Annotated in this window: 95 protein-coding genes, 2 tRNA genes and 5 pseudogenes (2 of these 102 running past the window's edge); 53 read left to right on the top strand and 49 right to left on the bottom strand. The window is 72.1% G+C overall.

Going from position 1 to position 115343, the window contains the following annotated elements:
• From ACFYO5_RS05055 to ACFYO5_RS05045, 3 genes are all read right to left on the bottom strand, one after another.
• Positions 1-32: the start of an endonuclease gene (locus ACFYO5_RS05055; RefSeq protein WP_356559896.1), read on the bottom strand. 772 nt of this gene lie to the left of the window's left edge; 32 of the gene's 804 nt are visible here — the first part of the coding sequence; it begins with the start codon at positions 30-32; its stop codon lies off the left edge, out of view.
• 216 nt (positions 33-248) lie between these two features.
• The gene (locus ACFYO5_RS05050) at positions 249-2495 is read right to left on the bottom strand and encodes an ArnT family glycosyltransferase (RefSeq protein ID WP_388704291.1); all 2247 of its coding nucleotides are present in this window, start codon (positions 2493-2495) and stop codon (positions 249-251) included.
• Between the two features lie 101 nt (positions 2496-2596).
• Positions 2597-3553 carry a LysR family transcriptional regulator gene (locus ACFYO5_RS05045; RefSeq protein ID WP_388704288.1) on the bottom strand — a complete coding sequence of 319 codons (957 nt, stop codon included), beginning with the start codon at positions 3551-3553 and terminating at the stop codon, positions 2597-2599.
• Positions 3554-3752: 199 nt separating this feature from the next.
• On the opposite strand from ACFYO5_RS05045, the gene ACFYO5_RS05040 reads away from it, so the two are divergent.
• The gene (locus tag ACFYO5_RS05040; protein WP_388704733.1) at positions 3753-5003 is read left to right on the top strand and encodes an MFS transporter; all 1251 of its coding nucleotides are present in this window, start codon (positions 3753-3755) and stop codon (positions 5001-5003) included.
• Positions 5004-5332: 329 nt separating this feature from the next.
• Here the strand turns inward: ACFYO5_RS05040 and ACFYO5_RS05035 are convergent, their stop codons facing one another.
• Entirely contained in the window at positions 5333-5698 is a 366-nt protein-coding gene (locus ACFYO5_RS05035) for a hypothetical protein (RefSeq protein WP_388704285.1), read from the bottom strand.
• 92 nt (positions 5699-5790) lie between these two features.
• On the opposite strand from ACFYO5_RS05035, the gene ACFYO5_RS05030 reads away from it, so the two are divergent.
• The 4 genes from ACFYO5_RS05030 (at position 5791) to ACFYO5_RS05015 (ending at position 13002) form a co-directional block, all read left to right on the top strand.
• Entirely contained in the window at positions 5791-6645 is an 855-nt protein-coding gene (locus tag ACFYO5_RS05030; RefSeq protein ID WP_388704282.1) for a serine hydrolase, read from the top strand.
• A 569-nt stretch (positions 6646-7214) separates the two neighbouring features.
• On the top strand, positions 7215-10946 hold the full coding sequence (locus ACFYO5_RS05025; protein WP_388704279.1) for an ABC transporter ATP-binding protein: 3732 nt from the start codon (positions 7215-7217) through the stop codon (positions 10944-10946).
• 85 nt (positions 10947-11031) lie between these two features.
• Positions 11032-11421, top strand: coding sequence for a hypothetical protein (locus ACFYO5_RS05020; RefSeq protein WP_356559889.1), 390 nt, complete (start codon positions 11032-11034; stop codon positions 11419-11421).
• Positions 11422-11541: 120 nt separating this feature from the next.
• The gene (locus ACFYO5_RS05015; RefSeq protein ID WP_388704276.1) at positions 11542-13002 is read left to right on the top strand and encodes a S28 family serine protease; all 1461 of its coding nucleotides are present in this window, start codon (positions 11542-11544) and stop codon (positions 13000-13002) included.
• 77 nt (positions 13003-13079) lie between these two features.
• Here the strand turns inward: ACFYO5_RS05015 and ACFYO5_RS05010 are convergent, their stop codons facing one another.
• Together ACFYO5_RS05010 and sigJ are read right to left on the bottom strand one after the other, a co-directional pair.
• Complete coding sequence (locus ACFYO5_RS05010) at positions 13080-14879, bottom strand: glycoside hydrolase family 3 protein (RefSeq protein WP_388704273.1); 1800 nt, start codon at positions 14877-14879, stop codon at positions 13080-13082.
• A 378-nt stretch (positions 14880-15257) separates the two neighbouring features.
• Positions 15258-16175, bottom strand: a complete 918-nt coding sequence (gene sigJ / locus ACFYO5_RS05005; protein WP_388704270.1) for an RNA polymerase sigma factor SigJ — start codon at positions 16173-16175, stop codon at positions 15258-15260.
• 99 nt (positions 16176-16274) lie between these two features.
• Between sigJ and ACFYO5_RS05000 the strand changes: the two genes are divergently transcribed.
• Positions 16275-16673: a hypothetical protein gene (locus tag ACFYO5_RS05000; protein WP_388704267.1), complete on the top strand. Its 399-nt coding sequence runs from the start codon at positions 16275-16277 to the stop codon at positions 16671-16673.
• 145 nt (positions 16674-16818) lie between these two features.
• On the opposite strand, the gene ACFYO5_RS04995 is transcribed toward ACFYO5_RS05000, so the two are convergent.
• Positions 16819-17766, bottom strand: a complete 948-nt coding sequence (locus ACFYO5_RS04995) for a LysR family transcriptional regulator (RefSeq protein WP_388704265.1) — start codon at positions 17764-17766, stop codon at positions 16819-16821.
• A 51-nt stretch (positions 17767-17817) separates the two neighbouring features.
• On the opposite strand from ACFYO5_RS04995, the gene ACFYO5_RS04990 reads away from it, so the two are divergent.
• Complete coding sequence (locus ACFYO5_RS04990) at positions 17818-18426, top strand: RBBP9/YdeN family alpha/beta hydrolase (RefSeq protein WP_388704263.1); 609 nt, start codon at positions 17818-17820, stop codon at positions 18424-18426.
• On the opposite strand, the gene ACFYO5_RS04985 is transcribed toward ACFYO5_RS04990, so the two are convergent.
• From ACFYO5_RS04985 to ACFYO5_RS04975, 3 genes are all read right to left on the bottom strand, one after another.
• Positions 18398-19774, bottom strand: a complete 1377-nt coding sequence (locus ACFYO5_RS04985; RefSeq protein ID WP_388704260.1) for an MFS transporter — start codon at positions 19772-19774, stop codon at positions 18398-18400. The two genes, ACFYO5_RS04990 and ACFYO5_RS04985, sit on opposite strands and share 29 nt — an antisense overlap.
• Before the next feature lie 114 nt (positions 19775-19888).
• Complete coding sequence (locus ACFYO5_RS04980; RefSeq protein ID WP_388704257.1) at positions 19889-20689, bottom strand: sugar phosphate isomerase/epimerase family protein; 801 nt, start codon at positions 20687-20689, stop codon at positions 19889-19891.
• A 468-nt stretch (positions 20690-21157) separates the two neighbouring features.
• Positions 21158-22204, bottom strand: coding sequence for a LacI family DNA-binding transcriptional regulator (locus ACFYO5_RS04975; protein ID WP_356559880.1), 1047 nt, complete (start codon positions 22202-22204; stop codon positions 21158-21160).
• Between the two features lie 322 nt (positions 22205-22526).
• Here ACFYO5_RS04975 and ACFYO5_RS04970 point away from each other — a divergent pair, with 322 nt between their 5' ends.
• The 3 genes from ACFYO5_RS04970 to ACFYO5_RS04960 are packed head-to-tail and all read left to right on the top strand — an operon-like array spanning position 22527 to position 25659.
• Positions 22527-23678: a Gfo/Idh/MocA family oxidoreductase gene (locus ACFYO5_RS04970; protein ID WP_356559879.1), complete on the top strand. Its 1152-nt coding sequence runs from the start codon at positions 22527-22529 to the stop codon at positions 23676-23678.
• A complete protein-coding gene (locus ACFYO5_RS04965) occupies positions 23675-24829 on the top strand; it encodes a dihydrodipicolinate synthase family protein (protein WP_388704253.1) in 1155 nt (384 codons plus the stop codon). The genes ACFYO5_RS04970 and ACFYO5_RS04965 overlap by 4 nt, the downstream gene beginning before the upstream one ends.
• Entirely contained in the window at positions 24826-25659 is an 834-nt protein-coding gene (locus tag ACFYO5_RS04960; protein ID WP_356559877.1) for a sugar phosphate isomerase/epimerase family protein, read from the top strand. Before ACFYO5_RS04965 ends, ACFYO5_RS04960 begins: the two co-directional genes overlap by 4 nt.
• A gap of 73 nt (positions 25660-25732) precedes the next feature.
• On the opposite strand, the gene ACFYO5_RS04955 is transcribed toward ACFYO5_RS04960, so the two are convergent.
• Both ACFYO5_RS04955 and ACFYO5_RS04950 read right to left on the bottom strand, forming a co-directional pair.
• The gene (locus tag ACFYO5_RS04955) at positions 25733-25993 is read right to left on the bottom strand and encodes a hypothetical protein (protein ID WP_388704251.1); all 261 of its coding nucleotides are present in this window, start codon (positions 25991-25993) and stop codon (positions 25733-25735) included.
• Positions 25990-26274, bottom strand: coding sequence for a hypothetical protein (locus ACFYO5_RS04950; RefSeq protein WP_388704249.1), 285 nt, complete (start codon positions 26272-26274; stop codon positions 25990-25992). Before ACFYO5_RS04950 ends, ACFYO5_RS04955 begins: the two co-directional genes overlap by 4 nt.
• 153 nt (positions 26275-26427) lie before the next feature.
• On the opposite strand from ACFYO5_RS04950, the gene ACFYO5_RS04945 reads away from it, so the two are divergent.
• Positions 26428-26694: a GntR family transcriptional regulator gene (locus tag ACFYO5_RS04945; protein ID WP_356559874.1), complete on the top strand. Its 267-nt coding sequence runs from the start codon at positions 26428-26430 to the stop codon at positions 26692-26694.
• A gap of 68 nt (positions 26695-26762) precedes the next feature.
• Here ACFYO5_RS04945 and ACFYO5_RS04940 read toward each other — a convergent pair whose 3' ends face one another.
• The 6 genes from ACFYO5_RS04940 to ACFYO5_RS04915 all read right to left on the bottom strand — a co-directional run bounded on the left by ACFYO5_RS04940 (position 26763) and on the right by ACFYO5_RS04915 (position 34367).
• Complete coding sequence (locus tag ACFYO5_RS04940; RefSeq protein WP_388704246.1) at positions 26763-27971, bottom strand: hypothetical protein; 1209 nt, start codon at positions 27969-27971, stop codon at positions 26763-26765.
• Positions 27972-28355: 384 nt separating this feature from the next.
• On the bottom strand, positions 28356-28745 hold the full coding sequence (rbsD, locus tag ACFYO5_RS04935; protein WP_356559872.1) for a D-ribose pyranase: 390 nt from the start codon (positions 28743-28745) through the stop codon (positions 28356-28358).
• Entirely contained in the window at positions 28742-29644 is a 903-nt protein-coding gene (locus tag ACFYO5_RS04930; protein ID WP_388704243.1) for a ribokinase, read from the bottom strand. The genes rbsD and ACFYO5_RS04930 overlap by 4 nt, the downstream gene beginning before the upstream one ends.
• Positions 29645-29738: 94 nt before the next feature.
• Entirely contained in the window at positions 29739-31688 is a 1950-nt protein-coding gene (locus tag ACFYO5_RS04925) for a substrate-binding domain-containing protein (RefSeq protein ID WP_388704240.1), read from the bottom strand.
• Positions 31678-33210 (bottom strand): sugar ABC transporter ATP-binding protein, encoded by a 1533-nt coding sequence (locus tag ACFYO5_RS04920; protein WP_388704237.1) that lies wholly within the window; start codon positions 33208-33210, stop codon positions 31678-31680. The genes ACFYO5_RS04925 and ACFYO5_RS04920 overlap by 11 nt, the downstream gene beginning before the upstream one ends.
• Positions 33207-34367 (bottom strand): LacI family DNA-binding transcriptional regulator, encoded by a 1161-nt coding sequence (locus ACFYO5_RS04915; RefSeq protein ID WP_388704235.1) that lies wholly within the window; start codon positions 34365-34367, stop codon positions 33207-33209. The genes ACFYO5_RS04920 and ACFYO5_RS04915 overlap by 4 nt, the downstream gene beginning before the upstream one ends.
• A gap of 545 nt (positions 34368-34912) precedes the next feature.
• Here ACFYO5_RS04915 and ACFYO5_RS04910 point away from each other — a divergent pair.
• Both ACFYO5_RS04910 and ACFYO5_RS04905 read left to right on the top strand, forming a co-directional pair.
• Positions 34913-37165: an ATP-dependent RecD-like DNA helicase gene (locus ACFYO5_RS04910; RefSeq protein WP_388704228.1), complete on the top strand. Its 2253-nt coding sequence runs from the start codon at positions 34913-34915 to the stop codon at positions 37163-37165.
• A gap of 204 nt (positions 37166-37369) precedes the next feature.
• Positions 37370-38668, top strand: coding sequence for a citrate synthase (locus ACFYO5_RS04905; RefSeq protein WP_388704226.1), 1299 nt, complete (start codon positions 37370-37372; stop codon positions 38666-38668).
• Positions 38669-39447: 779 nt separating this feature from the next.
• Here the strand turns inward: ACFYO5_RS04905 and ACFYO5_RS04900 are convergent.
• Positions 39448-41694 (bottom strand): heavy metal translocating P-type ATPase, encoded by a 2247-nt coding sequence (locus ACFYO5_RS04900; RefSeq protein WP_388704224.1) that lies wholly within the window; start codon positions 41692-41694, stop codon positions 39448-39450.
• Between the two features lie 82 nt (positions 41695-41776).
• Entirely contained in the window at positions 41777-42016 is a 240-nt protein-coding gene (locus ACFYO5_RS04895) for a heavy-metal-associated domain-containing protein (protein ID WP_356559864.1), read from the bottom strand.
• Between the two features lie 589 nt (positions 42017-42605).
• On the opposite strand from ACFYO5_RS04895, the gene ACFYO5_RS04890 reads away from it, so the two are divergent.
• On the top strand, positions 42606-43649 hold the full coding sequence (locus tag ACFYO5_RS04890; RefSeq protein WP_388704221.1) for a zinc-dependent alcohol dehydrogenase family protein: 1044 nt from the start codon (positions 42606-42608) through the stop codon (positions 43647-43649).
• Here ACFYO5_RS04890 and ACFYO5_RS04885 read toward each other — a convergent pair.
• From ACFYO5_RS04885 to ACFYO5_RS04875, 3 genes are all read right to left on the bottom strand, one after another.
• Complete coding sequence (locus ACFYO5_RS04885; protein WP_356559862.1) at positions 43624-44202, bottom strand: GNAT family protein; 579 nt, start codon at positions 44200-44202, stop codon at positions 43624-43626. The two genes, ACFYO5_RS04890 and ACFYO5_RS04885, sit on opposite strands and share 26 nt — an antisense overlap.
• Positions 44203-44255: 53 nt before the next feature.
• Complete coding sequence (locus ACFYO5_RS04880) at positions 44256-44456, bottom strand: MerR family transcriptional regulator (protein ID WP_356559861.1); 201 nt, start codon at positions 44454-44456, stop codon at positions 44256-44258.
• Positions 44457-44795: 339 nt separating this feature from the next.
• Positions 44796-45713 carry a sugar phosphate isomerase/epimerase family protein gene (locus tag ACFYO5_RS04875; RefSeq protein WP_388704218.1) on the bottom strand — a complete coding sequence of 306 codons (918 nt, stop codon included), beginning with the start codon at positions 45711-45713 and terminating at the stop codon, positions 44796-44798.
• A gap of 125 nt (positions 45714-45838) precedes the next feature.
• On the opposite strand from ACFYO5_RS04875, the gene iolC reads away from it, so the two are divergent.
• From iolC to ACFYO5_RS04835, 8 genes are all read left to right on the top strand, one after another.
• Positions 45839-46798, top strand: a complete 960-nt coding sequence (gene iolC / locus ACFYO5_RS04870) for a 5-dehydro-2-deoxygluconokinase (RefSeq protein ID WP_356559859.1) — start codon at positions 45839-45841, stop codon at positions 46796-46798.
• 86 nt (positions 46799-46884) lie between these two features.
• The gene (locus ACFYO5_RS04865; protein ID WP_388704730.1) at positions 46885-47754 is read left to right on the top strand and encodes a deoxyribose-phosphate aldolase; all 870 of its coding nucleotides are present in this window, start codon (positions 46885-46887) and stop codon (positions 47752-47754) included.
• A gap of 61 nt (positions 47755-47815) precedes the next feature.
• Positions 47816-48637, top strand: a complete 822-nt coding sequence (gene iolB, locus ACFYO5_RS04860) for a 5-deoxy-glucuronate isomerase (RefSeq protein ID WP_388704215.1) — start codon at positions 47816-47818, stop codon at positions 48635-48637.
• Positions 48634-50511, top strand: a complete 1878-nt coding sequence (iolD, locus tag ACFYO5_RS04855) for a 3D-(3,5/4)-trihydroxycyclohexane-1,2-dione acylhydrolase (decyclizing) (protein ID WP_388704212.1) — start codon at positions 48634-48636, stop codon at positions 50509-50511. The genes iolB and iolD overlap by 4 nt, the downstream gene beginning before the upstream one ends.
• 14 nt (positions 50512-50525) lie before the next feature.
• Entirely contained in the window at positions 50526-52028 is a 1503-nt protein-coding gene (gene mmsA / locus ACFYO5_RS04850) for a CoA-acylating methylmalonate-semialdehyde dehydrogenase (protein WP_356559856.1), read from the top strand.
• Positions 52029-52535: 507 nt separating this feature from the next.
• Entirely contained in the window at positions 52536-53948 is a 1413-nt protein-coding gene (locus tag ACFYO5_RS04845; RefSeq protein ID WP_388704208.1) for an APC family permease, read from the top strand.
• A gap of 111 nt (positions 53949-54059) precedes the next feature.
• Positions 54060-56690: a CocE/NonD family hydrolase gene (locus tag ACFYO5_RS04840; protein ID WP_388704206.1), complete on the top strand. Its 2631-nt coding sequence runs from the start codon at positions 54060-54062 to the stop codon at positions 56688-56690.
• Positions 56687-57577: an ABC transporter permease gene (locus ACFYO5_RS04835; protein ID WP_356559853.1), complete on the top strand. Its 891-nt coding sequence runs from the start codon at positions 56687-56689 to the stop codon at positions 57575-57577. Before ACFYO5_RS04840 ends, ACFYO5_RS04835 begins: the two co-directional genes overlap by 4 nt.
• A gap of 151 nt (positions 57578-57728) precedes the next feature.
• On the opposite strand, the gene ACFYO5_RS04830 is transcribed toward ACFYO5_RS04835, so the two are convergent.
• Positions 57729-58121, bottom strand: coding sequence for a rodlin (locus tag ACFYO5_RS04830; RefSeq protein WP_356559852.1), 393 nt, complete (start codon positions 58119-58121; stop codon positions 57729-57731).
• 228 nt (positions 58122-58349) lie between these two features.
• On the opposite strand from ACFYO5_RS04830, the gene ACFYO5_RS04825 reads away from it, so the two are divergent.
• From ACFYO5_RS04825 to ACFYO5_RS04815, 3 genes are all read left to right on the top strand, one after another.
• Positions 58350-58739 (top strand): rodlin, encoded by a 390-nt coding sequence (locus ACFYO5_RS04825; protein WP_355908432.1) that lies wholly within the window; start codon positions 58350-58352, stop codon positions 58737-58739.
• 280 nt (positions 58740-59019) lie between these two features.
• On the top strand, positions 59020-59247 hold the full coding sequence (locus ACFYO5_RS04820; RefSeq protein ID WP_356559851.1) for a chaplin: 228 nt from the start codon (positions 59020-59022) through the stop codon (positions 59245-59247).
• Positions 59248-59377: 130 nt separating this feature from the next.
• A complete protein-coding gene (locus tag ACFYO5_RS04815) occupies positions 59378-60313 on the top strand; it encodes a chaplin family protein (protein WP_388704727.1) in 936 nt (311 codons plus the stop codon).
• An 80-nt stretch (positions 60314-60393) separates the two neighbouring features.
• Here ACFYO5_RS04815 and ACFYO5_RS04810 read toward each other — a convergent pair whose 3' ends face one another.
• A complete protein-coding gene (locus tag ACFYO5_RS04810) occupies positions 60394-61647 on the bottom strand; it encodes an FAD-dependent oxidoreductase (protein WP_388704201.1) in 1254 nt (417 codons plus the stop codon).
• Positions 61647-62969, bottom strand: coding sequence for an ATP-grasp domain-containing protein (locus tag ACFYO5_RS04805; RefSeq protein ID WP_388704198.1), 1323 nt, complete (start codon positions 62967-62969; stop codon positions 61647-61649). The genes ACFYO5_RS04810 and ACFYO5_RS04805 overlap by 1 nt, the downstream gene beginning before the upstream one ends.
• A 159-nt stretch (positions 62970-63128) precedes the next feature.
• On the opposite strand from ACFYO5_RS04805, the gene ACFYO5_RS04800 reads away from it, so the two are divergent.
• Positions 63129-64505 (top strand): glycosyl hydrolase, encoded by a 1377-nt coding sequence (locus ACFYO5_RS04800; RefSeq protein WP_388704196.1) that lies wholly within the window; start codon positions 63129-63131, stop codon positions 64503-64505.
• Positions 64506-64545: 40 nt separating this feature from the next.
• On the opposite strand, the gene ACFYO5_RS04795 is transcribed toward ACFYO5_RS04800, so the two are convergent.
• From ACFYO5_RS04795 to ACFYO5_RS04755, 9 genes are read right to left on the bottom strand one after another with little or no spacing between them, the layout of a single operon-like run.
• Positions 64546-65679 carry a GNAT family N-acetyltransferase gene (locus ACFYO5_RS04795; RefSeq protein WP_388704193.1) on the bottom strand — a complete coding sequence of 378 codons (1134 nt, stop codon included), beginning with the start codon at positions 65677-65679 and terminating at the stop codon, positions 64546-64548.
• Complete coding sequence (locus ACFYO5_RS04790; RefSeq protein ID WP_388704190.1) at positions 65676-66332, bottom strand: lipopolysaccharide biosynthesis protein; 657 nt, start codon at positions 66330-66332, stop codon at positions 65676-65678. The genes ACFYO5_RS04795 and ACFYO5_RS04790 overlap by 4 nt, the downstream gene beginning before the upstream one ends.
• A complete protein-coding gene (locus ACFYO5_RS04785; RefSeq protein WP_388704187.1) occupies positions 66329-67498 on the bottom strand; it encodes a glycosyltransferase in 1170 nt (389 codons plus the stop codon). Before ACFYO5_RS04785 ends, ACFYO5_RS04790 begins: the two co-directional genes overlap by 4 nt.
• A complete protein-coding gene (locus ACFYO5_RS04780) occupies positions 67495-68235 on the bottom strand; it encodes a polysaccharide deacetylase family protein (protein WP_388704184.1) in 741 nt (246 codons plus the stop codon). The genes ACFYO5_RS04785 and ACFYO5_RS04780 overlap by 4 nt, the downstream gene beginning before the upstream one ends.
• On the bottom strand, positions 68219-69946 hold the full coding sequence (gene murJ / locus ACFYO5_RS04775; protein WP_388704182.1) for a murein biosynthesis integral membrane protein MurJ: 1728 nt from the start codon (positions 69944-69946) through the stop codon (positions 68219-68221). The genes ACFYO5_RS04780 and murJ overlap by 17 nt, the downstream gene beginning before the upstream one ends.
• Entirely contained in the window at positions 69943-71319 is a 1377-nt protein-coding gene (locus tag ACFYO5_RS04770; protein ID WP_388704179.1) for an O-antigen ligase family protein, read from the bottom strand. Before ACFYO5_RS04770 ends, murJ begins: the two co-directional genes overlap by 4 nt.
• 9 nt (positions 71320-71328) lie before the next feature.
• Positions 71329-72753 (bottom strand): exopolysaccharide biosynthesis polyprenyl glycosylphosphotransferase, encoded by a 1425-nt coding sequence (locus ACFYO5_RS04765; protein WP_388704176.1) that lies wholly within the window; start codon positions 72751-72753, stop codon positions 71329-71331.
• Positions 72750-73940: a glycosyltransferase gene (locus tag ACFYO5_RS04760; protein WP_388704172.1), complete on the bottom strand. Its 1191-nt coding sequence runs from the start codon at positions 73938-73940 to the stop codon at positions 72750-72752. Before ACFYO5_RS04760 ends, ACFYO5_RS04765 begins: the two co-directional genes overlap by 4 nt.
• A gap of 49 nt (positions 73941-73989) precedes the next feature.
• The gene (locus ACFYO5_RS04755) at positions 73990-75135 is read right to left on the bottom strand and encodes a DUF3344 domain-containing protein (protein WP_388704169.1); all 1146 of its coding nucleotides are present in this window, start codon (positions 75133-75135) and stop codon (positions 73990-73992) included.
• A gap of 243 nt (positions 75136-75378) precedes the next feature.
• On the opposite strand from ACFYO5_RS04755, the gene chpG reads away from it, so the two are divergent.
• The 7 genes from chpG to ACFYO5_RS04720 all read left to right on the top strand — a co-directional run bounded on the left by chpG (position 75379) and on the right by ACFYO5_RS04720 (position 80261).
• Positions 75379-75618, top strand: a complete 240-nt coding sequence (gene chpG / locus ACFYO5_RS04750) for a chaplin ChpG (protein WP_356559839.1) — start codon at positions 75379-75381, stop codon at positions 75616-75618.
• A gap of 244 nt (positions 75619-75862) precedes the next feature.
• Entirely contained in the window at positions 75863-76606 is a 744-nt protein-coding gene (locus ACFYO5_RS04745; protein ID WP_388704166.1) for a hypothetical protein, read from the top strand.
• A gap of 162 nt (positions 76607-76768) precedes the next feature.
• A complete protein-coding gene (locus tag ACFYO5_RS04740) occupies positions 76769-77050 on the top strand; it encodes a hypothetical protein (protein WP_388704163.1) in 282 nt (93 codons plus the stop codon).
• A 176-nt stretch (positions 77051-77226) separates the two neighbouring features.
• Complete coding sequence (locus ACFYO5_RS04735) at positions 77227-77724, top strand: DUF5949 family protein (RefSeq protein WP_388704161.1); 498 nt, start codon at positions 77227-77229, stop codon at positions 77722-77724.
• Between the two features lie 564 nt (positions 77725-78288).
• Complete coding sequence (locus ACFYO5_RS04730) at positions 78289-78807, top strand: hypothetical protein (protein WP_388704158.1); 519 nt, start codon at positions 78289-78291, stop codon at positions 78805-78807.
• A gap of 130 nt (positions 78808-78937) precedes the next feature.
• Positions 78938-79411 carry a tyrosinase family oxidase copper chaperone gene (locus ACFYO5_RS04725; RefSeq protein WP_388704156.1) on the top strand — a complete coding sequence of 158 codons (474 nt, stop codon included), beginning with the start codon at positions 78938-78940 and terminating at the stop codon, positions 79409-79411.
• Complete coding sequence (locus ACFYO5_RS04720) at positions 79395-80261, top strand: tyrosinase family protein (RefSeq protein WP_388704153.1); 867 nt, start codon at positions 79395-79397, stop codon at positions 80259-80261. The genes ACFYO5_RS04725 and ACFYO5_RS04720 overlap by 17 nt, the downstream gene beginning before the upstream one ends.
• Before the next feature lie 75 nt (positions 80262-80336).
• Here ACFYO5_RS04720 and ACFYO5_RS04715 read toward each other — a convergent pair whose 3' ends face one another.
• From ACFYO5_RS04715 to ACFYO5_RS04700, 4 genes are all read right to left on the bottom strand, one after another.
• Positions 80337-80666 carry a chaplin gene (locus tag ACFYO5_RS04715; RefSeq protein WP_388704151.1) on the bottom strand — a complete coding sequence of 110 codons (330 nt, stop codon included), beginning with the start codon at positions 80664-80666 and terminating at the stop codon, positions 80337-80339.
• Positions 80667-80804: 138 nt separating this feature from the next.
• Positions 80805-81098 carry an acyl carrier protein gene (locus ACFYO5_RS04710; protein ID WP_388704148.1) on the bottom strand — a complete coding sequence of 98 codons (294 nt, stop codon included), beginning with the start codon at positions 81096-81098 and terminating at the stop codon, positions 80805-80807.
• Positions 81095-82279 carry an HAD-IIIC family phosphatase gene (locus tag ACFYO5_RS04705; protein WP_388704146.1) on the bottom strand — a complete coding sequence of 395 codons (1185 nt, stop codon included), beginning with the start codon at positions 82277-82279 and terminating at the stop codon, positions 81095-81097. The genes ACFYO5_RS04710 and ACFYO5_RS04705 overlap by 4 nt, the downstream gene beginning before the upstream one ends.
• The gene (locus ACFYO5_RS04700) at positions 82276-84087 is read right to left on the bottom strand and encodes a GNAT family N-acetyltransferase (protein WP_388704141.1); all 1812 of its coding nucleotides are present in this window, start codon (positions 84085-84087) and stop codon (positions 82276-82278) included. Before ACFYO5_RS04700 ends, ACFYO5_RS04705 begins: the two co-directional genes overlap by 4 nt.
• 396 nt (positions 84088-84483) lie before the next feature.
• On the opposite strand from ACFYO5_RS04700, the gene ACFYO5_RS04695 reads away from it, so the two are divergent.
• On the top strand, positions 84484-84864 hold the full coding sequence (locus tag ACFYO5_RS04695; RefSeq protein ID WP_356559828.1) for an S-adenosylmethionine decarboxylase: 381 nt from the start codon (positions 84484-84486) through the stop codon (positions 84862-84864).
• Between the two features lie 117 nt (positions 84865-84981).
• On the opposite strand, the gene ACFYO5_RS04690 is transcribed toward ACFYO5_RS04695, so the two are convergent.
• Positions 84982-85686 carry an alpha/beta fold hydrolase gene (locus ACFYO5_RS04690; protein ID WP_388704138.1) on the bottom strand — a complete coding sequence of 235 codons (705 nt, stop codon included), beginning with the start codon at positions 85684-85686 and terminating at the stop codon, positions 84982-84984.
• Positions 85687-85804: 118 nt separating this feature from the next.
• Between ACFYO5_RS04690 and ACFYO5_RS04685 the strand changes: the two genes are divergently transcribed.
• Both ACFYO5_RS04685 and ACFYO5_RS04680 read left to right on the top strand, forming a co-directional pair.
• Positions 85805-86539, top strand: coding sequence for a 4'-phosphopantetheinyl transferase family protein (locus ACFYO5_RS04685; RefSeq protein WP_388704135.1), 735 nt, complete (start codon positions 85805-85807; stop codon positions 86537-86539).
• A gap of 1009 nt (positions 86540-87548) precedes the next feature.
• On the top strand, positions 87549-87662 hold the full coding sequence (locus ACFYO5_RS04680) for an LPXTG cell wall anchor domain-containing protein (RefSeq protein WP_128112085.1): 114 nt from the start codon (positions 87549-87551) through the stop codon (positions 87660-87662).
• 42 nt (positions 87663-87704) lie between these two features.
• On the opposite strand, the pseudogene ACFYO5_RS04675 reads toward ACFYO5_RS04680, so the two are convergent.
• A pseudogene (locus ACFYO5_RS04675) lies at positions 87705-88018 on the bottom strand (GntR family transcriptional regulator); the annotation flags it as partial.
• On the opposite strand from ACFYO5_RS04675, the pseudogene ACFYO5_RS04670 reads away from it, so the two are divergent.
• A pseudogene (locus ACFYO5_RS04670) lies at positions 88006-88164 on the top strand (replication initiator); the annotation flags it as partial. The pseudogenes ACFYO5_RS04675 and ACFYO5_RS04670 sit on opposite strands and share 13 nt — an antisense overlap.
• 145 nt (positions 88165-88309) lie before the next feature.
• Here the strand turns inward: ACFYO5_RS04670 and ACFYO5_RS04665 are convergent.
• A tRNA-Arg gene (locus ACFYO5_RS04665) sits at positions 88310-88381 on the bottom strand.
• A gap of 424 nt (positions 88382-88805) precedes the next feature.
• Here ACFYO5_RS04665 and ACFYO5_RS04660 point away from each other — a divergent pair.
• Entirely contained in the window at positions 88806-89084 is a 279-nt protein-coding gene (locus ACFYO5_RS04660; RefSeq protein ID WP_388704131.1) for a hypothetical protein, read from the top strand.
• Positions 89085-89136: 52 nt separating this feature from the next.
• Here the strand turns inward: ACFYO5_RS04660 and ACFYO5_RS04655 are convergent, their stop codons facing one another.
• Positions 89137-89892 (bottom strand): GntR family transcriptional regulator, encoded by a 756-nt coding sequence (locus ACFYO5_RS04655; RefSeq protein WP_388704128.1) that lies wholly within the window; start codon positions 89890-89892, stop codon positions 89137-89139.
• Between the two features lie 77 nt (positions 89893-89969).
• Here ACFYO5_RS04655 and ACFYO5_RS04650 point away from each other — a divergent pair, with 77 nt between their 5' ends.
• The 6 genes and pseudogenes from ACFYO5_RS04650 to ACFYO5_RS04625 all read left to right on the top strand — a co-directional run bounded on the left by ACFYO5_RS04650 (position 89970) and on the right by ACFYO5_RS04625 (position 95811).
• Complete coding sequence (locus ACFYO5_RS04650) at positions 89970-90248, top strand: hypothetical protein (RefSeq protein ID WP_388704126.1); 279 nt, start codon at positions 89970-89972, stop codon at positions 90246-90248.
• A 12-nt stretch (positions 90249-90260) separates the two neighbouring features.
• Positions 90261-90569 carry a hypothetical protein gene (locus ACFYO5_RS04645; RefSeq protein ID WP_388704123.1) on the top strand — a complete coding sequence of 103 codons (309 nt, stop codon included), beginning with the start codon at positions 90261-90263 and terminating at the stop codon, positions 90567-90569.
• 199 nt (positions 90570-90768) lie between these two features.
• Positions 90769-90993, top strand: a complete 225-nt coding sequence (locus ACFYO5_RS04640; protein WP_388704120.1) for a hypothetical protein — start codon at positions 90769-90771, stop codon at positions 90991-90993.
• Positions 90990-91109, top strand: a pseudogene (locus tag ACFYO5_RS04635) (GntR family transcriptional regulator); the annotation flags it as partial. The gene ACFYO5_RS04640 and the pseudogene ACFYO5_RS04635, both read left to right, overlap by 4 nt.
• 913 nt (positions 91110-92022) lie before the next feature.
• On the top strand, positions 92023-93579 hold the full coding sequence (locus ACFYO5_RS04630) for an endonuclease NucS domain-containing protein (RefSeq protein ID WP_388704118.1): 1557 nt from the start codon (positions 92023-92025) through the stop codon (positions 93577-93579).
• Between the two features lie 636 nt (positions 93580-94215).
• The gene (locus tag ACFYO5_RS04625) at positions 94216-95811 is read left to right on the top strand and encodes a hypothetical protein (RefSeq protein WP_388704115.1); all 1596 of its coding nucleotides are present in this window, start codon (positions 94216-94218) and stop codon (positions 95809-95811) included.
• Positions 95812-95985: 174 nt separating this feature from the next.
• Here ACFYO5_RS04625 and ACFYO5_RS04620 read toward each other — a convergent pair.
• Positions 95986-96354: pseudogene (locus tag ACFYO5_RS04620) on the bottom strand (NUDIX hydrolase); the annotation flags it as partial.
• A gap of 15 nt (positions 96355-96369) precedes the next feature.
• Between ACFYO5_RS04620 and ACFYO5_RS04615 the strand changes: the two are divergent.
• A pseudogene (locus tag ACFYO5_RS04615) lies at positions 96370-96835 on the top strand (replication initiator); the annotation flags it as partial.
• 268 nt (positions 96836-97103) lie between these two features.
• On the opposite strand, the gene ACFYO5_RS04610 reads toward ACFYO5_RS04615, so the two are convergent.
• Positions 97104-97176, bottom strand: a tRNA-Arg gene (locus ACFYO5_RS04610).
• Between the two features lie 321 nt (positions 97177-97497).
• Between ACFYO5_RS04610 and ACFYO5_RS04605 the strand changes: the two genes are divergently transcribed.
• From ACFYO5_RS04605 to ACFYO5_RS04575, 7 genes are all read left to right on the top strand, one after another.
• Positions 97498-99105, top strand: a complete 1608-nt coding sequence (locus ACFYO5_RS04605; protein WP_388704112.1) for a dynamin family protein — start codon at positions 97498-97500, stop codon at positions 99103-99105.
• A gap of 822 nt (positions 99106-99927) precedes the next feature.
• Entirely contained in the window at positions 99928-102342 is a 2415-nt protein-coding gene (locus ACFYO5_RS04600) for a GTPase (RefSeq protein ID WP_388704109.1), read from the top strand.
• Between the two features lie 356 nt (positions 102343-102698).
• On the top strand, positions 102699-103175 hold the full coding sequence (locus ACFYO5_RS04595) for a single-stranded DNA-binding protein (protein WP_388704106.1): 477 nt from the start codon (positions 102699-102701) through the stop codon (positions 103173-103175).
• A gap of 261 nt (positions 103176-103436) precedes the next feature.
• Positions 103437-104849 carry a TQXA domain-containing protein gene (locus ACFYO5_RS04590; RefSeq protein WP_388704103.1) on the top strand — a complete coding sequence of 471 codons (1413 nt, stop codon included), beginning with the start codon at positions 103437-103439 and terminating at the stop codon, positions 104847-104849.
• Between the two features lie 1246 nt (positions 104850-106095).
• Complete coding sequence (gene ettA / locus ACFYO5_RS04585) at positions 106096-107760, top strand: energy-dependent translational throttle protein EttA (RefSeq protein ID WP_356559820.1); 1665 nt, start codon at positions 106096-106098, stop codon at positions 107758-107760.
• A gap of 6 nt (positions 107761-107766) precedes the next feature.
• The gene (locus ACFYO5_RS04580; protein WP_356559819.1) at positions 107767-108177 is read left to right on the top strand and encodes a thioesterase family protein; all 411 of its coding nucleotides are present in this window, start codon (positions 107767-107769) and stop codon (positions 108175-108177) included.
• On the top strand, positions 108174-108851 hold the full coding sequence (locus tag ACFYO5_RS04575; RefSeq protein WP_388704099.1) for a hypothetical protein: 678 nt from the start codon (positions 108174-108176) through the stop codon (positions 108849-108851). The genes ACFYO5_RS04580 and ACFYO5_RS04575 overlap by 4 nt, the downstream gene beginning before the upstream one ends.
• Before the next feature lie 36 nt (positions 108852-108887).
• Here ACFYO5_RS04575 and ACFYO5_RS04570 read toward each other — a convergent pair whose 3' ends face one another.
• The gene (locus tag ACFYO5_RS04570) at positions 108888-109301 is read right to left on the bottom strand and encodes a globin (protein ID WP_356559817.1); all 414 of its coding nucleotides are present in this window, start codon (positions 109299-109301) and stop codon (positions 108888-108890) included.
• Between the two features lie 172 nt (positions 109302-109473).
• Between ACFYO5_RS04570 and ACFYO5_RS04565 the strand changes: the two genes are divergently transcribed.
• Positions 109474-110502: a methyltransferase domain-containing protein gene (locus ACFYO5_RS04565; protein ID WP_388704096.1), complete on the top strand. Its 1029-nt coding sequence runs from the start codon at positions 109474-109476 to the stop codon at positions 110500-110502.
• Positions 110503-110651: 149 nt separating this feature from the next.
• Here the strand turns inward: ACFYO5_RS04565 and ACFYO5_RS04560 are convergent, their stop codons facing one another.
• The 3 genes from ACFYO5_RS04560 to ACFYO5_RS04550 all read right to left on the bottom strand — a co-directional run.
• Entirely contained in the window at positions 110652-112334 is a 1683-nt protein-coding gene (locus ACFYO5_RS04560) for an FHA domain-containing protein (RefSeq protein WP_388704094.1), read from the bottom strand.
• Between the two features lie 48 nt (positions 112335-112382).
• Positions 112383-113729 carry a VWA domain-containing protein gene (locus ACFYO5_RS04555; protein WP_388704091.1) on the bottom strand — a complete coding sequence of 449 codons (1347 nt, stop codon included), beginning with the start codon at positions 113727-113729 and terminating at the stop codon, positions 112383-112385.
• 276 nt (positions 113730-114005) lie between these two features.
• Positions 114006-115343 carry the 3' portion of a PP2C family serine/threonine-protein phosphatase gene (locus ACFYO5_RS04550; RefSeq protein WP_388704089.1) on the bottom strand. It continues 189 nt past the right edge of the window, so only the last 1338 of its 1527 coding nucleotides appear in the window; its start codon lies off the right edge, out of view; it ends in the stop codon at positions 114006-114008.

Here is a 115343-nt window from a genome sequence, read left to right as displayed (position 1 = left end):
GACTTCCCTCGGCGGATGCGTGTCGCCAGCATGTGGGGTGTCCGATCTACGCGTGTGGATTGGAGGCGGCAATCGGGAGAGTGACATGCACATGCGGTCAAGGCAATGAATCCGACGTGTCGATCAGATGACGGGTACCGGCAAATCACCCCCAGTCCACGCGAGTCGATGGCGCGAAACGGCCCCTGACGGGAAGGTCAGGGGCCGTTTCGCGCCGTGCGGGCGGCCGACGTGCCGTCGGCCCGCGGTCAGTTCACGTCCGAGGCGTCCAGCCGGTAGACGGTCGACTCGGACGTGCCCGAAGTGCCGGAAGTGCCGGAAGTCCCCGAAGTCGCGGTCGAGTCGGACGTCGCGCTCGAAGTCGAGCTGTAGTCGCTCTCCTTCACCGCCGTCCCGTTCTTCTGCACCCACTCCGTCACCTCGGAGTTGGCCGTGGAGCCGCCGCCCATGCCGCCGCCTCCCATGCCGCCGCCGAGCTGGATGTAGTGCAGCTCGCCCTTCTTCACCAGCTCCTTCAGCCTGGCCAGCGTCATCGCGTTGTCGGAGCCGGACCAGCCCCACATGGAGATCACCGGCTCACCGCTGCTGAGGATGAGCTGCGCGGCGGACTGCGAACTCGACACCGCGAGAAGCCACTTGGCGCCGTCCTGGTTCTTCTCCAGGTACGCGAGCAGTTCGGTGCTCGCGCCGCCCCCGCCCATGCCGCCGCCTCCGGCGCCGCCGGGTCCCCCGCCCGCGCCGGTGCCGCCTTCGGCAGCGGCGCCACCTTCGGCAGCGGTGCCGTCCGGGGCCGTACCGCCCGTGCCCGCGGCCCCGCCGGGAGGCGTACCGCCCGGCTGCTCGCCGCCCCCGGGGAAGCCATCGGCCTGCCCGTCGGCCTGGCCACCGGCCTGTTCGCCCTGCTCGCCGTCGGCGCCCGGGAACCCGCCCCGGCCTCCGCCGCCCCCGGGGCCGCCGCCACCGAAGCCGCCGCTCCCGGTCGTGGGTCCGGCCGTCGGATTCGTACCGCCCATCGCGCCGCCCGAACCGGACGGCACCGACCAGGCGTACGCCGCCGGACCGGCCACCGAGGCGACGATCGCCGCGGCCACCGAAACCGCCGTCAGACGGGCGCGGCCGCCCGAGCGGAAGACGAACAGGCCCACGATCGCCAGCGCCATGACGACGCCGACGGCCGGCCACAGCCAGGTGTTCCAGCCGGACGCCCGGCGCAGCAGCACGATCGCCCAGACCGCGGTGACCGCGAGGCCGAGCGGCAGCACCCACACCCACCGCCGGTCGGTACGGAAGGCGCGCAGCAGCATCAGGCCGCCGCCCCCGCACAGTGCCGCGATGCCCGGGGCGAGCGCGGTCGTGTAGTACGGGTGCATGGTGCCCTCGGCCAGGGCGAAGGTCAGGTAGTGCAGGGCGGTCCAGCCGCCCCACATCACCAGCGCGGCACGGGTGGGGTCCGTACGCGGGGCCCGCCCGCACAGGACCGTGCCGCCGACGAGCGCGATGGCGGCGAAGGGGATCAGCCAGGAGATCTGGCCGCCGAGGACGTCGTTGAACATCCGGCCGATGCCGGCGGTCCCCGCGAAGCCTCCGCCGCCACCCCCGCCGCCGCCGTTGCCCTCGCCGCCGAGGACGCGGCCGAGGCCGTTGTAACCCATGATCAGGTCCCAGGCGGTGCCGTCGGTCGAGCCGCCGATGTACGGCCGCTCGTCGCCCGGGACCAGGGAGACGGCCGCCGCCCACCAGAGGCTGGAGACCGTGAGGACGACGGCCGCGGCGGCCAGGTTGACCAGCCGCCTCACCAGCTTCGGCTTGGCCGCGTACAGGTAGACCGCGAAGACGGCGGGCAGCGCGATGTAGCCCTGGAGCATCTTGGTGTTGAAGGCGAGGCCGAAGCAGGCGGCCGAGCCGAGCAGCGGCAGCAGTTTGCCGTTGCGCACGGCGCGCAGGGCCAGCGCCGCGCCGCCCGCCATCAGGAACACCAGCAGGGTGTCGGGGTTGTTGTCCCGGTTGATGGCCACGGTGATCGGGGTCAGCGCCAGGACCAGCGCGGCGACCGCCGCCGCGCCGTGGCCCCACACCCGCTTCACGGAGGAGTGCAGGATCCAGATCGTGCCGAGAGCGGTCAGGATCATCGGCAGCATCATCTGCCAGGTCCCGAAGCCGAACACACGACAGGACAGGCCCATCACCATCAGGGCGAACGGCGGCTTGTCGACGGTCAGGAAGTTGCCCGCGTCCAACGAGCCGAAGAACCAGGCCTTCCAGCTCTGCGTGCCGCTCAGCACGGCCGCGCTGTAGAAGCTGTTGAGGCCGGAGCCGGAGAGGTTCCAGCCGTAGAGCACCGCCGCCAGGACCAGGATCGCGAGCAGGGCGGGGAGCGACCAGCGCGGCGCCTTGTCCGGCGGGGGCGCCGCCGGGGCCGGCGCCGGCGTGGCCGGGGGCGGCGGCCGGTCGGTGGACACGGTCGGGTGGGGGAGGGGATCGGTGGCTGATGTCACCACTGAACCGTGCGCACGGCCGCTGAGCGGGAGCTGTGCTCAGCCTGGGGCCGGCCTGTGAGTGGGCGGGGGAGCCTTGCCGGGGGCCGGCGCGGTGCTGCTCACCGTGGTGTCCGCACGGGTGTCCACGCGGGTGTCCACGCGGGTGTCCACACCGTGCCGCCGGGGCGGCGGGGCTGTGCGGAGCCGAGGTGGTCGAGGAGTGTGGTGAGCGCGGGGTGCGGGTTCTCCCGGCGCCGGATGAGCGAGTGCGGGTAGACGGGCGTGGGGTCGGTCACCGGGATCCGCCGCAGGTCGTGACCGGCGGGCCAGACGAGGCGGGTCTGCTCGCCCATGAAGGTGGCCAGCGCCGGGGTGTCGGCCACGGTGTCGAGAAGCGCGTCGGAACCGAAGTTGGGACCGGTCGCCTCGATGGTGAGGCCGAACTCGGCGACGAGGTCGTCGTAGTAGGCGGCCCACTCGGTGCCGGGGACGATGCCGGGCATCCAGATCCGGTGCCCGGCGAGCTGAGCGAGGGTCACCGACCGGGCGCCCGCCAGCGCGTGGGCGGGGCCGGTGAGCAGTTGCAGGGGCTCGTCGAGCACCCGCACGGACTCGAGGTCCTCGGGAAGGGGCCTGCCGGGCACGCCGACGGCGCGGAAGGACGCGTCGATCGCACCCGACCGGATGGCGGCCACGGCCGCCTCGATGTCGAAGAGCCACACCACGTCGAGATCGATCCCGGGGTGCGCGCGGTGGAAGCCGCGCATCAGGCCCGACGCCGCGCTGCGCGAGGCGAGCACGTCGACGCGGAGCGGACGGCTGCCGGTGCGCACGGACGCGACCGCGCGCTCGGCGACACGCAGCAGCTCGCGCGCGTGGGGCAGGAACGCCTGCCCGTCGATGGTGAGTTCGGCGCCGCGCGCCGTGCGGTCGAACAGGCGCACGCCCAGCTCGCGCTCCAGCGCGGCGACGCGCTTGGAGACGGCCTGCTGGGTGACCGCCAGCTCGGCGGCGGCCTGCTGGAACTGCCCCGCGTCGGCGATGGCGACGAAGGTCCGGGCGGTGTCGAGGTCCACGCCGACGCACCCTAGTGCACAACGTGAGGTTGTGGCTTCCCGGCCGATCGGTTGTTTGACCTGCCGTTGTGCTGCCAGCTTTGCTCTTGCCGGGCAACGCCGCTTTGTTCGGCTGTTCGGCTGCTCGGCTGGTTGTTCCGCTGTTCCGCTGTTCGGTGAGTCGGTTGTTCGGGTGCGGCATCGAGGGGGTGCGGTGAGCGTGGTGGGCAGGGCACGGTTGGGCCGGGAGTTCGGATGGCTGTGGGCGGCGTACGCGGTCAGCGCCTTCGGTACGAGGATCGCGTTCGACGCATTCGCCCTGATCGCGATCCTCGTGCTGCACGCGGGGCCGGCCGAGGTGTCGCTGCTGGCCGCGACCGGGCTGGCGGTGGGGGCCGTGGTGGCGGTGCCGCTCGGCCCGTGGGTGGAGTTCCGCCGCAAGCGCCCGGTGATGATCGCGATGGACCTGACCCGGTTCGCGGCACTGATGAGTGTCCCCGCCGCGTACGCACTCGGCCTGCTCGGTTTCGGCCAGCTCCTGGTGGTGTCCGTCGTCGTCGGTGCGGCGGACATCGCCTTCAACGCGGCCGGTGGCGCGTATCTGAAGGCGCTCGTGCGGCCGGCGGACCTCCTCGTCGCGAGCGGGCGGTTCGAGTCCACGAACTGGACGGCCACGGTGCTCGGACCGCCGGTCGGCACGGCCGCGATCGGGTTCCTCGGCCCGGTGGCGACCGTGGTGACCGATGCGGTCAGCTATCTGCTCTCGGCCGCGGGGATTCGGGCGATCGGCGGCGGCGAGCCACGCCCCGTGCGCACCGGTAAGCAGGGGGCGCGGCTCCGGTTCGGTGACCTGTTCGAAGGGTGGCGTCACATCCTGGCCCACCCGGCCCTGCGCCCGTTGTTCCTCAACACGGTTCTGGTCAGCGGTCTCATCATGGCGACCTCGCCGGTGCTCGCCGTCCTCATGCTCGGCGACCTCGGGTTCGCCCCCTGGCAGTACGGTCTCGCGTTCGGCCTGCCCTGCGTCGGCGGCATCATCGGCTCACGGCTGGCCCCCCGGCTCGTCGCACGGTTCGGCCGGCACCAGGTCATGCTCACCGTCGGGACGCTGCGCGCGTGCTGGTCGGTGGGACTGGCCTTCGTCCGCCCCGGTGTGGCAGGGCTCGTCCTCGTCATCGCGGTCGAGTTCGGACTGATCACCTGCATGGGCGTGTTCAACCCCGTCCTCGCGGCCTACCGGCTCGAGCGGACGGCCACGGACCGGGTCGCCCGCGTCCTGGCGGCGTGGTCGGTCACCAGCAAGGCGACCGTCGCGGTCATGACCGGGCTGTGGGGCCTGCTGGCCGGGGTCACCGGCCCCCGCGGCGCGATCGCCGTCGCCGGCCTGCTCCTGCTGACCACCCCCTTCCTGCTCCCCCGGCACGACCACGCGCCACAGCAGCGGTCGGATCCGGTCCGGAGCCAGAGCTGAGACGCGCACGCCACGGCTCCAGACGGATCCGCCCGGTGCTGAGACGCACGCGCCCCAGCACCGGGGGACCCGGCCCGAGCCGGGGGTGACACACGCGCCACGGCGCCAGAGACGGATCCGGCCCGGAGCCGGAGGTGACACACACGCCACTGCGCCAGCGGAATTCCGCCCGGAGCCAGAGCTGAGACACACACGCCACAACCCCAGGCGGATCCGGCCCGAGCTGACACACGTCACCGCACGGGGCAATGCCGCCCCGATCCACAGGTGACGCACGCCACAGCAAGCGCCAGGGGCAGTCGGCACCCGGACATGCCACAGGCCCGGCGTCATCCCAGAAGCGCTCCGAACCGTTCCCGGTACTCGGCCAGTTGCTTCTCGTAGCCGGCGACGAAGGCCGTCTGTTCACGCGTTCCCATCGTGGTGCCCGGCAGGTCTGCCCCGAGGAAGTCCGGTATCTCGTGGAACACCTCGACGGCCGCCTTCCACCGGTCTCCTCCGTGGCGCCTCGCGAGCAGCACGTTCCTCATCAGGGACCCCAGGCCCTCGGCGAGGAGCTTGGCGGGGACCTTCTTCCCGCGGAACACGTCCTGTCGGGGCGGCTGTCCCTCGGACGTGGCGAGGCGGTGCAGAACCCACAGCGCGGCGCGCAACCGCCCAGCCGTGAAATGCCCGTTCGGTGTCTCGGTCGGCATGCCGCATTCCTACCCGCCGTTCGCGGATGTGACGAATTCGGGTCCAGGGAACATGAGTACAACTATCGGCCGGGTGTGCGAGTCAACGTGGCATGACTCACAGGACTTTCAGACGGACGAGAGGGCTCGTCGCCACCACCCTCGGCGCCGGGATCCTCATAACCGGCGTCGCCGCCGCCGCGCCCGCCGCCGCCGCCACCCCGACGGTCACCTGTACGTCGGCCAAGGCCGGGCTCGCCGCCAAGCTGAAGAAGGACATCACCGCGGCGCTCGCCACCCGCAAGGGCACGGTCGCCGTCGGCCTCTACGACCGCAGCACCAACACCACCTGCACCCTGCGCGCCTCCACCGCCTACGACTCGGCCAGCGTCGTCAAGGTCACCGTCCTGTCCGCGCTGCTGTGGGACGCGCAGAAGCACGGCCGGGCGCTGACCGCCCGCGAGAAGACCCTCGCCACGGCGATGATCACCAAGTCGGACAACGCCTCCACCTCGACCCTGTGGAAGCAGCTCGGCGTGACGAAGATCAAGGCCTTCCTCACGGCGGCCAGGATGACGCAGACCAAGCCGGGCGCGAACGGCTACTGGGGCCTGACCCAGATCACCGTCACCGACGAGCAGAAGCTGCTCAAGCTCCTCACGGCCAGGAACGCCGTCCTCACCGACACCTCACGCGCCTACGTCAACAAACTGATGGCGGGGGTCGTCTCCTCGCAGCGCTGGGGCACCCCCTACGGGCGGCCCGCGGGGGTCAACTGGCACGTCAAGAACGGCTGGCTGTCGCGCGCCACCCAGGGCTGGCGGGTGCACAGCGTCGGCACCTTCAAGGGCGGCGGCCACGACTACGCCATCACCGTCCTGACACACGGCAACAGCACGATGAGCTACGGCATCACCACCATCCAGGGCGTCGCCAAGGTCATCCACCGGGACCTCGCAGCCTCCTGAGGACTCGCGAGCGACGGCCCGGGGGACTCCCGGGCGACGGCCCGGAGGGACTCCCGGGCGACGGCCCGGGCGACTCCCGAGCGACGGCCCGGAGGACTCCCTAACGACAGCTCGGAGGGCTCCTGAGCGACAGCCCGGGGGGACCCCTGAAGAGGGAGGGGGCCGGCGCGTCCAGCCGGACGGGGGCAGCCCACCGGGCATCGGCCGTACACCCGATCAAGGCCCCGCGCCCGAACACGGTCACACCCCCTCCGACAACGCCCGGACCCCCGGCCCGCGGCCTCGGACCCCCGGCCCGCGGCCTCGGACCCCCGGCCCGCGGCCTCGGACCCCCGGCCCGCGGCCTCGGACCCCCGGCCCGCGGCCTCGGACCCGCGGCCTCGGCCCCCCGGCCTCCGACCCCCGGCCCCGGACCCCCGGCCCCGGACCCCCGGCCCCCGGACCCCCGGCCCAGGACCCCCGCACCGCGGAACCCCGCACCCGCGGAACGAATTGTTGCGGAGGGATGAAATCCGGTTCCTGTCACGTTGGTGCCTTCTGGAAGATCAGGTCGAACGGAAGGCACCGGCGTGGCTGCGCAACGGGGATGGGCACGGCGACTGGCGAGCTACGCGTGGCGCCATCCGACGGACGTCGTCCTCGCCCTCGGTTCCTCCCTCGGCGGCATGGCCGTCATGGCGCTGGTCCCGCTGATCACCAAGGTGATCATCGACGACGTGATCGGCGACCACAGCCGTGACATGGCCCCCTGGGCGGGCGCTCTGATCGGCGCGGCCGTCGTCGTCTACGCCCTCACCTACGTCCGCCGCTACTACGGCGGCCGTCTCGCCCTCGACGTCCAGCACGACCTGCGGACCGAGATGTACCGAACGATCACCCGCCTCGACGGCCACCGGCAGGACGAGCTGTCCACCGGCCAGGTCGTCGGCCGGGCCACCAGCGACCTCCAGCTCATCCAGGGTCTGCTGTTCATGCTCCCGATGACCATCGGGAACGTCCTGCTCTTCGTGATCTCCCTGGGGATCATGGCCTGGCTGTCGCCGCCGCTCACCCTGGTCGCGCTGGCCGTGGCCCCCGCCCTGTGGGTGATCGCCAGGCGCAGCCGCAGCCGGCTGCACCCGGCCACCTGGTACGCGCAGGCCCAGGCCGCCGCCGTCGCGGGCGTCGTCGACGGCGCCGTCAGCGGCGTCCGGGTGGTGAAGGGCTTCGGCCAGGAGGACCAGGAGACCGGCAAGCTGCGCGAGGTCGGCCGCCGTCTCTTCGCGGGCCGGCTGCGCACCATCCGCTTCAACTCCCGGTACACCCCGGCGCTCCAGGCCGTCCCCGCGCTCGGCCAGGTCGCGATGCTCGCGCTGGGCGGCTGGCTCGCCGTGCACGGGCACATCACCCTCGGCACCTTCGTCGCCTTCTCCACCTATCTGGCGCAGCTCGTCGGCCCGGTCCGCATGCTCGCCATGGTCCTCACGGTCGCCCAGCAGGCCCGCGCGGGCACCGAACGCGTCCTGGAACTGATCGACACCGAGCCGTCGATCAAGGACGGCACCAAGGAGCTGCCGGCCGACGCGCCCGCCTCCGTCGAGTTCGACGACGTCTCCTTCGGCTACGCGGGCGCCCAGGGGAAGCACAGGCCGGTCCTGGACGGGCTCAGCTTCGAGATCCGCCCCGGCGAGACCCTCGCCGTCGTCGGCTCCTCCGGCTCCGGCAAGTCCACGGTCTCCCTCCTGCTGCCCCGCTTCTACGACGTCACCCGCGGCGCCGTCCTCGTGGGCGGGCACGACGTGCGCGAGCTGACCCAGGACTCGCTGCGGGCCGCGATCGGCCTGGTGCCGGAGGACTCCTTCCTGTTCTCGGACACGATCCGCGGCAACATCGCGTACGGCCGTCCCGACGCCACCGACGAGGAGATCCGCACCGCCGCCCGCGCCGCCCAGGCCGACCGGTTCATCGCCGAGCTGCCCGAGGGCTACGACACCAAGGTCGGCGAGCAGGGCCTCACCCTCTCCGGCGGCCAGCGCCAGCGCGTGGCGCTCGCCCGCGCGATCCTCACCGACCCGCGGCTCCTCGTCCTCGACGACGCCACCTCGGCCGTGGACGCGCGCGTGGAGCACGAGATCCACGAGGGCCTGAGGCAGGTCATGCGGGGCCGTACGACCCTCCTGATCGCGCACCGCCGTTCCACCCTCAACCTCGCCGACCGTATCGCCGTCCTCGACGGCGGCCGGCTGGCCGATCTCGGCACCCACGAGGAGCTCCAGGAGCGCTCGGCGCTCTACCGCCGTCTGCTCACCGACCCGGACGAGCTGGGCGGCGTCTCGCCCGGCCACGCCCGCCCCGAGGAGCCCCGCGAGGACACCTCCGTCCGCGACGAGCTGGACGCCGAGTTCGACGCCGAGCGCGGGGTCACCCCACGGCTGTGGACCGGCGACCGCCAGCCCAAGGACACCGCGCTCGCCGGTACGCCCGCCACGCCCGAACTGCTCGCGCAGGTGGAGGCGCTGCCCCCGGCGGCCGACGTCCCGGACGTCGACGAGGCGCGCGCGGTCGCCGCCGAGGACTCCTACGGCCTGCGCCGGCTCCTGCGGGGCTTCGGGCTGCCGCTCCTGGTCAGCCTCGGCCTCGTCGCCGTCGACGCCGGCATGGGCCTGCTGCTGCCGGTGATGATCCGGCACGGCATCGACGACGGCGTCAGCCGGATGGCCGTGGGCGCCGTCTGGACCGCCTCCCTGCTCGCGCTGCTCGCCGTGGCCGTCCAGTGGGTCGCGCAGACCGGTGAGATCCGGATGACGGGCCGCACCGGCGAACGGGTCCTCTACGCGCTGCGCCTGAAGATCTTCGCCCAGCTCCAGCGGCTCGGCCTCGACTACTACGAGCGCGAGCTGACCGGCCGGATCATGACCAGGATGACGACGGACGTCGACGCGCTGTCGACCTTCCTCCAGACCGGGCTGGTCACCGCGTTCGTCTCGGTCGTCACCTTCTTCGGCATCATGGCCGCCCTGCTGGTGCTCGACGTGCAACTGGCCCTGGTCGTCTTCGCCACCCTGCCACCTCTCGTCATCGCCACCTTCTTCTTCCGCCGGGCCAGCGTGAAGGCGTACGAACTCGCCCGGGAGCGGGTGTCGGCCGTCAACGCCGACCTCCAGGAGTCGGTGGCCGGGCTGCGGATCGTGCAGGCCTTCCGGCGCGAACGGGACGGCGGGGCGCGGTTCGCGGAGCGCAGCGACAGCTATCGCCGGGCCCGCGTCCGCGGCCAGTGGCTGATCTCGGTCTACTTCCCCTTCGTCCAACTGCTGTCCTCGGCCGCCGCCGCGGCCGTCCTGATCGCGGGCGCGGGCCGGGTGGACGAGGCGACGCTGACGACCGGCGCGCTGGTGGCGTACCTGCTGTACATCGACCTGTTCTTCGCCCCCGTCCAGCAGCTCTCCCAGGTCTTCGACGGCTACCAGCAGGCCACGGTCTCGCTGGGCCGCATCCAGGAACTCCTGCGGGAACCCACGTCCACCAAGGCCGCGGACGAACCCCTCGACGTCGGCTCGCTGCGCGGCGAGGTCACCTTCGAGGACGTGCACTTCACCTACGGCGCGGACGAAGAGGCCCTGGCCGGCGTCTCCGTGAGGATCCCCGCCGGCCAGACCGTCGCGTTCGTCGGCGAGACCGGCGCGGGCAAGTCGACGCTGGTGAAGCTGGTGGCCCGGTTCTACGACCCCACCGGCGGCCGGGTGCTGGTCGACGGCACCGATCTGCGCACCCTCGACCTCACGTCGTACCGCCACCGGCTGGGCGTCGTCCCGCAGGAGGCGTACCTCTTCCCCGGCACCGTCCGCGACGCCATCGCCTACGGCCGTCCCGACGCCACCGACGCCGAGGTGGAGGCGGCGGCGCGGGCGGTCGGCGCGCACGAGATGATCGCCACGCTGGAGGGCGGCTACCTCCACGAGGTCGCCGAGCGCGGCCGCAACCTCTCCGCCGGGCAGCGCCAGCTGATCGCGCTGGCCCGCGCCGAGCTGGTCGACCCCGACATCCTGCTCCTCGACGAGGCGACGGCCGCCCTGGACCTGGCCACGGAGGCCCTGGTCAACCAGGCCACCGACCGCATCGCGGGCCGCCGTACGACGCTGGTGGTGGCGCACCGGCTGACCACGGCGGCCCGCGCGGACCGGGTCGTCGTCATGGACCACGGCCGGGTCGTCGAGGACGGCACGCACGACGAACTCCTCGCACGAGGCGGGCGGTACGCCGGGCTGTGGCGGGCGTTCGTCGGGGCGGCCGAGCCGGAGGAGCCGGTCGGCGCGGGCCGGTGACGGTCGCGCAACCATCCGACACATGCCCTGCGTCCGTACACGTGTACGGCCATGCGTACGGCACATGTGGGAGGGGTCGAGAACCGTGGACAGTGGTGCGATACGCCGACGGCTGGGGGTGGGGCTGGCCGTGCTGACGGCGTCCGGACTGCTCGCGGTGGCGGCACCGGGCAGCGCCCAGGCCGCGCCCTCCTCCTGCACGGGCCGCCAGGTGCGGATGCTGCCCTTCTCCACCGGCTCCGTCTTCGTCTACAAGAACGGCGGCCGGGTGTGCGCCGTGACCGTCCAGAAGCATGCCGGCACGAAGCGGGTGGTCTCGGTCGGCGTGCAGGCGCGCGGCCATGTGGCCGTGCGCAAGTCCCGCAAGCACGTCCGCAGTTCGCTGCCGGTGGAGGTCTACGCCGGTCACCGCTGCGTGCGGGTGTCGGGGTCGGTGGGAGGCGGGAAGTACACCTCCGGCTGGATCCTGTGCTGACCGGCCCCGGCTGACGATTCCCGGCCGACATTTGCCCCACTTGCCAATCCCCTCTGGTGTGACGGGTGTTGCTCCGATAGCTTCCGGCGCACATCTGTCTCACAAGGAGGGTGCACGCGCATGCGCAAGGCGCTCAGATGGCTGCTGGCGTCCACCGTGCTCATCGGCACGCTGACCACGGCCGGAGCGGCCACCGCCGCCCCCACGCTCGACGGCTCGCGCGCGGGGGCAACCCCCACGCCGGCGGCCGCGGACATCAAGGACCGGCTCCTCGCCGTTCCGGGCATGAGCCTGGTCCAGGAGAAGCCGTACCCCGGCTACCGCTACTTCGTCCTGAACTACACCCAGCCGGTGGACCACCGGCACCCCTCCAAGGGCACGTTCCAGCAGCGGATCACCGTGCTGCACAAGGACGTCAGCCGCCCGACGGTCTTCTACACCGGCGGTTACAGCGTCTCCACCACCCCCAGCCGCCGCGAGCCCACCCAGATCGTGGACGGCAACCAGGTCTCCATGGAGTACCGCTTCTTCACACCGTCGCGCCCCGACCCCGCCGACTGGTCCAAGCTGGACATCTGGCAGGCCGCGAGCGACCAGCACCGCATCTTCACGGCGCTGAAGGCGGTCTACCCGGAGAACTGGATCTCCACGGGCGGCTCCAAGGGCGGTATGACGGCCACCTACTACGAGCGCTTCTACCCGCGTGACATGGACGGCGTCGTCGCCTACGTCGCCCCCAACGACGTGGTGAACGACGAGGACTCGGCCTACGACCGCTTCTTCGCGAACGTCGGCACCGAGGAGTGCCGCGACCGCCTGAACGCCGTGCAGCGCGAGGCGCTGGTGCGCCGCGGGCCGCTGGAGAAGAAGTACGAGGCGTACGCCGCCGAGAACGGCTACACCTTCGCCACCGTCGGCAGCCTGGACCGCGCCTACGAGGCCGTCGTCCTCGACTACGTGTGGGGCTTCTGGCAGTACAGCCTGCTGTCCGACTGCGACACGATCCCCGCCGACGCGAAGAACGCGACCGACGACGAGATCTGGACCTCGATCGACACGATCTCCGGCTTCTCCTTCTACACCGACCAGGGCCTGTCCCCCTACACGCCGTACTACTACCAGGCGGGCACCCAGCTCGGCGCGCCCACCATCCACTTCCCGCACATCGAGAAGAAGTACGTCCGCTACGGCTACCAGCCCCCGCGCAACTTCGTCCCCCGGGACATCTCCATGAAGTTCCAGCCGTGGGCGATGCGTGACGTCGACACGTGGGTGCGGCACAACGCCCGCCACATGCTGTTCGTCTACGGCCAGAACGACCCGTGGGGCGCCGAGCGGTTCCGCCTCGGCAAGGGCGCCCGGGACTCCTACGTCCTGACCGCGCCCGGCATGAACCACGGCGCCAACGTGGCCGGGCTCGTCGCCGACGAGAAGGCCCTCGCCACGGCCCGCATCCTGGACTGGGCGGGCGTCGCCCCGGCCGCCGTCCAGGAGAACGCCGCCGTGGCGAAGCCGCTGGCGAAGTTCGACGCGAAGCTGGACGTCCGGGACGTGGAGCGCGAGCCCGCGCTGCGCCCGTAACCCCCGCTCACCCCGCCCACGACGGCCGGCCGGCTCCCCGCCGGCCGGCCGTCGTGCCGTGCGGTCGGTCAGTGGCCTCAGTAGGTGAGGCCGTGCCCGACCGGGAACAGCACGCTCGCCGGATCGTCCGGGCGCTGCACCGGCACCGGCAGCCTGCCCCGCGGCTCCGCGGTTCCGGCGATCACCCGGGCGGCGGCCCGCAGTTCGACGTCGGTCCAGGAGTAGGCCGCCAGGAAGGCCTTCACGGACGGCAGCTGGGCCACGTCGTACGGGTTGCGGACCGCCACCGCGACCACCGGCCGCCCCGTCGCCAGCAGGTGCTCGACGAGGGCCTTCTGCGGGCTCGCCGCGGTGACGTTGTACGTCGCCACCACCACCGCGTCCGCCCCGCCCGCCGCCGTCACCGCACCGGCGATCGTCGCCGCGGACGGGGCCGTGCCGGTGGACAGGGCCGTCGCCGTGAACCCCAGTGCGGTGAGCGCGGCGGCGAGGACCCCGGTGGGCGGACCCGTGGTACCCGAGGGGGACGCCGGATCGGCGCCCACGACCAGCAGCCGCCGGTGCGTGCGCGGGGACAGCGGCAGCAGGGAGCCCTCGTTGACCAGCAGGGTCGTCGTCCGCTCGGCGATCCGGTCGGCCGTAGCGAGGTGTGCCTTCGTACCGACCGTCCGCGCGACCCGGTCCCGGTCGACGTACGGGTCGGCGAGCAGCCCGAGCCGGTCCTTCAGCCGCAGGATCCGCAGGACCGACTCCTCCAGTCGCGCCTCCGTCAGCTCCCCGTCCCGCACGGCCCGCAGCACGGCGTTCCAGGCGACGTCCAGCTTCGGCGGGTTCAGCAGCTGGTCGACGCCCGCCTTCAACGCGAGCACCGGCACCCGGTCGTCCCCGTACTTCGTCCGCACGCCCGCCATGTCGAGCGCGTCGGTGACCACGACCCCGTCGTAGCCGAGGTGTTCGCGCAGCAGACCGGTGACGACGGGCCGGGAGAGGGTGGCCGGGTCGCCCGAGGCGTCGAGGGCCGGGACCAGGATGTGCGCGGTCATGATCGAGTCGACGCCCGCCGCGATCGCCGCCCGGAACGGCACCGCGTCCAGCTCCTCCCACACCTCACGCGTGTGCGTGATGACGGGGAAGCCGTAGTGGCTGTCCACGGCCGTGTCGCCGTGCCCGGGGAAGTGCTTGGCGGTCGCCGTGACCCCGGCCGCCCGGTAACCGCGGATCTCCGCCGCGGCCAGCTCCGCCACCGCCTTCGGGTCCGCGCCGAACGAGCGGACGCCGATGACCGGGTTCGCCGGGTTGACGTTCACGTCGGCGACGGGGGAGTAGTCCTGCCGGACGCCCATCGCCCGCAGCTCCCCGCCGGCGACCCGGCCGAGGGTGCGGGCGTCGGCCCGCGACCCCCCGGCGCCGATCGCCATCGCGCCCGGGAACAGCGTGGCCGGCTCGCCGACGCGGGCGACGATGCCGTGCTCCTGGTCGGTGGAGATCAGCACCGGCAGTCCGCGCGGCTGTCGAAGGGACGCCCGTTGCAGGCCGTTGGAGAGGTCCGTGATCTGGAGCGGGTCGCGGGTGTTGTGGGCCCACGTGAAGTAGATGATGCCGCCCACCCGGTAGCGGGCGATCAGCTCGGCGGCGGTGCGCACACCGAGTTCGGCGAGGTTGGCGTCGACGTCCGCCTGGTCGGGGGCGGTCGCCGAGTGGCCGTAGACCCGCGTGACGAAGACCTGGCCGACCTTCTCCTCCAGCGACATGCGCGAGATCAGCGCACGCAGGCGGCGGTCGGCGCCGGCGTGGGCGGTGCCGGCGAGGGGGGACGCGGTGGCGAGGGCGGTGGTGAGGCCGGCACCGGCGGCGAGGACGGTACGTCTGGAGGGCACGTGCGCTCCTTCCGGAGGACATCCGGGGATGATCGAGTGGTCCAGCGATCCGTTGAAGGGAACTTCCGTCGCGCCAGCAGTAACCGGGAAGTTTCCGCCAGTCAAGGGAACGCGCACGGGACCGGTGGAGGGGCCGCCATCGGCGCAACGGAGGGCTGGCCCCGATGCCGGCCGTGCTGCCGACCGCGGTGCGGCGGAGAGGGCGGTCCGGCGATCACGGCCGGCGGCGAGGGCCGACCCCCACCGAGGCGACTCGTCGACAGCCGGGGCTCGGACGAGCGGGGGTGAGGGCGTTCCCCCTCGCCCACCCCTCGCCGGAAGTCGGGGTGGACGGGGTGGGTCGCCCCGCGCGGGAACCGTACAGCGGCGGCTTCCGCTCTAGTCCTCCCGCGCCCACGGCCGTAGCTTCTCCGGATTGCGGACCACCCAGATACGCGTGACGCGCCCGTCGCGGACGTCGAACGAGGCCACCGTCATGACGACGCCGGACCGCTGCGCCACCAGGCCCGGCACGCCGTTCACCGAGCGCTCCAGGAGTTCGAGCCCCGGAGCCCTGTCGGCGATGGCGACCATGTACTCGGCGATGCGCGTGCCGCCCTCCACCGGGCGCAGCACGGTGCCGACCATGCCGCCGCCGTCGGCGGTCATCACCGCGGCCGGGTCGAGGAGAGCGACGAGGGCCGCGATGTCCTTGGTCTCCCACGCCTCTTTGACGTGCCGCACGACGTCCGCCCGGCCGGTCGCCGTCACCGCGGCGCCGGCGGGGCCCACCCGCCGCCGGGCGGAGGCCGCCAGCTGCTTGCAGGCGGCGGGCGTCCGGCCGAGCACGCCGGCGATCTCGGCGAACGGGTACCGGAAGACGTCGTGCAGGACGAACGCCACCCGCTCGGCGGGCGTCATCGACTCCAGGACCACGAGGAAGGCCATGGCCACCGACTCGTCCAGCACGATCTGGTCGGCGGGGTCCGCGGGTCCGGCGGCTCCGGGGCCGCCCGTGTGATCCCGCTCGGCGCGGTCGGGCAGCGGCTCGGGCAGCCACGCGCCGACATAGCGTTCACGGCGGGCCCGCGCCGAACCGAGCAGGTCCAGGCAGATGCGGCCGGTCACCGTCGTCAGCCAGGCTCCGGGCGACAGGATCTCCTCCCGCCGGCCCTGCGGCAGCCCGTACCAGCGTGCGTAGGCGTCCTGTACGGCGTCCTCGGCCTCGGTCACCGAACCGAGCAACCGGTAGGCCACGTTGATCAGTCGGCGCCGCTCCCCGGCCACCTCCGCCGTGCCGCCCCCGCCGCTCCCCATGCTTTCGGCCGCCCCCGCCTTACCTTTCGCCACCCCGCGTCGTCGGGCTGGTGAGACCTTATCGATCTGCTGCCCGAGGGCGGAAAAGGGGACCGTGACATGGCCACTCAGGTGACGGCGACGGCTACGGCGAACGCGGGGCGCGGCTCCTCGTTCCTGCGGATCGCGATCGCCCTTCAGACCCTGACCATCTTCCTCCAGGCGGTCTCCGCGGGACTGCTGCTGACCGCCTCGTACGGAGAGACCCTGCACGGTGTCGGCGCCCGTGTGATGTACGGGGCGTCGATGCTCTACCTGCTCGCGGCGGTGCTGGCGTGGAAGCCGGGCGGCGGACCGGCCCGGTCCGTCTGGCACGCGTCAGGTTTCCTCGTCCTCGCCTCGGTCCAGGTCGCGCTCGGCATCGCGCACGTCCCGTCGGTCCATCTCCCCCTGGGCGTGGCGATGTTCGGCCTGAGCGTGCTGGCACTGGCCCGCCACCGTGGTCCGGACGTCCGCTGACTCTCCCGGTGAACCGTCGCCCCCACTCGGCCAGTGCGCGCGTGGTACCCGTACCGCTCCCGCGACGGCCGGGCGGCGGGCCGCGCCGGTGCCGGCGCGGTCGTCCGGGGCCGGCGACGCGGGTCACCCATGGCCGGCGGCGCGGTCATCCACGCTCGCCGACGCCGAGGTCCGCCGCGCTCCGGGACAACTCCTCCCGCACGGCCGCCAGCACCGGATCGCCCTCCGCCCCGGCCCGTACGGCGACGAAGACGTTCCGCGACGGCGGCTCGCCCTCGGCCGGGCGCAGGGCGAGGGCGCGATGCGCGTACAGGGAGCGGACCAGGCGGGGCACCAGGGCGACCCCCTGGCCCGCCTCGACCAGACCGGCCAGCGCGGCCCAGTCGTCGACGGCGTGCCGGATCTCCGGGGTGAAACCGGCCGCCGCGCACACCGAACGGGTCACCGCCCCGCAGCAGCTGGAACCGCTGCCGACGATCCACTGGTCGCGCGCCAGCTCGCGCAGCGGCACCTCGGACCGGCCCGCGAGCGGATGGTCGGGCGGCAGGGCGACGTCCAGGATGTCGGTGAGCAGGTCGGTCCGGGTGTAGCGGGGATCGGTGTGCGGGGGCGCCGCCGCGAAGTCGACGGCCACGGCCACGTCGACCTGCCCGCCGTCGAGGGCGGTGAACAGGTCCGGCGGCTCGGCCTCCACGACGTCGACGCGCAGTCGGGGGAGGCGTTCGCGCAGTGCCCGCAGCGCGGTGGGCAGCAGCCCCAGGATGCCGCTGGAGAAACATCCGACGGTCACCGATCCCCGCCCGCCCTCCCCGTACGCCGCGAGATCGGCGCGGGCCCGCTCCAGCTGGGCGGCGATGACGTCGGCGTGCGCGAGCAGCACCCGGGCCTGCCCGGTGAGCCGTATGCCTCTGCCGTCGCGTTCCGTGAGGGGGACGCCCAGGTCACGGGCGAGGGCGGCCAGCTGCTGGGAGACGGCGGACGGCGTCAGATGCAGGGCCTCGGCGGTCCGCGCGAGGCTGCCGCGGCGCTGGACCTCCCGCAGGACGGTGAGCCGGCGAAGGTCGAGGGTGAAGGCAGGGCTTAACGGTTCCACGGCCAAAGATTAACTGGACCTGGTGCCCGGCTCCTGGAAAGGATCGAAGGCATGACCACGACGACTCCGCGCGCCTTCCTCATCCTCCACGGCTGGCAGAACCACCGCCCCGGCGGCCACTGGCAGCACTGGCTCGCCGACCGCCTGACCGAGCGCGGCCACGCCGTCACCTACCCGCAACTGCCCGACCCCGACGACCCCGCCCTCGAGGTGTGGCTCGGCGAACTCTCCCGCCACCTCGGCGCTCTCGACGCCGGGCGCGAGCGGGTCGTGGTCGCGCACAGCCTCTCCGCCGTGCTCTGGCTGCACGCCGCCGCTCGCGGCCTGCCCGGCCCGGACACCGTCGACCGGGTTCTGCTGGTGGCACCTCCGTCGGGCACGGTCCTCGGCGGCCACCCCGAGGTCGCGGAGTTCGTCCTCCCCTCCCTCGACGGCTCGGCGCTGCCCAACCCGACCCGTCTGGTCGCGGGCGACGACGACCCGTACTGCCCGGAAGGCGCCCAGTCCGCGTACGGCACTCCCCTGGGCCTGACGGCGGAACTCCTGCCCGGAGCGGCCCACTTGGACCTGGACGCGGGCTACGGATCCTGGCCGTCGGTGCTGGAGTGGTGCGAGACGGGCGACGCGAGGTTCACGGTCCGGCCGGGGCAGCGGTCGTAGCACCACCGCCCTCCCCAGCCCCCACGGGCGGAGACCCCGGCCCGTACTGGGACCCAGGCCCGTACTCGGACCCCGGCCCGTACTCGGACCCGGGCCCGGACCCGGTGTCAGGGTGCGGCTCCGGGTCCCCCGTCCCCCCTCGCAGTTCCGGAGTCGTGGCGGCCACGGTCGTCACCGCCAGGAGGCACATCACACCGCCCGTGACCAGGGCGGCGGCGCCCGAGGACCAGCCGGCGACGAGGCCCGCGCGCAGGTTGCCCAGATGGGGGCCGGCCTGCCCGACCATCGCCTCGGCCGCCGTGACCCGGCCCAGCAGCGCGTCCGGGGTACGGGTCTGGACGATGGTCGTACGGGACAGGACGGCCACCGCGTCCGCCGCGCCGGCCAGGACCAGCGTCCCGATCCCCGCCCAGGCGCTGGTCGTCAGACCGAACACGGCGAGGGACACGCCCCACAGGGCGGACGCGCACAGCATCACCGGCCCCGGCCGGGCCAGTCGCGTCACCGGCCCGGAGAACGCGGTGGCGGTGACACCGCCCACGGCCAGCGCGGACAGGAACAGGCCCAGCGTGCGCGGGTCGCCGCCGAAGCGTTCCTCGTTGACCAGCGGGAAGAGGCTGACCGGCATCGCCAGCACGGTGGCGGCCAGGTCGGTCAGCAGGGCGCCGCGCACGACCCGGTGGCCGGTCAGGAAGCGCAGCCCGTCGAGGACGCCGTTCAGTCCGGGCCGGGACTTCTCGCCCTCGGGCGGCAGCGGGGGCAGGCCGAAGGCGCCGTAGAAGGCCAGCCCGAAGGTGAGGGCGTCCAGCAGGTAGCAGACGCCGATGCCCCACCAGCCCAGCACCACACCGGCGACGGCCGGGCCGATCAGCATCATCGACTGACCGGTCGCCTGGTTCAGGGCGAGCCCGGCGGCCACCTGGTCCTTCGGCAGCAGCCGGGGCACGAACACGCCGGCCGCGGGACCCCCGACCGCCCCGAAGGAGGCCTGCGCCGCGACCAGCGCGAGGACCAGCACCACGGGCACGTGCCCGGTGAACCCCTGCACGGCCAGCAGGAGCGAGCAGACCGCCTGGCCGACGGTGGCGAGGAGGTAGACCCGGCGCCGGTCGGCCCGGTCGACCCAGGCACCGGCGAACAGCCCGACCCCCACCATCGGCAGCGCCTGCGCCAGCCCGACCGCGCCGCTCCACACCGAGCTGTGGGTCGTGTCCCACACCTGGTACATGACGGTGACCATGGTCATGAAGCCACCGAGCGTGGACACGGTGCGCCCGATCAGCAGCCGGCGGTAGACGGGGGAGGTACGAAGGGGGCGAACATCGAGAAAGGTCCGGCCGAGACTCATGAGGCCGGAGGGACGAGGGGCTGCGCGACGGCTCGATACACGGCGCGGAGGCTAACCCGCCCTCCGCTGACCCGCCAGTCATTTAGGGGCCGCCCCCCTCGGGGAGCGCCCTCTTCACGCCGACTCGTTGAGCAGCCTCCCCAGGTGCTCCCGCCCCGCGCCGAGCAGCCCGGCCAACGGCTCGGCCGCGTCGTACCACCGCTTCTCGTACTCCCAGCACACCCAGCCGTCCCACCCGTGCCGGGAGAGGACCTCCACGCACTCGGCGATCGGCAGCACCCCGGCGCCCAGTGCGACCGGCGTGGTGTCCTCGGCCGAGACGATGTCCTTGACCTGCACGTATCCGAGATACGGCGCGAGCGCGGCGTAACTGTCCTGCGGCTGCTCGCCGCCCAGCCAGGTGTGCATCACGTCCCACAGCGCACCCACCTGCCGGTGCCCGACCAGCCCGAGGACACGCGTCGCGGCGGCGCCGGTCCGGTGGGAGTCGTGGGTCTCCAGCAGGATGCGTACGCCCAGGTCGGCGGCGTACTCGGCGGCGGTCCCCAGCCGCCGGGCCGCGACGGCGTCCGCCTCGGCCGGTTCCTGCCCGTCGGCGCCGCCGGGGAACACCCGGACGTACGGCGCGCCGAGGTCACGGGCGAGTTCGACGAGCGCGCGGATCTCACCGAGCACGACCTCGTCGTCCCCCGGAGCGGCCACGCGCGCGTACCCCGCGACGCCGAGCACCTCGACCCCGGCCCCCTTGAACTCGGCGGCCACGTCGGCCCGTTCGTCCGGGTGGAGGCCCGGATGCACCGGCTCCTCGGGATGCGCGCGCAGCTCGACGCCGTGGTACCCGTGCGTGGTCGCGAGCCGCAGCACGTCGGAGATCGGAAGACCGGGAACACCGAGGGTGGAGAAGGCCAGCTTCATACCCTCGGACCCTACTAGCGGACCGCCCCACCGACGACTGCTGCGAACCGACGGGGCAACCAGCGCCCCGGACCCCCGCCACCACGACAGGGCGCGGCGGGCCACAGCGCGCGGGAGCCGGCCGTGGCGGGCGTCGCCATGCGTCGCGGGGCGCCGAAAACCCCTCGCGCGGCCCGTCTCTGCCCCGGAGAGTCTGAAAGGGGCGGCAGTACGCCCGACCGGCGACGGGCTCGACCCACCACCACGGCCCCGACCTCACCCACTCACAGCCCGCCCCACGGCCCCGCATCCCCACGCCCCCAGACCCCCGCACCCGCCGCCAAACGCCCCGTTCCCGCCCGCACAGCCCCGTTCCCGCCCGCACGGGCCCGGCGCTCGCCGCACCGCGCGGCACCCCTTCTCGGCCCCGAGGCACTCCCCTCTCACCCAGAGGCGCCCAGTCCCGAGGCACCCAGCCCAAAGGCCCCCTCAACCCCGAGGCACCCCCGAAGACCCCCGCACCATCAACTCACCCCGCACCATCGCGATCCCACCCGGCGGCGGCTCCTCCCGCCCCATGGCGATCCGCCCGGCCCGGGCCCCGGCCTCGGCCAACGGCAGCCGCACCGTGGTCAGCGCGGGGACGGCGTCGATGCTGAAGGGCAGGTCGTCGAAGCCGGCCACCGAGACGTCGTCCGGAATGCGCAGCCCGGACTCCCGCAGGGCCGCGCACGCGCCCAGGGCGACGGAGTCGTTCGCCGCGACCACGGCCGTCAGCGCCGGGTCCCGCCGCAGCAGCTCCAGCGTGGCCTCGTACCCCGCCCGCCGGTCGTAGCGGCCGTGGACGGTCCAGCGAGGATCCTCCTCGATACCGGCCGCGGCCAGCGCCGCCCGGTGGCCCTCCAGCCGGTGCCGGGTGGTGGTGCGCTCCTCGGGGCCCGCGATGTAGCCGAGCCGCCGGTGCCCGAGCCCGATGAGGTGCTCGGTGAGTTCCCGGCCGCCGCCGCGGTTGTCGAAGGTGAGGGCGATGGCCCCGGTGTCGGGTGCGGGCGGCCGCCCGCACAGCACGACCCGGGTGCCCGCCTCGGCCAGTCGGCGCAGCTTCGCCGCCACCGCCGTGGCGTGCGGCTTGTCCTCCATGGCGCCGCCGGTCAGGACGACGGCGGCGGCCCGCTGCCGCTGCAACAGGGTGAGATAGGTCAGCTCGCGCTCCGGCGAGCCCCCGGTGTTGCACACCACCGCGAGCCGCTCGCCCCCGGCGCGCCCGCCGGGCCCGCCGATCTCCCCCTGGATGGCGCTCGCCATGATTCCGAAGAAGGGGTCGGCGATGTCGTTGACCAGGATGCCCACCAGGTCGGAGGTGGCCGCGGCCAGTGCGCTCGCGGGGCCGTTGAGCACGTAGTCCAGCTCGTCCACGGCCCGCAGCACCCGTTCCCGGGTCGACGCGGCCACGGGGTAGTTGCCGTTCAGTACGCGCGACACCGTCGCGGGCGAGACCTGCGCGCGGGCCGCCACGTCCGCCAGGGTCACCGTCATGTCGTCGTCCTCCGGTCACGCATCTCGTCGTACGTCGTCGTACGCCCTGGTAGACAGCAGGCTCACCGACCTGGTTCCGGGCGTGTCGAGCAGACCTTACGGCCCCGCACCGGAGTTGTTCGCCCCCTCGAACAACTCGGGATGGACACGGTCTTGTCCGCACGCCGGTCAGAGGCTAGCTTCTTCCTGTATAGAAAGCGCTTGCTGTGACGCTGATCAGTGACAAGGCGTAGGCGGCGCGCACAACCGCGTACGAGACGCGCGCGACGCGACGGGCAACGCCACGCACGACGCCGCGTACAACGCCTAAGAAGGGATCGACGTGACACGCAAGACGGTGCGTATCGCCATGAACGGCGTGACCGGGCGCATGGGTTACCGCCAGCACCTGGTCCGTTCCATCCTCGCCCTGCGCGAACAGGGCGGCCTCGACCTCGGTGACGGCACCGTGCTGTGGCCGGAGCCGATCCTGGTCGGCCGCCGGGAACACGTCCTGAACGCGCTTGCCGAGAAGCACGGTCTGGAGCACGTCTCCACGGACGTCGACGAGGTGCTCGCCGACCCCACCGTGGACATCTACTTCGACGCCCAGGTCACCTCCGCCCGCGAGGAGGCCCTCAGGAAGGCGATCGCGGCCGGCAAGCACGTCTACACCGAGAAGCCGACCGCCACCGGGCTCGAAGGCGCCCTCGAACTGGCCCGGCTGGCCGACGAGAAGGGCATCAAGCACGGCGTCGTCCAGGACAAGCTGTTCCTGCCGGGTCTGCTGAAGCTGAAGCGCCTCATCGACGGCGGTTTCTTCGGCCGGATCCTCTCCGTCCGGGGCGAGTTCGGCTACTGGGTGTTCGAGGGCGACTGGCAAGACGCCCAGCGCCCGTCGTGGAACTACCGCGCGGAGGACGGCGGCGGCATCGTCGTCGACATGTTCCCGCACTGGGAGTACGTCCTGCACGAGCTGTTCGGCCGGGTGCGGACCGTCCAGGCCATCGCCACCACCCACGTGCCGCAGCGCTGGGACGAGAACGGCAAGCCCTACGACGCGACGGCCGACGACGCCGCCTACGGCATCTTCGAACTCGACGGCGGCGTCATCGCGCAGATCAACTCCTCCTGGACGGTCCGCGTCAACCGCGACGAACTGGTGGAGTTCCAGGTCGACGGCACGGAGGGCTCCGCGGTCGCCGGCCTGCGCAACTGCCGTGTCCAGCACCGTTCCGCCACGCCCAAGCCGGTGTGGAACCCGGACATCCCCGCCACCGAGGTCTTCCGCGACCAATGGCAGGAGGTCCCCGACAACGGCGACTTCGACAACGGCTTCAAGGCCCAGTGGGAACTGTTCCTCAGGCACGTCTACGCCGGCGCCCCCTACCACTGGGACCTGCTCGCCGGTGCCCGCGGCGTCCAACTCGCCGAGCTGGGCCTGAGGTCCTCCGCGGAGGGCCGCCGCCTCGACGTCCCGGAGATCGCGCTGTGACCATCCGACTCCCGGACCCCGGCGGCATCCTGCGGACCTACGAGCCCCGCACGGAGCCCCTCGCCGTCACCACCGGAAACCCCTTCACCTCCCGTACGGTCTTCTCCGCCGCGCACGTCGTCGCGGACCCGTACGCCGACGTGTCCCCCGACTCGCCGGCCGCCGTGGACTGGGACGCCACCCTCGCCTTCCGCCGCCACCTGTGGTCCCACGGGCTCGGCGTCGCCGAGGCGATGGACACCGCCCAGCGCGGCATGGGCCTGGACTGGGCGGGCGCGGCCGAACTGATCCGCCGGTCGGCGGCCGAGGCCGAAGCGGTGGGCGGCCTGATCGCCTGCGGTGTCGGCACCGACCAGCTCACCGGCCCGGCCTCCCTCGCCGAGGTCCGCGCGGCCTACGAGGAGCAGCTCGCCCTCGTCGAGGCCTCCGGCGCCCAGGCCATCCTCATGGCGTCCCGCGCCCTGGCCGCGGCCGCCGAGAGCCCCGAGGACTACCTCGACGTCTACGGCCACCTCCTGCGCCAGTCCGCCGAGCCGGTGATCCTGCACTGGCTGGGCCCGATGTTCGACCCGGCGCTGGAGGGCTACTGGGGCTCGTCGGACCTGGACGCCGCGACGGAGGTCTTCCTCCAGGTCATCGCCGCCCACCCGGACAAGGTCGACGGCATCAAGGTGTCCCTGCTGGACGCCGAGCGGGAGGTGAACCTGCGCCGTCGCCTGCCGGACGGAGTCCGCTGCTACACCGGCGACGACTTCCACTACCCCGAGCTGATCGCGGGCGACGACAAGGGCTTCAGCCACGCCCTGCTCGGCATCTTCGACCCGTTGGGCCCGCTGGCGGCGGAGGCGGTCCGCGTCCTGGACACGGGTGACACCACCGGCTTCCGGCAGTTGCTGGACCCCACCGTCGCCCTCTCCCGCCACCTCTTCCAGACCCCGACCCGCTTCTACAAGACGGGTGTGGTGTTCCTGGCCTGGCTGGCCGGCCACCAGTCGCACTTCACCATGGTCGGCGGCCTCCAGTCGGCCCGCTCCCTCCCGCACCTGGCCCGCGCCTACGAACTCGCCGACGGGCTGGGCCTGTTCCCCGACCCGAAGCTGGCCGAGGAGCGGATGAGGAACCTGCTCGCCCTGTACGGGGTGACCCAGTGACCGGCCTGGAGCGGTTCAGCATCAACCAGATGACGGTGAAGCAGCTGTCGATGCCCGAACTGGTGGCGGCCTGCCGCGACCTGGGCATCGCCAACGTCGGCCTCTGGCGCGACCCGGTCCGGACGTACGGCGTCGAGGAGACGGCGAAGCTGGTCCGGGACGCGGGCCTGACGGTGACGACGTTGTGCCGCGGCGGCTTCTTCACCGCCGTCGACCCGGACGAGCGCACGGCCGCCCTGGCCGACAACCGCCGGGCGATCGACGAGGCGGCGACCCTGGGCACGGAGGTCCTGGTCCTGGTCTCGGGCGGCCTGCCACCCGGCTCGAAGGACCTGCACGGAGCCCGCGAACGCATCGCGGACGCGCTGGCGGAACTCGGCCCCTACGCCGAGGACCACGGGGTGAAGCTGGCCATCGAGCCCCTGCACCCCATGTACGCCTCGGACCGCTGCGTGGTCTCGACCCTCACCCAGGCCCTGGACATCGCGGAACGCTTCCCGGCCCACCAGGTGGGCGTCACGGTCGACACCTACCACGTCTGGTGGGACGACCAGGCCCCCGCCCAGATCGCCCGAGCGGGCGCGTCCGGCCGCATCCACACCTTCCAGCTGGCCGACTGGACCACCCCGCTGCCCGAGGGCGTCCTGAACGGCCGCGGCCAGATCGGTGACGGCGCGATCGACATGCGCGCATGGCAGGCCCACGTCGAGACGGCCGGCTACACGGGCGCGATCGAGGTCGAACTGTTCAACGACGCCCTGTGGGCCCGCGACGGCAGGGAAGTCCTCGCCGAGACGGCACAGAGGTTCCTGGAGAACCTGACCCTCTGAGCGACAGGGAGTACGACAGCGAGTGCGCGGGCCGCGGGCGCCGGAGTCGTTCCGGTGCCCGCGGCCCTTCACGTCACCGCTCCCGGTCCGCCGCCATGATGCCCACGCACTCCTCCAGCGCCGCGTGCAGGGACGGGACGAAGGCGGCGAGTTCGGTCTCCGACGACCTGCCTCCCTCCAGGACGGCACCCACGACCGTCACCAGGACGGCGGCGGCCTTGAGGGCGTGCGCGTCGGCCAGTTCCTCGAGCACACCGCCGGGGCGCGCGACCACGAACGCCTCCTTGCCGGTGGCGGGGTCGACGCCGACGCTGCGGAACCTCCTCGCGCTCACGCGGCGGCCCCCGACGGGACGTAGTCCTGACCCAGGGTCGCGAGCACGGCCGCACGGCGCCGCTCCCGCTGGAGGTGCCTGCGCTCCCGTTCGTCACGCTCGCGTTCCCAGACGGCGAGGTACGGCCGGACCAGGGGCAGGGCGTCGGCGGGGATCACGTCGGCGGGCCGCTGCGCGGAGGCGGCCGGGGGCGGCAGGAGGAGCGGGAAGGGGCCGAGGGCGCGGTGCGCTCCGCGGGGCGGCAGGAAGAGGCTCAGGATCGCGGCCAGTAGGCTGCGCATAGGTCGACTCCTTGGGTCGGCTCAGCCCCGGCACGGAAGCTGTCATCTTCCCGCCGGGGCGTTTTCTTGGACTCATGGTATCGCCTTGTATCGCTTCGTCGCGATACGTATCCCAAAGAGTGTGTAGCGCTCTCGTTGCCTAGCGTCGACTCCATGAACCCTGACGCTGAGATCGATCATGGAGCGCCTCTGACCCCCTACCGACAGCTGGCCGAGATTCTGCGTGCGCAGATCCGGCGCGGCGACTGGCAGCCCGGGCGGATGCTTCCCAGCGAGGCTCAGCTCGTACAGCGGTACGGGATCGCCCGGACAACCGTGCGGCGTGGACTTGGGCTGTTGGCCGACGAACGCTGGGTGTATGCCGTTCCGCAGCGCGGATGGTTCGTCTCCGACCCCCTCCCGCCCGCCCCCGAGGCATGACCCGGGGGGCCGCCCTCCGCAGGATGTGAGCGGACGGACGGCCCCCTGGTGCCTGGCGTGGTGTCGGGTCAGTCGGGCAGGCGGTCCATCAGCCAGGTGCACAGTTCCCCGGTGATCGCCGTGTGCGCGGTGGTCGTGGGCGAGCAGAAGTAGTCGTCCACCTCGCTCTCGTCCGGCGAGAGTCCGTTGACCGGCGTGTACAGGTCCTCCTGCGTCCCGATGTCGCGAACGGCCACCGCGCTCACCGACGGGACGAAGCAGATCTCCTCGTGCCGCAGGTCCACCGTGCCGCCCAGCTTGCGCATCGCGTCGGCGAGGATCCTGTACGTGTGCAGCGTGCCGCCGGGCGCCCCGTCCATCTCCGGGAAGCCGCTGGTCGTCACGGTCTCCTCGGCCTTGGGGAACCGCCGGTTCAGGTAGGCGGCCGTCACGTCGGCGCCCTGGGCCTGGACGTAGAAGGTGGTGCCCGGATAGATCCTGTCGATCCGCAGCGCGACCTCGCCGGGCGTCACGTCGGGCAGGCCGATCCCGTCGGCGCGGCCGTTGGCGACGGCGATCTTCATCGGGATCCGGGGCCAGTCGCCGAGCCGGGCCAGGGCGTCCAGGAACTCGGTGCGCTCCGGGGCGACCCCGATCTTCTTGGTGTCCTTGTCGTAGTGCTGCCAGAGCATCTGACGCGCCGCCGGGCTGTCCATCTGCCTGGCGAAGTCGTTCGCGAACGGGATGAAGTGCGAGAACGCCTGCACGCCGACGGGGATGGAGGCGCCGCGGTGCGGGCTGTCGTAGGAGAAGTACACCGCGGTCTGGTGGTCCATCCGCTTCCTCTCCATGTCGGCCAGCGCGTAGCGGGTGACGATGCCGCCCATGCTGAACCCGCCGACGACCAGCGGGGAGTTGCCCTGCCGGTGTTCGATGGTCTCCCTGATGGCGGCCTCGGCCGCCCGCGCGTTGTCGAGGATGGACGCGCTGCGCTCCTCGAAGCCGAGGAGGACGACGTCCTTGCCGCGCCGGTGCAGCTCGCTGATGAACTGGTAGCCGCTCTCCAGCCCCTGGTAGGTCTTGTCCAGTTCGCTGCGGCCGAGGTTGAAGCCGTCGGCCATGATCACGGGTCGGACGACGCGGCCGGCGGTGTTGCCGTCGGCGGGGAAGACCCAGGCGAAGCCGTTCGGCAGGGGCCACTCGGCGTGTGCCGGCACCGCCACCGGTTCGGCGGGCCCGGTGGTCAGCGGGTCGGCCAGGGTGAACGCGCCGACGTTGGGCTCGGTCGTTTCGGACATGGTCGTACTCCTCTGGAGGAGGGTGGGGGAGACCACGTCATCATGGGGGGTGTTTCGGGGCGATCACGGCGCTGAGCTGCGGCTTCATCACAACAGGTGCATTCCTCGGCGCGTATGTTTGATGCGCTAGGCATGTGCCGATGGCCAGATTTCTTCGCTCGTCCGTTCCGTCGCCCGTTGCGCCGTCGGTTCGCCTCCCCTCCGCTCCGGAATTTCCTCGGCCGGCGTGCAACCGTTCCGCCCTCACACGGGTCATACACGGTGTCAGAACTTCTGGGGGGGATCCGGGGGGATCGCGGGGGTTCTGGCGACGGAGGGGGCGAGCTAGAGGGGCCCGGTCGACGGACCGGGCCCCTCGAAGCATGCGCGGGGATCAGCGGGCGGTCAGAAGAACACCCCGCACCGCAGCAGCACATTCGCGTACGGCCGCGCCTCCCCGGTCCGCACCACCAGCCGCGCCGCCGCCGACAGCCTCTTCAGCTCCTCGTGCGGGACCAGGGCCAGTCCGGGGAAGTGCCCGTCCAGCAGTCCGGCCGCCGCCGGGTTCGCCTCCCGTACCTCGCGAGCCGCCGTCGCGCCCTCCACGACCAGCTCGGCCAGCAGTCCCTCCAGCACGTCCGCGAAGGACGGCACTCCCGCCCGGAAGGCGAGGTCCACGACCCGGGGGCCCTCGGGTATCGGCATGCCCGCGTCGCACACCAGCACCTCGTGCCCGTGCCCCAACTCGGCGAGGGCGCCGGTGAGATGACGGTTGAGTATCCCGCCCTTCCTCACCGGGCCTCGACCTCCGCCGCCGTGGGGAACGACTCCTGCGCGCCCCGCCGGGTCACGGCCACCGCCCCGACCCGCGCCGCGTACGCCGCGGCCTCGGCGAGCGGCGCACCCGCGCCCAGCTTCCACGCCAGCGCCGCCGTGAAGGAGTCGCCCGCCCCGGTCGTGTCCACGGCGTCCACCTTCACCGCCGCCACCCGTTCCACGCCGTCCGCCGACGCCACCAGCGCGCCCCGCGGTCCCAGCGTCACGACCACCGACTTCGGCCCCTTGGCGAGCAGCAGCCGAGCCCACTCCTCGGGCTCGTCGCCGCCGCCCGCCTCACCGAGGATCACCTTCGCCTCGTGCTCGTTGACGATCAGCGGATCGCAGGCAGCCAGCACCTCGGCGGGCAGCGGGCGCGGCGGCGACGGGTTCAGCACGAAGCGGCTGTCCGGCGCGAGACTCCGTACGACCTCCGTCACCGTCTCCAGCGGGATCTCCAGCTGCGCCGACACCACGCGGGAGGCGTGGAACAGCCCGGCGGCGGCAGCCACGTCGCCCGGCGTCAGGCGGCCGTTCGCGCCCGGGGACACCACGATGCTGTTGTCGCCCGACGGGTCCACCGTGATCAGCGCGATCCCGGTCGGCGCCCCGCCCACCAGCACGCCCACGGTGTCGACCCCGGCCGCCCGCTGCGAGTCGAGCAGCAGCCTGCCGTACGCGTCGTCGCCGATCCGGGCCAGCAGCGCCGTACGGGCGCCGAGGCGGGCGGCCGCGACCGCCTGGTTGGCGCCCTTGCCGCCCGGATGGACGGACAGGTCCGAGCCGAGGACGGTCTCGCCCGCCGCCGGGCGCCGTTCGACCCCGATCACCAGGTCGGCGTTGGCCGACCCTACGACCAGGAGGTCGTAGTCGTACATGAGAACTCCCCTAGGTACGTCGTACGCGACGGGAGGCGGGCGGTCCCCCGACCGCCCGCCCACTCCGTCCGCCTGCCGTCATGCTTGCCGGATGTCAGCCCTGGAAGCCGGCCACGTTCTCCTTCGTGACGACCTTCACCGGCACCTTCACCGTCTCCGCGACCTTCTTGCCCTGGAACGCCTTGAGCGCGTTGTCCACGGCGATTCTGCCCAGCTGCGAGGGCTGCTGCGCGACCGACGCGTAGAGCGTGCCGTTCTCGACCGCGGTGAGGCCGTCCGGGGTGCCGTCGAAACCGACGACCTGGACGGACTTGCCGGCCTTGGAGCCGAGCGCCTTGACCGCGCCGAGCGCCATCTCGTCGTTGGCGGCGATGACGCCCTGGACGTCCGGGTGGGCCTGGAGCAGGTTCGACATCACGTCGAGGCCCTTGGTGCGGTCGAAGTCGGCCGGCTGCTGGGCCAGCACCCGGATGCCGGGGAAGGCCTTCAGGCCCTTCGCGAAGCCCTCGGCGCGTTCCCGCGCCGCCGACGTGCCCGCCTGCCCCTGGAGGATGACGATCCTGCCGGTGCCGCCGAGCTTCTCGGCGACCGTCCTGGCGGCGAGTTCACCGCCGGCCACGTTGTCGGAGGCGACGAGGGTGTCCGTGGTCGCCTTGTTGACGCCGCGGTCGACCGCGACGACCGGGATCCTCGCCTTGTCGGCGGCGCGGACGGCCGGGCCGGCGGCGTCGGAGTCCACCGGGTTGACGATGATCGAGTCGTAGCCGGAGCTGGTGAAGTTCTGGAGCTGGTTGGCCTGCTGCGAGGCGTCGTTCTGCGCGTCGGTGACGGTCAGGTCGACGCCGAGCCTCTTCGCCTCGGCCCTCGCGCCCGACTGGATCTGCACGAAGAACGGGTTGTTGAGGGTGGACAGCGCCAGACCGACCTTCGGGTTCGACGTCGACGAGGAACCGTCGTGCAGGAACGAGGTCGCGCCGACCACCGCCACGGTGACGACCGCCGCGAGCCCGTACGTCGCCGCCTGGCGGCCCTTGCCGCCGCCGGCCCCGGCGGTCACCGGGGTCGCCCCCGCCTTGCGGCGCACGGTGTCGAGCAGCACGGCCAGCGCGATGACCACGCCGATGACGACCTGCTGCCAGAACGCCGAGACGGAGAGCAGGTTGAGGCCGTTGCGCAGCACCGCCAGGATCAGCGCGCCGATCAGGGTGCCGGACGCCTTGCCCGTACCTCCCGCGAGGGAGGCGCCGCCGATGACGACGGCGGCGATCGCGTCCAGCTCGTAGCCGTCGGCGGCCTGCGGCTGCGCGGAGGACAGCCGGGAGGCGAGCACGACGCCCGCGGCGGCGGCGAAGACACCGGACAGCGCGTAGATCGCGAGCTTCTGCTTCCTCACCCGCAGTCCGGACAGGCGCGCGGCCTCCTCGTTGCCGCCGATGGCGTACATCGAGCGGCCGATGTAGGTGCGGCCCAGGACGAAGGCGGCGATCAGGCCCATGACGACCATGACCAGCACGGGCACCGGCAGCCAGCCGCCGAGCGTGTCCCCGAGGTGGGAGACGGAGTCGGGGAAGGCGATCGGGGAACCCTCGGAGATCACCAGCGACAGACCGCGCGCCACCGACAGCATGGCGAGCGTCGCGATGAACGGCGGCAGCTTGCCGTAGGCGATGAGGAAACCGTTCACCAGCCCGGCCGCGATGCCGGTGGCGACGGCCAGGACGACCGCCAGGACGACCGGCACGCCGTGCGAGGTGGCGCTCCAGGCGAGGACGGTGGCCGACAGCGCCGCCACCGAGCCGACCGACAGGTCGATGCCCGCCGAGACGATCACGAAGGTCACGCCGAAGGCGAGGATGGCGGTCACGGCCGCCTGGACACCCACGTTGAGCAGGTTGTCCGTGGTGAGGAAGTCACCCGACAGCGCCGACATGGCGACGACGAGGACGATGAGCGCGGTGAGCGCCCCGTTGTCGAGCAGCAGGCGGCGCACCGCCGCGGCGCCGCCACCGGCGCCCGTCGTGCTCTTGAGCGTGTCAGCGGCCACGGCCGGTCTCCACTTCGGAGGTAGTAGGGGTACTGGGGTTGCTCACGGCGAGAGCCATCACCGCGTCCTGGGTGGCCTCGTCCGCGGGGAGTTCGCCGGCGATCCGGCCCTGGGCCATCACCAGCACCCGGTCGCTCATGCCGAGCACCTCGGGCAGGTCGCTGGAGATCATCAGGACGGCGGCCCCGGCGGCCGTCAGCTCGTTGATCAGCTGGTAGATCTCGACCTTGGCGCCGACGTCGATACCGCGCGTCGGCTCGTCGAGGATCAGCACCCGGGTGTCCGCCAGGAGCCACTTGCCGATGACGACCTTCTGCTGGTTGCCGCCGGACAGCGTCCGCACCTGCTGGCCGAGCCCGGCCATCCGCACGCCGAGCTGTTCCGCGATGCGGCCCGCGGCCTCGTGCTGCCCCTTGAGGTCGACGAGCCCGGCGCGGGTGGCCGAGCGCAGGGTGACCAGGCCGAGGTTCTCCTCGACGGAGGCGTCCAGCACCAGCCCCTGGCCCTTGCGGTCCTCCGGCACCAGCCCGATCCCGGCGGCCATGGCGGCGGTCACGTCGTGGCGGGGCAGCCGCGCCCCCGCCACCCGCACGGCTCCGCGGTCGTACGGGTCCGCCCCGAACACGGCCCGTACGACCTCGGTACGGCCGGCGCCGACCAGACCCGCGACCCCGACGACCTCGCCGGCCCGCACCTCGAAGCTGACGTCGTGGAAGACGCCGTCCCGCGTCAGACCTTCGACGGACAGCAGGGCGGGGCCCGCCTCGGCACGCTCGCGCGGGTACTGCTGCTCGATGGAACGGCCCACCATCAGCCGCACCAGTTCGTCCTCGGGCGTGGACGCCGGGACCTGCCCGACGCTCCTGCCGTCCCGGATGACGGTGACCCGGTCGCCCAGGGCCGCGATCTCCTCCAGGTGGTGGGTGATGAACACGACGCCCACGCCGTCCTCGCGCAGCCTGCGCACGATGGCGAAAAGCTTCTCCACCTCCTCGGAGGTGAGCACGGCCGTCGGCTCGTCCATGATCAGCACGCGCGCGTCCAGGCTGAGCGCCTTGGCGATCTCGACCATCTGCAGGCGCGCGATGCCCAGTTCCCGCACCAGCGCGCGGGGCGACACGGTGACGCCCACCCGCTCCAGAAGGACGGCGGCCTCGGCCTCCATCCGCTTGCGGTCGATCATCCCGAACCGGCGCGGCTGGCGCCCCAGGAAGATGTTCTCGGCCACCGTCAGGTCGGGGACGAGGTTGAACTCCTGGTAGATGGTGGCGATCCCGAGGCGCTCGGAGTCCTGCGCCCCGTGGATGCGCACCTCCTCGCCGCCGGCCAGGATCCGCCCGGCGTCGGGCGTGTACGCGCCGGAGAGCATCTTGATGAGGGTGCTCTTGCCGGCACCGTTCTCACCGAGCAGCACATGCACCTCGCCCCGCCGCAGGTCGAAGTCGACGCCGTCGAGCGCGACCACTCCGGGGAAGGTCTTGCGTATGCCTTCGATGCGCAGCAACTCGTCCGCGTTGCTCACGACTGGCTCCTGTTCCTTGCTGAGTCCTGGCCGCCTCGGCCTTGCCGGCCGCCTCGGCCTTGCCGGCCGCCTCGGTCTTGCCGGCCGTCCTGGCCGTCCTGGCCGACCTGGCGGTCCTGGCCGGTCTCGCCGGTCTCGCCGGTCTCGCCGGTTTCGCCGGTCTCGCCGGTTTCGCCGCACGAGCGGCGCACGACGAGACGGGCGGGGAGGGTGACGGATCGCGGGGCGCGCCCCTCGATCCGGTCGACCAGCGCGCGTACGGCCGCGCGCCCCAGCTCGCCCGTCGGCTGGGCGATGGCGGTGACCGGGGGATCGGTGTGCACGAACCACGGGATGTCGTCGAACGCGGCGAGCGCGATGTCGTCGGGAACCCGCAGCCCACGCGCGCGTACGGCGTCGAGCGCGCCGAGCGCCATCAGGTTGTCGGCGGCGAACACGACCTCGGGCGGCTCGGGCAGGTCGAGGAAGCCCTCGGTGACCCGCCGTCCGCTCTCGGCCTGGAAGTCGCCCTGTCCGATGTAGGCGTCCGGGAGATCGATGCCGCAGGCGCCGAGGGCCTCCCGGAAGGCCTCGACACGCTCGCTGCCGGTGGTGGTGGCGGCCGGGCCCGCGATGATCGCGAGCCGTCGGTGCCCCAGCCGGTGCAGATGCGCCACCAGGTCCCGTACGGCGGCCCGTCCGTCCGCCCGGACCACCGGCACGTCCACGCCAGGGATCCACCGGTCGACGAAGACCATCGGGGTCCCCGCGCGCGCGGCGTCCAGCATCAGCGGCGAGCCGCCGTCGGTGGGGGAGACCAGCAGACCGTCGATACGGCGGTCCAGCAGGGTCCGTACGTGGTGGTCCTGGAGGTCGGGCCGCTCGTCGGCGTTGCCGATGATGACGCTGTAGCCGAGCGCGCGGGCCTCCTCCTCGACGGAGCGGGCCAGTTCGGTGAAGTAGGGGTTCATCACGTCGCTGATGACCAGGCCGAGGGTGCGGGTCTGGTCGGTGCGCAGCGACCGGGCGACGGCGTTCGGGCGGTAGCCCAGCGCCTCGACGGCCGCCGACACGCGGGTGCGCGCGTCCGCGCTGACCGAGGGATGGTCGTTCAGGACGCGCGACACCGTGGCGACGGAAACGCCCGCCTCGGCAGCGACGTCCTTGATGCTCGCCATCGCCGCTCCACCTCCTTGTGGAATCGATTACAACGCCGTACGAGAAGGATTGGAATCGATTACACGCCGGTAAATCAAGACCCTGGCGAGCCCGAGACCGAACCGTGATGACAGCGGACGCCCGCACTCCGGTCGCCGGCCGGGCGGATGGGCCCCAGCCTGCAAGCGGACAGGGGCGTCCGCGAGGCCCGTCGGTCCGGCGGACCCGGGACGCAGGAGCGATGACGTCGGCGGGGTCCGCCCGGCGACGCCTGCCAGGTCCCGCACCGGGGCACCGGGGTCACCTGTTCAAGGACCGCCCGCGGATGCCCACGGCCGAGGGCGAGCGGGTCCACGAGGCGGGGCAGGCCTCCTGCCGGGCGCCCGGCAAAGGTGCCGCCGGCGCTGGAGGACCGCCAACTCGTCGAGTTCTCCCCGACCGACGGCTTCCGGAAGGTGCTCGACCACCTGACCGCCCGCGCCGACTCGACCACCTGACCGCCCGGGCCGCCCGGACCGGATGAGCTGTCGGACGTGTTGTCGGTGCCGGGCGGTACCGTCGGATCATGGAGCGACCGACGGGGAGCGGGGAGCGGCAGTTCGCCGTCCTGGAAGGCGTGCTGGAGCGCATCACGTACGCGAACGAGGAGAACGGCTACACGGTCGCCCGAGTCGACACCGGCCGGGGCGGCGGCGACCTCCTGACGGTCGTCGGCGCGCTGCTCGGCGCCCAGGTCGGCGAGTCCCTGCGGATGGAGGGGCGCTGGGGCTCCCACCCGCAGTACGGCAAGCAGTTCACCGTCGAGAACTACACGACCGTCCTGCCCGCCACCGTCCAGGGCATCCGCCGCTACCTCGGATCGGGCCTGGTCAAGGGCATCGGCCCGGTCTTCGCCGACCGCATCACCCAGCACTTCGGCATGGACACCCTGAAGATCATCGAGGAGGAGCCGAAGCGCCTGATCGAGGTGCCCGGTCTCGGCCCGAAGCGCACCAGGAAGATCGCCGACGCCTGGGAGGAACAGAAGGCGATCAAGGAGGTCATGCTCTTCCTCCAGACCGTCGAGGTCTCGACGTCGATCGCGGTCCGCATCTACAAGAAGTACGGCGACGCCTCGATCTCGGTCGTGAAGAACCAGCCGTACCGCCTGGCGTCCGACGTCTGGGGCATCGGCTTCCTCACCGCCGACAAGATCGCCCAGTCCGTCGGCATCCCGCACGACAGCCCGCAGCGCGTCAAGGCGGGCCTCCAGTACGCCCTGTCCCAGTCCGGCGACCAGGGCCACTGCTACCTCCCCGAGGAGCGCCTGATCGCCGACGCGGTCAAGCTGTTGCAGGTCGACACCGGCCTCGTCATCGAGTGCCTCGCCGAACTGGCGGCGCCTCCGGAGGAGGGCGAGGACCCCGGTGTCGTCCGGGAGAAGGTGCCCGGTCCGGACGGTGGGGCGGAGTCCGTCACGGCCGTCTACCTGGTCCCCTTCCACCGGGCCGAACTCTCCCTCTCCGCCCAGCTGTCGCGCCTGCTGCGCACCGGCGAGGACCGCATGCCGGACTTCCGCGACGTGGCCTGGGACAAGGCGCTGGCCTGGCTGCGGGCGCGTACCGGCGCCGACCTGGCCCCCGAGCAGGAGGCCGCCGTCAAGCTGGCGTTGACCGAGAAGGTCGCCGTCCTCACCGGCGGCCCCGGCTGCGGCAAGTCCTTCACGGTCCGCTCGATCGTCGAGCTGGCCCGCGCCAGGAAGGCCAAGGTGGTCCTCGCCGCCCCCACCGGCCGCGCCGCCAAGCGCCTGGCCGAGCTGACCGGCGCCGAGGCCTCCACCGTGCACCGCCTGTTGGAGCTGAAGCCCGGCGGCGACCCGGCGTACGACCGCGACCGTCCGCTCGACGCCGACCTGGTGGTCGTCGACGAGGCCTCGATGCTGGATCTGTTGCTGGCCAACAAGCTGGTGAAGGCGGTCCCGCCGGGCGCCCACCTCCTCTTCGTCGGCGACGTCGACCAGCTCCCCAGCGTGGGCGCCGGCGAGGTGCTGCGCGACATGCTCGCCGACGGCAGCCCGATCCCCGCCGTGCGCCTCACGCGCGTGTTCCGTCAGGCCCAGCAGTCCGGCGTGGTGACCAACGCGCACCGGATCAACGCCGGGCAGCACCCGGTCACCGACGGCATGAAGGACTTCTTCCTCTTCGTCGAGGACGACACGGAGGAGGCGGGCCGGCTCACGGTGGACGTGGCCGCCCGTCGCATTCCGGCCAAGTTCGGTCTCGACCCCCGCCGGGACGTCCAGGTCCTCGCGCCCATGCACCGTGGCCCGGCGGGCGCCGGCGCGCTCAACGGACTGCTCCAGCAGGCCATCACCCCCGGCCGCCCCGACGTCCCCGAGAAGCGGTTCGGCGGCCGGGTCTTCCGCGTCGGCGACAAGGTCACCCAGATCCGCAACAACTACGACAAGGGGAAGAACGGCGTCTTCAACGGCACCGTGGGGGTGGTCACCTCGCTCGATCCGGTCGACCAGCGCCTCACCGTGCGCACCGACGAGGACGAGGAGGTGCCCTACGAGTTCGACGAACTGGACGAGTTGGCCCACGCGTACGCGGTGACGATCCACCGTTCACAGGGAAGTGAATATCCCGCCGTGGTGATCCCCGTCACCACCGGCGCGTGGATGATGCTCCAGCGGAACCTCCTGTATACGGCCGTCACCCGCGCCAAGCGGCTGGTCGTCCTCGTCGGCTCCCGCAAGGCGATCGGCCAGGCGGTGCGCACGGTGTCGGCGGGCCGCCGCTGCACGGCTCTCGACTTCCGGCTCTCGGGGCGACGGTAAAAATGATCGATCAAATGAGTCATGAAGGTCACAGAGCACTTCCGCAAGCGTGACGGAGGCGGCAGGATGAACAAGTTGGCGGCACTGAGTGCCGTGGATAAGCCCAATGGCCGACCCCGAGTGCACTCTCCTGCGCCAAATGGGGGAAGGTAGAGACAGTCAGGGCAACCTCGAAGAAGAGGCACAACGTCGGTGAGGGATGACGTGAGCGAGCACACCAACAACGCTGTAGTACTGCGGTACGGCGACGGCGAGTACACCTACCCGGTGATCGACAGCACCGTCGGCGACAAGGGCTTCGACATCGGGAAGCTCCGCGCCCAGACCGGTCTCGTGACCCTGGACAGCGGGTACGGCAACACCGCCGCCTACAAATCCGCCATTACCTACCTCGACGGCGAACAGGGCATCCTCCGGTACCGCGGCTACCCGATCGAGCAGCTGGCCGAGCGGTCGACCTTCCTCGAGGTCGCCTACCTGCTGATCAACGGCGAGCTGCCGACCGTCGACGAGCTGACCGTCTTCAAGAACGACATCACGCAGCACACCCTGCTGCACGAGGACGTCAAGAACTTCTACCGCGGCTTCCCGCGCGACGCGCACCCGATGGCGATGCTGTCGTCGGTGGTCTCGGCGCTGTCGACGTTCTACCAGGACAGCCACAACCCGTTCGACGAGACGCAGCGCAACCTCTCGACGATCCGGCTGCTCGCCAAGCTCCCCACGATCGCGGCGTACGCGTACAAGAAGTCGATCGGTCACCCGTTCGTCTACCCGCGCAACGACCTCGGCTATGTCGAGAACTTCCTCCGCATGACCTTCTCGGTCCCCGCGCAGGAGTACGACCTGGACCCGGTCGTCGTCTCCGCGCTCGACAAGCTGCTGATCCTGCACGCGGACCACGAGCAGAACTGTTCGACGTCCACGGTCCGCCTGGTCGGCTCCTCGCAGGCCAACATGTTCGCGTCGATCTCGGCCGGCATCAACGCGCTGTGGGGCCCGCTGCACGGCGGCGCCAACCAGTCCGTGCTGGAGATGCTCGAGGGCATCCAGGCCAACGGCGGCGACGTCGACTCCTTCATCCGCAAGGTGAAGAACAAGGAGGACGGCGTCCGCCTGATGGGCTTCGGCCACCGGGTGTACAAGTCCTTCGACCCGCGCGCGAAGATCATCAAGGCGGCGGCGCACGACGTCCTCTCGGCCCTCGGCAAGTCCGACGAGCTGCTGGACATCGCGCTGAAGCTGGAGGAGCACGCGCTCTCCGACGACTACTTCGTCTCGCGCAACCTCTACCCGAACGTCGACTTCTACACCGGCCTGATCTACCGGGCCATGGGCTTCCCGACCGAAATGTTCACGGTCCTGTTCGCCCTGGGCCGTCTGCCGGGCTGGATCGCCCAGTGGCACGAGATGATCAAGGAGCCCGGCTCCCGCATCGGCCGCCCGCGCCAGATCTACACGGGTGTCGTCGAGCGTGACTTCGTGCCGGTCGAGGAGCGCTGACACCTGCCGGTGGGGGCGCCTCTCGCGGGGTGCCCCGCGGTGGGGTCGTGCTCTCTCGGCTCGGGCCTGCGGGGCCTCTCGACGAGTGGCTCGGCGGCCCGGGGCGTGTACGCGCGTGAATGAGGGGCTGCCCGAAGGGCAGCCCCGTACGTGCCTCATGGCCCGTCGGCGAGGCAAGGCATGAAGAAGGCGCCCTGATGCGTCGGTCCCCCCACGGGCCGACGACCAGGGCGCCTTCCCATGTCCCGGTGCGGATTCCCCCCACGGGATCCGGCCGGGCGTCTGGAGGACACAGCGCCTGAATTCGCTGATGCCATATGTGATTGTCGTGCGCGGGGTCGAGCGCGACGAGCGAACTCGCCGACCCCCGCCGTGTGCGATCTGCCGGGACAGCGCACGCTGGGAGGGCCGCTCAAAGCTTCCCGGTGTGCCTGCCCCGGCAACGCATCTCTGGAGAAGTCCCCCAAGACATCTCCAGATGCCAGTCCGCGCCCCCCAAGACGCTTTCTGACATCGTCAACTTAGACCGTCGAACCCCTTCGATGGTTACGTTCGCATCACTGTGATCTGTGTCTCTTGCATATGTCCCGTTACCTACGCAAGAGCCCGGATACGGCGATCGAGGCCCAAGCGTAAGGAAGATGCGCGAGCCTTGTGAAGAGCTTATGTGAGGCGCGCGCCGGACTCCAGGGGGCCCTGGTTTCGACTTGGTCCTAACCACCGGTAACTTCCCGGTAGTTCGCTGCGAGTCCTTGAGAGTCGGCGGAAGTCGGCGGAAGTCAGCGGAACGTCCGCAGCCGCAGGCTGTTCGTCACCACGAAAACGGACGAGAAGGCCATCGCGGCCCCGGCGAGCATCGGATTCAGCAGCCCCGCGGCGGCCAGCGGAAGCGCGGCCACGTTGTAGCCGAAGGCCCACACCAGGTTGCCCTTGATGATGGCCAGGGTGCGCCGGGACAGCCGGATGGCGTCCGCCGCGACCCGCAGGTCCCCGCGCACGAGCGTCAGATCGCCCGCCTCGATCGCCGCGTCGGTGCCCGTGCCCATCGCCAGCCCCAGGTCGGCCGTGGCCAGCGCGGCGGCGTCGTTGACGCCGTCGCCGACCATGGCGACGACCCGCCCCTCGCCCTGGAGCCGCTTCACGACGGCGACCTTGTCCTCGGGCAGCACCTCGGCGACCACCTCGTCGACGCCGATCTCGGCCGCCACCGCCTCGGCCACCGCCCGGTTGTCCCCGGTGAGCAGCACCGGTGTGAGCCCGAGCGCGCGCAGCTCCCGTACGGCCTGCGCGCTGGTCCCCTTGACCGAGTCGGCGACGGCGAGCAGTCCGCGTACCGCCCCGTCCCAGCCGACGACGACCGCCGTGCGACCGAGGCGCTGGGCCTCCTCCCTGGCGTGTGCCACGTCCGGCGGGAAGTCGGGGAGATCGTCGAAGAGTCGCCCCACGGCCACCTCGTGGCCCTCCACCCGCCCGCGTACGCCGCGTCCCGGCACGTTCTCGAAGCGCTCGGCCGGCGGCAGCCGCCCGGCCCGTTCCTCGGCGCCGGCGGCGACCGCCCGGGCGACCGGGTGCTCGGAGGCGTGCTCCAGGGCGCCCGCGAGCCGCAGCAGCTGCTTCTCGTCGGTGCCCTCGGCGGCGTACACCTCCTGGAGGGTCATCCGGCCGGTGGTGACCGTACCGGTCTTGTCGAGGACGACGGTGTCGATCCGGCGGGTGTTCTCCAGGACCTCGGGGCCCTTGATGAGGATGCCGAGCTGGGCGCCCCGGCCGGTGCCGACCATGAGCGCGGTGGGGGTCGCGAGCCCCAGGGCGCACGGGCAGGCGATGATCAGGACCGCGACGGCCGCCGTGAACGCGGCGACGGTGTCGCCGGTCAGGCCCAGCCAGGCACCGAAGGTGGCGGCGGCGATCAGCAGCACGACGGGGACGAAGACCCCGGCGACCCGGTCGGCCAGCCGCTGGACGTCGGCCTTGCCGTTCTGCGCGTCCTCCACGAGGCGGGCCATGCGGGCGAGCCGGGTGTCCGCGCCGATCCGGGTGGCCTCGACGACGAGCCGGCCGCCCGCGTTCACGGTGGCGCCGGTGACGGTGTCGCCCGGACCGACGTCCACGGGTACGGACTCGCCGGTCAGCAGGGAGGCGTCGACGGCGGAGACGCCCTCGACGACGGTGCCGTCGGTGGCGATCTTCTCGCCGGGCCGCACCACGAACCGGTCCCCGGCGGCCAGCCGGTCCAGCGGGATCCGGCTCTCCCGCCCGTCCCGCAGCACGGCCACGTCCTTGGCGCCCAGCTCCATCAGCGCTCTGAGCGCCGCTCCCGCACGCCGCTTGGAGCGGGCCTCCAGATAGCGGCCGAGCAGGATGAAGGCGGTGACCCCGGCGGCGACCTCCAGATAGATCGTGGAGGCTCCGTCGGCGCGCGACACGGTCGGTGCGAAGGGGTGCCGCATCCCGGGCATGCCCGCGTCGCCGAGGAACAGCGCCCACAGCGACCAGCCGAACGCGGCCAGGGTGCCGACGGAGACCAGCGTGTCCATGGTCGAGGCGCCGTGCCGCAGGTTCGTCCAGGCCGCCCGGTGGAAGGGCAGGCCGCCCCAGACGACGACGGGCGCGGCCAGGGTCAGCGACAGCCACTGCCAGTTGTCGAACTGCAGGGGCGGGACCATCGCGAGCAGCACGACGGGCGCGGCGAGCAGGGCGGAGACGAGGAGGCGGTGGCGCAGGGCCGACAGCTCGGGGTCCCCGGACGGCTCGGCCGGTATCTCCTCGGGTGCCGGGGGCGCGGGCTCCTCGGCGGTGTAGCCGGTCTTCACGACGGTCGCGATCAGGTCGGCGACCCGCACCCCGGAGGGGTAGCTGATCCGCGCCTTCTCCGTCGCGTAGTTGACCGTCGCGGTGACGCCGTCCATGCGGTTGAGCTTCCTCTCCACGCGGGCCGCGCAGGAGGCGCAGGTCATCCCGCCGATGAGCAGCTCGACCTCGCCGGACTCGGCGGTCGTCGGGGCCGTGGTGGTGGTGCTGGGCATGTCCGTGACTCCAGGGAACGGAACGGGCCGTGTCCGACCAGTGTCGACCGGTCGGCACGGCCCGATGCCGGAGGGGGGTGGCTCAGGCGCGGCCGACCAGCTCGAAGCCGGCCTCGTCGACGGCGGCGCGCACGGCCTCGTCGTCCGGTGTCGTGGCGGAGACGACGGTGACCTCGCCGGTGGAGGCGACGGCCTTCACGGAGGTGACGCCGGGGATCCCGGAGATCTCGCCGGAGACGGCGCCCTCGCAGTGGCCGCAGCTCATGCCGCTCACCTTGTAGACGGCGGTGACGGTACCCGGGGTGTCGGTGTGGGCGGTCATCTCGTTACTCCTCGTCGAGGCGTGTGGTGGGGGTGGCCGGCCCGGGGGGACGGCCGGTGGGGGCGGGGGCGGGCCGAACTGGCCGGAAGGCCTCCACTTCATTCAGGTTATACCCCTAGGGGGTATTTCTCCAAGCACCCCCGTCGCGGCCGGGTCGCTCGCCGACCAGCGGTTCCGGAGGGGGCACGAGGCGCGACGCCGCGCTGTGGGGTTCCCAGGACGGCCGCCTGTCGGTCCCCGCGAACCGCTTGCTCCCACCGCCGTACCTCCTCCGGTTCCCGCGTTCACCGGCTCGCACCGCCGTACCTCCTCCGGTTCCCGCGACCGCTTGCCCCCACCGTCGTACCTCCTCCGCCGCTCCTGCCCGACGGGCGCTGAGCCCGCTCCGGCCGCACGACCCGACGGAGGCCGACCCGGATCCCGCCGCACGACCCGACGGGGGCTCGGCCGGCTCCCGCCGCACGACGCCGTACCGGTGCGCCAAGGACACCGTCGGAGCGCACGGTGCGGGGCGGGCCCTAGCATGCGCGGTGATCTCCCCGGCCCGGGGACGGTCGGTGAGGGCGGGCACAGGTGGAAGGAGCCGCACGTGCGGGCTGTGGTGTTCGAGCGGTACGGGGAGCCGGCCGAAGTCAGGGAGGTGCCCGACCCGCGGCCCGCGGAGCACGGCGTGGTGGTCCGTGTCGAGGCCAGCGGTCTGTGCCGCAGCGACTGGCACGGCTGGATGGGCCACGACCCGGACATCGTCCTGCCGCACGTCCCGGGCCATGAACTCGCCGGAGTCGTCGAGGAGGTGGGCGCCCGGGTCACCCGGTGGAGCCCCGGCGACCGGGTGACCGTGCCCTTCGTGTGCGGCTGCGGCAGCTGCCCGGCCTGCGCGGCGGGCGACCACCAGGTCTGCGAGCGCCAGACCCAGCCCGGCTTCACCCACTGGGGTTCCTTCGCCCAGTACGTGGCGCTGGACCACGCCGACGTGAACCTGGTCGCGGTCCCCGGCGACCTCTCCTACGCCACCGCCGCCGCCCTCGGCTGCCGGTTCGCCACCGCGTTCCGCGCGGTCGTGCGGCAGGGCCGGGTCGCGGCGGGGGAGTGGGTGGCCGTGCACGGCTGCGGCGGGGTGGGCCTGTCCGCGGTGATGATCGCGGCGGCCTGCGGGGCGCGGGTGATCGCCGTGGACGTCTCCCCGGAGGCGCTGGAGCTGGCACGGGCGTTCGGTGCGGCCGAGTGCGTGGACGCGCGGGCCGTCCCGGACACCGCGGCGGCGGTCCGCGCGCTGACCGCCGGCGGGGCGCACCTCTCCCTCGACGCCCTCGGCTCGCCCGCCACCTGCGCCGCCTCGGTGAACGGCCTGCGCCGCCGCGGCCGGCACGTCCAGGTCGGCCTGCTGCCCTCGGCGGACGGCACCACCCCCGTCCCGCTGGCCCGTGCCATCGCCCTGGAGCTGGAACTGCTCGGCAGCCACGGCATGGCCGCCCACGCCTACCCCCCGATGCTGGAGCTGGTGCGCGCGGGCGTGCTCCGGCCCGACCTGCTCGTGACCTCGACGATCACGCTGGACGCCGTACCGGACGCGCTGGCGGGGATGGGGACGGCGCCGGGTGCCGGGGTCACGGTCGTCGAGCCGTGGCGGTGAGGGCGGCCCACTCCCGGTCCAGGAGCGCCATCAGCACCTCGTCCGCCCAGCCACCGTCCCGCGGCGCGGCCTCCCGCCGCACGCCCTCCACCACGAAGCCGACCTTCTCGTAGACCCGCCGGGCCCGGTGGTTGTCGCCGTACACCTCCAACTGGACGCGGTGCAGACCCAGTCGCTCGAAGCCGTGGCCGACGATCAGGCGGGTCGCCTCGGTGCCCAGCCCGCGGCCGCGGCCGCGGGGCCCGATCAGGGTGCGGAAGGTGCAGGTGCGGGTGTACGCGTCGTACTCGTGGAGGACCACCTCGCCGACGAGTTCGCCGGTGGCCCGGTCGGTGACGGCGAGGTCGAGGCGGTCGGGCCGCTCGGAGCGCGTGGCGTACCAGGAACGCAGCCGCTCCAGGGTGAGTTCGCCGTCCGCCGGGAAGGTGAAGCGGACGACCTCGGGGTCCCTGATGATCTCCCACATGGTCTCGGCGTCCGCCTCGGTGAAGGGCCGCAGCACCGTTGCCTCACCGGTGAGGCGGGGTTTGACGGAGAAGTCGCAGGGGTCCATGGACAGCACTGTGCCCCACCCGGGGGTGGGGCACGGAACGGTTTTCCGGGCGGTCAGTCCGCTCGGCGACCCCGGCTGCCGGGCCGGGAGGCGACCCAGGTGCGGACGGTGTCGGCGTACCAGTAGGGCTTTCCGCCCTCCACGTGGTCGGGCGGGGGGAGCAGCCCGTGCTTGCGGTAGGACCGTACGGTGTCCGTCTGCACCTTGATGTGTGCCGCGATCTCCTTGTAGGACCAGAGCCTTCGGTCGGTCATGGGTCGCACCTCCCTGCGCTGCGGGGGCGGCGGCCTGGAGGCCGCCGGGGGGAGCCCGGCGCTGCGCTGGCGATCACCAGGCCTGTGCCCACTCAGCGACGCACGGTGACAGCGGGGAAGCGGTTGTCGACGTGGCGTGACCGTTCACCCGCGTACGCGCGACATCGGTGACGGAACATCGATCTTTGTGACGCAGGTGACACAAGTGCACCAAAGGTGCGCCCGGCCTCGATGGGCTACCCGTCGAAAGGTGCGCCCGGCCTCGATGGGCTACCCGCCGAAAGGTGCGCCCGCCCTCGAAGGGCTACCCGCCCAAAGGTGCGCCCCGCCCGCGCAGGGCTACGCCCCGCAGGAGCGCAGGAACGCCCGGGTCCGCTGGGCGATGGGCAGCGGCGCGTCCGCCTCGCACGGGTACATGTCCTGCTCGACGATCGCGAACAGGTCGACGTCCAGCTTCTGCGCGGCCTCCAGCACGGGTCCCAGCGCCGGCACCCCCGAGGGCGGCTCGCACATCACCCCGCGTGCGACGGCCGGTCCGAAGGGGACCTCCTGCGCCCGCACCTCCGCGAGGATCTCCGGGTCGACCTGCTTGAGGTGCAGGTACCCGATCCGCTCGCCGTACGTCTCGATCAGCTTGACGCTGTCGCCGCCGCAGTACGCGTAGTGCCCGGTGTCGAGGCACAGCGACACGAGGCCGGAGTCGGTGCCGTCCAGGAACCGGACGACGTTCTCCTCGCTGTCGATGTGGGTGTCGGCGTGCGGGTGGACGACGATCTCCAGCCCGTACCGCTCCCGCACCCGCTTGCCGAGCCGCTCGGTCAGCGAGGTCAGATTGCGCCACTGCTCGGGCGTGAGCGTGTCCGGTTCCAGCACCTCGCCGGTCTTGTCGTCCCGCCAGAACGACGGGATCACGACGAGGTGCCGTGCTCCCATGGCCTGCGCGAGCGCCGCGTTGTCCGCCACGTGCGCCCAGGTCTTCTCCCACACGGCCTCGCCGTGGTGCAGCCCGGTGAACACCGTGCCGGCCGACACCTTGAGGCCGCGCCGGGCGGTCTCCTCGGTGAGGACGGCGGGATCGGTCGGCAGATACCCGTAGGGGCCGAGTTCGATCCACTCGTAGCCGGAGAGCGCGACCTCGTCGAGGAAGCGCTGCCAGGGCACCTGCCGCGGGTCGTCCGGGAACCAGACGCCCCAGCTGTCGGGGGCCGAGCCGATCCTGATGCGGGAAAGTGAGGGCTGAGGTGACAACGACGTCATGGCCGTCAGCGTGCGGCGCGCCCGCAGGGGGTGTCAAGACCTGGTCCGAATGTCTGGACAAAACATTGACAGGGTCCGCCGTGCGGGGCTAGAAAGCCGTGGAGAGCCGATACGAAGGGAACTCGATGGCCTACGACCTGATCACCATGGGGCGGATCGGAGTGGACCTCTACCCGTTGCAGACGGGCGTGCCGCTGCCGCAGGTCACGTCCTTCGGGAAGTTCCTCGGCGGCTCGGCGGCCAACGTCGCGGTCGCCGCCGCCCGACTCGGCCGGTCCACGGCGCTGATCACCCGCACCGGCGACGACCCCTTCGGCACCTACCTGCACGAGGCCCTGCGGGATTTCGGCGTCGACGACCGCTGGGTGACCCCGGTCCCCGGCCTGGCGACCCCCCTCACCTTCTGCGAGGTCTTCCCGCCGGACGACTTCCCGCTCTACTTCTACCGCCGGCCCAAGGCGCCCGACCTGGAGATCGACGCCCACGACCTCGACCTCGACGCCGTCCGCGAGGCCCGCGTCTTCTGGGTCACCGGCACCGGCCTGAGCGAGGAGCCCAGCCGTACCGCGACGCTGGCGGCCCTCACCCACCGCGCCAAGGCCGGCACCACCGTGTTCGACCTCGACTGGCGGCCCATGTTCTGGTCCGACCAGTCCGGCCCGGATGCCGCCCGCCCCTTCTACGCGGAGGCCCTGAAGCACGCCACCGTCGCCGTGGGGAACCTGGACGAGGTGGAGGTGGCCACCGGGGTGCGCGACCCGCACGCCGCCGCCCGCGCCCTCCTGGACGCCGGGGTCGAACTGGCCGTCGTCAAGCAGGGACCCAAGGGGGTCCTGGCCGTGAACAGCGCGGGCGACTCCGCCGAGGTCCCCCCGCTCCCCGTGCGGGTCCTGAACGGGCTCGGGGCCGGCGACGCCTTCGGGGGCTCCCTCTGCCACGGCCTGCTCGCGGGCTGGGACCTGGAGAAGACCATGCGCCACGCCAACGCCGCCGGCGCCATCGTCGCCTCCCGCCTGGAGTGCTCCTCGGCCATGCCGACGCCCACCGAGATCGAGGAAGCCCTCGCCGCCGGAGCGGTGCTGTGAGGGCGGGCCGTGTGGGAGGCGCCCCGCCCGAGGGCGCCGGCGCCGCTAGCGTCACCGCGGGCCGTCCCGCCCCCACCGCCGTCGACGTGTCGGAACTCGTCCGTCTGCGCACCCACCACCCCGAGGCCATCGCCGAGGCCGCCGCCCGCCGCACCCGCCGCCCGCTGCTCGAAGAGGCCGGCCGGCTGATGATCGTCGCCGCCGACCACCCGGCGCGCGGCGCCCTGGGCGTGGGCGACCGCAAGCTGGCCATGGCCAACCGCGCCGATCTGCTGGAGCGCCTCTGCCTGGCGTTGAGCCGACCCGGCGTGGACGGCGTCCTCGCCACCGCCGACATCCTCGACGACCTGCTCCTGCTGGGCGCCCTCGACGGCAAGGTCGTCATGGGCTCGATGAACCGCGGCGGCCTCCAGGGCGCCCGCTTCGAACTCGACGACCGCTTCACCGGCCACCGCGCCGAGGACATCGAGCGTCTCGGCTTCGACGCGGGCAAGCTGCTCCTGCGGATCGACTACGACGACCCCGGCTCGCTCACCACCCTGGAGTCGACCGCCCGCGCGATCGACTCCATGGCGGCCCGCGGGCTGCCCCTCTTCGTCGAGCCGTTCATCAGCCGGCGGACCCCGGAGGGAAAGCTCACCAACGACCTCTCGGCCGAGGCCGTCACCAAGTCGATCGCCATCGCCTCCGGCCTGGGCGGCACCTCCGCCTACACCTGGCTCAAGGTCCCGGTCACCGACAACCCCGACGACATGGCCGACGTCATGGCGACCTCCACGCTCCCCGCCGTCCTGCTGGGCGGCGAGGTGGGCGACGACCAGGACGGGGCGTACGAGAAGTGGCGCGGCGCGCTGCGCCTGCCCACCGTCCGCGGCCTGGTGGTCGGCCGTTCGCTGCTGTACCCGGCGGACGGCGACGTGACCGGCGCCGTGGACACCGCCGTGGGACTGCTGTGAGGGCCGCGTCGAGCGTGAGCGCCGCACCGGACGTGAGCACCGCAGGGAGTGTGAGGGCCGTATGAACGACGAGTTGTACCTTCCGCGGGGCAGCACCGCCGACGCGCACCACGTGCTGGACATCGACCCCGAACGGGCCGGCTGGAAGCACAGCAGCCTGCGCGTCGTCGAGCTGGCGCCGGGCGGCACCCACAGCCTCACCACGGGTGACAGCGAGTGGATCGTGCTTCCGCTGGAAGGCGGATGTACCGTGCAAACAGCTGGTGAAGAGTTCCAACTCCTGGGCAGGGAGAGCGTGTTCGCGTCGGTAACCGACTTCGCGTACGTTCCCCGCGACGCCCGGGTCCAGATCGCCTCCGGCGCGGGAGGCCGCTTCGCCCTGGCAGGAGCGAAGTGCGAGCGACAACTCCCCGCCCGCTACGGCCCCGCGCCGGAGGTCCCCGTCGAGGAACGCGGCAGCGGCAACTGCGCCCGGCTGGTGCGCAACTTCGCCTCCGCCGACGCCTTCGACTGCGCCAAGCTGATCGCCGTCGAGGTCATCACCCCCGGCGGCAACTGGTCCTCCTACCCACCGCACAAGCACGACGAGCACCGGCCGGGCGAGGAGTCGGAGCTGGAGGAGATCTACTACTTCGAGATCGACGGACCGGACGGCTTCGGCTACCAGCGGGTCTCCCCGTCGCGCGAGGGCGGCTCCGACGTCCTGGCCGAGGTCCGCTCCGGTGACGCCGTCCTCGTCCCCGATGGCTGGCACGGCCCGTCGATCGCCCAGCCGGGCCACGCCATGTACTACCTGAACGTCATGGCCGGACCCGGCGAGACCCGGGAGTGGCGGATCTGCTTCCACCCGGCCCACACCGCGACCACAGGGGGTTACCGATGACCATCAGGCTCACCGTGGCCCAGGCACTGGTGCGTTTCCTCGCCGCCCAGTACACCGAACGCGACGGCGTACGGCAGCGGCTGATCGGCGCCACCTGGGGGATCTTCGGCCACGGCAACGTCGCCGGCCTCGGTCAGGCGCTCGTCGAGTACGCCGACGAGATGCCGTACCACCAGGGCCGCAACGAGCAGTCGATGGTGCACGCGGCCGTCGGATACGCCCGCCAGTCCAACCGGCTCTCCACGCACGCGGTGACGACCTCCATCGGCCCCGGCGCGACCAACCTGGTCACCGGAGCCGCCCTCGCCACCGTCAACCACCTCCCGGTGCTGCTGCTGCCCGGCGACACCTTCGCCACCCGTGTCGCCGACCCCGTCCTCCAGCAGCTCGAAGTCCCGTACGCCGGCGACGTCTCGGTCAACGACGCGCTGCGCCCGGTGTCGAGGTACTTCGACCGCGTCACCCGCCCCGAGGCCCTGATCCCGGCCGCCCTCCAGGCGATGCGGGTGCTGACGGACCCGGTGGAGACCGGCGCGGTCACCCTCGCCCTGCCCCAGGACGTCCAGGCCGAGGCCCACGACTGGCCCGACGAGTTCTTCACCGAGCGCACCTGGACGGTACGGCGTCCGGGCGCCGACCCCGCCGAACTCGCCCAGGCGGTCACGGCGATCCGGGCGGCGAAGCGCCCCCTCCTCATCGCGGGCGGCGGCGTCCACCACAGCCGCGCCGAGGAGGCCCTCGCCGAGTTCGCCGCGGCCACCGGCATCCCGGTCGCCTCCACCCAGGCCGGCAAGGGCTCGCTGCGCCACGACCATCCCCAGGACGTCGGCGGCGTCGGCCACACCGGCACCGCGACGGCGGACGAACTGGCCCGCACCGCCGACCTGGTGATCGGCGTCGGCACCCGCTACACCGACTTCACCACTGCCTCCCACACCCTCTTCGGCCATGACGACGTCCGCTTCCTCAACCTCAACATCGCGCCCCACGACGCCCACAAACTGGCCGGCCTGCCGCTCGTCGCGGACGCCCGCAGCGGCCTCCTGGAGCTGACCCGGGCCCTCGGCACGCACTCCCACCGCGTCGCGGACGCGTACGTCGCCGAGTACGGCGAGGACAAGGAGCGCTGGGAGCAGCGCGTCGACGCCTGCTACGAGGCCGAGGAGCCCGACGTACGCCCGACGCAGCCGCAGGTGCTCGGCGCGCTGGACGCGATCGTCGACGAGTCGGACGTGATCATCAACGCGGCCGGTTCACTCCCCGGCGACCTGCACAAACTGTGGCGGGCCCGCTCGCGCGACCAGTACCACCTGGAGTACGGCTACTCCTGCATGGGCTACGAGATCCCGGCCGCGATCGGCGTCAAGCTCGCCGCGCCCGACCGGCCGGTGTGGGCGCTGGTCGGTGACGGCACCTACCTGATGATGCCGACGGAGATCGTCACGGCCGTGCAGGAGGGGATCGCCATCAAGATCCTGCTCGTGCAGAACCACGGCTACGCCTCCATCGGCGGTCTGTCGGAGGAGACCGGCGGCGAGCGGTACGGCACCGCCTACCGCTACCGCGCCGACGACGGGACGTTCACCGGCGCCCCGCTCCCCGTGGACCTGGCCGCCAACGTGGCCAGCCTCGGCATGCGCGTACTGCGCGCGAAGACCGTCCACGACCTGCGCGAGGCCCTCGCCGAGGCGCGCGCCGCCGACACTCCCACTTGTGTCTACGTCGAGACCCAAACGGCAGACACAGTGTCGGGCCCGCCCCCGGCGCAGGCCTGGTGGGATGTACCCGTGGCCGAGACCGCGACCCGAGCGTCCGCGGTGAAGGCCCGTGAGCTGTACGAACGGCACGTCTCCACCCGACGCCGCCATCTGTGAAGGAGTACTCGGTCATGACGAAGATCGTCAACCACTGGATCGGCGGCAAGACCGTCGAAGGCGCGTCGGGCACGTACGGGCCGGTCACCGACCCGGCGACCGGCGCGGTCACCACCAAGGTCGCGTTCGCGACCGTCGACGAGGTCGACGCGGCGGTCGCCGCCGCGAAGGACGCCTTCGCCACCTGGGGCACGTCCTCGCTGGCCAAGCGCACCACGATCCTGTTCGCGTTCCGGGCGCTGCTCGACGCGAACCGGGACGCGATCGCCGAGCTGATCACCGCCGAGCACGGCAAGGTGCACAGCGACGCGCTGGGCGAGGTCGCGCGCGGCCTGGAGATCGTCGACCTGGCGTGCGGGATCACCGTGCAGCTGAAGGGCGAGCTGTCGACCGAGGTCGCCAGCCGCGTGGACGTCTCCTCGATCCGCCAGCCGCTGGGCGTCGTGGCCGGCATCACGCCGTTCAACTTCCCGGCGATGGTCCCGATGTGGATGTTCCCGATCGCCATCGCGACCGGCAACACGTTCGTGCTGAAGCCGTCCGAGAAGGACCCGTCGGCGTCCCTCAAGATCGCCGAACTGCTCGCCGAGGCCGGTCTCCCGGACGGCGTCTTCAACGTCGTCAACGGCGACAAGGTGGCCGTCGACCGCCTCCTGGAGCACCCGGACGTCAAGGCCGTCTCCTTCGTCGGCTCCACCCCGATCGCCCGCCACATCCACACCACCGCCGCCGCGAACCACAAGCGGGTCCAGGCCCTGGGCGGCGCCAAGAACCACATGCTGGTCCTCCCGGACGCGGACCTGGACGCGGCGGCGGACGCGGCGGTCAGCGCGGCCTACGGCTCGGCGGGCGAGCGCTGCATGGCCATCTCGGCCGTGGTGGCGGTCGGTGCCATCGGCGACGAGCTGGTGGAGAGGATCCGCGAGCGCGCCGAGAAGATCAAGATCGGCCCCGGCAACGACCCCACGTCCGAGATGGGCCCGCTCATCACCAAGGTCCACCGCGACAAGGTGGCCTCGTACGTGACCGGCGCGGCGGCGGAAGGGGCGGAGGTCGTCCTGGACGGCACCGGCTACACCGTCGAGGGCTTCGAGGACGGCCACTGGATCGGCATCTCGCTCCTCGACAAGGTGCCGACGACCGCCAAGGCCTACCAGGACGAGATCTTCGGCCCGGTCCTGTGCGTGCTGCGCGTGGACACCTACGAGGAGGGCCTGGCGCTGATCAACGCGTCGCCCTTCGGCAACGGCACCGCGATCTTCACCCGGGACGGCGGCGCCGCCCGCCGCTTCCAGCTGGAGGTCGAGGCCGGCATGGTCGGCGTGAACGTCCCGATCCCGGTCCCCGTCGGCTACCACAGCTTCGGCGGCTGGAAGGACTCCCTCTTCGGCGACCACCACATCTACGGCAACGACGGCACGCACTTCTACACCCGCGGCAAGGTCGTCACCACCCGCTGGCCGGACCCGGCGGACGCCCCGGCCGGCGTCGACCTGGGCTTCCCGCGCAACCACTGACACGGCGCCGTACGAGTCGCCCCGTCGTCCCCGTCGAGGGGAGGGCGGGGCGCCGTCGTGTGCGGGCGACTGCCGGCCGTCGTCGCGTGTGCGGCCCACCGGCCGCCGGTCTCCCCGTCCGCCGCGAACGCCTCGACCGCCTCGGTGAGGTGCCGGTCCGCGCGGCGAGGAGGCCCGGTGCCATCGCCGCGGCGGCACCCGAACCCGGCGGATCCCAGGGCGATCCCCCGCCCGCACGTCCGGATAGCGGACGAGGGCACGTTTTTTCGCCACGGCCCCTACGGTTCCCGTACGCCCCACCACCCCCTGGGCGCCTGCCCGTCACTGTCGAATACCTCTCCAACGCGGCCTCCGATCAACGGATTCCGTAGATGAACACCTATTGACGTGGTGGTTTTCGTCGGGGTTCCATGCAGCGCCGGGAGCGGCCCGAACGAGTACCACCCAAGCCGCCGGAGGCGATAGCGCTCCCGACCGAACCTCGCCGCACCAGTCGATCGGAACTCCATGACCGACACGCTCCGCCCCGTCCCGGCCGCCGTCGACGGGTCAGCCGTCCCCGACGCCCAGGACGGCACCCAGAAGCTCAAGCGCTCCATCGGAGTGGTCGGCGGCACCCTGCTGACCCTGTCCTGCGTGACCCCCGCGTCCACGCTGTTCGTCGTCGTGCCCGACCTGTTCGGCTCGCTCGGCACCGCCACCGCCCTCACGATCGCGATCGGCTCCCTCCTCTGTATCGCCGTCGCGTTCTGCTACTCCGAACTGGGCACCCTCATCCCCAGCGCGGGCGGCGAGTACGCGATGGTCTCCACGATGGCCGGGCGGCTGGCGGGCTGGCTGGTGTTCGTCCTCTCCCTGCTGGTCGTGATGATCGTCCCGCCGGTGATCGCGATGGGCACGGCCGACTACCTGGCCCCGATCGCGCACCTCGACCCGTCGCTGGCCGGCGCCGCCGTGATGCTGCTCGCCACCCTCGCCGGCCTGCTCGACCTGCGCGCCAACGCCTGGATCACCGGCGTCTTCCTGGTCCTGGAGGTCATCGCGGCGGCCGTGGTCGCGGTGCTGGGCTTCGCCCACAGCGAGCGCGGCGCGGGCAGCCTGGTCTCCCTGGAGGTCGCCGGCACGGACGGCCACGCCGACACCGTGACCGCGATGCTGATCGTCTCCGGCCTCGCGATCGCCCTCTTCGTCACCCAGGGCTTCTCCACCGCCGTCTACCTCTCCGAGGAACTGGAGAACCCGCGCCGCAACGTCGCCCGCACGGTCCTGGCCACCCTCGCCATCTCCACCGTGATCATCCTGGTCCCGGTCGTCGGCATCACCCTCGGCGCCTCCGACCTCACCGAGCTGACCGGCGGCGACATCGGCGCCATGGTGACCGCCTGGTCCAACTCGGCCGTCGGCACCTTCGTCAGCCTCTGCGTGGCCCTCGCCATCGTCAACGCGGGCATCGTCATGGTCATCCAGAACTCCCGCGTCCTGTTCGCCTCCGCCCGCGACCGGGCCTGGCCCAGGCCGGTCAACACCGTCCTCTCCAAGCTCGGCCGCTTCGGCTCCCCGTGGGTCGCCACCCTCGCCGTCGGCGTCCCCGGCGCGCTGCTCTGCTTCGTCAACCTCGACACCCTCTACGGCGTCACCGGCGTCTCCGTGACCGGCATGTACCTGCTCGTCGCGGTCGCCGCCCTGCTCTCCCGCCGCGGCGCCCACCGCCACACGCACGCCTGGCGAATGCCCCTGTGGCCCGTCGTCCCCGCCGTCCTCATCGCGGTCCTCGCCTACATCCTGACCCAGCAGGAGACCGTCTACCTCGTGTGGACCGGAGGCATCACCGCCGCCGCCACCCTGTACTGGGCGCTCTACCTCCGCCCCCGGCCCGACACCCGCTGGCTGGTGTCGATCCCGGAGGACGCGCGGGACTGACCCGTACCGCGCCTGGTGTACGCCGGCACCCCGCCGTACGCCTACGGGAGGTCGCGCAGTTCGGTCTCCGGTCGACAACTCCCCGACAGTTCCACCCCGTACCGTTGACGCATGGATCTTCGACTGCGCGGACCGCGGCGGCCGCGGCGGACGATCGCCGCCGCGGCCGCCGTCACCGTGCTCGCCGGCGCCGGCACGTGGACGGCGGCGGCCTCGGACGACACACCCCCGGTGCACCGCGCCGACCAGGTCATGACGGTGAACGGCGTACGCCTGGACACCTCCTACTTCACCTCCGGCGGCTCCGGCCGCCGCCCCGCCGTCCTGCTCGGGCACGGCTTCGGCGGCACCAAGGAGGACGTCCGCGGGCAGGCGCAGGACCTGGCCGCCGACGGCTACGCGGTGCTGACCTGGTCGGCACGCGGCTTCGGCGAATCCACCGGCAAGATCGGACTGAACGACCCCAAGGGCGAGGTCGCCGACGTCTCGAAGCTGATCGACTGGCTGGCGAAGCAGCCCCAGGTCCAGCTCGACAAGGCCGGCGACCCGCGCGTCGGCCTGGCCGGCGCCTCCTACGGCGGCGCGATCTCCCTGCTGGCCGCCGGACACGACCACCGCGTCGACGCCATCGCCCCCGCGATCACCTACTGGAACCTCGCCGACGCCCTGTTCCCCGACGGCGTGTTCAAGAAGCTGTGGACCGGCGTCTTCTTCAACACCGGCGGCGGCTGCGCCAGATTTGAGCCCGAGCTGTGCGCGATGTACGAGCGGGTCGCCGAGTCCGGCACCCCCGACGCCGCCGCCCGCGCCCTCCTGGAGGAGCGCTCCCCGTCCGCCGTCGGCGACCGCGTCAAGGTGCCCACCCTGCTGCTCCAGGGCCAGACCGACTCCCTCTTCACCCTCGCCCAGTCCGACGCCGCCGAGAAGGCCATCCGCGCCAACGGCGCCCCCGTCGACGTCGACTGGATCGCGGGCGGCCACGACGGCGGCGACCTGGAGACGAGCCGCGTCCAAGCCCGTGTCACCTCCTGGTTCGACCGCTACCTCAAGGACGACGAGAGCGCCGACACCGGCCCCGCCTTCCGCATCACCCGCACCGGAGGCGTCGACTCCACCGACGGCGCCGCCCTCCTGCGCGGCGCGAGCGACGACACCTACCCCGGACTGACCGGCGGCGACCGCCCGATCGCCCTGACCGGCCGCGAGCAGTCCTTCGCCAACCCGCCGGGCGCCAGCCCGCCCGCCGTCTCCGCCCTGCCCGGACTCGGTGGCGGCGGCCTCTCCCAGCTGTCCTCCCTCGGCCTCGGCGTCTCCCTCGACTTCCCCGGCCAGTTCGCCGCGTTCACCTCCGCGCCCGTCACCACGGACCTGCGCGTCACCGGCTCCCCGACGGCCACCGTCCACGTCAGATCGACCAGCGAGGACGCCGTCCTGTTCGCCAAGGTCTACGACGTCGGCCCGGACGGCCGCCGACAGGTGCTGCCCGCCCAACTGGTCGCCCCCGTCCGCGTCGAGGGCGCCAGAGCCGGCAAGGACGTGACCCTCACCCTCCCGGCCGTCGACCACGAGGTCGACAAGGGCCACCGGCTGCGCCTGGTCCTCGCCTCCACCGACCTCGGCTACGCCTCCCCGGCCGCCCCGGCGACGTACACCGTCTCCCTGAAGGGCGACCTGAAGGTGCCCACCGCCGCCGGCGTGAGCACCGCGGCCGCCCCGCTGCCGTCCTGGGTGTGGTGGCTGCCCCTCGCCGGCGCGGCCCTCGCCCTTGCCCTGCTGCTCACCGGCCGCCGCCGCATCGCGACACCCGCCCCCGACCCGCACCTGGCCGAGGTACCGCTCCAGATCACCGACCTGAGCAAGAAGTACGCGGGCGGCGACCGCTACAGCGTCCGCGACCTCTCCTTCCGCGTCGAGAAGGGCCAGGTCCTCGGACTGCTCGGCCCGAACGGCGCCGGCAAGACGACCACCCTGCGCATGCTGATGGGCCTCATCAAGCCGGACGGCGGCGAGATCCGCGTCTTCGGCCACGCCATCCGCCCCGGCGCCCCCGTCCTCTCCCGCGTCGGCGCCTTCGTCGAGGGCGCCGGCTTCCTCCCGCACCTGTCCGGCCGGCAGAACCTGGAGCTGTACTGGCGGGCCACCGGCCGCCCGCCCGAGGACGCCCACCTCGACGAGGCCCTGGAGATCGCCGGCCTCGGCGACGCCCTGGCCCGCGCGGTGCGCACCTACTCGCAGGGCATGCGCCAGCGCCTGGCCATCGCCCAGGCCATGCTCGGCCTGCCCGACCTCCTCATCCTCGACGAACCCACCAACGGCCTCGACCCGCCCCAGATCCGCGAGATGCGCGAGGTGATGATCCGGTACGCCGCCGCCGGCCGCACGGTGATCGTCTCCAGCCACCTGCTGGCGGAGGTCGAGCAGACCTGCACGCACCTCGTGGTCATGGACCGCGGCCGACTGGTCCAGGCGGGCCCGGTCGGCGTGATCGTCGGCTCCGGCGACACCCTCCTCGTCGGCACCGCCACGCCCGTCGAGGAGCCGCTCGCCGAGAAGGTGGCCGCGCTGCCCGGCGTCGCCTCCGCCGTCCGCACCGACGAGGGACTCCTCGTCCGCCTCGACGCCGACGGCACCGCCCAGCACCTGGTCGCCGAGCTGGTGCGGCTCGACGTGCCCGTGCAATCGGTCGGCCCGCACCGCCGCCTGGAAGACGCCTTCCTCACCCTGATCGGAGGCTCCGCATGAGCACGCTGACCGAGCCGGGCCCGCACACCGAGCACACCGTGCCCGTCGCCACCGCCTCCGGCTACCGCGCCTCGCACACCCTGCCCCTGCGCGTCGAACTGGCCCGCCAGCTCAGGCGCCGCCGCACGCTGGTCATGGGCGCCGTCCTCGCCGCCCTGCCGTTCGTCCTGGCCATCGCCTTCGCGATCGGCGGCGAACCGGGCGAGGGCGGCGACCGGGTCAACCTGATGGACACGGCCACCTCGTCCGGCGCCAACTTCGCCGCGGTCAACCTGTTCGTCTCCGCCGGCTTCCTGCTGGTCATCCCGGTCGCCCTGTTCTGCGGCGACACCGTGGCCTCGGAGGCCGGCTGGGCCTCGCTGCGCTACCTCCTCGCCGCCCCCGTCCCGCGCGCCCGCCTGCTGTGGTCCAAGCTCGTCGTCGGACTCGGCCTGAGTCTCGCCGCGATGGTGCTGCTGCCGGTGGTCGCCCTCGCCGTCGGCACCGCCGCCTACGGCTGGGGCCCGCTACAGATCCCCACCGGGGGCGCCCTCGACGCCGGCACCGCCGCCCAGCGGCTCGTGGTGATCGTGGGATACGTCTTCGTGTCCCAGCTGGTCACCGCCGGCCTCGCGTTCTGGCTCTCCACGAGGACCGACGCCCCCCTCGGCGCGGTCGGCGGCGCGGTCGGCCTGACCATCGTCGGCAACGTCCTCGACGCCGTCACCGCCCTCGGCGACTGGCGCGACTTCCTGCCCGCGCACTGGCAGTTCGCCTGGGCCGACGCCATCCAGCCCACCGCCGAGTACTCCGGCATGATCCAGGGCACCGCCGTCTCGGTGACGTACGCCCTCGTGCTGTTCGCCCTGGCCTTCCGCGGTTTCGCCCGCAAGGACATCGTCTCCTAGGCCGACGGAGGATCACCACCGGTCTCGGCGGGCTTCCGCCGTGCCCTCTTCGAGCCCCCTCCGCACCACCTCGTGCCGCACGTGCCGGCGTGCCCGTGCCATGCGGAAGGGGCGGACACCGCGTCGGTGTCCGCCCCTGGCCGTGCCGCTGTCAGCCCTCGCTGTTCGCGGACAGGATCGACACGTCCTCCAGGAGGTGGGCCAGCGCACCGTCGCGCTTGGTCTGCGTGGAGTTGTCGGCACACTGCTGCGTCAGGTCGTCCGACAGGATCGGGACGTTCTGGATCGGGACGACGTCGAGGACGGCGACGGGAATGTCGTTCACGGCGATGCACGGCTTGTTGAACGAGCCCTGGATGAGCGCCATCTGCGGGCTCATGTTGCCGTACGTCGCCGAGTTGCCGTAGCTCTGCATCGCGCCGTTGCCGTTCGACAGCGTGGGGCCGCTGTCGTCGCCGATCGCCAATGCCTGCGGAGCAGCGGCGGCGGAGGCTCCCATGACGGAAGCGGCGATTGCCGTGGTGGCAAGAACCTTCTTGATCACTGGCCTGTCCTTTCTGAGGAAACCCCGTCCACCGGAGCCTCCTGGTCAACTCCGAACAGGCCGAGCAGTTTCTCCCGTTCACTCGATCGGCCCACGCGCTCGACGGGCGCTCCGGCCCGGTCGTTCCGCGGTTTTGGGGCCAACCGGGTGAACTGCCGCAACCAATCCCGCCGGGCCGGGTTGATCTCGCCGTACGACAGTGCGTCGCTACGAGGAAAGGAACGCGAAGTGCTCAAGAAGGCAATGGTCGCTGCGGCGGCCGCCGCTTCTGTCATCGGTATGTCGGTTGCGGCCGCTCCCCAGGCTCTTGCCACGGGTGACGACTCGGGACCGTCCGTGGCCAACGGCAACGGTGGTTCGGCGGCGTTCGGCAACTCGTCCACCAAGGGCGACATGAGCCCGCAGCTCTCGCTGGTCGACGGCTCGCTCAACAAGCCCTGTGCGGCGCTCGAGGACATCAACGTCGCCGTCATCAACATCGTCCCGATCCAGGATGTCCCGATCCTGTCGGACGACCTGGCGCAGCAGTGCTCCGACAACTCCACCCAGAGCAAGCGCGACGGTGCCCTGTCGCACATCCTGGAGGACCTGTCGGTCCTGTCGGCGAACGGCGGCTGAGACCGAGTCGTCCCCGCGCGGCCCGCTGAGCTCTCTGCGGGCCGCGCGCTCGCGTCCGGCGGGAATCGCGCCGGGCGGAACGGAACGGCGACGTTGCTCCCACCGGGGGAGTGACGCGCTGTGGAGTGAGGCATTCGCATGAATTCGTCGTGGCGCCGGTTCGCGGTCACCTCGGTCGTCAATTCCTCGTGTGCAGGCTGTGGTCATGGTGCGAGCCGTCCCTGTTGTGCTCGCTCGGTTTCGACCGTCATCCAGGCGTGACCGCTGAGAAGGGAAAATCATGAAGAAGACCGCTGCTGTCGTCGCAGGTCTGGTTCTGGCCCTCGGTGGGGCCGCCCCGGCTTTCGCCGACGCCGGTGCCAACGGCGCGGCCATCGGCTCCCCCGGTGTCCTCTCCGGCAACGTCATCCAGGTTCCGATCCACATCCCGGTCAACGTCTGCGGTAACACCGTGAACGTGATCGGTCTGCTGAACCCGGCAGTCGGCAACACCTGCGTCAACGACTGACCGACAGTCGCACCAGTCGTCTGGCTGGATCGAGGCCGGCCCCGGACACCGAGTTCCACGTCCAGGGCCGGCTTTTCCCACTTCTCCAAGCAGGAAGACCACGAGATTGCGACAGACCCTGAGCAAGGGAATGGTCGCGGCCGCCGCCGCGACGAGCATTCTGTCCCTGTACGGCGGTTCGGCCCTCGCCGACTCATCCGCGAACGGCACCGCCAGGAACTCGCCCGGAGCCGTGTCGGGCAACGGCGCCGAGGCCCCGCCGGCGGCCCCGCCGAACGCCTGCGGCGACGCGGTCGACGTCGCCGCCGCCCTGAACCCGGCCCTCGGCGACTCCTGTGCGAACATCTCGGGCGCGCACGGCCAGGACCGCGGCCACACGGCACCGTCGTACGGCGACTCCCCCTCCGACGACGAGGAGCCGGGTTACGGCGACTCCCCTTCCGGCGACGAGGAACCGGGCTACGGCGACTCCCCTTCCGGCGACGAGGAGCCGGGCTATGGCGACTCCCCTTCCGGTGGGGACCAGCCGGGTTACGGCGACAGCCCCGAGGAGGAGTGCGGAGGCTACGGCGACACGTGCGGCGGCGAGACGACGCCGCCGGGCGACCATACGTCGCCGCCGCCCGGTGGTCACTCGTCGCCTCCGCCTGGTGGTCATACGTCGCCCCCTCCCGGTGGTCACACGTCCCCGCCTCCCGGTGGTCATACGTCGCCCCCTCCCGGTGGTCACACGTCCCCGCCTCCCGGTGGTCATACGTCGCCCCCTCCCGGTGGTCACACGTCCCCGCCGCCGGGTGGTCACACGTCCCCGCCGCCGGGTGGTCACACGTCGCCCCCTCCCGGCGGTCACACCTCCCCGCCTCCCGGTGGTCACACCTCGCCCCCGCCCGGTGGCCACACGCCCCCGCCCCCCGGTGATCACACCTCTCCGCCGCACGGCGGACCCCGGCCCGAGTTGCCGCACACCGGTAGCGGGGCTCTGCTCGCGGCCTCGGGGGCCAGCGCCGTGCTGATCGCCGGCGGCGCCCTGCTGTACCGACGAGGCCGGGCCGCGTCCCGTCGGTGACGGCGATGACGGCGACGAGTGCCGGACGCCTCGCACGCGCCCGGCACTCGTGGCGGTCTCAGGCCGGTCCCAGGCCGGTCTCAGGCCGGCAGGGTGTCCGGCGCGTCCTGCCGTGACCGCCCGTCGGGCACCGCGATCGCGCCGCCCGGCACCCCGGCCCGCAGCCGGCGCCGTACCCCCTTCACCAGGGTCCCCGCCGTGAAGGTCGCGCCGTGCACGAACCGCATGGCCGGGCCGAATCCGGACGCCGTGACCAGACCGGCCAGGAACAGGCCGGGGCAGGACGACTCGAAGTCCCTTCCGACCGCGGGCGAACCGTCCCCCACCACGGCCAGCGTGCCGCGCAGCTCGTCGGCGAGCATCCCGAGCCGGTCGCGCGAGGCCCGGAACCCCGTGGCCGCGATGACGTGCTCGGTCTCCAGGGGGCCCGCGCCCCGCACCTCCAGCCGTACCCCGCCCGGTACCGCGCGGGCCGTCGTGACCTCCTGGCCGAGCCGCACCGGTACGGCGGTCTCGACCCGGTCCCGTACCCACCAGGCGCCTGCCGGTCCGAGCGCCGTCGACGCGATCCGCGCGCGGGTCGGCTCCGGCAGGCGCCGGTAGAGGCCGGGCCGCTCGGCGTAGAACCAGTTGCGCCAGCCGCAGCCGAGGCCGCTGTGCGGGGCGCGGGCCGACTGCCACCGGGGACGCCGCCAGGGCGGTGGCACGTCGTTCCAGCACAGGCGGTCGGCGCGGGCCAGTAGCCGTACGCGGGTGCCCTGTTCGGCGAGGAGGGCCGCCGTCTCCAGGGCCGCCTGCCCACCGCCGATCACGGTGACGTCCCGGCCACCGAACCGGGACAGGTCGTGGTGGTGGCTGCTGTGGGTGACGAGGTCGCGGGGCAGCCCGCGCAGGGGCGGGGGGATCTCGACGAACGGCATGACGCCGACGGCGAGGGCGACCGTGCGGGCCGCGAAGACCTCCCCGTCCTCGGTGACCGCCTCGAAGCCGCCCGTCCGGGGCGCGATCCCGGTCACCGTGCGCTCGTCGACCCCGGGGACCGCGTTGCGGGCGAACCACAGCCCGTACTCGGCGAACACCTCCACCGGGATCGGTTCGCCGTGGCGCGCCGTCGTCCCGCGGCCCGCGCAGTAGGCGTCGAGCCGCCAGCGCCGGTCCGGGTCGGAGAGGTGGGACGCCCACGGCTCGGACTTGAGGTACATCCCGGCGGGCATGTGGTCCCGCCAGGAGGCCATCGGCCGGCCGAAGACGCGCAGCCTGAGCCCGGCGGCCGCGGCATGCGACGCGATCGACAGACCGTACGGGCCGGCTCCCACCACCAGCAGGTCGTACATCAGCGGCTGCTCGCCTTCTCGTCGTCGGCCGGGTCGGCCGCGCACGGCACGTGCGGTACCTCGGGCAGGCCGGTCAGGGACGACGGGGGCGGCGGTCCCTGGCGGACCACGCGGGGGAGGACGCCCGTCGCGCCGGCCGCGCCGATCCGGCGCAGCCGGCCCAGCAGCCGGCGGGTCACGTGGGCGGCCCACAGGCTCCACATGGCCCGGCCGGGCACGGGGTCGTCACCGGCGTGCCAGGCGAGTTCGCGGCCGCCGGGCCTGGCCCGCCGCAGGGCGGTCAGCGGCGCGTAGTTCTCCACGACGAAGGTCCGGCCCGGGCGCGCGCGGCCGTCCGGCAGGGGACGGTGGGTCAGGTCGAGGTGCTGGGCGCGTACGACGTCCAGGCCCGCCGTGTCGGTGAAGAGGCGGAACTGGGCACCGGGACGCGGGTTGAAGTCGAGCAGGTGATAGCGGCCGGTCGTGTCGCAGCGGCGGAAGTCGAGATCGAGGATGCCGCGGTAGCCGAGCTGGGAGGTGAGGCGTTCGGCCAGGGTCCGCACCTTCGGATTGGGGGACCACTCGCCGACCGCCGTCAGCCCCGCGCCGCGCGGCCAGGCGCACAGTTTGCGGCCGGGGCCGCCGCCGCGCAGCGCGCCCGAGCGGTCGGCGTACCCGTGGAAGAACCAGTCGCGGTCGGTGCCCGGCGGGAGGAACTCCTGGAGCAGCAGCCGACTGCCGGCCTCCTCGCTGCGCAGGTACAGCTCACGGGCCTCCTGCGGGGAACGCACCACGACGGTGCTGCGCAGTCCGGTCCCGGACGGCAGCAGCCAGGGCCGGCTCCACTTGGCCATCACCGGCAGGCCGAGCCGCCAGGCGGCGGACGCGGCCTGTGCCGCGCTGTCGGGGACGACGGTGACCGGGTGCGGGACGTCCGCCGCGGCGCACAGCCCGGCCAGTTCGGCCTTGTCGGCGACGCGTTCGGGCACCGCGGCGGGCTGTTGCGGCAGCAGGTAGGCGGGGGCCAGTTCCGCGCGCAGGCGGCTCACCGCGACGGCGCTCGCGTCGTCCATCGGGATCAGGACGGCCGGCCGCTCGATGTGCGCGGCGATCCCCAGCAGCGCGTTGGCGATGTCACCGGCGGTGGCGCCGGGCGGCGGCGGGGGATGCAGTCGGCGGACGAAACGGGATTCGCGGACGGGACTCCCGGTCACCTCGGCGACCAGGTGGACGTCGATCCCTGCTCGGCCGAGGGAGCGCACGGCGCCCAGCGTTCCGTGGTGGAAGGGATTCCGGTCGATGCGCAGGAGTACGGCGGGGACGCGGGTGTCGAGGTGCGACACGTCTGTTTCCTTCGGTTGTTTCACCGGTGCGGACTATCAGGGCACTCGAAAGCCGTAACGGCGGTGGCGTGATTCCTTTTCCTGTGACTTTCATATGACTGAGTGTCAGTAATGCGCTTGCGCATCGGTGACAGCACGAGAGTGGAGAAAGGAGCAGGCATGGCCCCACAGCAGCGACGCGCCCGGTCCCGGCGGCTGGCCGTCGTCGCGGCGGCGGTCGCGGCGTCGGCGGCGCTGGCGTCCGGCCCTGGATTCGCCGCGGGCGCGGGGGTGGCGCGGGTCGCCGATCCTCCCGCCCCCACGCCGACCGTCACCGCGCCCACCGCGCCGGAGACCCCCGCCACGGCCGAACCGGCACCGAACCCCACCTCCTCGGGACCCCCGGCCACGACCGCCGGCCCGACCGTGAGCCCGACCGCGAAGCCGACCTCCGCTCCCACCCCGCCACCCGCCGCCGGCCCGGGCCCCGCCTTCGGCGCCTACCTCGACTACGGCCCGCTGGGCGTGGCCAGGATGGCCCAGCTCAGCCACTGGCTGGACGGCGCCGAACTGCGCGTCGGCCACACCTACCTGCCGGGCGACCGGTGGAGCAACATCGAGGGGCGGCCCGGCTTCCTCGACGTGTGGGCCGACTGGCGGGCCGGGAAGGACGACCGGATGCTCGTCCTCAACGTCCCCATGCTGGAGCGCAACGAGGAGGGCGTGTCCGACACCGGGGTGCGACGGCTGCTGCGGCAGGGCGCGGCCGGCCAGTTCGATCACCACTTCCGCAGGCTGGCCGAGCGGCTGGTGAGGGCGAACGCGCCGGACACGGTGATCGTGCTCGGCTGGGAGATGAACGGCATCACGTACACCCATCGCTGCGGGCCGGACCCGGAGGCCTGGAAGACGTACTGGAGGCGGATCGTCACCGCCATGCGGGCGGTGCCGGGCCAGGAATTCAAGTTCGACTTCGCCCCGAGCCGTGGCCGGGACGCCGTTCCCTGGACGCAGTGTTATCCGGGGGACGACACGGTCGACATCGTCGGAATGGATTCCTACGACCAGCCGACGGGGATTTCCTTCGACGAGCAGGTGACGGAGCCCTACGGACTCCAGCAACACGTGGACTTCGCCAAAAGTCACGGCAAGCCCATTTCCTATCCCGAATGGGGGCTCTTCCGCAACGGTGACAACACCGAATACATGCGGCGCATGCTCGCCTGGATGGACGAGCACAAACCCCTGTACAACACGGTGACCGACTACTGTCCGCACGGTGTGTGGCAGTGCTCGCGCAACCCCGGGGCGTCGGCGGTCTACCGCGCGGTGCTCTCCGGTCGCACCGACGAACCGCCGGCCACCCCCAGCACGCCCACCACGCCGGCCACACCGACCGCACCCGTGACGCCGGTACCGGAGACCCCCAAGCCCTCGACCGCGCCGGCTCCGCAGCCCACGGTGAACTGCTCGCCGCTGAACCTCGGCGACTGGGTCGAGCACTGGATCGGCGGCAGGCTGTGCGTGCGCCTGGACTGGTGGTCGCGCAACCGCTGAACTGTTCCCGTGAGACGCCCCCGGCGGCGGCAGGCCCACCTCAGGACCCGCCGCCGCCGGCCCGCGCCCGGTGCTCCCGCCGTTCCCGCCGGTCCTCCCAGCGGCGCAGCAGCTCCTTGCCCCGCCGTCGTGCGGCCACGTCCCACACCGCCGCCGACAGCAGCGGGGCGGTGCGCCGACGGGCCAGCAGCAGCCGCTGGTTGACGACCGGTTCGGGCCGCCAGTGGTGCTTGTACGGCTCGTTGCCGCGCAGCAGGCTCAGCGCGCCGCACGTCTCGTGGCGGGTGTGCTCCGAGCAGGCGTCGAGCAGCATCACCGCCACGTCCGCCTTGTGCTCGCGCAGCCGCGGATGGGCGCCGTAGAGGTAGCCGCCGGCCAGGCTGCGCGAGAGGAGGGTGAGGTCGACGGCCACCACGTCGTCCTCGAGGCGGAACTCGGTGACCACCGCGTCCCCGGAGCGCACCATCGGCCCGACCGAGCGGACCAGGTGCTCGCAGAAGCGGGGGCGCAGGTGCTCGTTCGTCACCTTCCGCCCCTGCCACTGCAACCGGTGCAGTTCCAGCAGCCGCCGCAGCGCCGAGTCCACCTCGTCGGGGCGGACCACCTCGCGCCGCACGCCGAGCGCGGTCAGCTTGCGCAGCTTGGCGCGCACCCGCTGCGCCTTCGCCGACGGCAGCCGGGCCACCAGCTCGTCCATCGGCACGGCGGGCAGCTCCAGGCACAGCGAGTCGCTCACCCGCCGCCGCGGTCCGCTCCAGCGCTCGTACACCCGCTCCACGGCGCCGCCCGGCCGGACCTCCCGGAAGTCGATCAGCGCGGTGCGGGCGGCAGCCGCGAGCGCCTCGGTGAGCGCGGCCAGGGCCGTCTCCCCCCGCTCGTCGTCGACCAGCACGTCGCCGTAGTCGGAGATCGCCCCGCCGAGCGGCACCAGCGTGGGCAGCGGACGCCGTACGGCCATCAGCGGGGCGACGGCGAGGAGGTCGTCGCCGGAGCGCACCACCAACAGCCGCAGCCGGCCGCGTCTGCCGTACGACAGCCACCACGAGTGCAGCCAGGCGTGGCTCTGGAACGGGGTGGCCGCCGCGCACCGCCGGTACAGGCGCGCCCAGGCGGGGGCGAGGGCGGCGAAATCCTTCTCGTCGGTGACGACTTCGGTGGTGTACGCCGGCTTCACAGCGTTCCGTGGGCGTCGGCGGCGAGTGCCGGGCTCGGCACGGCGGCCGGTCTCGCGGCCTCCTGCCGGCTCCCCCGCGGCCGCACCAGCAGGAACAGGCCGCCCAGCAGGCCACCCGCACTGGCACCCACCAGCCCGGTCACCGCGGCGGACGCCGAGGAGGGTTCGGCGGGCTCGACCGCGCGGGCGAACGGTTCCAGTTCGACGTTGGTGGCGGCCTTCGCCTCGGCGGCGTGCCGGGTCAGCGCGCGGGACACCGCGTTGGCCATGTCGGCGGCCAGGTCGGCGCGCGAGGAGGTCGCGGTGATCGACACCATCGGCGCGTCGGGCGAGGTTGCGGTACGCACCGCGCCCTGGAGCGTCCTCACCGGGACGCCCGCCCACACCTGGGCGTCCCCGAGCACCGCGAGCTGGGTGGCGACCCGGCCGTAGGCCTGCGCGAAGCCCAGCGCGGACGCCGGGTCGGACTTCTCGGTCGGGACGGCGACGACGTACGCCGTGGCCGTGTACACGGGCGGATTCAGGACGCCGTACGTGCCCCCGAGGAGGCCGCCGGTGAGGGCGCCGGCGGCGAGCAGGGACCACGGGGGGAGCGTCCTGGCGCGGCTCAGGGCGCCGGAGCGGCGGTGCGGCCGGGTGAGGTTCTCGGTCATGAGGAGGGGACTCCCTGAGGTGACGGGGCGGACGAGGGGGACGGCAGCGGCCGTCGGGCCACGGTCGCCGTGTACACGTCCATGAGCCGGGCGGCGCTGCGGGTGATGTCGTAGTGGCGGGCGGCCTCGGGCGCGGTGCGCGGGCCGGGAGCGGCGGCGCGGGTGTCGGCGAGCGCCCGGGCGAACGCCTCGGGGCCGCCCGCGACCCGCCGGGCGGCGGGCGCGGTGTGCGCGGGGAGGTCCTCGATGGCCGGGCAGGACGCGTACAGCACCGGCAGTCCCGAGGCCAGGGCCTCGACGGCGGCCAGGCCGAACGCCTCCTCCGGGCAGGGGGAGGCGAACACGTCCATCGCGGCGGTGAGGGAGGGCAGGTCGGGGCCGGGGCTGCCGTCCGGCACGCAGGGGCGCTCGCCGGTGAACAGGACCCGGTCGGCGACCCCGGCCTCGCGCGCGGTGCGGCGCAGGGCGCTCTCCTCGGGGCCGCCGCCGACCAGCAGCAGATAGTGGTCGGCGGGAAGTCCGGCCAGGGCGGTGATCAGGACATCGAAGCGTTTGCCCGCGTGGAGGCGTCCGACGGCGCCGACGACCCGGGCGTGGTCGGGCAGGCCGAGGCGGCGCCGGGTGCGGTGGCGCCGGTCCGGGTCGAAGCGGAAGCGGGCCAGGTCGATGCCGTTGGGGACGACCTCGATCCGGTCGGCCGGGACCCCCCAGCGCCGCAGGCGTTCGGCGACCGTCGCGGAGACGGCGACCGTGGCACGCCCGAGCCGCTCGCCGGCCAGGTACAGGGCGCGGACTCCCGGGGTGAGCGGACGGCCCTCCATCTGCGAGTCGCCCAGCGAGTGTTCGGTGGCGACGATGGCGCGCACCCCGGCGAGCCGGGCGGCGAGGCGGCCGTAGAGGCAGGCGCGGTAGAGGTGGGTGTGGACGAGGTCGTAGCCTCCGGAGCGGACGACGCGGACCAGGCGGGGCAGGGCGGCCAGGTCGCGGTTGCCGGCCATGTCGAGGTGGACCACGCGCACCCCGTCCGCGGTCAGCCCGTCGGCCACCGAGCCGGGATTGGTCAGCGTCACGACGTCGCAGTCGGCGGGCAGGTGGTTCAGCAGCAGCCGCAGTTGCTGTTCGGCGCCGCCGACGCCCAGGCCCGTGATGATGTGCAGCGCCCTCATCGCAGGCCTGCCACGGGGCGGCGGCGCAGCCGGTGCAGCCGGTGTTTGAGGAACAGCCGGGCGGCGGTGTCGTTCTGCCCGATGTGGACGCGCGGCAGGGCGTGCGGGCCGGTCAGCGGTCCGGGATCGATGGCGCAGGCGTACGCGTATCCGGCGTCCCGTACGGCGTCCACGGCCCGCCGGTCGATCGTCCCGTACGGGTAGCAGAACCCCGCGACGCCGGTGCCGAGCAGCTCGGCGAGCGTGGCCCGGCTGCCGGCGGTCTCGGCCGTCAGGGTGCGGTCGTCCGCCTGGGTGAGGTCGAGGTGGGTGAGGCCGTGCGAGCCGATCTCGACGCCCTCGGCGGCGGCCTCGCGGATGCCGTCGGCGGTGAGCAGCGGTCGGCGGGGGCCGAGCGGGTCCCAGGCGTTGTCGCCGCCGAGCCGGCCGGGCAGCACGAAGAGGGTCGCGGTGCAGCCGTGCCGGCGCAGCACGGGCAGGGCGCCGGTGAGGAAGTCGGCGTAGCCGTCGTCGAAGGTCAGTCCGGCCAGGTCACGGCCCTCGCCCCGGGCGCGGGCGGCGAGCAGCTCGGCCATCGAGACACCCCGCAGCCCCTGCCCGGCCAGCCAGGTCAGCTGCTGGTCCAGCCGCTCCGGCGTGACCGTGATGCGGTAGGGATCGTCGGAGCAGTCGCCCACGGAGTGGTACATCGCCACCCAGGGGACGGGACCGGGTGTGGCGTCAACGGGAACGGACATGCGGCAGCCTTCGGGTCGCGGAACGGACGGATCGGAGTGCGGAGGCGATGCCCTGGGCGCCCAGCGCCCAGCCCAGCAGGACGAAGACGGCGGTCACGGTGAGCGTCCCGGCGACCAGCCCCGCCGCGGGGTCACCGAACCGGCCCCCCACGAAGGCGCCGGCCGGGGCGGCGACCAGGGCCGCCCGCACGGGTCGGCTCAACTCGGCGAGCACGCCGGGAACATGGAGCGGCACACCGCGCGGCACGCGGTGCGCGCCCCGCCTCGGGGAGGTGCCGCCCGGACCGCCCGCGGTGCCGGCCAGCAGCACCAGGGCGGTGACGGTGATGCCGGCCGCGTTGGCGGCGGCGATCCCGTACACCCCCCAGGGCGCCACGCACAGCGCGCCCAGCCAGGAGGTCACGACGATCCCGACGGCCATCGCGCCGGCCGGGTACCAGGAGGCGCGGCCCGTCGAGAAGTAGGAGCGGGCCAGTACGCCGACGAGGGTCTGGCCGAGCAGTCCGAGCGCGTACACCCGCATCACGCCGGCCGTCGCCGCGGTGTCCCGCGCGGTGAACGCGCCCCGCTGGAAGAACAGTTCGATCATCTGCGGCGCACAGGCGACGACCGCGGCCGCGCCCAGCAGCACCACGCACGCGGCCAGCGCCAGGTCCCGCTGCACCCGGTCACGGGCCCGCTCGGTGTCGCCGTCGGCCAGCGCCCGCGCGACCACCGGGAAGGTGACCGTGCACACCATCAGCGACAGGATCATCGGCATCTGCGCGACCTTCTGCGCGTAGTTCAGATGCGAGATCGCCCCCGACGGCAGCTGGGAGGCGAGGAACCGCTCGACCAGGACCTGGGACTGCCGGCACAGCGCGAACAGCAGCACGGTCGCCACGACGGCCCCACCGAGCGGCCGCGGCTCCTCGGCGACGCCCGCCGTCCCCGCCTCGCGCTTGCGCAACTGACCCCACAGCGAAGGAAGCTGCACGGCGACCATCAGGCAGCCGCCGACCGCGACGCCGGCCGCCGCCGACCGCACTCCCCAGCGCTCGCCGAGCACGAACATGCCCGTGACGATCCCGGTGTTGTACGCCACGTAGATCGCCGCCGGTGCCACGAACCGCCGGTGGGCGCGCAGGGCCGCGCTGCAGTACCCGGCGAGCCCGAAGCTCACCACACAGGTGGCGGTGAGCCGGGTGCAGTCGACGGCCAGCCCGGGGTCGGGCAGACCGGGCGCGAGGGCCCCGACCAGCTGGCGGGCGAGGGCCGCGACGAGGACGCCGACCGCGACGAACGCCAGCGACAGCCGGGGGAGCGTGCCGGCGACCAGGGCCCGGACCGGGTCGCCGCCGGCCCCCCGGGCGCGCCGGGCCAGGGCCATGCTGAACGCCGGGATCAGCGCGAACGCCAGCCCGTCCTCGATGAGCAGCGTGGCCGCGAACTCCGGCACCGTCCACGCGACGAGAAAGGCGTCCGTGTCCCGGCCCGCCCCGAACAACCGGGCCAGCGCCTGGTCACGGACCAGCCCGAGCAGCGAACCGGCCACCGACAGGACGGCGGTGACCAGGGCGGCACGGGCGAGGAACCCCCCGGACACCTGGGTCGGCTCGGGTGACACCCCGGACGGCGCCCCGGCCCGTGCGGTGGGCCGCGCCGGCGGCAGGACCGCGCCGTCGTCCGCGTCGCCGTCCGCCCGCGGGGCCCGGGAAGGCGTCACCGTCATCGCCCGAGCGCCTCCTCGCGGCCGCCGCTCCCGAGCGCCCGCGCGCGACCCTCGCGTCCCACGGGCGACTCCTCCCCGCGAGCCTCCTCGCCCCCGACCAGCGCCCACCAGGCGGCCAGTCCCAGCACCACCGCGGTCAGCACCGTGGAGGGCCCGCCGATGTCGGCGTACAGGAAGTCGGTGAGCTGCCAGACGAGGAGGCCGCAGGCGACGAGGGCGCAGTCGAGGCCGGGCGCCCGGTGCCGGTGGGCGCGCGACAGCCCGCGCAGCGCGCACACCAGCAGCGCCAGCCAGCCGCCGGCCAGCGCGAGCAGCCCGATCAGGCCCTGCTCGCCCAGGACCAGCAGGTACATGTTGTGCGGGGACAGCAGCGGCTGCTTGCGGTAGCCGGCGCCGGCGCCCTCGGTGTCGCTGCCGGCGGAGAGCGCCAGCGAGGCGTGCGCGTCCCGGTGCTCGGGGAAACCCTTCAGCCCGACGCCGGTCAGCGGCTGCTCACGCCACATCCCGGCCGCCGCCGCCCACATCGTGTACCGGTCGGTGACCGACTGGTCGGGGGCGTCCGCGACCTGCGTGATGCTGCTGATGCGCTCCTGGAGCATCGCCGTGCCGACGCCGAGACCGCCGACCAGCACCACCCCGACCGCGACCGCGACCGCGCCCACCTTCAGCGCCCGCCGCAGCCCGGCCAGCGCCAGCTGCGCCGCGCAGGTCACCGCCGTCGCGATCCACGCCCCCCGGCTGAAGGACAGCGCGAGCGGCAGCAGCAGCCCGAGGGCGCAGGCGGTGGCGACCGCCCGCTGCCGTACCGGCGACCGGCCCAGCGCCAGTCCCACCGCGCAGACCAGGCCGAACGAGACGACCGTCGCCATGCCCATCACGTCCTGCGCGCCGAAGGTGCCGACCGCCCGGATCTCCTCGCCCTGGTAGGAGGCGCCGGTCCCGGTGACGTACTGGTGCGCGCCGACCGCGCCCTGCCAGCCCGCGAGACCCACGAACGACCAGGCCAGCAGCCGGAAGTCGGACCGGTCGCGGATCAGCAGCAGCACCGCCGCCGGGACCAGCACGAACACCTGGAGATAGCGGCCGAGACCGCCGATCCCCGCGCCCGGCGAGGACGCCCCCATCGCGGCGAGCGCCAGCCCGGCCACCGGCAGCCCCAGCACCACGGCCGCGGTACGGGACAGCGGGCGCCGCCGCTGCCGCAGCAGCCGGACCGCGCAGAACAGCACGACGAGCGCGGAGAGCGCGTCGGCCGGTCCCGCGCCGCCCTCACCGCCGGGGGAGACCGGCAGCGCGAGCAGGGCCACCACGGCGACGACGGGCAGCACCGGCGACAGCGTCCGGGCACGGGGCAGGGGCAGGGCGGGACTCATCGGACGGCTTCAGCTCCCGGTCGGTCGCACGAGGGCGGCCGCGGTCCGCAGCAGGATGCAGATGTCCTGCCACAGCGACCAGTTGTCGATGTAGGCGTTGTCGAAACGGGCCCGGTCCTCGATGGAGGTGTCGCCGCGCAGCCCGTGGATCTGGGCGAGTCCGGTGATCCCGGTCCGCATCCGGTGCCGGGCCGCGTAACCGGGGTAGGTCTGGCTGAACTGGCCCACGAAGTAGGGCCGTTCGGGGCGCGGCCCGACCAGGCTCATATCGCCCCGCAGCACGTTCCACAGCTGGAGCAGTTCGTCCAGCGACGTCTCGCGCAGGAAGCGGCAGAACGGGCTCATGCGGACCTCGCCCGCCACGCTCCACCGGGTCGCGGACTCGTGTTCGTCCACCGGACGGTGGGTGCGGAACTTCAGCAGCGTGAACGGGCGCCCGTCCTTGCCGATGCGCTCCTGCCGGAACACCACGCCCGGCCCGCTGGTCAGCCGCAGCACCGTCGCGAACGCCAGCAGCAGCGGACTGACCAGCAGCAGCAGCGTCCCGGACACCGCGAGGTCCAGCAGTCGCTTGCCGGCACCGCCGCCGCTCCCGGTGCCCATGCCCAGCCGCCGGCAGGGGAATCCGGCGAGCTGCTCACGGGTCGCGTACGACGGGGTGTCGGCGTCGACCTCCCACACCGTGCAGCCCGACTCGGCGAGCGCCCGCAGCAGCGGACCCTGCGCCGTGCGCACCGAGGGGTGGACGCACAGGACCTCGCGGACCCCGTTCTGGATGAGCGCGCGCTGCACCTCCTCGCCGGTCGTCAGCACCGGAAGCCCGTCCGCGCCGTCGGGGTGGCCGGGGTGTTCGGCGACGATCCCGACCGGCCGCACCCCGTAGCGGGGATGGCGCAGCACGGCGGCGGCGACCCGCTGCGCGGTGGCCGCCGGGCCGATCACGAGCGCCGCGCGCGGGCGGCGCAGCAACGCCCGGCGGCGCCGCAGATGGACGACGGCCCGCCCGGTACAGCCGGCCAGGGCCTGCGCGGCGAACCCGAGGACCAGGGTGCGCGCGGACAGCGCGTGCGTCGGGGCGTACGCCGCCACCAGCGCCCCCAGCGTGAGCCAGACCACCGCGATCCGGCCGCAGACGGCGGGCAGTTCGTCCAGGATGCCGGCGACCGGGCGGGAGCGGCCCGGACGCAGCAGCGTCGTCGCCGCCACGAGCGCGGCGATCAGCAGCGGGTGGCGCTGAGCCCCGGTCAGCGCCAGGGCGCCCGCCGACGCGGCGAGACCGTCGGCGAGCAGCAGGGGCAGCGGCGAGACGGGCCGGATGGCGGGCCGCCGGGCCGGGAACCGGAATCCCGCTCCGCTCTCGCGCCGCGGCAGGACCGAGACGTGGGCGAACCCGGGCTGCCCGCCGGGGGAGGGGACGGTGCTTTCCGCAGTCACGAGTGGATGGACTCCCTGCACTCGGTGGGCACGACCCGCGCCGTGTGACCGGCTGCGGACGGCGGCCGGCCGAGCAGCTCGCGGTACACGCCCGCGATCTGCCCGGCCGTGCGCCGCACGTCGTGCGTGGACAGGACGTAACGGCGCCCCTGACGGCCGAGGCGCTCCCGCAGCGGTGGGTCGAGCAGCAGCTCGGCGACCGCCCGGGCCAGCGCGGAGGTGTCCTCCGGGGCGACCAGACAGCGGGGCGCGAGCGCGGCCGGCAGGCTTTCGCGGGCGCCGTCCACCTCGCTCACCACCACGGGCCGCCCGCAGGCCAGCGCCTCCAGCGGGGCCAGCGCCATGCCCTCCCAGCGCGAGGGGAGCACGACCAGGTCGGCGGCCTGGTACCAGGGGACGGCGTCGGCGACGGACCCGGCGAAGACCACCGACTCCGGGGCGCGGCGGCGCAGCGCGTCCCGGTCCGGGCCGTCGCCGACCAGGGCGAGCCTGGCCCCCGGCACCCTGGCCAGCACGGCGTCCCACGCGGCCAGCAGCACGTCCTGCCCCTTCTGCCGGCACAACCGCCCCACGCACACCACGAGCGGGGCGGCCGGGTCGGTGTCCGGCAGGAGCGCGGCGCGCGCGGTGCCGGCGGGCGCCGGGTGGAAGCGCCGCGGATCGATGCCGTTGGGGACGACCGTCCACCGCCCGGTGATCCCGGCCCGCTCTCCGGTCGCCCGCTCCGCCTCGCTGACACACACCAGCCGGTCGGCCCAGCGCGCCCCGGACCGCTCCCATCGCAGGGCGAGGGCGGCGGTGACCCCGCCGACCGCCTCGAACGACCAGGCGTGCGGCTGGAACACGGTCGGGATCCGCCCCCGTACGGCGAGCCGCCCGGCGAGCCCGGCCTTGGCGCTGTGCGCGTGCACCAGGTCGGGCCGCACCGCGTCGAGCACCCGTCCGAGCCGCCGCACCTCACCGGGCAGCGCGGGCCCCGGCGCCCGCGAGGCCTCCCACCGCCGTACGGCCACGCCCAGGGACCGCAGGTCCTCGGCGAGGGGGCTCTCCGGGCAGGCGACGGTGACGTGCAGTCCGGCGGCGAGCTGGGCGCCCGCCAGGTCCGTCACGACACGGGCGACGCCGCCGTCCACGGGTTGGGTGAGGTGCAGGACCCGCGGTCCGACGTCGGGTTCTGGCTGGTGCATCGCGCGGTTTCCTCGCTCACGGGTGGCGCTCTGGACGGTGGGAACGCGCCTACTGCTTCCGTGTGTCGACGGCGACGAAGAGCACGCCGGCCCACGCCGCGTCCCGCTGGGAAACGAGCCGGAAGGCCAGCTGGTCACCGCCGCGCCGCAAATCCGCTCGCAGATCGAACACATCCGAGTCGTAGCCGAGCGTGTTGGCGTACGCCGGGACACGCGCCGCCGGAGCCGCCCCCGGCTCGCTGATCGTGGAGTTCAACACATCGTCAGATGGATTGACCGGGTCGGAGAGCGCCGAGACGGGCCGCGAGCCGGTCGAGAACATGAACGAATCACCCGAACGGCCGCGGTCCCCGTCGTAGGCGACCAGCCCGGCCCTGCCACCCGCACCGCGCGGGATCCGCACCCCGCGCAACCGGATCTCCTGCCCGGCGCCCGAGCCGAGGGAGTCGAATCCGTCCCACAGCGCGAGGTGCCGCAAGGGCTCGCGCGGGTTCTCGTAGACCGCGACCAGCGTCCAGCCGCCCCACGCGCCGGCCGCCGACCTGCCCATCGCCACGTTGACCTGCGCCACGGTGTACAGGCCGGACCCGCTCTCGCGCACCAGCTCCGTGACGTCCGCGGAGGCCTGGAAGGCGTCGGCCCCCCGCGCCGCCCGGTGGCCGACGACCGTGTCGGCGAGGACCGCCTTGTACGCGCCGCCCGGCTCGGCGATCAGCACCCGCCCGTTGTCCTTCGGCGGCTTCTGCTCGCCGACGCGCAGATTGCCGCCCCAGTACAGCCGCGCGTACGTCACCCGGGAGCCCCGGGGGAGGCGGACCTCGGCCCGGGAGGAGTTGTAGGTGTTCGGATCGCGGTCCACGTCGACGTAGGCCATGTCGAACTCACCGTTGACCGCGGCCCGTCCCTCGCGGACGGCCGCGCAGGCGGGGGCCGTTCGGGTGGTGGTTGCGGTCGCGGTCGCTGGTGGGGCCGCCGGTGTCGTACGGCAGCTGACGGCCGAGTTGGCGGCGCGGACGATGCCGCCGTGTCGGGTCGCGTGGTACCGCTGGCCGAACGCGAGGCGTTCGGCCTCCGGGGCGGGCGGTGCCGGGGCGGCCAGCGCGCCGTCCGGAGCCCAGAGGGCGGCGAGGACGAGGGCGAGGGCGAGGACGCCCACCGTCGCGCGGCACGGCAGCGAACCCGGGGAGTGGCGCATGTCCGGCGTGGCCCTTTCAGAAAGGTGCGGTGGGCTGGCGAAGGCGTGCGGGAACGAGCCGCCACTCTAGTCACAATGCGGATTAACAAGGAGAATTCGGTCATCCGTGTCGGCGGGGAGGAGGCCCGGACGCCGTCACGTCACCCGTTCGGAGGCAAAACTCCGGAGGATTTCGCGCGTTGACACACCGCCGGGCATCCCCGCCCAGGTGTATGTGTCAAAACCCCCAAGGAGCACCTCTCCATGTCGCGTATCGCGAAGGGCCTGGTCCTGACCTCCGTTGCCGCCGCGGCCGTCGCCGGCGCCTCCGGCATCGCCGCCGCCGACAGTGGCGCCAACGCCGCCGCCGTGAACTCCCCCGGCGTCCTGTCGGGCAACGTCGTCCAGGTTCCGATCCACATCCCGGTCAACGTCTGCGGCAACACCGTCGACGTGATCGGTCTGCTGAACCCTGCGTTCGGCAACACCTGCGTCAACGACTGACGTCACCTCGACCGAGGTCACGACGCGTGCGACGTCGTACGGCCGCCCTTCCGCCAGGAGGGCGGCCGTTCACGTTGCGCCGAACGGGGGTGGAGGGGCGCGGTGGGCCCGCGAGGTCCGGCGGGCGTCCCACCAGGGGAGGAGCGCCCCCACCCGGTGTCGCGGACGGTGACCTTCTGTTGCGGAGAGTGAATGGCGCTTTCACGCTGGAGCTGCGTCCCGACGCATATCGAAAGGAACCTCCATGCGTGGTCTGCCCGTTCGGCGTACCGCTCTCCCCGCCCTCTGCGCCACCCTCCTCCTCGGCATCGCCGCTCCCGCCGCACTGGCCGTCGACGGCGAAGCACCGCTCGAGCGCACCCACCCGGTGCCGAGCGCGCCCCTCACCGTCCCGGACGCGCTTCTCGCCCGCGCCGGGGGCCTGGACGACCTCCAGCCCGCGCTCACCCCCGTCACCGACCTGCTCCGCACCTCGCTCAGGTCCGACGGCGACCGCCTCGACGCCGACCGGGCGAGACGGCTCGACACCGCCGCCGAGAGGGCCCTCACCAAGGCCACCGAGGCCGCCACCGAGACCGCCACCAAGGCCGCCACCGAGGCCGCCACCCCGACCGGGACACCGGCCGGCGCCGGTACCGGGGCACCGGCCCGGGCCGCCGATGTCGTGGACGACGTGCTCGCCACCGTGCAGAAGCAGGTCGACGCCCTGGTCGCGGCGGCCACCTCCGGTGACGTCGGCCAGATCCTGCCGGCGGCCACGAGCCTGGTGAGCGGCCTGACCGACCTGGTCACCTCCCTGCTGGACGGCCTGTCCCTGCCGTCCCTGGAGGAGCTGCTGCCGGAGCTGCCCGCCCTGCCGGCGACGCCGGAGCTTCCGGTCGAGGCCCCCGCTCTGCCGGCGACGCCGGAGCTTCCGGTCGAGGCGCCCGCTCTGCCGACGACCCCCGAGCTGCCGGTCACGCTGCCGGCGCCGGTCACCGTCGGCTGACGGCTCGGTCGCGTCCTGCCGCACCTCGGCGTTCGGGTGGCCCGCGCCGGGGTGCGGATTTCTTGCGCGTCCAGGGTTTCCGCCGTCGCCGCACCTCGTTAGGCACAGGTCAGAATCCCTCCTGGTGACCCGCGTTGCCGAGTCGCCGAAGAAAGGTCCCCGATGAAGTCCCTGAAGGCTGCCGCTGTCGTTGCCGGATCCATGGTGATCGCGGGTGCCGCCGCACCGGCGTTCGCGCACGACACCGCCGACCTCACGCCCACCAGCCTCAACGGCGCCGTCAACACGCTCACCAAGGGCCCCATCGACGTGATGCCGCTGCGGCACCAGTCGGACGCGCTCGACACGGAGAACGAGAACTCCCCTCTCAGCACGGTCAAGGACGCGACCACCGCGCTCAACGCCCCGAACTCGCTCCTCGGCGGCCTGCCCCTGCAGGGCTGACGTCCCGCCCGCAGGGCTCCCGGACGGCCGGTCCCCTCCGGTACGGGACCGGCCGTACACGTTGTTCGAAGCGGGTCGGCGGACCCGTCCCCCGTTCGTGTGGAGCAGGCACCCGGTGTCCTCCGACCGGGTGACAACCGTCCGGGTGGGGCCGCGGGACGCCTTACGGTCGCGCGGTGACCTCAACCTCCAGCGAAACCCGTCCCTTCCCCGTCGCCGACCTCGGAACGCTCGTCATGATGCCGTGGAGCGGCGAGGCCGCGGACGGCCGCGCGATGCCCTACCTCCTCGCCTGTTCCCTCGGCAACGGTCCCGGCGGCCCCGAGGGCGCGACCGCCGCGGTCGAGAGGCTGCTGGAAGACAGTGGCCTGGTCGTGGGCGGTACGACCGACGGCACCCAGAAACCGAGTCTGCCCGTCACGTTGCTGGTCGTGGCCGGCCAGGCCGTCGTGACCATGCCATGGCTCAAGACCCAGTGCACGGTGCGACCGGAGTGGCTGGAGGCGGTGGCCCAGCGCGGGTGGGCCTACTTCCTCTTCACCACCCGCCCCTGGACCGGTGACGCCCCCGGTACGACGGTCGCCCCCGAGGCGCTGAACGCGTTCGCCGGCGACGAGAAGACCTTGAAGGCGGCCGCCCACATCATCCTGCCCGCCCGCAGCCTGCGTGCCTGACGACCTCGCCGGCGCCTGACGGTCCGACGGTGCCTGACGGCTTGGACGACGCCTGACGGCCCGACAGGTGCTTGACGGCTAGACGGTGCCTCACGGCGTTGACCGCAGTCCCCGCGACCGCAGTCCCCGCGGGCAGTCCCCGCGACCGTCGGCCGTCGGGGGCCGCCGTCCGCCGGGGGCCGTCGTCCGGACGTGCTGACGGCCGTCCGGGCCCCGATCCGCGTCCCGGCGCCGGGAGGAACTCGGCGTGCCGCCGATGCGCTCCCGTGCGGTCACCGCACGTGCGGGATCCCCGGCCCCCGGCCCCGGCCCCGGCCCCCGGCCCCCGGCCTCGGTCCCCGGCCACGACCCTGGGCCAGGGCCCCTCGGGCACCCGCGGCGCGCGCCAGGGCCGCCCCGGGGACGGGCCCCTTCGCCCCCGGTGGGATCTGCGGACGGCCCGACGATCCCACTGTCGTACGAATACGGCATTCAGGGGGTTTGTGAACTGATGTCGTTTTCCGGCTCGTTACCCGGTACGCAGGCACAGCCTCGTCCAGAACTCCGAAAGGGCCCGTACCCGAGATGAAGTCGACCACCCGAGGAACCCTCGCCGCCGTGCTCACCTGTGTGGCGGCCGCGGCCGGCGCCGCCTCCGCGACCTCCGCCGCCGCGGTCGGCACGGTCCCCGTCCCCGTCCCGCTGGACGGCGTCGAGAAGTCCCTCAACGTGGCACTGCCCCGGATCGGCGGCGAGATCCCGCTGCCCACGCCCGGCGCCCCCGAAGGTCCCCGATACGTCGAGGGACGCCTCATCCCGGACCGGGTGGTCCCGCAGCTGCCGGTCTCCGGCGGGGTCCCCGGACTGGATCTGCGCGCACCGCTGCCGGAGGTCCTCGGCGACGGGTTCAACCACGTCGGCCTCGACGCCCCCGCTTCCGACGTGCGCACCCTCAGCCCCGGCCTGACCCTGGACACCCCGCTCACGGCCCCCAACCCCGACCGGTTCGGCCTGCCGGACCTCCAGCTGCCGCAGGCCGGCGTGCTCACCCCGGTCCTGCAGACGGTGCCGGGCGCGGACCTCGGGCTCGGACAGGGGCTGTAACCCGCGAACCCACCCCGACTCAGGCCCGGACCCGCCGTCCGGGCCTGGCCCCTTTCCCGGCCCGCACGGTGACCCCGCGGGCCGTCGGACGGTTACCGCTGTGGACAACGGAACCGGACGAGGAGCACACATGGTCGTCAGCGTGGACGGACCCGCCGCCAGGCCGGTCCCGGCCGGCACGGTGGGCGCGGCACGAGGCAGAACACGGCGGCGGGACGCGCTGCGCGGACTGCTCGGCGCCGCCGCGGCCCTCGCACTCGCCCCGCTCGTCGCGGCCTCCCGGCCCGCCCGCCGCCGAGACGGGCCTCGGGAAGCCGCCTTCGACGAGATCTACCTCGGCCGCCGTCTGCTCGGCAGGCTCGTCCCGTCGGCCGGCGCGGCCGGCGCCGGCCGCTGGGAGATCACCGTCGACGGCCGCCCCCTGCATCTCATGCGCCGCGCCGACGGCACCTGGCTCAGCATGGTCGACCACTACCGCTCGTACGCCGACCCGCTGGACGCGGTCCGCGCCGCCGTCGACGAGCTGGGACCCGGACAGATGCTGCGGGCCGCCGCCACCGGTCGCCACACACACCTGGGGGGACACCATGGCCTACATCCGTAAGGACGTCAGCACGCTCACCGTCGCCGAGCGCCGACGCCTCGTCAGGGCCCTGCTGGAGCTGAAACGCCGGGGCGAGTACGACGAGTTCGTGCGCATGCACATCGACCACTACGAGTCCGACGGCGAGGGCGGCCTGCGTACGGCACACATGGCGCCCTCCTTCCTGCCCTGGCACCGCCGGTTCCTGCTGGAGCTGGAGGACGCGCTGCGCCGGATCGATCCCTCGGTGACGGTGCCGTACTGGGACTGGACGCGGGACCGCACCACGACCTCCGCGCCCTGGACGGCGGACCTCCTCGGCGGCAACGGGCGGCGCTCCGACCGGCAGGTCACCACGGGGCCGTTCGCCTACGCCAACGGCGGCTGGACGATCACGGAAGGCGTCACCGACGTGGAGTTCCTCACCCGCGACCTGGGCCGGGCCCGCGACCCGATCGCACTGCCGACCGGGGCCGACGTGGAGCGGGCGCTGAAGGACCCGGTCTACGACGTCTCTCCCTGGGACTCGACGGTCACCCGTGGCTTCCGCAACAAGCTGGAGGGATGGGGGACCGGCCGGGGCAGCACCGCCTGGCTCAACCACAACCGGGTGCACCGGTGGGTGGGCGGCGCCATGGTCGGCGGGGCGTCCGTCAACGACCCGGTGTTCTGGCTGCATCACGCCTTCGTCGACCTGCTGTGGACCCGCTGGCAGCGGCGCCACCGCGAGCACCGCTATCTGCCCGCCCGCCCGCCGCTGCCCGGCAGCGATCAGCACGGCCGGGTCGTCGCCCGGCACCAGACGATGCCCCCGTGGGACGTCACACCCGAGCAGATGCAGGACGTGGGGCGGATCTACCGGTACGCGTGAGGGACGTGCGGGACAAGGGGAGAGCCCCGGCGCTCGAGGTGCCGGGGCTCTCCCTTGGATGGTGCGAGACGGACGTCAGCCGCCGTAGCCACCGGCGTCGCCGCCGCTGTGGTGGTGGCCGCCCTTGTCGTCGCCGCCCTTGTCGTCGCCACCCTTGCCGTGGTCGCTGACGTTGGCGCAGGTGTTGCCGAAGGCCGGGTTGAGCAGGCCGACGATGTTCACGGTGTTGCCGCAGATGTTGATCGGCACGTGGACCGGGACCTGGACGAGGTTGCCGGACAGGACGCCCGGCGAGCCCACGGCCGCGCCCTGCGCGCCCGCGTCCGCCATGGCCAGGCCGGCTCCGCTGACCATCATGGCGCCGGCGCCGACGGCGACAGCCGCTGCCTTCGCGATGCGAGACATCACGTTCTCCTTAGTGATTCGGTTCGCACGGCAGCAGGAAGCGCCGCCGCACTCCCCGTTCAACGCCGGCCCCGCGGGCAGGTCACGGCGGGGACCGCCGGATCACCCTTGCCGAGCACGCGCCGGGGGGCGTGCGCCTCAGCGGACGCTCCGGTGCGCCGTCACGAAGTCGGCCAGGGTGGCGATGGACTGGAGGCTGTCCAGACTGAGGTCCAGAGCGGCGACATCGACACCGAAACGGGCGTCGACCGCACCCAGCAGCGTCACCCCGGCCAGCGAGGTCAGGCCGATCCGCGGGCCGAACAGGTCGGTGTCGGCGGGCAGCCCGGCGACCACGGCCGCGTCCAGGCGGGCGGCCTCCGCGATCATCGAGCGGAGTTCCCGCTCCACCGCCGAACGGTCCGTGGAGGAGGGGGTGGGGGCGTCCGTCACGCGTCGGCGTCCTTTCGGGTGGAGACATGCAGCCAGGAAGGGGGCTCCGGCAGGTCGCCGTCGCCGTCCAGGGAGCGGGCCAGGACCGCCCCGTCGTCGATGTCGCCGTCGTCACCGGTACGGCGCAACCCCGCCTGGCGGAGCAGGATCCGCATCTCCAGGTTGGCGTCCGTCGGCCGCAGCGTCACCCGGAACTCCCGCGCGCCCGACTCCCGCGCCCGCTCCATCAGCCAGAACAGGAACGCCGCCGCGGCACCCCGGCCGGCGACCCGGCAGGAGAGCGCCAGCAGCGGCACCGACCAGGAGCCGGGCGCGGTCCGGTCGACGAGGGCGGCGCCGATGATCCCGTACGCGCCGAAACGGTCGGACATGCGGGCGGTGTACAGCCCGTGCCCGTCGGCGGCGGCGAGCGCGCGCAGGCGGTCGGGGGTCAGACCGGAGGAGTTCAGACGGTGGGTGCGGGCGGCGAGTTCCAGGGCCCGCGGGACCTCGTCCGCGACGGCGGAACCGACCGTGAGGCGCATGTCGCACCAGCGCAGGAACTCCTCGCGGGTGCCCTGGAAGCGTTCGCCCTCGGCCCGGCGGGTCGCCTCGGTGCGGTACCGGTGGACCCGCTCCCGCGACTCGGGAGTGACCTCGCGGTCCCCGAACGCCGCCAGCAGGGCGGGGACTTCGCCGGGGTCGAGGGTGCGCACGCCCGGCAGCAGCGCCTCCACCTCGGCACGCTCGTACGGGGAGTCGTCGACCAGGACCAGCGCCTCCACCGCGATCCCGAGGTCCTGGGCGATGCGGCGCAGCGACTCGCTCTTGTCCTGCCAGGACACCTGCGGGGCCAGGAAGCGCTCCCGCAGCCCGGGCACGGCGTCCATCCGGTCGAGGACCGCGGGCGCGCTGCGGCTCGCGAGGCTGCTGAGCACGCCGCGGGCCGCCAGCGCGTCGATCGCGGCCAGCATCTCGGGCCGGGCGACGGGCAGTTCGTCGGTGGGGGTCTCCACCGCGATCTCGTCCCACAGGGTGCCGTCCAGGTCCCAGACGACGCACTTGATCCGGCTGGGGTCGTTCTCGATCCGGCCGGGGGCGTCCTTGACCCGGCTGGGGTCGCCCTCGATCCGGCCGGGGGCGTCCTCGATCCGGCCGGGGCCGTCGCCGGTCGAGCCGGGTGTCCCCGTCGCGCCGGTCATCGGGGGTCCTCCTCCGGGAGGCGCAGCTTCATCGTCAGGGTGGCGGGGTCGAAGCCGAACTTGCGGTAGACGGTCCGCATCGGGACGTTGCCGACGTGGACGCGGCCGACGACCTCGGTGATCCCGTTCGCCAGGCAGAACTCCAGGCCCTCGGTGAGGAGGAGTTCGGCCACGTCGGCGCGGTTGTCCAGCGGGGCGACCGCGAGGGAGCGGAAGTTGGCGTAGCGGTCGCCGGTCATCTGGTTCTGGTTGATGCTCACCCAGCACCAGCCGACCGTCTCGCCGTCCGGACGATGGGCGACGATCATGCCCTCCCTGGACTTCTCCATGGAACGGCCCACACGGGAGGCGTGCCGCGCGGGGTCGTCCACGGCGTCCTCGCCGAAGGAGATGCGGGCGATCTCCGCCTCGAACTCACCGATGGCCGGGAGGTCGCCCTCGTCGGCCTGACGGGTGAGGTAGGGCCGCGCCCGCTGGGCGAGGGCGGCGCGCGATTCGGGGGTGGGACGGTGCCAGCCGGGTTGCTGGGAGAGCGCCGGGGCCGGGGCCGAAGCTGCGGCTGGGGCCGGAGCTGCGACCGGGGTGGCCAGGGGTGCGGCTGCCGGGGCGGAGGCCGGGACGGGGGCGGACTCCTCCGCCGGGACCGTCAGGGTGGTCGGGGTCTCGTCCGCGGCGACCAGGCGGCCGGGGCGGAAGGGACCCTTGCCGCACTGCGGGCACCCCTCGTCGCGCAGGGCGGCGACGGACGTCCAGCGGGCGCCGGGGCCGACGCGGAGCCGGTTGCCGCAGGCCACGCACTGGTACTCGCGCTGCCGGGTCCGCTTGTCGCCCGTGTAGAGGGGGCCCTCGTAGTCGCCCTGCCGGGAGGCGGTCGAGGTGGTGGTGAGGAGATGCTGGAAGAAGCCGACACCGCCGAGGATGCCGCTGCCCTCGTACTCGTTGAAGTTGCGGATGTAGCCGTTGGTGACCAGGCCGAGGGCCATGATCTCGCGCTGCACCTCGAGCATCTCGTCCGGGCTCTTGCCGCCGAACGAGAAGAAGACGCTGTGGGCGGGGCCGGGGCGCAGGCCCTCCACGGCGCGCGACAGGAACAGCCGGGCGCCCTCCGCCGTGTACGGCGGGTCGGTCATTGCCACGTCGAAGCCGTCGTGCAGCTCGGCGGGGAGCGGCTGGCGCAGGTCGTGCTCGACCGTCTCGACACGGGTACCGAGGCCCGCGGACACCTTCCGGACGTAGGCCAGGATCTCCGGGGAGATGTCGACCACGGTCACGCGCTCCACGATCGGGGAGCCGAGGACGTCCCCGACGACGGCGACCGCCAGGGAGACGAGGTCGTCGTCCCCGATCAGCAGCAGGGAACCGCCGGGCAGCGCGCCCGCCGCGAGCAGCGCCAGGACGCGGCGCACCTTGGTCTCGGGCGTGCAGTGGGACTGGTCGATCGCCATGTCGGCGGCGGGACCGGACTCCATCAGGGCCCGCAGCCGTCGTACGGCCTCGTCGAGGACGGAGGGGATCACCAGCTCGCGGCCCTCGCAGGTGGCGCAGGTCGCGTCGAGCGTGAGGTCCATGCCCAGCTCGGCCACCACGTCCAGTCCGGCCTGGGTCAGCCGGGACGGACGCTCCGCGGTGAGCAGGTCGCGACGGCGCAGCTCGTTCCCCAGAGCGGCCACGATCGGGACGGGCAGGCCGGTGGCACGGCTGATGTCCCTGGTGGAGGCGGGGGCCAGACGGCGCAGGGCTCGCAGCACGGAGCGCACACCGGGCGGGCCCTCCTGAAGCCTGACGGCGTCCGCGACTTCCGTGAGCACTCGATCGGCGGGGGTACTCCGACGGTGTCGAGGCGCGTTTTTCACAAAGCTGCTCCGGCGGGGCGATGGAATCCAGTTCTATCGAGTATACGGGCTGACGCGGCATCGACAGGACCCGCCCTCGACGGGGCGAATACGGAAAGCGGAAGGGGCGAATGCGGGATTTCTTTTCGAAGTGTTCAGGGATTTGTTTCTCGACTACGGGAAGGGGGTGAGCGGAGAAGGCTTCACGCCACTTGACGGTATGTGAGCGCGAGCCGTAGAGCGGCCCGGATGCTAGGCTGGGCCAGATCGAGCGCCGGTTTTCGGCCTCGGCGGTTCCCCTTCGGCCGCGCGGACCAGCGCACTTCTATGCGAAAGGAGACGGGGGCAGCGGAACGCGACCCCCGATTCCCCATGACCAACCCCGCCAGCCTCGCCACCGAGGGCATAAACGTCGATGATTTGTGCTCCTACGCCGTAGACGTGTGGGTGAGCGACCACAGCATCCTGACGGACGAGGAGCGCCTCCTCCAGGTGCTGCGCACGGCCGCCGAAAAGGGAAACGCCCAGGTGCTCGGTGAGGCCTCGCACGTTTTCCCCAATGGTGCCGTCACCGCGATCCTGCTGCTTTCCGCCTCGCATCTGAGCATTCACACCTGGCCGGAATTCAGCCTGGCCAACGTCGATCTGCTCGCCTACGGCCGGCTGAACGGCGAGCGGATGATGCAGAGCGTCGAAGTCGGCCTTTCGCCGACGAAGATCAACGTCACGCGCATGCTGCGCGCGGTGCACTGATCCAGCAGCACGCGACTCACCTCCTGAGCGCCCACCTCACGTCCTGACGGTGCGGTGCGCCGACTTCGGCCCGCGTCGACCTCGTTCGGTGCGTGCGGCGTCCTCGGCGCTCCGCTTTCACAGCCACCCCGCGAGAGAGCCGACGAACGCGTCGAACCGGTCCCGGTGGATCGCGTGCGGCGCGTCGGGCACCGTACGGACCTCGAAGCCCCGCCGGACGAGTTCCGCCCGCGCCTGCGCGCTGACGAGCGTGCTCGGGTCCGAGACCTGGACCAGCGAGGGGACGACGGCCTTCTCCGGGGTGTGGTCGACGAGGCGGTGGGCGGAGAGGGCGAGGGCGGTGGTCTCGTCCCAGGCCTCGAGAGCCTGCCGCTCGACCGCGAGCCGCTCGCCGTGCTCGGCGCCCTCCCGTGGGCGGGAGAGGCTCGTCAGCAGGTCGGGAGAGCGCTTGAACAGCGTGAAGAACGCCGGGTCGAGGCCGCCCTCCGCCCCGCTCATCCGCCAGGCGGGCTCCGAGTAGACCGCGCGGGCCGGAGCCAGCTCCTCCACCGCGAGGGCCAGGGCGAGTGCGCCCAGCGAATGGCCCAGCGCCAGCTCGGGGCGGCGCGGGAGCGTGTCCAGGAGGTCCTCGGCGAAAAGCGCGGGCGCGTACGCCCCGCGCGCGCTCGCGCCGTGGCCGCGCAGATCCACGGCGAGAACGCGATAGCCCCGGTCCGTGAGCACCGGTGTCAGCTCGTGCCAGGTGCGGTGGTCGGCCATGATGCCATGGACGAGGACGGCGAGCCGGTCGCCGGTTCCCCACTCCTGTGTGTGCAGACGCATCCGGTCGCTTTCCTGTCGTCGTCGTGGGACGGGCGGGCGGGTGCGGGTCGTTGCCGTACGCGGCGAACAGGAGTCTAGAACGTCGGCCGATCGGCGGAGCGGAGCGGAGCGAGGGACGGTGACGGAGCACGAGGTACTGGTGCGGTGGGCGGCCCCGGGTGACGCCCGGCCGGGCCTCCTCGGCCTGCTCGACACCGTGGAGCGCGCCCGCTACGAGGCCACGGCCCGGCCGGCCGACAGGGCGCGCTTCCTGGTCGGATGCGCGCTCAGCCGCCTCGCCCTGGGCGAGCTGCTCGACCTGCCTCCCGCCGACGTGCCCCTGCGCCGGGTGTGCCCGCGCTGCGGCGGGCCGCACGGCAAGGTGCGGCTGACGGTGCCGGAGGGGGTGCCGTACCCGGACGTCGACTTCTCCGTGACCCACAGCGGGGACGTGGTCGGGGTCGCCGTCTGCCGAACCGCGGCCGTGGGACTCGACGTGGAGGACGACGGCATCCCGCTCGACGTGGACGCGGCGGCGCGCACAGCGCTCGGTGACGCGGAACTGAGGTCCCTGTACGCCCGTCCGCCCGCCGGACGCCGTTCCGCCTTCCTGCGCACCTGGACCCGCAAGGAGGCCGTACTCAAGGCGCTCGGCGTCGGTCTGGGCGTGCCGTTGCGCGGGCTGGAGGTGTCCGCCCCGGACGCCGCTCCGGCGGTCCTCACCTGGCCGGAGCAGCTCGGCAGACGGCCGGAGGCGAGCCTGACGGACCTGACGGACCTGACGGTCCGGGGCACCCACCCGGCGGCCGTCGCGGTGCTGGGAGGAGGCGGGGTGCGGGTCGTCGTCCGTGCGGGGTCCGGGGTGGCGGCCTGAGCGGGGGCGGCGGCCTGAGCGGGTGGCGGCCTGGGCGGGTGCCGGCCTGAGCGATCAGGCGGGCACCGGGCGGATGGGATGCGCGGGGTTGTCGGACGGGACCCCAGGGCTGTCGGATGAGATCCGCGGGGCTAGATCCGCGGGGCTTCCGGACGAGATCCGCAAGGCTCCCGGCGGGAGGCGCCGTACCTCCGGAGGGGAGGCGGAATTCGGATTCTTGGTGAATTGCTCACGGAGATCCATGAGCAATCAACCAGGGCCGCGGTGCCGAATACCCGCAACGTTTCACGGGTCACCGGCGGCGAGCTGAGGTCGGCCCGCCACGTCCCCGAGACGGATCCGTCCCTTTCGCGCGGCTGCGGTACCGCGCACGGTCGCGGTTTTCCGCTCACGGGAACCCATTCGAACGAGGGCAGGGCTGACATGTCGGTGGAGGACGCCGCCCTGGAACGAGTGGACGGGGAGATCTACGACCTCGAAGGGAACCTGTGCTTTCCGGTCACCTCCGATCGACGGTCGGCCTCAGTGTTCCGAACAGCGGGCAGTTCCACGTATCCACCCCCGCCCTCCCCCTCGCCCCCGACTTCCGCGCCCGGGCGGGCCCGCTGCGACGGGACCCGGACACGCGCCTCACTGCCGGCCGGAACGGCCCCGCGTACGCCGAAGTGATCGACGTCCTGCCACACGACGGCCGCCTGCGCCCGGCGCGGACAGCCGTCGTGTATCGAGCGAGCGGCGCGGGTGGCCCGCACGACGGTCCGGCTCACGGGCTCACGGGCTCGCCGGCTCACCGGAACTCACCGCCCCGATCGCCCTCGCGCTCGGCACCACCGCCTACGCGGGCGTCGGGCCGGCCGCCGAGGACCTCGCCGGTGTCGACGTCCGCGACACGTTGCCCGTCGTCGACGGCCGTCTGTAGGCCGAGGGCTCGATGCCTGGCTCGGCATTCGGCAGAAGGGCGAGCGACGCGTGTCGGCTGAAGCCACACACCCGGGGTATCCGCCTGAACATGCTTGCTCTGATTGCCTACCGCTCGTACCACGGCGCAACGACCGTGTGGGCCTTCGTCGTTGCCATCCTCATCGTGCTGGTGGCCGGTTGGTACGTCCGACGCCGCAGGTAGTCGCGACATCCGCCGGCCTGCTTCAACGGGTCCGGCAGACCGCTACGGACGGTTCATCGGAATCGCGTAGCCGATCTCGCAGTGAGCGGCGGACATCACGATGTCCGCCGGCTCCACCGGGCGCCCCTGGCCGCTGTGGTACGTGCCCCGGATGTGCGTAACGAGTGTGGCCTTCTGGATGCCTACGAGACGCCTTCTCACCATGGCTCCGGCTGTTCCAACGGCGTGGCCGACGGTGATGCCGATCACGGCCGTGCGATTCACGACACCCGCCCCGGCGTGCGGCCTCCCTCGGGCAGGACGACGAGAGTGTCGACGGTGAGGTCGTACGGTTCCGACCTGCGCGGGGGCCGTCCTGTTCAACAATCACACCGGACAGCTCTGGCAGCGCTCCACCCCCCGGCTCCGCCGCGAACTCACCGTCCGCGGCGGACTGGCCCGCCGGGAACTTGCAGGCCACCTCCGCGTCTCGTACGGCAAGGCGGCCGAGTTCCAAAAGCGCACCTACGCTGCGTCGAGGGGCAGCTTCCTGGGACAGCCCCGGAACCTCCCCTTGATCGTCGGGGGAGTGTCCGGGGCTTCGTCGTGGCGAGTGAAACACGCCGTGACCAGCAAAAAGGCCCTCCCATGGGGAGGGCAGAGACTTGCGCCCCCGGCAGGACTCGAACCTGCGGCCAAGCGCTTAGAAGGCGCTTGAGCTGACCACCGGATGGGCGGGCCTGACCTGGCCGTTTCGGCGCGCTGAGTGTGGACGTTCGGCGACTTCGACACGCATTCGACCGACGAGGATACGAACGCGCTTCGGCTACGTCCACGCATCCCGGGTGCACTTGGATGTCAGCGGAACAGCTGCGGCACTGGGCAGGCCTTTAACGGCTCCTCCGGCCGGTCGGCCCAGCCCCACCAAACATGCCGACCAGCACACCTCCACAGCGACCGACAGGTCCGTCGGCCGTCATCCTCGCGCTTGGACAGTACGAAGCCACCGGACTTCATGGGCCGGCCACAATCAGGGCAGGCCGGGGCGTCGTTGGTCATGCGGTGGACCCTAGCGGAGCGACGACCCGCTGCGTCCCGAAGGGATGTCGTCAGGCACTCACCCGCGCACGAGGCGCTGTCGTAGGGCTCGGCTACGTTGCACGCATGACTGACAGGGATTCGCTCGTGCCGGCGCTCACCGGCGTACTCGTCGATGTCGTGTGGTGGCTGGAGAGCTGTGGGGATGAGGAAGTGGATCCCGATTCCGCGGTGAAGGTGATGGAAAGCATCGGCGGGGAACTGCTGCGCCTGCCCTCCGGCCAACGCGAGCGGCTCGTGCAGGTGCTCTCGGAGTTGGCGAAAGCGGAGGAAGACCCTGTGCGGCGCGACTTCCTGAAGTCGTTCCCCTTCGCCATCGGCCTGGTCGAGGACGAGGACAGTTGAGCGGGCGTCCGGCTGGTACGCGTCAGTTCAACTGTCGTCGTGCCTGGATCGGCTAACGGTTGATCGGGATCTCATAGACGATTTCGCAATGGGCGGCGGGCACAACGATGTCCGCTGTCTCCACGGGCCGACCCTGGTCGCTGTAGTAGGTCCGTCGGATGTGCGTGACGAGCGCTGCCTTCTGGATGCCCAGTAGCGACGCTTCCTCGGAGGTCGCCTGCCGCGGCTCCGGCTGTTCCACGGCGTGGCTGACGGTGATGCCGATCGCGGCCATGCGGTTCACGACGCCCGCCCCGGCGTGCGGTCCTCCCTCGGGGAGGACGACGAGAGTGCCGGCCGTGAGGTCGTACGGCTCCCAACTCGTCGACAGTTGCACCGGCCTGCCGTCGGCAAGGAACTCATACGCCGTTCGGACGCACAGGTCGCCTTCGGTGATCCCCAGACGTGTCGCGATCTCTGCCGGTGCCGACACCTTGGCGTCAGTTCGGCTTTCCCAATCGCCCTGCCTGCCGACGGCCTTCATGTCGGCACGGAACGGGGACCCAGTGGGTTGCTCACGCGCCGATGAACGAACGACCCGCACCCGCTGCCTGGGCTCGGCAACGTACGTCCCAGAACCGGCCCGGCCTTCCAGCACGCCCTGGGAGATCAGCAGCTCCTGGGCCCGGCGGACCACGTTCTCGCCCACGCCGTACTCCTGGCCGATCTGGGCGCGGGAGGGCAGGCGGTCTCCCGGCGCCCACACGTGCTCCACGATCCGCCGCCGGAGTTCGTCGGCGACGCGGAGATAGGGCGGCTGCTCAGGCATATGGAAAATCTAGTCCACTAGCTCTAATCTAGTTAACTAGCTTCACTCAAAGTGATCGCTGGTTCGGAGGCTGCCCTATGCCCGCTTCGGGAGTTAGCGCGGCGGCCCTCGCCGCCCGGCTGTCCGCCCTCGGGCTCCTCACGCGAGTGGAGGAACACCCCCGGCACACGTCGGTCGAAGCGGAGGTGCCGGACGCGCTCGCCGCCGAGTTATGGCGGGAGGCCCTGGACGTAGTGGCGGAGGCCGATCGATTCGGGCTCCTGGCCACCAGCATGAACGGCCGCACCCTCTGGGCGGTCGTACGCAAAACGGTCCCCACGACGGGCGATGTCGGGGGACCGGGCCATCAGCGATAGGAGCTGACCAGCGTGCTCAACCGTATCCGCCGTGCCGTCTCGCTCACCAGAGAGCGGCACTTCCACAGGGGCAGGCACCGCCGCCCCTTAACGACCTCCGGGCCGTCGGCCCCTGCCTCCTCCCTGTCTCCGGACAGGACGACGGCCGCCCGCCGACGTGCCTCCGACGACGTGGACCACCGGCAAACGCTCAGGGGTGAGGACGTCGCGCTCGTCCGCCCGTACGTACTGGCCTGGGAGAAGCGTGTGCGAACGCGCGAAGTGGTAGTCGCTCCCTATCTGTCGGCCGACGCGTGGTCGGCCCTGGTGGGGGTCCACTGATGCATCCCCGTCGACAGACCCGCGTCACGGACGCCTCGGCCGTCCCCTACCGATCCACCGCATGCCGGATCGGCACCCACCACGCCTGCGCGGAGTCCTCCCCGGCCTCGGCGCCGGTCGACCTCCCGGTGGTCTATGAGTCGTGCGACTGCCCGTGCCATTCGATGTCGGGTCAGACGAAGCCCTCGGAGGTGCAGCGGTGAGGCAGTGGGCGCCCAGCGGCACGCTGGCATCAAACGTCGAGGTGACCGCGGCCACCGTGCAACGCGGCGACGTCATCCAACTCGGAGGCCGCGCCTGCCGGGTGCAAGATCTCTTCCAGCTTTCCCAGGGCGCGAAGCAAATCCTCTTCGACTCGGGCGAGTTGCTGACCATACACACGCGGACCCGGCTCGCTGCCGTGCGGATGATGAGGCGGCGGTGATCCGGTCCGTGTCTCCTCGCCGCCACGACATCGCCGACGATCTCCGGCACCAGATCACGACCGGCTACCTCAAGCCCGGCGAACGGCTCCCGTCCGAAACCGGCTTGGCCGACCGGTCGAGCAGAGAGTTCGATCCGAGCGCGGCCCAGTGGCGCTACTACACCGCCGGCTCGACCGCAGCCGGGCCGTACAGAGGTGCTCACCTCCGGCGCCGTTGGTGGCAGTTGTGGACGTCAGCCGGAGCTAGCGCTTCTTGCGAATCCTGCGCTTCTTCTCCTTGGCCTCTTTCTCCTTGCGTTGCGCCACACCGTACGCAGACCACGGTCCCTGATGGACTGGACACCGGGAGGTGCCGGTCACCACCTTCCGCTGACATCGCCCGCCTGCCTTGGTCGGCGCACCACACTTCGCCACGCTGTTGCCCCCTCTGGTCTTGACACGCAGTACGTGGAGCTCCAGGAACCGTGGCTCGGCTTCCGCCAGCAGGGAAGGCGCGTGCTGAAACTGCCGGGTGCGCGCGGGCGCACGTCGACGCCATCAGCTTGACAAGCTGGGGTTCCTTAGCAGCGGTTGCTGTACGTCACTCCCGTACTACTAGCACAACCACCCGCCCGTTGAGGTGACCGTCAGCTATGCAGCCCCCAGAACCGGAAGAGTTGGCCCCGGTTGCCCGGCTGGACCGGTAGACGTCACTGGCGGCTTTGGGGCTGGCCTTCTCGGCTTGGCGAGTTGACCATGCTGGACAAGCCGTCGTGGGCTGACTGTTGTCGGCTGAATGGACAGTCCAAGGCTGAAATGATCACAGCCTCCAAAGTCGAGGGATCTCGCGCCGTCGCCACGGACAGCCGTCGCGGCCTGCTCTGGTCGACGGCGCAAGTCGGCTGCGGGCAGTGGGGGTGCAGCGAGACATAAGAGGGCAAGTGGTAGCGGGATTCCAGCAGGGCGAGGTGCACTCGAATCATTCGTTACGCGGACAACACAGGAGAAGACGAGTACCCTCAGATTATCAACGCTTATGGAGGGGTACCGGTGTCTACTAAGCAGACCGAGTTGGCAATCCAGAACGCTCTGGCCGACCGCCTGGGAGTCATCGAGCCCGGAATGAAACTGATTAAGGAGAACTATCACCTTCAGAACAGTGCCGGCACGCGCGGCTTTGTCGATATCCTCGCTCGCGATCGTCACGGCATCTTCGTTCCGATCGAAGTAAAAAAATCCGACAACACCGCCAGGGAGGCAATTCACGAAGTCCTGAAATATTGTGAACTCCTGCGGCGGGAGCGCGGGATGCGAGTCGATCAAGTCAGAGCGGTGATCGCTAGCACCGACTGGAAAGAGCTCATCGTTCCGTTTAGCGAGATAAGCCGATCGAGTGTGTATCCCATTACGGGGGTGAAGATTGACGTCGGGACGGATTTCCCTGCATCTATGGCAGTAGAGCCTGTCACGCCGTTGCCAGTGCCGAACGAAAGAGATCTCTCCGTAGCCGCAATCCGAATTTCCGTCGAAAACCGATCTGATGCTGACGAGAAATGGGATTCACTAACTAGGTCTTTGGTGAAGGTGGGGATTGAGGATCTGATTGGTGTCCTTGCTGTGAGGCCTCATGATGGGACGGGAATCCTCCATGTAGCTCTTGGAGTGGCGGATGCTAATGACCCCAGGTTGCCGGCTCCAGATGAGGATGAAGGGCTTGAGGAGCCGGAGTTGCATGCGGCTGAGTATCGTGCTGCTTGTGCTGCGGGATTTGAGCATCCAGAGGCTGAAGTTACAGTGCCCGAGAAGCTAACTCGATACATGCAAACAAACTCACTGGAGGTTGCTCACGTATATCGTAGGGGAAGCTTTGAAGAGTGGCGTGATCTCATAGATGATTCCGAAGCGGCTACAATGGCTCAGCACGCTGCTGGTTGGAATCAAGTCCTCCTGCGGTCGTCTGCTAACACTTCGCATTCTCTCGCATGGGGGCGTTTCCGTGCGCGCGTCGATTATGTCCTTGAAGGTAACCCGGATTGGACACAGGTGTTGAGGCTATGGCTTGACGAAGTGGAACATCAAGGGAAGAGTCTTGACGTACTTTTGCAAGCATATAATCCCGCCGACTTCTTGGCCTCCCTCATTCATGGCTATGGCGGAGATTTGCGCTCACTGATTCCCGAAATCTCTGGGGCTGTTGACGCTCCGAGAGGCGACGGCAAGCTAATTCATGGCCTTCTAACATGGGACGGGAGGCCAATCAAGGACTTGTGGCAAGCAATTCATGTCGCCTATCCCACCGTGGCTGACTGGGGAATGGCAAGGGCGGTTGGGGGAGTCTACGAGACGGATATGGACCTGTTGAGGTCCCTTGGGTTGAGATATTCCTTGTTTGAGTTCCTTCCAGGTGATTCCGCTCTTCCGAGTCAACTGATTGCGGAGGACGGTAATTTGCGGCGAATCCCGAGCGGCGCAGATGGGGTCTCGTGGCCGGGGGTTCGACCTCTTCAGGAGCTTCTGCAGCATGTTGACTTCGGGCCCGTCGTCGAGTCCTTCCGTCAGTGCATGACTCCGGTGGACGGCGGCGACCAATGGATTGTGAGTGGTTAGCGAGACCTCTGACGCCCGCTAGGACGTGCCTGAGCGGCCCGTCCTCACGGTGGCGAAGGTCTCTCGCCATCTCCCCTACTCGATCGCGCCGCGCTACCGGCTGCTCGTGCTCCTGGCGACCTTCCCACCCTGCGGTTCGGCGAGCTGGCGGGGCCCTGCGGCGCCGGGGCATCGACCTGGAGGGGCTGACCGTCACCGTGCGCCGTGCTCAGGTCGAGTTGCCAGGACGGTCGGCTCTTCGGCAAGGCGCCGAAATCCGCGGCCGGGGTGTGCTCCGTCTCCTTCCCGGCCGAACTGCTCGATGGGGTCACGCACCGGCTGGAGTACTTCGCCGCTCCCGCCTCGATGTACCCCCGCCGGCCTCAGCCCCCTGCCGAGTCGGGTCGTCAAACGAGAGCAAGCCGCGACGGCCGTCCTCGTGACCACGGTGCGCGAGCCCTCAGCTTGGGGGACGCTTGGGTCTTCTACGGCTTCTTGCTGGAACAAGCTCACGACGTGGGCGACAGCGCCTGCCGCGATTGCGCCACGGTGACGGGAAGGTTCTGCCAGCGCGTGTACTCATCCAGGCTGCGGGGGTCCCACTCGCAGTTGTTCGAAGGGGTCTCATCGATCCGCTACTGGCCTTACCATCGCGACATGGCAACCGGACTGTCCCCATTGAACCGAGCCCTCAACCTCGTGCCCAAGCGGGCTGAGTCGCGTCAGTCAGAACAGTTGAGGGACACTTTCGTTGACTCAGGCGTTGCTGTCGTCATGGAGTCGGTCGATCATCAAATCATCTATGGCCGACGAGGTACGGGAAAGACTCACGCTTTCAGGTACCTTGAGACCGTTTTAAGAGTCAATGGGGACATCCCTGTCTATCTTGACTTGCGCACCGTAGGGTCTCCCGAGGGCCTGTTCTTGGGGGAGGAAGTGAAACCCACGGAACGAGCTTCCAGGTTGCTGGTTGACTTGCTTAACCAGTTTCACGACTCTCTCATGGAAGCTGCCCTCGACGATGATGATCTGATCACAGATGTTGCCCTGATCTCTAAACTTGATGCACTTCTCGATTCCATCTCAACGGTTCGGGTCTCTGGCGAGATTGAGGTCTCCAACGAGGGTGAAAGAGTGAAGGGGACAAAATCGAGTCTGGCTGTCAGGCTCGGCTTCAAAGCCCCCGAGGTGGACATTTCGGCGGAAGACTCGGACGAGACCAGAAAGATGACGACGGAAACTCGTCGTGGCACGGAAAGCATCTCGCTCAATTTCAGCGACATAGCACGGAGCTTGCGTTCTCTTTTCGACTCACTTAAAAGTCGCCGCGTGTGGCTGTTGCTTGACGAGTGGAGCAGTGTTCCTGGGGAAATCCAACCTTATCTGGGCGAGTTCCTTGTCCGATGCCTTCTGCCCCTTCAGGGTCTTACTGTCAAGATCGCGGCGATCGAGCAGCAAACCAACTTCCGGACCGCGCTATCATCCGGTCAGTTGATTGGCCTCGAACTCGGCGCCGATATTGCGGCCAACGTGAGCCTTGACGAGTTCATGGTATTCGAGGAGAATAAGGAAAGGTCACGCGAGTTCTTCAAGAGTCTATTTTTTAATCACCTCACCTTGGGTGGTGCCCCCAACTCACCCGTTACAAGCATTTCCAGCCCGCAAGGGATTGTTCGGCAAGGTTTCACTGATACGCGTGCTTTTGATGAATTGGTGCGCGCGGCTGAAGGGGTTCCTCGTGACGCCTTGAACATCGCCGCAAAGGCGGCCGTAAGGGCCGCTACGGAGAAGATTTCCGTTCACGATGTGCGGGCTGCTGGGCGGGGATGGTTTCAGTCAGACAAAGAGGCAGCTCTCAGAAGCAAGGAAGATGCCTCCAGGCTATTGAACTGGATCATTGACAAGGTAATCCGTGAACGACGTGCTCGTGGATTCTTGGTCAATCAACGTGACGCTAATAATGCACTATTGCTGGCGTTGTTTGACGCCCGGGTCCTCCATGTCGTTAGGAGGGGCTACTCCGCGCAGGATGAACCCGGCGAGAGGTATGACGTCTACGTGATCGACTACGGCGCTTACGTGGACCTCATGCAGACTCGTTACGCCCCACAAGGAGTGCTGCCAATCGGCCCCGAGGATGAGGAGCCCGAGTACGTCGAGGTGCCAACTCAGGATCTCCGCGCTATCAGGCGTGCAGTACTTGACATCGAGTCATTCATCGCGACTCTGCCGGGAACGCGTGCCAGCTCTTGACAAGATCGGGAATGCCGCCGCTCGAAGGTCCGTGGAGTGGCTTTGGGCTGGAGCTGCTTTGGCGCGAGTGATCATGGCCCCGTAAGCTTCCGGCGCGTCGGGCAGTCTGTGGACCTGCCCGGTAAAGCTCGACGTTGGGGCCATGATCTTCGAGGCTCGCGCCAAATTGGCTGCCTAAAGCCGCGGAACCGACCGCCCCAGCCACAACGTACCCGCTGGGATGAGGTGCCGCCCGTCGTGGCTTCGTACATGGGGGCCGTTGCAGTCCAAGGCATCCAGAAGTCTGATGGTGAAGGCCTCGGACATGCGCTCGGTGACCTCGTCGGGCGTGATCCATGAGACCGCCGTGGACTCACTTGAGGTGCGTTCGCTGCCGCCTGAGGGCTCGCAGCGAACGACGCCGCGGGTCAGGTTCTTGTAGACGCCGGTGACTTCGTCGACCTCGACGTGGATGCCGGTCTCCTCCAGGACCTCGTAAGCGACGCCGGTCCCTGGGGTCTCGTCGAGTTCGAGGATGCCGCCGGGGAGTTCCCAGGTGCCGTGTCGGCTCGGCGGAACGAGCCGGGCGGACGGCTCCGCCTCGCCTGCGGCAACCGACCGTGCCTCTCGCTGCCCGTCCTGCGCTTGGACCTATGCGGGCGACACCCACCTACCACCTGATCCGCGTCGGCCTTGCCGGTGACGACCGCCGGGACATCCCCGCCGCAGTCCGCGGTCACCCGTGCGTCTTCGCGACCCTCACGGGCCCCTCATTCGGCCCGGTCCACAACCGGCCCGATCACGGCAGCTCCTGCCGCCGCGGTGACCGGCACGCGTCCGACGCCTCGGAGCTGGGCACTGCCCTCGACCCGGACATCTACGACTAGGCGGGTGCCGTCCTGTTCAACAATCACACCGGACAGCTCTGGCGCGCTTCGCCCCCCGGCTCCGCCGCGAACTCACCGTCCGCGGCGGACTGGCCCGCCGGGAACTCGCAGGCCACCTCCGCGTCTCGTACGGCAAGGCGGCCGAGTTCCAAAAGCGCACCTACGCTGCGTCGAGGGGCAGCTTCCTGACCGGAAACGGCGCCTGGAGGCCGCAGGGGATCTCCCTGAGCCGCCCGGTGCGGGCTGGCGCTCCTGGCCGGAAACTTCGACACGTATTCGACAGGGCCACCCGCAAAAACCCGGTGACAGCCGGATAGCCCCGGCACTTCCCCATGATCGCAGGGGGAGTGTCCGGGGCTTCGTCGTGGCGCGTGAAACACGCCGTGACCAGCAAAAATGCCCTCCCAAAGGGAGGGCGGAGACTTGCGCCCCCGGCAGGACTCGAACCTGCGGCCAAGCGCTTAGAAGGCGCCTGCTCTATCCACTGAGCTACGGGGGCCGGGTGTGGTGGCCTCGTACCTGGTGCCCGGGTGTGGGCTGATCCGTGACGTTGCCGGGGACAAGGATAGGGCTCCCGGTTCCTTGTCCTGAGCGCTTCGCCTCCGTGGCTCGATGTGGAGGTTCGGTGAAGCGGTCCTGATAATCGCAGGCAGGTACGAATTGTGCATCGCTTTTGGCGCCTGGAGCGCCGGGTGTTGTGCACTCGTTATGCCTGCGCTGTGCCTCTGTCCCGGTAGTACCTTCCGTCCCTTCTGTCCCGTCGGCGCGCACACATGTCTATATGCTTCATAAATCCCCCGAAATTGGGCATTCTTCGCATGTGGTGACCTTGGACGTACGGCCTCAGCTGCTCGACGCACTCTCCGCCCTGCGCGACCGTGTCGCCGCCGCACGCTTCCCGCTGCCCCTGGCGGGGGCGCCACGCGCGCGTGCCAACCGCGACGAACTGCTCGCCCAGCTCGACGACTATCTGGTGCCTCGGCTGAGACAGCCCGAAGCGCCTCTGCTGGCCGTGGTGGGCGGATCCACCGGTGCCGGAAAGTCGACACTCGTCAACTCCCTCGTGGGGCGGCGGGTCAGCGAGGCGGGCGTACTGCGCCCGACGACCCGGACACCGGTGCTGGTGTGCCACCCGGAGGACCATCACTGGTTCAGCGGCATGCGCGTCCTGCCCGACCTCACGCGCGTGTGGGTGCCCCATCAGGAGCCCGCCGAGGACCTGTTGCTGCCCGGCGAGGACGGCAGACGCCTGTTGCGCGTCGAGACGGCGGACACCCTTCCGCCCGGCCTCGCCCTTCTCGACGCGCCCGACGTCGACTCCCTGCTCGCCGACAACCGCGTCCTGGCCGCCGAACTCATCTGCGCCGCAGACATCTGGGTGATGGTCACCACGGCCGCGCGGTACGCCGATGCCGTGCCCTGGCATCTCCTGCGCACCGCCAAGGAGTACAACGCCACGCTCGTGAGCGTCCTCGACCGGGTACCCCACCAGGTCGTCTCCGAGGTCTCCCGGCAGTACGGCGCCCTGCTCACCAAGGCCGGCCTGGGCCACGTACCGCGCTTCACCGTGCCCGAGCTGCCCGAGTCCGCATGGGGCGGGGGACTGCTTCCGGCCACTGCCGTGGCACCCCTGCGCACCTGGCTCATCCATCACGCGCAGGACGCCGCCGCCCGACACGAAGTGATGGCCCGCACGGCCTACGGCGTCCTCGACTCGCTCAAGTCCCGCATGCCCGAACTGGCCGGCGCCGCCGCCGCCCAGTACGCGGCCGCGCTGCGGCTCACCTCGGCCGTCGACGGGGCGTACGACAGCGAGTACGCGCGCGTGCGAGGCCGGTTGCAGAACGGTGCCGTGCTCGCCGGTGACGCCCTCAAGCGCTGGCGGGCGTTCCCGCTGGACTGCACCGCCGGGGAGTTGCTCGACGCGCTCGCGGAGAGTCTGGTCGCGCTGCTGCTGTGCGCCGTCACCGCGGCCGACGAACGCGTCGACGAGGCCTGGCGTCGCGAACCGGCCGCGGGCGCCCCGGAACTGCTCGACCGTGACTCCTCCGTGGAGACCGCCGAACACCGCATCGGCATGGCCGTACGGCGCTGGCGGCGCGAGTTGGAGGAGTACGCCGAGGACGAGGTGCGCGGCCTCGAACGCGGCGCCGCACCCGATCCCGAACTCGTCGCGGCCCTCGTCGCCACCGTCCTGCTCGGCGGCCGCAGAGCCCGTTCGGCCGGCGAAGGGCTCGCTGAACGGATCGGCGCCCATGGCGCGCTGCGGCTGCGCGACCGGGGCGGGCGGCTGCTCGCCGAACACCTCGACCGCGTCATGCACAACGAACGCGAGCGCCGGCTCGCGCCGCTGGACGGACTCGACGTCCACGCCGAACCGCAGGCCGAACTCATTGCCGCGCTGTCCGTACTTCAGAAGGAGAGGTGACCGGTGACCGCCGTCACGAACCAGGACCACACGGACCACGCGGAACCTGGGGAACACCGGGAGCGCCGGGAACACCGGGGCCACGCGGAGGGTGGTGGGTCGGCCGGGGAGGGGCGCCCCGGTGATCACCGGGGTAGGACCGACCTGGAGCGCCTGAGGGGCTTGGTGGATCAGCCGGGTCAGTCGGCATCGGGCGCCGAGGGCGCCGGGCAAACGCGGCCGTCGGGGAAGAACGAGCCCGACACGGGCGGCGAGGAAGAGACGCAGAGGTCCGGCGAGAGCCTGCACGGCGCCCGGGACGGCAAGGGCGGAGACGGTTCGTCGGGCGGTCGGGAGGAGAACAGCCAGGAAGGCGACGAGGACGTGCGGGTGGGGGCAGAGGATCACGTCGGTGAGACGGATGTCGACGGTTCGACGCATGAGGCTGACGTCGCTCTCTCCTCGTCTCCTGACATGGACCATCCCTCGTCTGTGGCCGACGTGGACCGTCCCGCGCCTGCGGCTGACGTCGATGGTCCCGCGCGTGGACCTGCCGTCGGCGGTTCCTCGTTCGAGGTTGACGTGGACGGGCCCGAGCGTGCGGCTGACGTGGACCGTCCCGAGCGTGCGGCTGACGTCGACGGTTCCTCGTCTGCGGCCGATGTGGACGGGCCCGTGCCTGCGGCTGACGGGGACGGGCCCGTGCCTGCGGCTGACGTCGATCGCTCCGCTCGGGAGGCCGAAGGAGAGGATCCCGCGGGCGTGGTGGACGGGGAGGGCTCCGCGGAGCCCGCTGAGGAGACGCAGCCCGCATCCGTGGCCGAAGTGGAGCCTTCCACGCGCGTGAGCGACGGCGAGCGTCCCACCGCTGCGGGCGAGGGGGCTGTGCCCGCATCGTGCACGGCCGACGACGGCCGTCCCACGAAGGCGGCCGAGAGCGTTCCCGCCACGCCCGACGGTGGGGACGACCGCCCCGCGCGTGCACACGCGACCAGCGACTCCCCGGGCAGCCCGTCCGGGGCTGACGAGGTGCCCACGGGTGTCGCCGAGTCCGAGCCTCCCGCGCGCGTGCGGGACACGGACCGCCCGACCCGCCTGCCGGAACGCGGCGAGGACGGCGAGGGCGGCGAGGATGGTGCACCCGGCGAGTCCCCGGGCAGCCGCTCCAAGGCGGAAGCCGAGGCGCACACGCGGGTGGCCGAGACCGAGCCTCCCGCGCGCGTGCGGGACACGGACCGCCCGGCCGGCCTGCCCGAGGCGGGCGGGAAGGGCGGCGAGGCCGGCAAGGCCGGCAAGGGTGGCGCACCCGGCGAGTCCCCGGGCAGCCGCTCCACAACCGAAGGCAAGGCGCACGCGTCCAAGGCCGAGGGCAAGGCGCACGCGCGTGGGCGGGGCAAGGAGCGCCCCGCGCGGGCGGAGGGCGAACGCCCCCGACGCGTGCCCGGCACCGACCGTCCCGCCCGCCCGCCGAAGGCCGAAGCCGCCGCGCGCGGCCGTGACGGTCGTGGGAGGAACGGTGAGAGGCACGTGCCTAAGGAGGAACCCGGTTCCGGTGAACCCTGGGGTGACGGTCTCATCGCGCGTCGCGTGAACGAGGCCACCGCCGCCGAACAGGCCGCCGCCGTCCTGGAGGTCCGGTCCGGCGGCTCCCAGACCGCGACCCCGCTCGCCTACGACGGTCACCTGCGCTCACGGCTGGACGCGCTGCGGGAACTGGTGGGGCTCTCCCGTACCCGGCTCGACAGCAGGACGCTCGCCGAGGCGGGCCGCGTTCTCGACGAGGCGGCGGCGCGGCGCAGGCTCTCCGGGCAGCACACCGTCGTCGCGATCGCGGGGGCCACCGGCAGTGGCAAGTCCCAGTTGTTCAACGCCCTCGCCGGGGTCACCATCTCGGACACGGGCGTACGACGGCCCACCACCGCCGCGCCGATCGCGTGCAGTTGGAGCGACGGCGCCGCGAGCCTGATCGACCGGCTCGGCATCCCGGGCCGGCTCCGCCGCCGTCCCGTGCAGAGCGCGGACGCGGAGGCCCAGCTGCGCGGGCTCGTCCTGGTCGACCTGCCCGACCACGACTCCGCCGCCGTGGAGCACCGCGAGCAGGTCGACCGTGTCCTGGCCCTCGTGGACGCCGTCATCTGGGTCGTCGACCCCGAGAAGTACGCCGACGCCGTACTCCACGAGCGCTACCTGCGGCCCATGGCGGGCCACGCGGAGGTCATGTTCGTCGTCCTCAACCAGGTCGACAGGCTGCCGGGCGAGGCCGCCGAGATGGTCCTCGACGACCTGCGGCGGCTGCTCGACGAGGACGGCGTCGCCCTCGGCGAGTACGGCGAACCGGGCGCGACCGTCCTCGCGCTGTCCGCGCTCACCGGGGACGGCGTCGGCGAACTGCGCGAGCTGCTCAGCCAGTTCGTCGGGGAGCGCGGTGCCGCGGCGCGGCGCATCTCGGCCGATGTGGACGCCGCCGGGCAGCGGCTGCGGCCCGTCTACGCGACGGCGCGGCGCACCGGTCTGAGCGAGGAGGCGAGGGACGATTTCGCCGCCCGGCTCGCGGACGCCGTGGGCGCCGTCGCCGCCGGCGAGGCCGCAGAACGCGCCTGGTTGCGCAACGCCAACCGTGCCTGCGGTACGCCGTGGCTGAGGTTGTGGCGGTGGTACGAGGACCGAGGTGAGCCCCCGACCGGCAGCGTTCGGGTCCGCTCGCAGGCCGACGAGGAGGCCACCGCCCGGCAGCGCGTGGAGCAGGCGGTGCGCACGCTGTCCGAACGGGCCTCTGCGGGCCTGCCCGCGCCGTGGGCGCAGGCGGTGCGGGAGGCTGCCGTACGCGGCGCGCAGGGGCTGCCCGAGGCGCTTGACGAGCTGACCGCGCGGGCCGGGGTGCCGCAGGGACGTCCGCCGCGGCCGGGCTGGTGGCCGGTGGCCGTCCTGGCGCAGGCGTCGATGACGGTTATCCAGGTCTTCGGCGGGCTGTGGCTGGTCGGCCAGATCGCCGGGCTCGTGTCGCCGAACCTGGGGGTGCCGGTGCTGCTCATGGTCGCCGGCATCATCGGCGGTCCGCTGGTGGAGTGGAGTTGCCGGATCGCGGCCCGCGGTCCCGCGCGCAGGTACGGCCAGGACGCGGAACGACGGCTGCGGGAGGCGGCCGCCGGGTGCGGCAGAGCGAGGGTGCTGGACCCTGTGGCCGCCGAGTTGCTGCGGTACCGGGAGGTGCGGGAGCAGTACGGGCGGGTGATGGGCGCGCAGGCGCTGGCGAGGTGAGGTGAGGGGGGAGAGGCGGGAGAGGGGAGAGGGGCGGATGGGGAGGCGCGGAGGGGGAGAGGCGGGTGGGGGCACGGTCCTGGGAGGGATCCGGAGCTGGTGCGTCGTGGATCCCTCGTCCGGGTGACGGGTTTTTCCACAGGCGGGTGGTGGTCCACAGCGCTCGGCGGGCCTGTCCCGGCGGAGGCAGTCTGGTTTCGCGGCGATCGCGGTGGACGCGGTCGTGGCGACGGTGGTGGTGAGCGGCTCGGGGCGGATGCCCCGCGACCGCCGCCACCCCGGCGGACGCAGCCGTACGGGACGGGCCCGTACGCGCATCATCCGGCATGGACGGCCGGGCGAGGGAGGGGTTCTCGATGAACGAGACGATGGTCTGCGCGGTGGGGAACGTGGCGACGCAGCCGGTGTACCGGGAGTTGTCGACGGGGCCGTCGGCGAGGTTCCGGCTGGCGGTGACCTCGCGCTACTGGGACCGGGAGAAGAACACCTGGGCCGACGGCCACACCAACTTCTTCACGGTGTGGGCCAACCGCCAACTGGCGACGAACGTGGCCGCCTCGCTGAACGTGGGGGAAGCAGTGATCGTGCAGGGCCGGCTGAAGGTGCGCGCGGAAGCGCGCGAGGGACAGAACTGGACGTCGGCCGACCTCGACGCCGTGTCGATCGGCCACGATCTCGCCCGCGGCACCTCCGCCTTCCGCCGGGCGACCAGGGCCGAGCCGGCCGCCGCGGTCGGTGCTCCCGCGCAGCCGGAACCCGACTGGGAGACTCCGGCCGGGCATCCGGTGGAGCCGGAGTCACCGCGGCGACGCGAGCCGGCGGCCGTGACGTGACGTCGGGGAACGTGCCGATCTGACCGTTGGGTGGCTTATCGACGGATCTGCCCTGGAGTAGTGCGTGGATTTGTCGATAAGCCCAGCTCGCAGGCGATCTTGGGATAACGATTCCGAGTCGGATCACCCATCGGAGGACCGGACCGGGAAGGCCGGTACGCGCGCCTCTCTAGGATGCCGGACGTGGCTCACGGGGCTTCTGATTCTGCTGGTGGGACCCGCCCCCCCCATGTCAACGGGTCCCGCTCGAAGGGGAATTACGTGATTTCTTCGTTCTCCGCGCCGTTCGCGCGCGGACGGGGCGCGGTCCGCCTCGCGGCGGGAACGCTGGTGTCCGGGCTGGTCGCCGCCGGTGTCCTCGCCGCCGCGGGCACGGCCGTCGCCCAGACCGCGGCGGGAACCCAGGGCGGAGCGACGGCGACGATAGGCGGCCTCAAGACGTACGGTGCCGCCGTGCTGCATGACGACACCGGGGACCAGGAGGTCTCGGCCGGCCTGTTCGAGATGTCCGTCGAGGGCGGCGGCACCCTCCAGACCTACTGCGTCGACCTCCACACCCCCACGCAGAAGGACGCCAAGTACCAGGAGACCGCCTGGAGCGGCACCTCACTGGGCGTCAACAAGAACGCGGGCCGCATCCGTTGGATCCTGGGGAACTCCTACCCGCAGGTCAACAACCTGGCCACGCTGGCCAAGAAGGCCGGTATCGCCGGGGGCCTCACCGAGCAGGACGCGGCGGCCGGCACCCAGGTGGCGATCTGGCGCTACTCCGACGGCGCGGACGTCGACGCCGTCGACCCGCAGGCCGAACGGCTCGCGGACTACCTCCACAAGGCCGCCCGCGCGACGGCGGAGCCCCGGGCCTCGCTGACCCTCGACGGGCCCGCCGTCTCCGGCCACCCCGGCGAACGGCTCGGCCCGGTCACCGTACGCACCGGTGCGGGCGCCGTGACGGTGACACCGCCGCTGAACGCCGCCACCACGGGCGTCCGGATCGTCGGCAAGGACGGCAAGCCCGTCACCACCGCGAGGGACGGCAGCGAACTGTTCTTCGACGTGCCCGCCGACACCGCCGCCGGGGCTGCCGAGCTGACCGTCCAGGCCTCCACCACCGTCCCCGTCGGCCGCGCCTTCACGTCCGAGAGCCACAGCCAGACCCAGATCCTGGCCGGCTCCAGCGAGTCGACCGTCTCCGCGACGGCGTCCGCGACCTGGGCGGAGGCGGGCGCCGTACCGGCCCTCTCCGCGGCGAAGAACTGCCCGAAGAACGGCGTCGACCTCACCGCGTCCAACCAGGGCGACGAGGCCTTCACCTTCGAGCTGATGGGCGTGCGCCACAGCATCCCCGCCGGCACGTCCGCCACGGTGACGATCCCCCTCCAGGAGGACCAGGCCTACGACTTCACCATCACCGGCCCACAGGGCACCCAGAGCCGCTTCACCGGCGTCCTGGACTGCCGGACCAGAGCCGCCGAGACCGGCCTGACCACCCAGACGCTCGCCGAGCCCAGCCCGGCCACGGTGGGCGGCACCGCCACCTCGGGCACCGACCTCGCCGAGACGGGCGGCTCCGACGTCACCCCCCTGATCGCCGGCACCGCGATCGGCCTGGTCGTCATCGGCGGCACGGTCCTGGTGCTCGTGGGCCGCAAGGAGAACGACGCGCGGGGCTGAGTGGCCGTCGCTGGTGACCACCTCTGCACATGGGGGGGACTACGGCAAGCGGGCATGATGGATTACAACGGCAGATGCTGCGACGAGAGTTCACCCTTAGGGCTCGTCGACCGTCTCAGTTTCCGTCTCATTCAGCACTGTTCAACGTCGTTCAGACGGGACCGCACGCCGGGCTCCCCCCACGGACCAGCCGTCCATGAACGCAGGTGAACGCCCCTGCACATGTCCAGCCACCCCGCCAACACAGTTGGAAAGCGTGCGGGTGCGGAAGCGCGATATGTCCGCTGGACCGCTACCCCTGGACGGGAAGATCAGGATAGTTGGCCAGAAAGATCATGTAGGTGATCGCCGCTGTTGCCCCCAGGAGAGACAACACGGCCCCCACTACGGCCCGTGACCTGCTCGCTCGACCCGACTTTGATGCGCGGTACTCGACACAGGCCCGCACGAAGCCGACGAGGGCCAGGGGTAGCGCGACGAAGCTGACCAGTGCCCAGAACGGGCAACAGAACCAGCACACCATGGACGCCCCGCCAAACCAGACCGCGAGTTCTGCCCCTTCTCGTGTCTCGTCCGGTGCGCCCACAGAGATCATGGACTGATCCAAGCAGAACACTTGTAGGAGCTGCGCCGCAGGAGGAGGCAGATCACCTTGCTGGAGACGGCAGGCAGCACACCAAGGCCGCCGATGCGTCCCAGCGGGGCGCACCACAAGCGCACCAGATCGAGCGGGGAGCAGCGGGGAACCACGGTGAAAGCCAACGGCACCAGCGAGGGCGCAGACCAACCATCAGCACAAGTCAGCGCGCGAAGCGCCCGCTAGTGATCGCAGCTTCCCAAGCTGATGGCTTCGCTGGGTGATCAGCTCTGTTCTTATTCACCGGCCCGGCTGGCGCGGCTTGCTCTGGTCGACGACACCGGCGGCGTGGCTGAAGTCGGTGGGGGGTGCGGCGAGGCACACGCGTGCCTGGTCGTCGTTGGCCGAGGTTCGGGCCGGCCGTACCGAAGTGGCCGTCGTCGGTCGACCGGCCGTCCGAGATGATCAACGCTGGGCCGTCTCTGGGCCGTCCGAAGTTCCCCGAGGCCACTCGACGGCGACCGACAGTGACAGACCTCCCGCAGCCGTCAGCACAGAACCCCCAGGTCAGCGACTCCCGCCTGATCGGGTTTCCCCCCAGGGGTAGCCGTCCGGCAAGATGGGGTGTATCTGCCCACTGCCAGAATTCAAGCTGCCGGACGGTTTCTCTTGGCTGAGTACATCTACACCATGCGCAAGACGCGCAAGGCGCACGGCGACAAGGTCATCCTTGACGACGTGACGCTGAGCTTCCTGCCCGGCGCGAAGATCGGTGTGGTCGGTCCTAACGGTGCCGGTAAGTCCACCGTTCTCAAGATCATGGCCGGGCTGGAGCAGCCGTCCAACGGCGACGCCTTCCTGTCGCCCGGCTACTCCGTCGGCATGCTCCTCCAGGAGCCGCCGCTCGACGAGTCCAAGACGGTCCTGGAGAACGTGCAGGACGGCGCCGCCGAGATCATGGGCAAGCTCAAGCGCTTCAACGAGGTCGCCGAGCTGATGGCGACCGACTACTCGGACGCGCTCATGGAGGAGATGGGCAAGCTCCAGGACGACCTGGACCACGCCAACGCGTGGGACCTGGACGCCCAGCTGGAGCAGGCCATGGACGCCCTGGGCTGCCCGCCCGGCGACTGGCCGGTCACCAACCTCTCCGGTGGCGAGAAGCGCCGCGTCGCGCTGTGCAAGCTGCTGATCGAGGCCCCCGACCTGCTGCTGCTCGACGAGCCCACCAACCACCTGGACGCCGAGTCCGTGCAGTGGCTGGAGCAGCACCTGGCGAAGTACGCCGGCACCGTCGTCGCCGTCACCCACGACAGGTACTTCCTGGACAACGTCGCCGGCTGGATCCTCGAGCTGGACCGTGGCCGTGCCATCGGCTACGAGGGCAACTACTCCACCTACCTGGAGTCCAAGGCCTCCCGCCTCAAGGTGGAGGGCCAGAAGGACGCCAAGCGGGCGAAGCGCCTCAAGGAGGAGCTGGAGTGGGTGCGGTCGAACGCCAAGGGGCGTCAGGCCAAGTCCAAGGCGCGTCTGGCGCGCTACGAGGAGATGGCCGCCGAGGCCGACAAGATGCGGAAGCTGGACTTCGAGGAGATCCAGATCCCGCCGGGCCCGCGTCTGGGCAGCGTCGTCGTCGAGGTCGCCAACCTCAGCAAGGCCTTCGGCGAGAAGGTCCTCATCGACGACCTCTCCTTCACGCTGCCGCGCAACGGCATCGTCGGCGTGATCGGCCCCAACGGCGCCGGCAAGACCACCCTCTTCAAGATGATCCAGGGCCTGGAGGAGCCGGACTCCGGCTCGATCAAGGTCGGCGACACCGTGAAGATCTCGTACGTCGACCAGAGCCGCGAGAGCATCGACCCGAAGAAGTCGCTGTGGGCCGTGGTCAGCGACGAGCTGGACTACATCAACGTCGGCCAGGTCGAGATGCCCTCGCGCGCCTACGTCTCCGCCTTCGGCTTCAAGGGCCCGGACCAGCAGAAGCCGGCCGGCGTCCTCTCCGGCGGTGAGCGCAACCGCCTGAACCTCGCGCTCACCCTCAAGCAGGGCGGCAACCTGCTGCTCCTCGACGAACCGACCAACGACCTCGACGTGGAGACCCTGTCCTCCCTCGAGAACGCGCTGCTCGAGTTCCCGGGTGCGGCCGTGGTCGTCTCCCACGACCGGTGGTTCCTCGACCGGGTCGCCACCCACATCCTCGCCTACGAGGGTGACTCCAAGTGGTTCTGGTTCGAGGGCAACTACGAGTCGTACGAGAAGAACAAGATCGAGCGGCTCGGTGCGGACGCGGCCCGTCCGCACCGCGCCACCTACAAGAAGCTGACCCGGGGCTGATCTTTCTTGCGGCACATCTACCGCTGCCCGCTGCGCTGGGCGGACATGGACGCGTACGGCCACGTCAACAACGTGGTGTTCCTCCGCTACCTGGAGGAAGCCCGTATCGACTTCCTGTTCCGCCCGGAGAAGGACTTCAAGCAGGGGTCCGTGGTGGCGCGCCACGAGATCGACTACAAGCGGCAGCTCGTCCACCGGCACACACCGGTCGACATCGAACTGTGGATCACGCAGATACGCGCCGCGTCCTTCACCATCGCCTACGAGGTGAAGGACGGCGACCAGGTCTACGTCAGCGCCTCGACGGTGATCGTGCCGTTCGACTTCGCGGCGCAGCGACCGCGCCGGCTCACCGACGAGGAGCGTGAGTTCCTCGAGGAGTACCGGGACGACGACAAGGAGGCCGTCGCCGCATGACGGTCCTCCACCTCGCCGACGAGGGGGAGGCGGCGGATCTCGCGGCCTTCCTCTCCCGGCTGCTCCACTACGACCGTGCGGCGGCGGTCCGCCTCCAGGCGGCCGGCACCGCGCTGGCCGTCTTCGGGCGGCCGCCGTCCTTCGAGGTCCTCGCGATCCGGGCGGTGAGGCTGGCGAAACCGTACGAGGACGGCCTCGACGTCACGCTGGACGTGACCGTGTCCGCGGGGGAGCTGCTGGAGGGCCTCGACGAGGCGGCGGCCACGGCCGGGGTGCCCGCCGCGGTCACCGGGCCGCCCTGGGCGGGTGTCCTGCCGCCGCGCGGCGGCTGGCAGCCGCAGGCGGGGCTTGTGGCGCCGGACGAGCTGCGCGCGCTGGTCGGCGCGGCGGTCACCGAGTTCCGCCGTCGTACGGAGGAGCTGCCGGCCGAGCGCCGTACCCGCGCCGAACTCGACCGCATCGGGCGGGACATCTGGTCCCGGACGGTCGGGGACACCGGCCTGCCCGTGCGGGCCGTGCACGCGGCCCAGTCGTTGGGCTTCCTGCGGCCGGCCACCGCGGCGCGGGACACCCTGCTGTTCACCTCGGGGTCCTGGCTGCGGCTGCGCACGCCGTACGGCTCGATCGCGGTACGGCGGGCCGGACTCGGCGCCCTGGGCCTCAGCGTGCGCTGAGCGGCCGTGGCCGCCCGCGGGCGGCCGTGCGCCGGGTCATTCCGGGGTGTTGAGCATGGACGCCGCCGCGTACGTCAGGTAGTTCCACAGCGTCTCCTCGTGCTCCTCGGACAGCCCCAGCTCGTCCACCGCGTCGCGCATGTGCCTCAGCCAGGCGTCGTGCGCGGCCCGGTCCACGGCGAAGGGCGCGTGCCGCATCCGCAGGCGGGGGTGGCCGCGGTTCTCGCTGTACGTCGTGGGGCCGCCCCAGTACTGGATCAGGAACAGCGTCAGCCGCTCCTCGGCCGGCCCCAGGTCCTCCTCCGGGTACATGGGCCGCAGCAGCGGGTCCTCGGCGACTCCCTCGTAGAAACGGTGGACCAGCCGGCGGAAGGTGTCCTCCCCGCCGACCTGCTCGTAGAAGGTCTGCTCCTGAAGCGTGCCGCGCCGAATCTCTTTCACGCTCCCCATGGTCTCAGACCCGTGGACCGAGGACTTCAGCCCTACGACCTCCGTGCCTACGACCTTCGGGCCGGTGACGTCCGGGCCGGTGACCTCCGGGCCGACGACCGTCACCCCGCGACGTCCCACCGGGGGAGCACGGGTGCTCGCCTCGTCGGCTCCCGCGCCGCACAGTGGACGTATGGCAACGCATGGACGTATCGCAACGCATGCGCTCGGCAAGGAGTTGGAGGAGCTGGCCGTCACCGGGCGGGCGGCGTTGGTGCGGGAGATCGAGGCGAGCGGGGCCTTCGCCGCCGATCCGGCCTGGCGGGAGGCGTTCGCCGTCGTACCGCGCCATCTCTTCGTGCCGTACTACTACGTCGGCGGCGCGCGCGGGTACGAGCGGCGCTGGGGTGAGAGTCCTGATCCTCGGGCTCGTCAGCGGTGGGTGTCCGGGGTGTACGAGGACGTGCCGCTGGCCACCCGGCTGCGGGACGGGGAACTGCTCTCCTCCAGCAGTCAGCCCTCGCTGATGGCCGAGATGCTGGCCGAGCTGCGGGTGCGGGACGGGGACCGGGTGCTGGAGATCGGCGCGGGCACGGGATACAACGCGGCGCTGCTGTCGTACCGGCTCGGGGACGAGCGGATCACCACCGTGGACCTCGATCCGGAGATCGCCGAGTCCGCCCGGCGGCATCTCGCCGCCGCCGGCTACCGGCCGACGGTCGTCACCGGCGACGGCGCCCGCGGGGTCGCGGAACGCGCCCCCTTCGACCGGGTCGTCGCGACCTGCGAGCTGCCGTCGGTCCCGCGGGCCTGGATCGGGCAGTGCCGGCCCGGCGCCCGCATCCTGACGCCCCTCGCCACCGGACTGCTCACGCTGACGGTGGGTGGGACCGGGCAGGCCGAGGGGAACTTCCTGCGCACGCCCGCCTACTTCGTCCCGTTGCGTGGCACCGACCGGTTCGCGCCGGAGCCGGTCGCCCTGGGCGAAGTTCCGCCGCGGGCCAGGGAGAACGACCTGTTCCGCTTCCTGCTGGCCCTCACCCGCGAGACCCTCGACCCCCACGAGGCCTACGCGCTGTGGGAGCGCGAGGGCAGGCCCCGGCGGGACCGGTACGGCGTCACCGTCGGCGGCGAGCAGATGTGGGCGTGGCTGGACGACCCGGAGGGGCCGTACGCCTGGCCCCTCCCGGGATCCTCGGGACCCAGCCTCGTCGAGGCCTAGTCCTACGGGAGCCTGCCCGCCGGGACCTTGTCCCACCGGGCCGGGTGCTGCCGGGACCCTGCCCCGCCGGACCCGGTGCTGCCGGAGCCCTGCCCAGCCGGACCTTGGCCCACCGGACCCGGTCCGGCCGGGACCCGGTCCGGCCGGGACTAGCCCCGTCGGATCGTGATCGTCGTCCACGCGCCGACGTGGACCCGGTCGCCGTCCTGGAGCGGTACGGGCACGAAGGGCTGGATCGGCTCGTCGGAGCCGTTGACCGTGGTGCCGTTCGTCGAGTTCTGGTCGACGACGGCCCAGCTGCCGTCGGGCTGCTGGACCAGCACCGCGTGCTGGTGGGAGACGCCCGGGTCCTCCGGCGGCACCGACAGGTCGATGTCGGGGGTCTCCCCGGTGGAGTGCCGGCGGCGGCCGATGGTGATCTGGTTGCCGCCGAGCGTGCGTTGCTGCTCGGGGGAGTACGCGGGCAGGTTCAGGCCCGCGGCCTCCGGTCCCGAGCGGTGCATCATCGCCATGAAGTACTCGCGGTCCGGGCCTATGGTGGCCGTCCAGGTCGCCGGCTGCTGCGGGAACGCCGGTCCGGGCGGGGGCGGGGCCTGGTTGCCGCCGGGCTGGGGGTAGCCGTAGCCGCCCTGGTCGCCGCCGGGGCCGGTGCGGGACGGCGGCGGGAGCGTCCAGTCGTCCTCACCGCCGCCGAAGGACGGGCCGGACGGCTGCTGCGGCCGACCGGTCTCCTGCGGGTAGCCGGACGGGGCCTGCGGGCCGCCGGACGGCTGGAAGGCCTGCGGAGCACGGTGACCACCGGGGCCTCCGGGGCCTCCGGGGCCACCGGGGCCACCGGGGCCACCAGGGCCACCGGGGCCGCCGGGCTGCGGCGGAGCCTGCCGTGACGGGTCGGGGCCGTAGCCGCCCTGGCCGGCCGGGTTGCCGGGGCCGGAGGGCTCGCGTGCGAAGGGGTCGGAGGACGGGTTCGTGGGGCCGAGACCGCGTCCGAAGGGATCACCGGCGCCCGCCGGGTCACGCCCGTAGGAACCCGCGGGCGACCCGCCACCGCTCGTGCCGACGGGACCCTGGGGACCGCCGGGAGGACCGCCGTACGGGCGACCGCCCCCCGGACCGCCCTGGCCACCGGGGCTGCCCTGGGGACCGGGACCGCCCTGGGGACCGGGACCGCCCTGGGGACCGGGACGTCCCGGACCGCCCGGGCCTCCCTGTGCGCCGGGACGTCCCTGGCCGCCCTGCTCATGGCCGAAGGGCCGGCCGCCGCCCTGGCCCGGAGGCCGCGACGGGTCGCCGCCGAACGGCGGGCCCGGCGGGATCGGCTCGGCGGGACGGTTCACCTGGGACGGACGGGAACTCTGGTAGTCGAACGAGTCGCTGCCGCCGAAGGACGGGGGCGGCGGCTGGAACCGGGAGTCCGGCCCCGCTCCCGGTCCGCCGGGCCCACCCGGACCACCGGGTCCGCCCGGACCACCGGGGCCGCCGAACCCTCCGGGGCCGGGCGCGCCGGGCCCCGGCGTGCGGGGGGCGGCCGGGGTGTACGAGGTGGCCGTGTTGGTCAGGAAGTTCCACCGGCACTCCTCGCAGAACGGCGCGCCGCCCTCACGGGGCGTGCGGCACTGCGGGCACAGCTCCGGCTCGGCGTTCGGTGCGCCGGACAGGTGTCGGTTGTCGGGACGGCCGCCGCCGCCCGGCGGGGGCGGCGGGAAGCCGTACCCCCCGCCGGCCGTGGGCGGCGGGGGAGGGGGCGGAGGTACGGCACCGGCCATGCGGTGACCGCAGACCTCGCACCAGTCGTCGGAACCCGACTGGTGTCCGTTCGGGCAGGTCGGCATGTCGGCGCGTCCCCCTTTCCTTCGGTGTCCCACTAGCGTTCCGCTAGGTCACTTCTTTACACGAACAGTCTTTGTGGACCGGGTCTCGAGGGTCATCTCGTCGGCCTCCGCGACCTTCGCCTTCAATCGCACAGTACCTGTCGGCGCGTCGACCACGTCCACCACCTTCGCAAGCAGTTTCGCAGTATCCGCGTTCCCGGACACGCTGGCGAGCTGAACGGCCCGGCCCAGTTTGGCCGTTGCTCCATCCATATCGCCCGCTTTGCGGAGGTCCAGTCCCTGTTGGATGGTCCGTGCCAGTTCCGCCTGCCCGGTGTAGTGGGCGACCTGCGGGTTGATCGACGTGGAGGCGGTCATGTCGTCGGTCCACACGGCCCGTACGAGACCCTGCGCGCCCAGGTTGCGCACGCTCCCGTCGGGCTGCGGAACGATCAGCGAGACGCGGGCGGCCAGCATCTCCTGGCCGATGTTCGCGGCCGGGACCTCGACGCACACGTGGTAGTCGCGGGACTCGTCGCCCCAGGATCCGGTGGGGTAGTCGCCGGAGCGGGGGCCCGACTCGGTGCGCCGTTCGGTCAGTTCCTCGACCGTCGGCGCGACCTGCTTGACGAACTTGACGGCCGTGCCGACCGGGGTCCACAGCCGCAGGGCGACGTCCGCGACCTCCTTGCCCATGGCCGTCTCCATCATCCGCGTGAAGTCGGCGGCGAGGCCGGCCGGGTCGGCGACGATGTCGGCGGTGCCGAGCAGGGCGGAGGCGATGCCTGTGACTTCTTTCACTTCCCAGTCGGTGCCCACACCGCGCGCGTCACAGGTGAACCGGCCCGCGCACGCGTCCAGCGCGGCCTTGAGGGCCTCGGGCGACTCGTGTTCGTTGCGGCCGTCGGTGAGCAGGATGCCGTGCCGGATGGCGACGTCGGCGGTGGTCAGCAGCCGGTCGGCCAGCCGCAGCCAGGTCCCGATGGCCGTGCCGCCGCCCGCGCCGAGCCGGCGCAGGGCCTGCTTGGCCTGGTCGCGGGTCGCGGAGTCGGCGACCGCGAGGCGCCCGCCACCCGGGTAGATCTCCGTGGCCACGTGCGTGCCGCCGATGACCGAGAAGTGCACGCCGTCGCGGAGCGTGTCGATGGCGGCGGCCGTGGCGTCGCGCGCGTTGCGCATCTTGGTCGGCGGGTAGTCCATGGAACCGGAGCAGTCCACCATGATCGCCACCGCGGCGGACGGGCCCTCGCCCGGCGCGTACAGGTGCGGTGCCGCGACCGCGGTGCCGACGGTGCCGCCGCCGGTGGCGGTGACCGTCACGATCGCGTTGACCTCGCGGCCGCCCTCCGGCAGGTACTCGTTCTGGTAGACGTCCACCGAGAACTGCGGCACGTTCGACTTCGAGAAATTGGCCATGCCTCTTCCCATCCCCCTCGGAAACTCCCACGGCGTGTGGGGTGACCATCTGGACGGACCGGTCCCCTCCGGTCCGTCTCCGCTTCCCCGTGTGCCGGCCGGCGGTGCGCTGCGGTGCGTACCGGCCGAGCGGTGCTCTGTCCCTGCGGCTGTGACCTGTGGCTGTGTCCTGCGACTCTGTCTGTGGTGCTGTCCTGCGGGTGCGTCCCGCGGATTCGCGGGCCGCGGCTCTCTCCGTTCGGTGCTCTGTTCCCGCGGCGCGGTCCGTACGCGGTCTCAGGCCGATCCTGCCCCCTGCGCGGGGGCGGGGAACGGCACGACGGCCACTGTTACGTTGTCGTGGCCCCCACCGTCCAGGGCATGACCGACGAGAACCTGGGCGGCGTGCAGCGGGCGGGCGGCGGCGTCGAGGGGGAGCGCCTCCGCCATCTCCTCGGCGCCTTCGGCGTAGTTCCACAGGCCGTCGGTGCACACGATCACCACGCCCGGCCGGTCCGGTTTGAACGCGGCGGTGTGCGGTTCGAGTTCGTAGGCGTCGGCGCCGAGCCAGCCGGTGATCGCGTGGGCGCGTTCGTCGGCGTAGGCCTCCGCCTCGTTCATCAGGCCCGCGGAGACCATCTGGGCGGCCCAGGAATCGTCCTCGGTGAGCCGGGCGGGCGGTGAACTCCGGTCCGCGGGGACCCAGTAGACGCGGCTGTCGCCCACCCAGCCGACGACCAGCAGGCCCGCGGTGACGACCGCGCCGACCAGGGTGCAGGCCGGGGCGTTCTGGTGCGGGGCCTGCTCACGGGCGGTGGCGGGCTCCTCGGCGAGCGCGTTGACGGCGTGTGAGGCGGCCAGGATGGCCTCGTGCATGGCCTGTTGCGGGTGCGCGCCCTGCGGCAGGGCCGTCAGCAGGGTCCGGCCGGCCGCCTGTGCCGCGGCGTACGAGGCGTCGTCGGGTCGGGTCGCGGAGGAGACGCCGTCGCAGACGATCGCCACGAGCGCGGGGGTGCCGTCGGGCAGCGCGGTGTGGCCGACGGTGAAGGAGTCCTCGTTGCGGTGGTGGCGCAGGCCGCGGTCGCTGACGGCCGCGATCGGGCCCGACTCCTGCTCCATGTGGTCGCGTTCGCGTGGCTGGGCGTGCCCGCAGTTCTCGCAGTACCCGTCGTCGTCGACCCGGCCCGCCCGGCAGGCCACACACACCTTGGCGACGGCCAGCCGGGGGTCCGGCGCCTGGAGGGGGTACTCCTCCGGCTCGGCGGGCCGGTCGAACCGGACCCCGGCAGGGTCGGGAGCGGCGGGCGCGGCGGCAGCCGGCGGCGGCACGGGCGCGCCCGGCGGCTGCACAGGCGTGCCCGAAGAAGCAGTACCACTGGAAGAAGCGGAACCACCCGACGGCACATGTCCACCCGACGGCACGTGTCCGCCCGGCGCGACGGGTCCTCCCGGCGGCGGCACAGGCGCGCCGGGAGGCACATGGGCCGGCGCGGCGGGCCCCGGCGGCGGCACGGCGGGCGACTGCGAGGCAGCCGGTGACTGCGGGGCGGCGGGTGGCTGCGGAGTGGCGGACAGCGGCGGACCGGTTGCGGCCGCACCCGGCGGCGGTGGGCCGCCCGCGGCCGGTCCCGGCGG

The sequence above is a fragment of the Streptomyces sp. NPDC006259 genome (assembly GCF_042870975.1).
Lineage (GTDB): Bacteria > Actinomycetota > Actinomycetes > Streptomycetales > Streptomycetaceae > Streptomyces.
This window is presented reverse-complemented; position numbering and strand designations above follow the sequence as displayed.

Excerpts from the sequence above, each read along its gene's own strand:
- ACFYO5_RS05035 (WP_388704285.1), bottom strand. The coding sequence starts at position 5,698 with ATGCCGACCGAGACACCGAACGGGCATTTCACGGCTGGGCGGTTGCGC.
- ACFYO5_RS05030 (WP_388704282.1), top strand. The coding sequence starts at position 5,791 with ATGACTCACAGGACTTTCAGACGGACGAGAGGGCTCGTCGCCACCACC.
- ACFYO5_RS05015 (WP_388704276.1), top strand. The coding sequence starts at position 11,542 with ATGCGCAAGGCGCTCAGATGGCTGCTGGCGTCCACCGTGCTCATCGGC.
- sigJ (WP_388704270.1), bottom strand. The coding sequence starts at position 16,175 with ATGGGGAGCGGCGGGGGCGGCACGGCGGAGGTGGCCGGGGAGCGGCGC.
- ACFYO5_RS05000 (WP_388704267.1), top strand. The coding sequence starts at position 16,275 with ATGGCCACTCAGGTGACGGCGACGGCTACGGCGAACGCGGGGCGCGGC.
- ACFYO5_RS04990 (WP_388704263.1), top strand. The coding sequence starts at position 17,818 with ATGACCACGACGACTCCGCGCGCCTTCCTCATCCTCCACGGCTGGCAG.
- ACFYO5_RS04985 (WP_388704260.1), bottom strand. The coding sequence starts at position 19,774 with ATGAGTCTCGGCCGGACCTTTCTCGATGTTCGCCCCCTTCGTACCTCC.
- ACFYO5_RS04980 (WP_388704257.1), bottom strand. The coding sequence starts at position 20,689 with ATGAAGCTGGCCTTCTCCACCCTCGGTGTTCCCGGTCTTCCGATCTCC.
- ACFYO5_RS04975 (WP_356559880.1), bottom strand. The coding sequence starts at position 22,204 with ATGACGGTGACCCTGGCGGACGTGGCGGCCCGCGCGCAGGTCTCGCCC.
- ACFYO5_RS04950 (WP_388704249.1), bottom strand. The coding sequence starts at position 26,274 with ATGCGCAGCCTACTGGCCGCGATCCTGAGCCTCTTCCTGCCGCCCCGC.
- ACFYO5_RS04945 (WP_356559874.1), top strand. The coding sequence starts at position 26,428 with ATGAACCCTGACGCTGAGATCGATCATGGAGCGCCTCTGACCCCCTAC.
- ACFYO5_RS04940 (WP_388704246.1), bottom strand. The coding sequence starts at position 27,971 with ATGTCCGAAACGACCGAGCCCAACGTCGGCGCGTTCACCCTGGCCGAC.
- ACFYO5_RS04930 (WP_388704243.1), bottom strand. The coding sequence starts at position 29,644 with ATGTACGACTACGACCTCCTGGTCGTAGGGTCGGCCAACGCCGACCTG.
- ACFYO5_RS04915 (WP_388704235.1), bottom strand. The coding sequence starts at position 34,367 with ATGGCGAGCATCAAGGACGTCGCTGCCGAGGCGGGCGTTTCCGTCGCC.
- ACFYO5_RS04910 (WP_388704228.1), top strand. The coding sequence starts at position 34,913 with ATGGAGCGACCGACGGGGAGCGGGGAGCGGCAGTTCGCCGTCCTGGAA.
- ACFYO5_RS04900 (WP_388704224.1), bottom strand. The coding sequence starts at position 41,694 with ATGCCCAGCACCACCACCACGGCCCCGACGACCGCCGAGTCCGGCGAG.
- ACFYO5_RS04895 (WP_356559864.1), bottom strand. The coding sequence starts at position 42,016 with ATGACCGCCCACACCGACACCCCGGGTACCGTCACCGCCGTCTACAAG.
- ACFYO5_RS04885 (WP_356559862.1), bottom strand. The coding sequence starts at position 44,202 with ATGGACCCCTGCGACTTCTCCGTCAAACCCCGCCTCACCGGTGAGGCA.
- ACFYO5_RS04880 (WP_356559861.1), bottom strand. The coding sequence starts at position 44,456 with ATGACCGACCGAAGGCTCTGGTCCTACAAGGAGATCGCGGCACACATC.
- ACFYO5_RS04875 (WP_388704218.1), bottom strand. The coding sequence starts at position 45,713 with ATGACGTCGTTGTCACCTCAGCCCTCACTTTCCCGCATCAGGATCGGC.
- iolC (WP_356559859.1), top strand. The coding sequence starts at position 45,839 with ATGGCCTACGACCTGATCACCATGGGGCGGATCGGAGTGGACCTCTAC.
- iolB (WP_388704215.1), top strand. The coding sequence starts at position 47,816 with ATGAACGACGAGTTGTACCTTCCGCGGGGCAGCACCGCCGACGCGCAC.
- iolD (WP_388704212.1), top strand. The coding sequence starts at position 48,634 with ATGACCATCAGGCTCACCGTGGCCCAGGCACTGGTGCGTTTCCTCGCC.
- mmsA (WP_356559856.1), top strand. The coding sequence starts at position 50,526 with ATGACGAAGATCGTCAACCACTGGATCGGCGGCAAGACCGTCGAAGGC.
- ACFYO5_RS04845 (WP_388704208.1), top strand. The coding sequence starts at position 52,536 with ATGACCGACACGCTCCGCCCCGTCCCGGCCGCCGTCGACGGGTCAGCC.
- ACFYO5_RS04840 (WP_388704206.1), top strand. The coding sequence starts at position 54,060 with ATGGATCTTCGACTGCGCGGACCGCGGCGGCCGCGGCGGACGATCGCC.
- ACFYO5_RS04835 (WP_356559853.1), top strand. The coding sequence starts at position 56,687 with ATGAGCACGCTGACCGAGCCGGGCCCGCACACCGAGCACACCGTGCCC.
- ACFYO5_RS04820 (WP_356559851.1), top strand. The coding sequence starts at position 59,020 with ATGAAGAAGACCGCTGCTGTCGTCGCAGGTCTGGTTCTGGCCCTCGGT.
- ACFYO5_RS04815 (WP_388704727.1), top strand. The coding sequence starts at position 59,378 with ATGGTCGCGGCCGCCGCCGCGACGAGCATTCTGTCCCTGTACGGCGGT.
- ACFYO5_RS04810 (WP_388704201.1), bottom strand. The coding sequence starts at position 61,647 with ATGTACGACCTGCTGGTGGTGGGAGCCGGCCCGTACGGTCTGTCGATC.
- ACFYO5_RS04800 (WP_388704196.1), top strand. The coding sequence starts at position 63,129 with ATGGCCCCACAGCAGCGACGCGCCCGGTCCCGGCGGCTGGCCGTCGTC.
- ACFYO5_RS04790 (WP_388704190.1), bottom strand. The coding sequence starts at position 66,332 with ATGACCGAGAACCTCACCCGGCCGCACCGCCGCTCCGGCGCCCTGAGC.
- ACFYO5_RS04785 (WP_388704187.1), bottom strand. The coding sequence starts at position 67,498 with ATGAGGGCGCTGCACATCATCACGGGCCTGGGCGTCGGCGGCGCCGAA.
- ACFYO5_RS04780 (WP_388704184.1), bottom strand. The coding sequence starts at position 68,235 with ATGTCCGTTCCCGTTGACGCCACACCCGGTCCCGTCCCCTGGGTGGCG.
- murJ (WP_388704182.1), bottom strand. The coding sequence starts at position 69,946 with ATGACGGTGACGCCTTCCCGGGCCCCGCGGGCGGACGGCGACGCGGAC.
- ACFYO5_RS04770 (WP_388704179.1), bottom strand. The coding sequence starts at position 71,319 with ATGAGTCCCGCCCTGCCCCTGCCCCGTGCCCGGACGCTGTCGCCGGTG.
- ACFYO5_RS04760 (WP_388704172.1), bottom strand. The coding sequence starts at position 73,940 with ATGCACCAGCCAGAACCCGACGTCGGACCGCGGGTCCTGCACCTCACC.
- ACFYO5_RS04755 (WP_388704169.1), bottom strand. The coding sequence starts at position 75,135 with ATGCGCCACTCCCCGGGTTCGCTGCCGTGCCGCGCGACGGTGGGCGTC.
- chpG (WP_356559839.1), top strand. The coding sequence starts at position 75,379 with ATGTCGCGTATCGCGAAGGGCCTGGTCCTGACCTCCGTTGCCGCCGCG.
- ACFYO5_RS04745 (WP_388704166.1), top strand. The coding sequence starts at position 75,863 with ATGCGTGGTCTGCCCGTTCGGCGTACCGCTCTCCCCGCCCTCTGCGCC.
- ACFYO5_RS04740 (WP_388704163.1), top strand. The coding sequence starts at position 76,769 with ATGAAGTCCCTGAAGGCTGCCGCTGTCGTTGCCGGATCCATGGTGATC.
- ACFYO5_RS04730 (WP_388704158.1), top strand. The coding sequence starts at position 78,289 with ATGAAGTCGACCACCCGAGGAACCCTCGCCGCCGTGCTCACCTGTGTG.
- ACFYO5_RS04725 (WP_388704156.1), top strand. The coding sequence starts at position 78,938 with ATGGTCGTCAGCGTGGACGGACCCGCCGCCAGGCCGGTCCCGGCCGGC.
- ACFYO5_RS04720 (WP_388704153.1), top strand. The coding sequence starts at position 79,395 with ATGGCCTACATCCGTAAGGACGTCAGCACGCTCACCGTCGCCGAGCGC.
- ACFYO5_RS04715 (WP_388704151.1), bottom strand. The coding sequence starts at position 80,666 with ATGTCTCGCATCGCGAAGGCAGCGGCTGTCGCCGTCGGCGCCGGCGCC.
- ACFYO5_RS04705 (WP_388704146.1), bottom strand. The coding sequence starts at position 82,279 with ATGACCGGCGCGACGGGGACACCCGGCTCGACCGGCGACGGCCCCGGC.
- ACFYO5_RS04695 (WP_356559828.1), top strand. The coding sequence starts at position 84,484 with ATGACCAACCCCGCCAGCCTCGCCACCGAGGGCATAAACGTCGATGAT.
- ACFYO5_RS04690 (WP_388704138.1), bottom strand. The coding sequence starts at position 85,686 with ATGCGTCTGCACACACAGGAGTGGGGAACCGGCGACCGGCTCGCCGTC.
- ACFYO5_RS04680 (WP_128112085.1), top strand. The coding sequence starts at position 87,549 with ATGCTTGCTCTGATTGCCTACCGCTCGTACCACGGCGCAACGACCGTG.
- ACFYO5_RS04660 (WP_388704131.1), top strand. The coding sequence starts at position 88,806 with ATGACTGACAGGGATTCGCTCGTGCCGGCGCTCACCGGCGTACTCGTC.
- ACFYO5_RS04655 (WP_388704128.1), bottom strand. The coding sequence starts at position 89,892 with ATGCCTGAGCAGCCGCCCTATCTCCGCGTCGCCGACGAACTCCGGCGG.
- ACFYO5_RS04650 (WP_388704126.1), top strand. The coding sequence starts at position 89,970 with ATGCCCGCTTCGGGAGTTAGCGCGGCGGCCCTCGCCGCCCGGCTGTCC.
- ACFYO5_RS04625 (WP_388704115.1), top strand. The coding sequence starts at position 94,216 with ATGGCAACCGGACTGTCCCCATTGAACCGAGCCCTCAACCTCGTGCCC.
- ACFYO5_RS04595 (WP_388704106.1), top strand. The coding sequence starts at position 102,699 with ATGAACGAGACGATGGTCTGCGCGGTGGGGAACGTGGCGACGCAGCCG.
- ACFYO5_RS04575 (WP_388704099.1), top strand. The coding sequence starts at position 108,174 with ATGACGGTCCTCCACCTCGCCGACGAGGGGGAGGCGGCGGATCTCGCG.
- ACFYO5_RS04570 (WP_356559817.1), bottom strand. The coding sequence starts at position 109,301 with ATGGGGAGCGTGAAAGAGATTCGGCGCGGCACGCTTCAGGAGCAGACC.
- ACFYO5_RS04565 (WP_388704096.1), top strand. The coding sequence starts at position 109,474 with ATGGCAACGCATGGACGTATCGCAACGCATGCGCTCGGCAAGGAGTTG.
- ACFYO5_RS04560 (WP_388704094.1), bottom strand. The coding sequence starts at position 112,334 with ATGCCGACCTGCCCGAACGGACACCAGTCGGGTTCCGACGACTGGTGC.
- ACFYO5_RS04555 (WP_388704091.1), bottom strand. The coding sequence starts at position 113,729 with ATGGCCAATTTCTCGAAGTCGAACGTGCCGCAGTTCTCGGTGGACGTC.